Below are 115,343 nucleotides of genomic sequence, written 5' to 3' on the forward strand. Positions count from 1 at the left end.
TAGCGGTACTTCTCTCCCTGAGGTAATAAATATAAGTCTTGCATCTGATGCTCGAAGCCGTACTGAATCAATTCGTCTGAAAGCTGTTCGATCTCCATTCCTTTCACCTCAAAAATAATATACGTAAAAAAAATTGATGGCTTTAAAAAAAAGAAGATGAATCAAAAAAAGATTCATCTTCGTTAAATATCTATTTTTCAGTTTTAGTCTTATCTTGAAAGCGTGCTTCGACTCGGTAAATACGCTGACCTCTATTCGAAAATTTTTCTTCATACTCAGTCATGATATTTCCTTCATAGGAGCTCTCATGTAAATCCAGCCACACTTGCTCAAGAGTCATACCGTATTTTGAAAAGCTGCTCAAGGAGTATTCAAATAGACCTTGATTATCTGTTTTAAAATGGATTTCTCCCATTGGACGCAAGATTTCTTCATCTACTTTTAAAAAACTCGGCGATGTTAGGCGACGTTTCTCGTGTTTTTTCTTTGGCCAGGGATCTGAGAAGTTCAAGTAAATTTGATCAACTTCACTATCAGCAAAATAATTGGTCAATTCTGATCCATCAACGTGCAATAGCTGTAAATTAGGCAATTCTGCTTCAACCAGCTTGTCCAATGCCATTGAAACCACACTGACCTGCATCTCTACACCAATGTAATTGATTTCTGGATGCGCTGCAGCCATCCCAGTGATAAATTGTCCTTTCCCCATTCCGATTTCAATATGGATCGGGTGATTATTTCCGAAGCGTTCAGACCAGCGCCCTTTCCATGCTTCAGGGTCTTGCACTACATATTCAGGGCGAGCTGCCAGCATTTCGGCTGCGCCCGGACGATTTCTTACTCGCATTGTCTTCCTCCAAAAATTCTATCTTAAATGTATTCTTTTCGTACCGCATACGCTCCAGCTAATTCTTCTCTTTCTACTAGAAAAGCTCATTAAAAACCTCAATTCCTGCGGCTCGCAAAAAAGAAAACTGAACGAAACGTTCAGCTTCCAGCAAAAATTCGTTTTAATTGTAAAATCGATTGATTCATATGATGGTACTCTTCACGCTTGTATTGTCGTGCAATTTCAAGAAGCAGACTCATCAAGCCATACCAATAAACGCGCTCCATGTTTTCATCCGTTGGTCGAATACCATACCGCACAAGCCATTTACTCCAGCTGGAGAGCGGTACGTAATTACCTAAAATCGTTCCAATATCCAGTGCTGGATCAGCAAACATGACCGAGTCCCAATCAACTAGATATAAATAATTAGAACAGACCAGCCAGTTTCGATGATTCACATCACCATGGACAACAGTATAATTTTTCTTCGCATACGTTGGAATATTTTTTTTCAAATAATCATAAACCAGTTCAATGAATCCATTTTGCTCGATCATCGTTGGCAGATTCGCTTCGTAATCTCCCAATAATTGTTGCGGTGACACTTGACGTCCACCCATTTTCTTCAGCATCACTTTCAATGAAGGCGAGTGATGAAGATGATACAATACATCCACTACATCATTCCGACGAGGGATTTCTTCTGGTTCAAGGATTCGCCCATCCAACCATTCCTGTGCAGTTAACGTGTCACCATTCCCTGTCCGCTTGATCCAGACAAGCTTCGGCGCGATTCCTTCACGGGATAAGGCTGCCAACATTGGAGTGGTATTTCGTTTAATGAAGACGCGATCTTCGTCTCGATAGCCGATATACGTTTTCCCCGTATCGCCTTTGATCGGCTGCACACGCCAGTCACTATCCAACTGAAACTCCATTCCCAAGGCCCTCCCCTAGCATTTTAAACGTATTTACTATTTTAGTCGGGGAAAGGCACTTCGTCAAGGGCATGTATGTTCTTCTTTGATTATTTTTCATCGCGATGTGCTTGAACAGCTAAATTCACTGCTTCAATATAAGCATTGAGAATTTTTTTGGTAACTTTTCCTGGCATGCCGCTACCGATTTTTTGATCATCGATTTCAATGATCGGCATGATTTCCGCAACAGAGCTAGTCTTGAAACACTCATCAGCCATTAATAGTTCCTTCTCAGTAAAGGTCTCTTCCCGCAACTCGATACCTAAAGCCTTCGTCAGCTCACGAATTTTTATCTTTGCAATACCTGGCAAAACTAAATTGCCATCAGGATGTGTGTAAACTACACCCTCTTTTACCATCCATAAATTTGACGCTGATGCCTCCGTCACATTACCATTACGAACCAAAACAGCTTCATCATAGCCTTTTTGCTGCGCTTCGTCTAAAGCTAGGATATTACCTAATAAACTGATTGATTTGATATCACAGTGCAACCAACGTCTATCTTCAACGAACCCAGCCCGAATTCCGATGTTTTGTTTTGCACTTGGACGTGCTGCAGGTTGAATATCAGCCATTAACACAGGCTGAACTTCTTTTGGATCGGGAAAATTATGCAGCCGCGGTTTAGCTGTACCGCGGGTTACTTGGAAATAGACGCGCGCATTTTCTAATCCAACTTCATCAGCTAATCGATGCAGTCGCCGACTCAATTCTTCTCTTGTAAAAGGAAGAGACATCCGAATTTTTTCTGCACTGAACCATAAACGATCCAGATGCTCTTTTTCCATATACATGTACCCATCATATATGCGGATCACTTCATAAATACCGTCACCAAATTGATACCCGCGGTCTTCAAGATCAATCTTAACTTCTGATTCATCTACAATTTTTTCATTCCATAATACTTTCATTCACTAGACCTCCATTTTCTTTATTCTTGCTGGAAGATAAAACCAAGCAAACAAGCCGATTTCAATCAAAAGCAGTACTAATAGGAGCATACTTTCAACAATTGACAAATGGACCAAACTGCATAAGGTAAAAATTATGGCCGCAGCAAACAAAAGAATGACCATCAATCTTTGTAAAGCTGCCCTTTTATATTTCGTTGGTACCGGATAAAGCTGGGTCGAACTAATATAATCAAACTGATTGTATAAAGGAATCATTTGAAATCCGATTAAGTAAACAAACAGCAGACTAACTCCCGTTACAAAGCGGAAATCATTCAAGGAGAACAACAACACTCCGCCAACAATCAGCAAACGGAAAAACAGACCGCCAAATTCCGCACCTCGCAAGGCCCCTCGAGCAAATAAATAGAGATACGTATTCTCTTGTTTGAATGAGATTTTAGCCAATAGCCCATCCAAATATTTTCGCCGACGAACCTTCGCCTCCACTTCAGGTACATCCGTAAATAGATTAATGAATTGATAAATTCGATGCAATCGTGCATTTTCACGATCAATCATTTTGCTCCAATCCAATAATCGTTTTCTTTCTTGCGTCAACGAAATAAAGGCAAAAGTGGCAACTAAAGACAATACTGTACCGATCCAAGCAGTACTGTACAGACTGACAAATAGGATTGCTCCACTAACGATAAACCATAATACCAGCAGCCGCTGCGTCTGCTCCTGTGTTTTCTGATAGCAAGCCAATCGCTGCAGCCGCAGATGAGAAAACTTCAATCCCCACAACATTATTAAATAGAAGAAAAAGTTGGTAAAACTGATTTGTTTAGCTAAAACTACCAATGGCAGCAACGCTCCGCATATAAGCAGCTCAACAACAAACGGAAAGGCGAGTGAGTGCCGTAATCCACGAGATAAATAATCTCCCATTTCTTTCTCTTTTGGTAATAGAAAAGCCATGTCGGCAGGCTCGACTAAAGTCGCTAGTTTGCCAAACGGCAAGGCAAACCACCATATAACACCCACAATCGGCAAACTCCATGGAAAATCTGGCGGCAATTGCTTTAATAAATTCGAATAGTAAAAGGCTAGGCCGCCGACTAAGAACAAGCACACCAAGACAAAATGATCATTCAACACGTAACGCATATACTTCATCATTTTTTTCTGATGGCGTTGTCGCCTTAATAGAAAAAAATCATGCATGTTCCTTCTCCTTTGTCAGTGCGATATAGATTTCGTCTAAAGAAGAATCAGGCAAATTAAATTCAGCTTGTAATTCCTGTAAAGTGCCTTGCGCTCTTACTTCTCCTTCATGTAAAACAATGAATCGATCACAATATTTTTCTGCAGTTGCCAAAATATGCGTAGACATCAAGATTGCTGCCCCCTGCTCTTTCATGGTCACCATCAATTCCAATAGGGCATTGATTGCTAATGGGTCCAATCCGAGAAACGGCTCATCAATGATGTACAAACTTGGCTGTATCAAAAACGCGCACAGCACCATCACTTTTTGCTTCATTCCTTTAGAAAAATTCACAGGAAACCAATCCAAACGATTTTCTAAACGGAAGGTTTTTAACAGTGACTCCGCCCGCTGCATTGCCTCCTCCTTTGGAATATCATAAGCCATGGCTGTTACTTCAATATGTTCTCGCAACGTCAGCTCCTCATACAACGATGGTGTTTCAGGAATATAGCCGATCTTTTTCCGATAATTCTCTGGCTCCTGCTGTAAGGTTAAATCGTCAACTGTGATTGTTCCTTTTTGCGGTGTCAATAAACCGATAATATTTTTGATGGTGGTGGATTTCCCAGCCCCATTCAATCCGATCAGCCCGATCATCTCTCCATTTTTAACTTCAAAATTAATATCTTTTAAAACAGGCAAGTGTCCATAACCGCCTGTAACATGCTGAATTGCTAAGCTCATCTTTTCCCCTCCATTTTCTTAGTTAGTATTATAGCAGAATCCCGCAAATATTTAATCTTCTCCTGACCTTTTCCAGCACAAGTATAACAAGTTATGGTAAAGTAAAAGAAGATTTTGCAACGGCTTCTGTTTTTTTCTTAGCAGCCGTCGACTCAGAAATAAATAATCTTGAGCTATCAGAAAGGATGTTTGCAATGGAAAATTGTATTTTTTGTAAAATTATCGATCAAGAAATCCCTAGCTACAAAATTTATGAGGATGAAAAAGTCTATGCGTTTTTAGACATCTCACAGGCAACAAAAGGGCATACACTCGTTGTTCCAAAACAGCATGTGACTGATATTTTTGAATATGATGATACTTTGGCAGCAGATGTGTTTGCGCGTATCCCTAAAATTGCCCGTGCAATCGAGGAAGCTTTTCCTGAAATGGAAGGATTAAATATTTTAAATAATAATAAAGAATTAGCTTATCAGTCTGTCTTCCATTCTCATATACATTTAGTTCCCCGTTACAGCAAAAAGGATGATTTCTCGATTCATTTTGGCAACCATACTGATCAGCAGACGCCCGAAGAAATGCAGGCAATCGCTGATAAGATCAAAGAGCAGGTGAAGTAAATGAGCTTTTTTAAGGGAATTCTTTTTGGCGCCGGACTGGGAACACTTGGCGGGCTTCTATTCGCACCTCGTAAGGGCGAAGAAACACGTGAAAAACTAATTACGAACACGCGAGACCTTGTCGAATTAACGGACGAATTGAATGATAACTTAACAGCATTCCAAGAATCACTGGTTACTTTAAAAGGTACCTTTGATACATTAGTTCCTGCCTTCAAGTCTGGCGTCGAAAAGGATATTGAAGAATTTCGTTTTCAAGCCGATCCTCGTATCCAACAGATCGAAGCACAGTTGAAGAAAATCGATCAATCATTGCCTCAAACAGAAGAAAAAACAACTATCAAAAAGGGCCGCTTCTCCTTAGAACGACCTGTTGAAGAAAAATAATAATTAACTTGTTTCACTTATATAATTGTGCCTTTATTGTGAATTTTCTCGGAAACTATTTTTACCCCCTTTCCTTTGCATTTTTAGGTGTGTTATAGTTGAAAAGGAATAACAAACGTATGTAAATATAATTTTAGGAGTTGTAGCAAAGAAATGAAGAAAAAGATTCTTTTAGCCACTGCTGGCTTACTTAGCGTAATTGTACTGGGGGCTTGTTCAGGAAGTTCTAATCAAGACATCGCGACAATGAAGGGCGGAAAAATCACCGTCGAAGATTTTTATAATGAAGCGAAAAAAGAACAAACGAACCAAAGTTTAGTTCGTAATATGATTATCTACAAAGTTTTCGAAAATGCTTATGGGGATAAAGTTACGGATAAACAAATCGATAAAGAATACAACAAACAAGCAAAACAATTAGGCGATAGCTTCGAAAGCCAATTGAAATCTGCTGGTTATACGAAAAAATCTTATAAAGAATATTTGAAACAATCCTTGGCTTTCCAAGAAGGCTTAAAATCGCATGTGAAAATCACCGATAAAGATTTAAAATCTGCTTGGGATTCATTCCATCCAGAAGTAACAGCCCGCATCATTCTAGCAAGCAGCGAAGATGAAGCCAAAGAAATAAAGAAACAATTAGATGACAAAGGTGATTTTGCTAAAATTGCAAAAGAAAAATCACAAGATGCAACAACGAAAAAAGATGGCGGAGAAATCAAATTTGATTCTCAATCATCAACAGTTCCAACTGAAGTAAAAGAAGCAGCCTTTAAGTTGAAAGATGGAGAAGTTTCTGATGTAGTTACTGCAATGGATTCATCTACTTACCAATCAAGCTACTACATTGTTAAAATGGAGAAAAATTCTTCTAAAGGCAATGACATGGATAAATACAAGAAAGAATTGAAACAAATCGCAGAAGATACAAAAATGGCTGACCAAACGTTCTCTTCTGAAGTTATCGCTAAAGAACTGAAGAAAGCGAACGTGAAGATCAAAGATGATTCATTCGAAAATATCTTATCTGACTTCTTGACTACAAATAGTTCAAACAAAAAAGCAACCACTGAATCCACAAAATAAGTTGAATGAATCAAAAGGGGAATTCCAAGCGGAGTTCCCCTTTTTTAGATATTCATGCTACAATAAAGTAGCGATTACTTATAATAAGAAGATGGGTGAACAAAGCATGAAAAAATTTGCCTCTAAAGAAGCAGAAAAAGATTATTATGAACACGAAGCTGACGAAGCCGAATTCGTCGCTTGGTATAAAGAACAGGATCATCCTGAATATGACAAACCTTCTGTCACCGTTGATATTGTCATTATGGGCTATAACAAAGAAGAAGATCAGCTGAAAATTTTATTAATCCAGCGTCGCGGAAATCCCTACCGTAATTCTTGGGCGTTGCCTGGCGGCTTTGTCGAGCGGAATGAATCCACGAATGATAGCGTTCGCCGCGAAACTGCGGAGGAAACTGGCTTGGTTATCGGCAGAAAAAATGTTGAACAACTACATACCTTCAGTTCACCAAATCGTGATCCTCGCGGTTGGGTGATTACTGTCAGCTATTTAGCCTTTATCGGACAAGTGCCGCCGACTGCTGGCGATGACACTCAAGATGCTCGCTGGTTTAATATGGAGCGTCATGGTGAAACGATTTATCTGACCAGCGATGACGACATCTCCATCGAGATCGACTTAGAAACGGGAAAATCAATTGGCAAAGATACTTTAGCTTTTGACCACAATGAGATCATTCGTAAAGCTTTCAATCGGGTCGTTAATAAAATGGATCATGAGCCATTGATCCTGCAAGTTTTAGGTGAAGAGTTTACAATCACAGAAGCGCGCAAAGTTTTTGCTAAATTTTTAGGGGTCGATTTCAAAACAGTCGATCACTCCAATTTCAAAAAAGCAATGTTGCAATATTTTGATGAAATCGGCGAGCGTCCAGTCGGAATTGGACGTCCTTCAAAGATTTATCGCTTAAAAGATGAGATTGGTGAAAAAAAATAAAAGTTTTACTTACATGAAAGAGGAAAATCTGTATATAATGGAAAAAGCAAAAAATGTCTTTCCATAACGCAGTGAAGATCCCAAGTGGCAATCGTAGCGAGTTATACGATTGCCACTTTTTTGTCAGTTCTGCTTTTAGCAGTTTAATAAATTATAAGATGGATACGAGGTTACTATCTTCAATGAAGGTCGGAATGTTTCGCTTTAACGAAATGCCCAACGACATTCCTAGTCATTTTTTTTGAAAAATGATTTCCTTAGTAGAAATGAACTGTATTCAAAAAATTAGGAGGATTTTTATGCCAAGAAATAAAAGAGAAAGTTTTGTTTATACGTTAATTATGTGTTTTGTGATGGTTTTCTGGATGAGTTTATACAATATTTATCTGCATTCAGGAGCTTTCACCATGGAGGTTCTTAAATCTGCTTGGCTTGGTCTGCCGTTAGGCTACTTCTGTGCTTTGATTTTAGATTGGTTCGTCGTTTCGAATCCAGCTAAAAAAGTGGCATTCAAGCTACTGCCGACTTTTGCCAGTCCCTTACGCAAAGTCCTAACGATATCCAGCTGTATGGTCTTGCCGATGGTCTTTTTCATGTCCCTTTACGGTACAATCGAAGTGTTGAGCAAAACTCAAGAGTGGAACCTGATTTTCGTTGTCTGGGGAAGCAATATTTTAAAAAATCTTATCATGGCTCTACCCTTTCAACTACTCATTGCCGGACCTCTTGTTCGAAAAATTTTCAGAAGAATTTTTCCTGTTGGAACAATTATAGCGTAATGCAAACTGCCCCAAGAAAGGCTTCACGAACTCGCTCAGCTTATTGCCGATAAAGCTAGTTCGTGAAACCAGACATGGATATACCTGCTGCAAAGCGATTTATTCATGTGAGAATTTTTTGCTTTCTTTATGGTTAAATTAAAAAGCTTCTTTTTCCAAGTCGGGAAAAAGAAGCTCTTTTTTTTGCGCGTATTATCAAACTAAGCTTTATGTTCGCGGCTATTCTGTTTCAAAAATAGCGTTAGCTGCTCTGTTAAAATGTATACCTGTTTTTCAAGAATATCTACTCTTTTTTCTAATCCACTGATAGAACTTGCTGCTGAATCATTTTTCTGCTTTTGATGAGAATATAATCTTGGCAGACCGGATGCTTCATATTGCTCCAGTAGTTGAGGGATTTTTTGATTATCCACAATCACTTGAGTGGTGATCAATACCTCTCCATCTTCATTAACCCGCTTGCTGGTACTTGTTTCCATTCCTTCAAGAGCACTGGGACCGACAACATAACCCGTCATTTCTTTTACGATCATCTGATTTTCTTTTAACCAACCATAAAACGTATTTTGATTGAGTCCGTATTCTCTTTTTATTTCGATTAACTTCATTGCTGCCTACCTCCTTATTTATTAAAAGATACGCATTAAACGGAGATAGATTCTATTTGGCTAAATTAGCAACGATCTCCTGATAGCGTTTAGTCGCTAGAACACTCACCTGATCCTTTTTGCAAAAGTTTAATTTGCGTAATTTCGGGACTACGCGCTCCACAACTATCTGATCCTCTATCGTTTTCTCTCTCAATGATTCAAATGCTTCGTTAAAACGCGGATCTTTCCGAGCTTTCTTATAAAAAGACAAAACATAAAGGTAGTAAAATAGATTATATCCGCGAAATGGGTACTCCACCTGCATAAACAATGTTCCGATTCCATAATGACATGGTCCAATGGGTAATTTCGTTTCCCAATGGTTCAACAAAAATTCCACAGCGGCATCTAACTCAGCTTCTTCAACAAAGCTTGTCCGTCGAAATAATTCTAGCGCATTTAATGTCGGTAGTGGGTTTGAAAATTCCGTTTCTGGTCCACGTCCATAATAGAATTTTTTGCACCACCAACCACCGTCATCGTAACGTGTTGCTAATAGGTGATCCATTGTCTGCTTCATTCGAGGATCCTCTCCATGACCTAAACGAACTAAAAGAATAGCTGCTGGAATTGTTTGACAAGGAAATACAGCACCTTTAGGGTATAGTTTAAACTCTCCAGGTTCGCGCCAGCATTCCCATAAAAGTTCCGCAACTTTTTGTAAGATCTCCTCTTGCGGGTCCATTCCCAATTCCAACAAATACTCTGCTGATTCTAAACAAGAAAAAGGAGCGCCCTTCCCCAATCGCTTATCCTCTGTCGTCCAATAATCCCAACCTTGATCATACCGATGAGCTAAAATTGTTTGAATATCTGCTTTATTCATCTTTTACTCCTTCAATGCATTTTCTTTTAAGTTTATCATAGCCAGCTTAGAGAAGGGAACATACTTTCACCTCTGTTTGTGTTTACTCTTTCCTAACAGCTCATCTATTTCAGGATTAGTTGTTTTCTTCCCCTTAAGTATTTGTTCTATTTTTTTGTAAAAAAACTCCCTCAATAAATGAGGGAGTGAACGGTTTATTTTGCTGCGACCTTCTTCATTTGCTTACTGCGCAATTGTCCGCAGGCAGCATCGATATCTGTTCCATGTTCTTTTCGAATGACGCAATTGATGCCATTTTTTTTCAGTACATCGTAGAAGCGCAACACATCTGCTTTACTGCTACGAGAATATTGATCATGTTCACTGACTGGATTATAAGGAATCAGGTTCACATAAACCAATTTTTTCTTGTTCTTCATCAGATCCGCTAATTCCTGTGCATGATCTGGACGATCATTCACACCTGAAAGCATGATATATTCAAACGTTACTCGACGATTGGTTTCTTCTATATAATAATCAACGGCTTCCATCAGTTTCTCGATCGGGAAGCTGCGATTGATTCGCATGATTGAAGAGCGAACCTCATTATTGGGCGCATGCAATGAAATCGCCAAATTAACCTGTAGGCCATTTTCTGCAAATTTTTTAATTTTCGGAACTAAACCACTTGTTGAGACAGTGATGTGACGAGCACCGATGGCCATCCCCTTGTCATCATTAATAACGTTTAGGAAGTTCATCACATTATTATAATTATCAAATGGTTCTCCGATTCCCATCACAACGGCATGAGAAACGCGTTCCTCTTCGCCACGTTCATCAAAATAATGCTGAACCAGCATAATCTGGGCCACAATTTCACCAGCAGTCAAATCACGTTGTTTTTTCAACAGGCCGGACGCACAAAAGGTGCAGCCGATATTACAGCCGACCTGGGTCGTCACACAGACAGACAGCCCGTATTCTTGGCGCATCAACACAGTCTCAATCATTAAATGATCCGGCAGTTCAAATAAATACTTAACTGTCCCATCATTGGCTTCTTGCACAACCAATTGTTTTAACGGATTGATAACAAAATTTTCTTCTAACAAAGCAATCGTTTTTTTCGAAAGGTTGCTCATTTCTGCAAACTCAGTCACACGACTGCGATAGAGCCATTCCCAAACTTGTGTTGCCCGGAATTTCTTCTCGCCGTGTTCTAGAAACCATTCGACTAATTCTTCTCTTCTTAAACCATAAATTGAGGGTTTTTCCAAGGTGTTACCTCCTACTATATTGTACCGAAGCGCTAGCCCATTATCTCAGCGTGCTAACTCAATAATAAGGTTGGAAATTCTATAAATTTCTCTTCTCTTCGTAAGTATTCCATTTTTCTCGCTTTAAATAGTGAAAAAATCTGGAAACATTCGCTTCATACTATAACCGATTCACAAAGAGAAAACAATCAACTTTGGAAAAAAGAAATGATTTCACAAGTTACTATAAAAAAGAGAGACACAAGGTCTCTCATTCTAATCCATCGATATTAGCTAAAATTCCAGCTCGTTCAAATAACTCTTTGATCTCATCAATTTCTGCTTGTTTTAAGGTTTGAACCTTTTTCATAGGGTATTCCCAGCCTAAATAGTCATATTTACTACTGCCATATTGATGGAACGGTAATAAATGAACTTCCTCCAATCGTCGTACAGTTAAAAAGTGAATAAGCCGTTGAATGTTTGTTTCATTTGTCGTGTACTCAGGTATCAACGGGATGCGGGGAACTACTTGGATTTGCTTTTGAGTTAGAAGATAATCAAAGTTTTTAGTAACCATTTCCGGATCAACGCCAATAACTCTTTTTGCCTCAGAATGCCCCATGATTTTTAAATCAAACAACACCTGATCAACATAAGGAGCAAGCTTTTCAATTCTTTCCACTGGAAAACATCCTGTCGTTTCAATTGCCGTATGGATTCCAAGACCCTTTAACTCTTTTAAAAATTCACTGGCAAATTCTGTTTGCATCAAAACCTCACCGCCAGATAAAGTTACTCCACCACCGGATGTCCGATAAAAAATTTCATCCTTTAATACCTCATCCAGCAATTCATTTGATGAACACCATTCTCCAATTTGTTCAGTTTTACCATTCTTTTTCCAAGTGGTTGGTTCAACCTTTTTACGTGATTCCGGATTGGAGCACCACGGACAACGCAAAGGACAGCCCTTCAAAAAAATCAGTGTACGAATACCGCCACCGTCATGAACAGAATAGCGTTGAATATTAAAAACAAGTCCTCGATCCATTTCTATCCCTCATTCTACAATTGATGTTCAACACGAGCGATGATATCGTCTTGAATTTGCTTGTTCAAATCAACAAAGAAGGCACTGTAGCCGGCCACTCGTACCAATAACCCGGAATATTTTTCTGGATGCTTTTGCGCTTCCAGCAATGTTGCCTTCGATTGCACATTGAATTGGACATGTTGAATCTTTAGTTTAGTAAAAGCCAATAAAAAATCAGCAAATTTATTCAATCCTTGTTGACCTTTCAACGTATTCGGCTGAAACTTCAAATTCAACAGGCTGCCGTTGACAGTCAAATAGTTATCCAGCTTGCTGACAGATTTTAATACAGCTGTTGGCCCTAAGTGATCGCGCCCCACCATCGGAGACAATCCTCCATCGGCCAGTTGCTCTTGAGCTTTTCGACCATCTGGAGTAGCTCCAACTGCTTCACCTAATGGAATATGGGCAGATACCGTGTAAGCCCCTGGAATAAATTGGCCTCCACGAACATTTTCGTATTTTGCTAATTCATTGGCATAGTGTCGGAATAATGTTGCCGCAATCCTATCTAATTCATCATTATCATTACCAAATTTCTCAAAATCTTGAATCACGTGCTGCTGGAGTTCAACATATTCACCAGTAAAGTTTGATTCCAAAGCATCCACTAATTGGCTAAAACTCATTTCTTCATTTTCAAAGATCATTTTTTTAATGACATACATTGAATCGCTCAAGTTTGCCTCGCCTATCCCCTGTACCCCAGAAAAGTTATACCGTGCACCACCTTCAGTCACATCCTTACCATTTTCTAAACAATCCTCAATCAAGACGGACAAAAATGGCGTCGGAGCGTAATGGCGGTGACCTAAATCTACGATATTCGATCCCTTGACTACCAACTCTACATAATAATCAATCTTTTTCTCGATCGTCTCGACTAATTGATTATACGTTAAATCAACATCTTCTCTTAACTCATACATACTTAGTTCCATAATTTTCAGTAAGTTAAAGAGGGCAATGTCGTGCAAGCCATACGTTTTTCCAGGAATCGATGTTTCTACACAACCGACTGTCGCGTAATCACGTGCGTCATCAAGCGATACGCCTTTGCTTAAAAAGGCGGGTACACAAACTTCATCATTGAACAATTGAGGAATTCCCGTTCCTAAACGAATCGTTTCGACTGTTTTCAGTAAAAAGCGACGGGGGATCAATTCATTCATCCGTACAGACAAGTTCGGTTGCGGCAATAGGATTTCATGGTAAATATCTAGCATGACAAATGACAATGGATTTACTGAAGTATGCCCCAGTTCATTTAATCCACCTAAAACGACGGTGTATCCTGTCGGAAATCCTGCAAAACACTTTGCGCTGCTCTCAGAACGTAAGAGCACTACATCATTTGTTTTGATATAAAAGTCTCCTAAAACTTCATATAAAAATTCTTGATCGACTCCTGCCTGCAATGACGATTCGTAAAATGGATATAAATATTGATCCATCCGCCCTAAAGAAAGCGAAGAGGCATTTGATTCGTATTGACCAACGATGCTAGTCATCCATAACAGCTGCAATGCCTCGTAAAATGAGTCGGGCTTTTCTGTGCTCAGCTTGCGGCACATTTTTGTGATTATTTTCAATTCTTGATAACGCTGCGGCTCTTTTTCATTTCTGCTCATGCACTCCGCTAATTCAGCGTAACGTATAAAATGATCGCACATCGCCTTAAAAACAATTTTTCCCGCTTGATAGAAATGATTATTAGGGGTTTCCTTGATTTTCTTGTCTAACATTTCAATATAACTATCGATCCCTCGTGATAAAATCCCAGGAAAATCCATAATGATATGACCTTGCCCCTTATCCGTCTGATTCAATTTGAAGACTTCATCTTTTAGAGCTGTTTTTACCTCGTCAGTCAGCTCGCCATTGATAAAATCCTTCATCGAATGCTTTTCCCAATACGGGTACAACTCCTCACGATAGATTTTTTTATCTGCTTCTGTGAATTCAAACTGATCTTGTGGTCGTGTGCCGATCGTATCAATCTCCTTCATGATCCAATACGGATCCATCTCTGGCGAAAGTATCCCTGATCGCGGACGAACCGTTCGATTGCCGACCAATAATTCTCCATCGCGAATACTGATTTCAACATTTGCTAAAATATTTGCCACCGCTTTTGCTCGTCGAATGATCGTAGGTTCCCCTTCAGTCTGACGATAACTCTCTGTGTAGAGCAAGGCGCGCTCCAATGAAATCTGACGCTTTTCTTTAAATAAATGGTCCTTCATCATTTGAATTCGGAGATTGCCTTTGACGACAACATTCGCGATATTTTTTTTCTGATTAATAACTCCCGTTCCCATTTCGTTCACTCCTTTTTCATTTTTAAGAATTAATTTTTCCTTCAAGAAAAATTGGTTTGATGCTCAAGCCGTATACCATCCATTTACAGTTCTATTGACTATTATTTGGTGTCTATCTTACTCTTTCTTTGCTTCTGTTCATCCTTAGTATAGGATTTTTTTCAATTGAAACTATAAACTTCTTTGAATTACAAGAAAAAAATTGGAATTGTGCAATTTTTCCCAAGTTTTTGATTGTTTTTATTGGAATCTCATGCTACCGTTGAAGAAAAAACAGGAGGGGTTGTATGAAGGCTGCCGAAATTGCCCAACGGCGCAAGGAAATCACTGAACTGTTATATCAGACAAATGAGATTAAGGTCCAAACACTAGTGAAAAAGTTTCATGTATCCGATGAAACGATCCGCAAAGATTTAGCCTATTTAGCCGAAGAAGGCATTTTGGAGAAACATCATGGCAAAGCAAGATTAATACGGGAAAAAGAATTAGCTCCGGTTCTCCAAAGAACCTCACAATTTTCAGAGAAGGACAAAATTACTCAAGCCGCCTTGAATCTTATCACTGCCGAAGATTATACGATTGGCTTAGATCAAGGAAGCACTTTGGCTCTTCTTGCAAAAAAGATAGTCCCTTTGGAAAAGAAACAGCTCTTTACTAGTTCATTGGCAGCCATTTCTCAACTAGCAATCGGTCAGCACAAGCTTTTTTGTTTTGGCGGTGAATATTCTCCTGCTGATATGGCTTTTCGTAACAGCGGAAGTGAAATGTTTCCTGATATTCAATTTGATCTCTGCTTTTTCGGCTCCAGCGGTGTTAAAAATCGCAAAGGCTTCTGTACCTCTTCTTTGATCGATGCCGAAGCAAAACGACGAATGCTTAAAAAATCTACAAAAAATATCGTACTGCTGGATTACACGAAATTTGAAAAAACGTCACTTGTTCAAGTTGCTCCATGGTCGGAGATCGACATCGTTATTACCAGCAAAGGGCTGCCTTTAGATTATGAACGCATGATCAGTGCTTACGCAAAATTGATTTTAGTTTAAAAAGATGCACCGAATAATTTTTCGGCACATCTTTTTTATTACATAATTTCGATATCCAAATCAAAGTCATCATCAATGCCAATTACTTGAGAAGCTTCTTCAACGATCGGCTTTTTCAAAGCGATAACGATTCCTGCTGTAATCACCGATCCAATCACTGTTCCAAGAATGTAAACAAGCGGATTCTGAGCTACCGGTGCAACAATCCATCCGCCCCAAGGTGCTGGATTCCCAGCGCCTAACACCATTGCGATCGCTGCTCCAATCGCACTTCCGATCATATTTGCCGGAATACAACGCAATGGATCAGCTGCAGCAAACGGAATCGCGCCTTCTGAGATACCTACCATTCCCATCACAATCGCAGCTTTTCCGGAATTTCTTTCTTCAACAGTAAATTTCTTAGGAGCAACAATCGTCGCCAATCCCATCGCAAGCGGCGGGATACAGATCGCTGCTCCGATTCCTGCCATGATCGTCAACGCTGTATCGCTTGGTAAACCTGTCGCAGGATTGATCGTTCCCACCATGGCAGAACCAAAACTAAAAGCAACCTTATTGATTGGTCCCCCCATATCAGAGGCAATCATCGCGCCTAGAATCAGTCCAAGAACTACTAAGTTGCCTGTTCCCATTGATTCCAGCCATTTTGTTAAAGCTGTCATCAATGCTGCAATCGGTTGACCAATGACCCCGTACATCAGCGCACCAACAACCAGTGTTCCAAATAATGGAATAATAAAGATTGGTCCTAATGAACGCAAGCTTGATGGTAATTTGATTTTCTTTAAATAAAAAACGACTATTCCGGCTAAAATCCCTGATAGAATTCCACCTAAGAAACCAGCACCAATATTACTGGCGATCAATCCACCGATAATTCCCGGTGCTAACCCTGGGCGATCCACCATGGAAAAGGCAATGTAGCCAGACAAAATTGGAACCATCATCCCAAGCCCGGTAATCCCGATATTCGCAATATCAGCCAACCAGCCTTTATCGGGCACAGAAGCATTTCCTGAAAGCAACACACTCAATGCTAATAAAATTCCGCCTGCAACTACAAAAGGAATCATGTACGAAACGCCGGTCATCAAGTTTTTTCTTGTATCTTTTAGTAATTCAATCATTGCGGTTCCTCCTATTTTGTTAATTTCTGCTGAAGCTTTTTAACGATTACTTCTCCCTTATTGATGCAATCACCGGCACTTACACGGACAACTGGTTTGCCTTTAAAACGATCCTCATTTTTGATTCCAATATTATTGGTTAAGATTACCGCATCTGCGCTTTGTATCTGTTCTAATGACAATTCGTTTTCTATTCCAATTGATCCTTGCGTCTCTACATGAATTTCCACGCTGTTCTTTTTCGCTGCTACCTCTAAACTTTCGGCAGCCAGATAAGTGTGGGCAACTCCTGATGGGCATGCTGTTACTGCGACTAATTTCATAATTTTTCTCTCCTTTTTCCTCGTTTCAAAATATTTGTAAAATGAGAAATGAGCTTTCTTGGCACATTCCATTTAATCATTTCTTTTTAAGCGACGACGCCAGCTAGGCTGTCATTTAGTAAATCGACAATTTCTTGATCACTTGATGCTTGTTCTAAGATGGATCGAAATTCTTGATGAATCAACTTTCTTGATAATCCAGCAATTATTTTTAAATGCTGATCTCCTTGACACTCTTCAGGAACAGCTAATAAAAAGACTAATCCAACCTTTTCACCATCAAGGCTCTGCCAATCTATTTTATTATTCAAACGTCCAAAAGCTACAGTAGTCTCTTTCACATACGGGCTTTTGCCGTGTGGAATAGCTATCCCAAATCCAATCCCTGTTGTTGTTAAGTCCTCTCGCTCGATTACACTCTCCACATAACCTGCATGATCATGTAATCGACCTGCTTGATTAATTCGATCCGCCAAGAGAGTGATGGCATTCATTTTTGAATCCGCATCAATTGATAAATCAACTAATTCTTCGTTAATCACTTGCATGTAACTTACCTCCTGATAATGTCGTTATAAATGTCAATTGCCGTTTTATCTGCGAAAAAGCATGTCAATTGCTTTTCCGATTGAACAATTTTATGAATATCAGTAATCACACCTCTGACCAGTTTACGATCTGCTTTTGTAATGCACATCAACAGAACATAGTGCACTCTTCGCTGATCCCAAATGATTGGCTGAGCCAAGGTAACGATCGCAATCTTAGTCCGCAGAACATTCTGCGGAGACGCATGAGGGATAGCAACTCCTGTTGCTAACGCCGTTTCTCCAATGGCTTCCCGGTCAAAAACCTCTTTACGAAATGCACTAGTAACGATCCGCTTTTTTTCTAATTGTTTGATCATCCAGTTCAAGCAAATCCGCTTATCCGAAAAGGTTTTTTGTGTGTAAATAAAATCTAGATCGATTACTTGTTTCAAAAAAGGAAAATCTAAAATCTCCGTTTCATCTGTTTCCTCTGAATAAAATAAGTTTGAGTAGAGGGCGGTGATGTTCTTAATATCTTCCTGTGTAACCAAAGTAGAAACTTTGATGAGCGGTTTATTCACATCTTCCAACTTAATAGAAGAAATGATCAAATCCACATTATCCAGATTTTTCTTGTAAAGCTTATCGACTGTTGTAATCTCAGCAATATCTTGTGCTGGTAAAATACGTTTAATTTTATTGAAAATTAACTCTGATGTTCCCACACCGTTAGGACAGACAATCAAAATCTTTTTACCGTTTTGACTTTTTTCTAGTGATACTTGGAAATACATTGCTACCAATGCCACTTCTTCGTCATTGAAATGAACCTCCAATTTCTTTTCGACATTTGCTAATGCGTACCAAGTTGCATTAAACGTAATCCCATACTGACTTTTGATTTCCTCAACTAATGGATTTGTGAGGGCTATTCCCATTTTCAATCGATAGATCATCGGAATAAAATGGCTTGTTAATCGTTCTGCTAATTGGGTATCCGCTAAGAAATCAACTTGCATGATTTCTCCCATATTCACTAATATTTTTTGGATTGTTCTTCCATACTTTTCGTAGTTCTTTTGCTCTTTAATGTTAGGTGTTACTCCATAGCCTACTAATTGACGATTCACATAAGAAATATCTTCTTCGTTATAAACAAGAGCCGTTTCTTCTGCTACCTTCTCCAATAATTCATTAGCGAGCAGATATGTGTCGATCAGCTTGATTTGATCAAACAGAAATTCTTTTTCTTCAATATGCCGGCTGTTACTCAAACGAAAACAGAAAACTAACAAGCGAATGAACAGAGATTTTATATAATGCTCGGGAAAACAGAAATCTGTTTGGTGCTGCCATTCTTCTATCTGCTGTAGAATCGCTTTAATTATTGAGCTTGGAAACAGTTTGAGCAATAACTCCTGTGTTGATTTCTGAAATAACTGCTCCGCATCGATTTCGTGATTATCTAAGTAATCCTCACAAAAGCGAAAAAGACTATTTTGAATTTCTTCTTCACTTCCAATAACTTTCGTTCCGCGTTTTGAAGGTACCAATGTCAAACGATACCTTTCAACAATTTTATCCAAATCGTTGACGATCGAGCTTGCACTCACATGAAACTGTTGTGCCAGCATTTGTTGCGTCACGGTCTTTTCATCAATCAACAGCTGCTTTGCAATTTGCCATTGACGTTCTTGCGACATGTTAACAGTTTCACATTTAGTTGCAGTAACTTGTTCTAAAAACTGCATCTTTGTTTCAACTGTTCCTCTTAATTGAATTCCGATTCTTGGTTTCTTTTCTAAAAACAGTTGACCAGCTGGTAAGACAGTCTGGATTTTATCTAAATCAGAATAAATGGTTCGACGCGATTTTTCTAACTTCTCGGAATAGTAGGATACCGGCAAGTAATTCTCATTCTGAACTAGCAAATGAATCAATTTTTTCTGTCGTAGATTCAACCCTTTCATTTTTATTCCTCCCATTGTAGGCGCTTATCAATGTAACAAAAAGATAGCACAGGCTTTTCCTATTGTATAACACATAAAAGTTACACATTAATGTTGAAATTTTCGCCATTTAACGATTATTTAGCAAATGAGGCTTTGGTATTTCTGAATGAAACCCTAAAGTAACAGTATTTCTGTGTACAAGTAGAAAATTAGTTCACTAACGTAAAAGAGTTTTCCTAACTTCAAATGAGTTTGATTCTGCACATATGTGCAATAAATATAGCATCATAATTTCACTTAACTTTTAGCACCTGTTTCACATCAGGTCTGCCAACTAATCTTGTTGCTGATGAGCTCGCTCTATTTAATGTAATCTTGCAATAACTGTGGAAAACAAAAAAAGCTTTGCCAAAAAATTTCTGGCAAAGCTTTTTCTACTCATCTAATGGATTTTCGAGTTCTTCCTCTGCTTTTTGCAGAAGAACTTCCCTCGGTTTACTTCCTGTCGATGGTCCAATCACACCGTGTTCTTCCAACTCATCCACGATCCGAGCCGCACGGTTATATCCAATACGGAAACGCCGCTGCAGCAGTGAGATGCTCGCGGTCTGCATATCCACTACTAACGCTTTGGCTTCCTCATACAATTCATCCTGTGGTGTTTCAGATGGCGAAGAAGATGTTTCTTCGGTCGGCATCATTTTTTCTTCATAATGCGCCTCTTGCTGATCTGAAACAAATTCCACCACTCGTTCTACCTCATGATCTGAGATGAATGCTCCCTGTACACGGATTGGTTTATTTTCACCCATCGGCAAGAACAGCATATCCCCGCGACCTAGAAGTTTTTCGGCACCATTGCTGTCAATAATCGTCCGCGAGTCAGTACCGCTCGAAACCGCAAATGCAATTCGTGAGGGTACATTGGCCTTGATGATCCCAGTAATAACATCAACACTTGGTCGTTGCGTTGCTAAGATCATATGGATTCCGGCCGCACGAGCCATCTGTGCCAGCCGTGTAATTGCATCTTCGACTTCGTTACTGGCAACCATCATTAAGTCGGCTAACTCATCTACAATTACTACAATAAATGGCAAGATTGGACGATTTTGTCCGTCTTCCAGATTCTTCTGGATCACTAATTCGTTAAATCCTGAAATATTCCGTACTCCTGTAGCCGCAAATTTTTCGTAACGCTCTTCCATCTCCTGTACGACCTTTTGTAAGGCCTGCGCCGCTTTACGCGGATTGGTAACAACTGGTGTTAACAAATGAGGAATGCCATTATAGACGTTCAATTCAACCATTTTCGGGTCGATCATCATTAATTTTACTTCGTTCGGTTTTGCCCGCATCAAAATACTGGTGATGATCCCATTGATCGACACGGACTTCCCGCTACCAGTTGAGCCTGCAACCAGCAAGTGAGGCATTTTCGATAAGTCCGCAGTTTGAACCATTCCTGAAATATCTCGACCTAGTGGCACTTCCAACAACTTATCTGGATGATTAGGCTGTGCTTCAATGATATCTCTAAATGAGACCATACTGATGGTGCTGTTAGGCACCTCGATCCCAATCAAAGATTTTCCGGGAATCGGAGCTTCCATCCGCACATCTTTTGCTGCCAGGGCCAAGGCGATGTCATCAGTCAGATTTACAATTTTGCTGACCTTCACACCAACCGCCGGCTGCACTTCAAATTTAGTAACAGATGGGCCTAAGCTGGCTTTCACAACTTTTGCATCTACACCAAAACTATTGAAGGTTTTTTCCAGCACTTTAATGTTCTGTTCGATTTTCTTGTACTCATCGCTCTGATCTGCTGCTGGAATCGAATCCAGCAAAGTCGAAGGCGGTAGTTGATAATCATGATCCTCAGGTTCGGCATTGATCTCAAATTCCAAATCACCTGGATCATCGATTTCCTCTTCATCAAGTTCCATTTTTTTCGCGGGAGCTGCTGGGGCCGTTGCCGGCTCCAAGTTTTCTTGGAAGCCTTCGATCGGTACTAAAGTCATTTGTTCCGGCTCTTTGACCAGATGTTCTTGGCTTTCCTTCGCCAGCTGCTCGCCTGGAGTCATTGAGCGAACCTTATTTTTTTCACGTTCTGCCAACTCAGCTTCCTTTTTAGCCTTTTCGGCGGCTTGTTTTTCAGCTTTGGCTTGTGCTTTTTGAGCTTGCCGTTCTTCCTTCTTCGCAGTCCGCAATGCTTTTTTCTCGTCTGACTCAGAGAATTTTTCTTGCATTGTCTCAACAAGCTTCGCTAAATAATCAGTCACTTGATTGAACTCTAGGAGACTAAACAAGAACACTCCAAGAATCAATAGGAGGCCGGCGATCAAATAGCTACCTACCTGCGACACTAAAAAGTGGGTCAAACTGTAAAGCGTCCCGCCCAGCATTCCGCCGCCAACATTTTGAGTAATCCTATTTCCTAAGAAATCAGTCATTAATAAATCCCAAGTCGTTTTTAAAATATTCGGATCCTGACTTGCCACGTTCGCAAATAAACGAGCATGAAGAATCAGCAGAATTCCTAAATAGAAAACGCCAATCCCAATCCAGCGCCGAGGTTTGGTTAATCGCAGCTTTGTATTCTTGGCAACTAGTAATCCGCCATATAGACCTAAAAGTACAGCAAGAAATTGATAGGTGTTCCCACCAACCAATCGCAGCACATTAGCAATTAAATTTCCTAAAAAGCCCAACTTAAATAAAGCAAAGACTGCGAATAAAATAAATAAAAGCCCAATCCCGATAATCAGGCGCTGTTCTTGTAGTTGTTTTTGTTTTTTTGTTTTTCTTTTTTTCTTTGTACGCTTCTTTTGCGCCATGCTATCCCTCTTTCCATTCTGTACCATTATACAAAAAAAAGAAGGCGAACAAAAGTTTTGCTCGCCTTTTCTTTTTGGTTAACTAAAGTTTAAATTTTTTAGGGATAAAAATGACTGACTATTTTTTCGGTAATGACAATTCTTCGCCAAACCATTTTTTCGAGATCTCAGCGTATTTTCCATTATCCTGCAGTTCTTTAAATGCGCTGTTGATTTTGCTGACTAATTCTTTATCGCCTTTACGAGCACCAACAGCAAAATCTTCATTTTTGAAGCCTACGCTGAAAATATTAAAATTGTCTAATTTTCCAGCTTGCTTTAAGTAGTAATCCGCATAAACTTTGTCAATCAACAAACCATCGATACGTCCGTTCTCTAAATCGATCATTGCTTCATTGAAACTAGCATACAAGGTCGCATCATTCTCTTTTACAATATCCTTTAACGTTTCTGCTTGGTTATTAAAGGCTTCGTATCCAGATGATCCCTCTTGAGCACCCAAGATTTTCCCCTTCATTCCCTCAGCCTTCGTGATCCCACTGTCCTTTTTAGTTACTAAAACCTGTTCATTTTGTGCGTAAGCATCAGAGAACAACACTTTCTTTTCCCGTGATTTTGTTACTGTGTAGCCATTCCAAATCAAATCAATCGTGCCATTTTCCAGTTCATTTTCCTTCATTGACCAATCGATTGGCTGAAAATCAGCCTTGATATCATATTCTTTAAAAACTGCTTTCGCTAAATCTACGTCAAATCCAACGATTTTCCCGTCTTCGTCTTTGAAGCCCATCGGAACAAATGTATCGTCTAAGCCAATCGTTACCTTTTTCTCCTTTTCGATAGTCTTCCAACTGTCGTCACCGCTGCTTTCTTTCTTCCCACAGGCAGTCAACGTCACCAAAGTCAAAACAGCTGCCATTCCCAAAATCATTTTTTTCAATTTCATATTTACTCCTCCTGCATCTTTTTTTATTTGATAGGTTCAACCTTCAATAACTGATCACCAATTTCTTCCGCAAAAACTAAATCATGGGTAACAACAATCTGAGTGACACCGTCTGCCTTTAATTCTAAAATCAAGCTGGCTACTTGCTGACGTAAAGCAGGGTCCAAAGCACTTGTCGGCTCATCATAAGCTAATACCTTTGGATTCATCGCCATCGCCCGAGCAATCGCTAAACGCTGCTTTTGCCCCCCAGATAATTGATAGGGGTAATTATCCAGCAATTCTTCGATGCCTAACAGACTGGCTAAATGCTTCGCCTTATTCGTATAAGTTTCCTTGTCTTGCTTCAAAACTAAACGCGGACCGATCGTAATATTGTCCAGCACACTCAAATGTGGAAATAATTGAAAATCTTGGAAAACCACACCGACGACTTGTTCCTGTTCTTTCGAAGACGTCGGATCAAAAGGTTTTCCATCTAATAAAAACGTCCCGCTATCTGACGTCTCTAAGCCCGCTAATGTTCTTAATAAGGTCGTTTTCCCACCGCCTGAGGGTCCGACAATAGCTAAAATTTGTCCATCGGGAATTACCAAGTCTAAATTATCAATCACCTTTTTATTGCCAAAAGATTTGTTTACATTTTTTAATTCGATCATTTTTTCCACCTGCCTAACGATAATAATTTAATCGATTCTCTAGTTGCTTCAAGACAACTGACGTCACTCCTGTCAATGCCAAATAAATAATTGCTACTCCGAATAGCGGAAGTAATGTCGTGTCTCGTTCCATCGCGATTTTACCAGCGCGCATCACATCAGACAATCCAAGAATATAAACAAGGGATGTATCCTTCACTAGATTGATGACTTCATTCCCAACGGATGGTAATACGATTTTAACAACCTGAGGAATAATGATTCGTGTAATCGTTTGAATGGGGGTTAAGCCAATAACTTTTGACGCTTCGTATTGTCCTAATGGAATCGATTGAATCCCGCCGCGGAAAATCTCAGCATAATACGCCGCATAGTTCAACACAAACGCAAAAAGTGCAGCTTCAAATCGATCAAAGATAATGCCAACTAGCGGCAATCCATAAAAGACAAAAATCAATTGTAATAATAATGGAGTCCCTCGCATGATCCAAACGTAAAAACGCAAGATCCATTGTAATGGTCTAAAACGACTAGCTAAGCCAAATGATAATAAAATTCCTAACGGCAGCGAGCCTAATATTGTATAAGCAAATAATTTCAGTGTTGTTGTCGCCCCTTGTAATAATTGAGGCATGACTTCGATCAAATAATTCATTCCAATATCCCTCCATGTTATCGAAAGTTGTACGGCCTTTCGATGCTTCTTAATCGTGACTTTGCTGTTTTATTAAGGTGGAAATTGCTAGTGGCAGATAGCTCGTTCATTAATCACTTAAAATTCCACTCTCCGTTCTCCCATCAGAACGAACTCACAAAAAAACGCCCTCTGGTATCTCTACCAGAGGACGTTAACTACGCGGTTCCACCTCATCTTTGTCCCTTCCTCGCGAAAAGAACCTCTATGGGTCAGTTGCCTCATCAGTGAAATAAAAAAGTCCTTTAGCCGCTAGGGCTAAAGGACGTAATTACGTGGTTCCACCTTTTTTTCACCGTCGTCTCGCAACGAACGGTCTCAACTGGTCAATCTGACCTCTGCGCTAACGGGCTCTCCCGGACCAGCCTACTGATTTCAGCTGATCGACTCAAAGATGTGGTTCACAAATCATTGCTGTCTCTTTTCACCGGCCAGAGACTCTCTGAGAACAAATAAAATGCTACTCTTCTTTTCATTGTCGTTTGATTAAGTTGAGTCATACTTTACACGCCTTTAAAGCATTTGTCAATAACGAACCTTCATCTTTTTATCATTTTTCTCAAATTTAGTTTTTAGAAACAAACTGAAATTTTGTCCAAGGCTTCAAGAAATCCAGCATAATCAATTCTTCCTGCGGAATTTTGCCGACTAAATTTTTCCGTGGATCACTATGAGGTTCTAAAACAATCTGTAATTCATTTTTATACTTCCCAAAATCATCGTTGCCTACAACAACATCACCGACTTGAAACTCTTGCGTATTATCATGTACAGGATTAGGAACATCCGCATACTTTACTCGCACCATCGTTGATCGAACCGTTGCGGCAGTGATATCCCCCCGACGGAAATGCTTTGGATCAGCAACGATTTTACGTTCAATCTCTGTTGCTTCCGGGACAAATTCGATTCCTAAACTTACTTTATAGCGATCAACAGCGGCTACTTTTTCTAATTCTTCATCCGAGGCATAGGCATTTCCGATAATCACTGTATCAATCAATCCGGTCGCAAACATGTGACGTGCCTGCAAATCAATCGGTAAATGACGGTGCATCTCTAAAGTTGGCAATCCGTCATTGACATCCCATGGACCATATTCCGCATCATGGCTTGTGACAAAGGCCGCGGTCTTGATGCCATGACCTTTGAAGCGTTCGCTGCAGCTGATGAAGAAGTCATAAGGCAAAGCAGAGCCTTCCTGCGGATAAAAATTATGACAGCCATAAATGAATGGCTCATTCGCTTCATAGGACAAAATATTATCGAGATAGGCAACATTGTTACTCATATTCAGCTCAATCGCTAAGCCTTCTGGATTATAGCTCAACATCGCTTCCTTATTTCCATCGAAGCCTTCATCTAAACGAATCCCCTCAGCGCCAAGTTCTGCAAAGAAGCTTAAGTCGTCATAAGAAATCCCTAAATCATCAAAAATTGATGGTGCAATATCTAAGACTGTCTCAAAACCTAACTCCTTCGCATAGCGGATAATGCTGCCAAATTTTTCACTGACCTTTTCTTTGCCTTCAGTTACTTCCAGCATGCTCATAAAAATTCTAGTATAGCCGAGCTCTGCTGCCTTCTTGATATAATCACGATCCGCCTGCGGATCACTATGATCGGGATATACTGAAATACCTAATTCACGTTTCACTTATTTTCCTCCTCTATCGATTAGTCTTCTAAGCCGTTTCTTTCGGCTACCGCTTTGAACCAGTGTCCAGATTTTTTAACTGTTTTGATTTGAGTATGGATATTGTTTGAAATAAATCCGTAACGGTTTTTGTATGAGTTTAACCAAGACCAGCAATCAATCGGGGTCCACATATGGTAGCCGAAGCAATTCGAGCCTTCTTCGATTCCCTTATGAAGCCATTCCAAATGTTCCTGTACAAAATCAATCCGATAATCATCTTCAATCATCCCATCAGAATTTTTAAAGCGTTCTTCATTGGAGACACCCATACCATTTTCCGATACATACCATGGAATATTCTTGTAGTTTTCTTTGATGTTCACAGCAATATCATACAAGGCTTTTGGATAGATTTCCCAGCCGCGATCCAAGTTCACACGACGACCTGGCATGTCATAAGCGTCATAGTAGCGATCCGGCATCCATGCACCTACTGAGTTCGGTGCCACATCAGGTGCCTTCACTCGATTTGGATGATAGAAGTTCACACCCAAGAAATCAACCGTATTATTTTTCAAAATTTCTTTTTCTTCATCGTTCGTTTCCCATAAAACTTTATCTTTCGTTAACAACTCTTCCAATTCCGCAGGAAAATGTCCATAGATCGCCGGTTCCAAGAACATTTTATTGTTCCAAAGTTCAGCGATCCGTGCTGCTTCTTGATCCTCTGGCGCATCTGAGGCAGCGTAAGTCGGTGTAAGATTTAAAATCGTACCAATTTGCGCATCATCGATTGCCATTTTTCGGAATGCTTGTATAGCTTTCGCAGAAGCCAAATTTAAGTTATAGGCGACCTGTACCGCTTTTTTTCCATCAACAATATTAGGATAGTGGAATTGGAATAAGTATTCTCCTTCTACCACAACCATCGGTTCATTGTGAGTCGTCCAAAATTTAACGCGATCACCAAACAATTCAAAGCATTTCTCAGCAAAACCAACATATAGCTCCACTACTTTTTTCGATTCCCAGCCACCATATTTGTCATACAATTCTACTGGCAAATCAAAATGGTGCAGATTCATTGTTGGTGTCATACCTTCAGCTAGCATCGTATCGATCACATTGTTATAAAAGTCTACTGCATCTTGATTGACTGTGTTTGTTTCTAAATCATCAATCAATCGGCTCCACTGAATGCTTGTCCGCAAGCTGTTCATACCAATCGAACGCATCATTTGAATATCTTCTTTGTAGTTGTTGTAAAAATTTGATGCTACATCGGGACCAACTTGATTATGGAATTTCTCTGGTTCGATTTCAAAATGATAGTCGAAGACATTCGCATGTTTTTTGTTAAAGCGTCCTTCACTTTGCGGGCCAGATGTTGCGGCACCCCACCAGAAATTCTTTGGAAAAGTTTTCATTGTAAATCTCCTTCTTCATACTAAGGTATTCGTTTTTATCTATGGAAAAATTAGTTTGATTTTCGTCACATCTACCATTCCACTGATGAATAGAAAGCTCACAGTGTAACTGGCAGTCTAACTTAATTTTAAAACTATTATTTTTGTACTCTGCTAAAATTAGGAAGAAAAGCTGGCAAAACAGGGGCTAGGGATCAAATGTTCGATCCATAACCCCTCTTTTGTTATCAATTATGCTTCAACTACTTTTTTTAACTCTTGTCTTGTTGCCAATGATACAAATGGAACGTAAATTACGATAGAGATTAATACGTTAACTGCTGCCAAGATTGCACCTGAGAAGCTTTGAGTTGCCAAGAATCCTCCGATGATTGGTGGTGTTACCCATGGTGGCATAACTGTCGCTGCAGGCACCCAGCCAAAGCTTGTTGCAAAGTACGCTGTTGATACACAAATCATTGGTGTTATGATGAATGGAATAAACATAATTGGGTTCAGTACTAATGGTAAACCAAACATCAATGGTTCATTGATATTGAAGATACCAGGAGCTGCTGCCAAGTTGTTTACAACCATAAACGGTTTGTTTTTACGTCCAACTAAATAGATAGCGATGATTAAACCAATCGTTACACCCGTACCACCCATGTTTACAAATGAATCGATGAATGGTTTGTTAACGATATAAGGAGCTGCTTTTCCAGCTGCAAGAGCAGCATTGTTTGCTTCAATAGCAGGAGCATTGATTGCTTGCATGAATGGATCGATCATGTTAGCACCGTGTAAACCAAAGAACCATAAGAATGGTGTAATGAATGCGATCAATAATGCTGAACCGTAAGAATTTGCCAAGCCCATGAATGGTTCTTGAACCAATGCATAGAATTCAGCGAACATATCTTCAACACCAAATCCGGCAATAATTGCTGCAATTAAACCAAAGATTGAGATAGTAATCATAGCTGGGAATAAAGATGCGAATGAACGTGCAACTGCTGGCGGCACGCCGTCTGGCATTTTAACGATTAATTTTTCATTTCCAACTAAACGAGTGAAGATTTCTGCAACAATGATACCAACGATCAATGCTACGAACAAACCAGAAGAGTTCATCCCACTAGTAGCTGCACCTAAAGTGAAGAAAGAAGCTACTGATACAATACCTGTACCTACTGGGTCTTTACCATAATGATGTGCTAAGTTATACGCCACAAGGAAAGCGATGAAAACTGACAGAACACCAAATGTTCCGTTCCAAACTGCTCCACCGAAGCCTTTCCACGCTTCACCGCCGAAAATGCCGTTCATAAAGTTTTGGAAGGCCGGAATTGGCAGGTTGTTAAGCATTACCGCTAACGCACCTAAGATCATCAGCGGCATAGTTACTGTAAAGGCATCCCGAATTGCAATCAAATGACGTTGGTTACCGATTTTTGATGCGTGCGGGATAAAGTGTTTCTCCATAAAATTAATAAATCCATCCATTTTTGTGTTCCCCCTATTTTAAAAATAATCGTAAAAACTTTGTCGACCTTTTGGAAAAATTTCAGTCGGACACTCTTTCGCGGCTATGAATTTGCCAAGAAAGATTCCTTCAGCTAGCGTTAATTCTCCCAATAATAATTCACTCCACCCATGAATCGAAGCTTTAATATCGCCTGCTTGCTGTACTTTTTGACAATTCCCCTGACTGATTAGCCAGCTACCAACATTCCAAGGACATTCCTTATCTTCAGTTACTTCTATAATAATTTCTTTTTGGTAAATCGGAATTTTCGGTAATAATTGCTCAATGTCAATAATTCGACTCATCATGTAAGGCTCTAAAGTAATCGTCAAATGTTCTTGCTCACGAAAACATTTCTCAATAATTTCATGAACAGGAGCGTGATAAAGAAATTCTTCAAATGATGAGACATGGGATTTCAAATACGTTAGCAATTTTCGCAGTGCAAGTTCGTTTTCATAAGCAAGCTCGTCTACTACCAGCGTGTTGCCTTGCATTCGATAAATAATGTAGCCTTTTGCTTCACCAGCATCATCAAATGCCGTAGCGTAAAAGCGGTGTGGGTAGTACTCATTTAGACGTTCCCACCACCAATCTTCGCGAACGACTGTTCCGACTTGCTGCTGTTTTAATAAGCGTTGATAAATTGATTGGATCATCGGCTTCATCTGCTGCCAGGTTCCACGTTTGACATTCCCCCTTTTTTCACTTGTCAAATAGTTAAAGGCTAGCGCTGGAATGCGATAGGTCTTCCTGCGGCTCGTAGGCTCGTAGCCAAATTGACGATAAAAATCTTCAGCGAAAGGGGCTAGCTGTGAGACCGCTACTCCTTGTTGATAAAGATCTGTCAAAAGATCAGCCATAATACTGCTGATACCACCTTTGCCTCGATATTCTGGATAGCTAGCCACATAGCCAACACCAGCCATTTTGACTCTTTGTTGAAAAAGTTGAATCTCAAAATGATTCGCCATTACTAAATTAGTCAATTCATCGTCTTGATAAACACCATAAGCATCAGCGTGTTCATACCGAGATAAAAAAAGCGGATCATTGATGATTGGTTGCTGCTTTCTAAAAGCGTATTCAATTAAACCTGTGATCGCTTTCAACGATTCTTGATCACGAGCTAATTTCACGGGATCACTTCCTATTCGTTCCCCAAACGTTTATAAAGATCTACTACTTCTTTAGCCATGTCATTAAAGGTAATACTGGTCATTAAGTGGTCTTGACTGTGAACAGCTAAAAGTGTCACTGTCATTGGATTTCCACTTGCTTCTTCAGTCAGCAGCCCTGTTTGAGAATGATGTGCTTCGACTAAAGCTTGATCTGCCGCAGCAAGTTTTTCTTGAGCTAGTGTGAAGTTGCCCTCTTTAGCTGCTTGAATCGCTTCCATAGCATCGCTCTTAGCATTGCCGGCATTGATAATCAATCCCATCACTGCTTCCAATTGTTCCTGACTCATTGTTTCGCTCATTTGCTTAGCTCCCCTTCTTCTAATTCTTTATTTCATAAGATTAAGTGCAGTACCTAGAACAGCTTCACCATTCATCATGCCGTAATCTTTCATATCGATAACATCAACTGGAATCCCTTTATCAGCTAGTTTTGTTTCAAATTGACCCTTCATAAAACGAACTTGAGGTCCTAATAATAATACGTCAACTGGCTTGCTTGCATCTTCTAATTTTGCGTCTGCTTCTGAAGCGGATACTGCGAAGATATCTGACTCTAATCCTTGGTCAGCCGCTGCTTTTTCCATCTTTGTTACTAATAAACTAGTGCTCATTCCTGCTGCACAAACTAACATAATTCTTTTCATAATTGCCACTCCTCAAATTTTTTATTGTACACTTTATATAAAGCAAGTCCCGTGCCAACTTTTCCGTCGCACAGAAGCTGCCGTGATAAGGTTTTCATATTACACACAAAAAAACTAGGATTACACACTGTGCAATCCTAGTTCAATTCGATTATCTTGAAGCGTCTTAACAATGTAAGCGATATCGTCTTCAATAAAACGAACATCAAATTGTTTCTCAATCAACGATAGGTTGGCGGCGGTTTGATTAAAACGCAGTCGATGCTGCTGGTGGAAATATTTCACGTTCTCAAAGGTTGGCCGATCCTCACCCTTCTTTATTTTATCTACTAAGAAAGCAATGTGCACACTCAATGCCTGCATCGCCGTATTCTCAATAATCAGCTCCTGGTCTTTGCGGATCAATTGTAAAACATCATCAATCAGCAAAAAGAGCGTTTTAACATCCAATTCGGGTGAGAAGTTTTTTGTCAAAGAGTCGACCATCTCAGGAAGTGTAATCGTACTGCCAAGCAAATCCTGAAACTCTAAAATCTTATCTCGCTTGAATAAATTCATAGCTGGAATAAACGGAATCTTTTGGTAATGGATCTCCATCGTTCCTACAATTGCCACGATATCCTTGTGTGTGATCAGCTGATCGATGCGATGCTTGAAGCTTTCACGTTCTAATGACTGCATCTGAATGACCTCGAACTCATCCAAATTGACGATTTGAGAAACGACTTCATTCAAGCGCTTAGAGACACCTTCTCCAGTAAAGCACGCTACAATGATGACTTTCTTCTCATCCTTTTGTGTCGGCTCTTCTAGACGGACCATCGTTTGGAACATTGAAATGACACTCGTATAGATTTCTTCTAATGAACGTCCCAAGGTTGCCAAACGAATACTTTCTAATACTAGCATCGTGCTCGTCATAGAAATCACCCGCGTACGGATGCCCATTTCATGGAAGATTAGGTTACCGAAATTATTGGGCGAGCCCATATCCGTCAAGAGAATGATTCCTTCTGAGAACTCATCCCTTTTTCCTTGAATATAATTTTTAATCTGACCATACATTTTTTCGGTATTCAACGTTAAAGGCATGTTAAAAGCAATACCATGTGTAGTCCCTAAAAGCTCCTGAACAGTTTCTAACATACTTGAAGCCGTCGATTTCCCATGCATGACGACTAGTACAGCGACTTGCCGCTCATCTACTTTTTGCTGCTCTTGATTATCCATGGTTAGAAACATTGTGATAAAGCCAATTTCATCTAACGGTATCATAATATTGTAGGCTTCCTCGATGCGATTGGACAATTCGATCGCTAACTGGAACTCCTTTGAATAATTACGGCGGATGTCATTCAGATTAGGATGAGAAATAAACTGATTGCCGCGAATCCGCTCAATCGTCGAATTGATATGGAGTGCAAAAGCAAAACGGACCTTCTCGTCATATTCCCGATTCATTTGAACAGAAGCAAAATCATAAAGTTCATTTACCAGCTTCCATAGATCGTCAGAGATGATTTCTCGATAGGCATTGCTGTGAGAAAGCTCTTCAACATAAGTCTCAAAATATTGATCCACATCATCAGAAATCAATTCCTCTAAATCGATCTCTGATAAGTTTTCACGACCAAGCTTTTCCAATTTGTAGGTAATTGAATGATAGACTTCCATATCTTTATTCGGGTCTTGGCCCCAAACAACTTCTTCTGTGCCCGGTTTCAAGGTCAAATAAAGGTTTCTCTTATCCATAAAAGGCGTCAACTTGTCTTGGACTTCATTCATTCTTAATAGACCCTTTTGTACTACTAGCGGCAAATCTTCTTCTACGATCATCAACTTTTCTGAGTCACTATTGGTTTGATGATGAAGAAATGCTTTCGCACAAACTAATTTCAAGTCCCGTTTTAATTGACCGATATTTCCTTCTGCATTATATAGAAGAAACGCTAGTAAGCTTCGCTTGTCAATCGCGATCTCCTGCATCAGCCGATTAGCCTCTTGTTGAAGAAATTCTTTGATGATAGCAAGTCGCTCATCCAAAGATCGTTCCGCTAAAGAAGGCAGCTCGATCTGCATAGGTATCCGCCGATTGAAAGTCGATAAAAACATTGAACTAGTTTCTGTCGTTGCGCCAATGATCTGTACGGATGCTTGTTTCTCCTGACCATCTCCCAAAGAACGAAACGTCCCTTTATCGATAAAGGTAAAGAGCATCTCTTGCCCTTCTGGCGGTAATCGATGAATTTCATCTAAGAACAAAATTCCACCATCGGCTTGCTCCATCAACCCCACTCGTGTTTCTTCCGCACCAGTAAAGGCTCCTCGCTTCACGCCAAAAATGTGGCCATAAAGAAGTTGAGGATTTTGCGCATAATCCGCACAGTTGAATGTGACAAACGGCGCGTTTTCATCTAAAACTTTAGCCGAAACGGCAAAGCGATACATACACTCCGCAAACATTGTTTTACCGGTGCCCGTTTCGCCAAAAATAATCGTATGTAATCCGCGGGGCGGATATAAAATAGCCGCTTTTGATTTTTGTATCTGACTCTTCAAAGAATCCTCGCGACCAATCAAATTATCAAAGTTAATATGTCCCTCTGTTGACACTGCAGCGATTTTAAATTTTACTGGGCGTCCATCAATTTTCTTGACTGTTCCATCCTTTGTCAGCTCATTCAAATAGCGGCTAACATTTGTACGGTCAACTCCCATTTGATCTGCCAGCTCTTGGGCAGTCTGTTCGTTAGGATTTGCTCTCAAAGCTTCCAACACTTCATCTTTTCTTGATTTCAAAAAAATCCCTCCCGAAAGTGGTATAAACCATTTACATTGTAACCCTTTTCTTTTTGAATTTCTACTAAATGTCATTCAAAATAATCAAATCATTTTAACGATCCGAATAACCTCTCTGGGTAGAATCGCTCCCCACTGTATATTTTAAATCATTTCCTATTGTAGATAGTAAAAATAAAACAATTCTAAAAAATAATCTGATTTATTTAAAAAAAACACCTAAAACTAAAAATGTTTTAGATGTTTTCCTTCTAATTTTTATTTTCCATGGCAGCCTTCAATGCTGCTGCAAGAGGACTTTCTTGTGGTTCTTCTTGATCATTGATTTTTTTCAATAACCGCCGTTCTTCGTGCTTCGTCATTTTCTTCGAGCGTTCTTTCTTATCTAACATCTTTTCTGTCGTACCGTCATACTTACAACGGAAGTAAGAACCATTTTTTCCATCAATGATCTCCATCTTGCGATGACATTGCGGACAACGATGATTCGATACTTTAGGATCTTTCCGGCGACGATAGCTACATTCTGGATTCGTACAATTGTAGATTTTACCATCGCGCGTATTTTTCTCTCGTAATGGTGAGCCGCACTCTGGACACTTCTTCGCAGTGATCGAGAAGTCTTGGTATTTCTTATCGCTATGCTTCACTTCACTGACTAATTTCTTCGTATCAGCTTCGATTTCCTGCAAGAACTGTTTGCTGCTGTACTTGCCGTTGGCGATCGCTTCTAATTGTTTTTCCCATTTTTCTGTTAACTCTGGAGTTACCAGTGAAGGATTAACAAGCTCTAGTAATTGCTTGCCTTTTGGCGAAACCAATAATCCTGTATTTGTTCGCTCCATCAATTCAGATTTAATCAGTTTTTCGATGATTTCGGCACGAGTCGCAGGTGTTCCTAGACTGTGCTTTTCCATCTGAGCCAATAACGTGCCTTCATTCAAAGGTTTTGGCGGTGTCGTCAGTGCTTTTTCAATCGAAAAGTTAGGAACGATTTTCATGCCTTCCGACCACTGAATTGCTTTTTTAGCTTCTTCAGTCGGCTTCCAGCCCGCCACTAATACTTTATTTTGACGGAAGGTAAAGGTTTCTTTTTGGAAAGTCACTGTTACCTTCTGTTGACTTTCTTTATGGGCATCCGCAAATAAGCCTAAGAAACGAGTGACGATCATATTATAGATTCGTTGTTCGTCTGTCGATAATTTTTCAAAGCGCGGCCGTTGCTCTGTCGGCAATAACGCGTGATGGTCTGAAACTTTACTATCATTGAAAACTCGTTGCTGTTTGACCTGTGCGCCATTTTTGATATATGTCTTTACTTCCGGCGCAAAATCAACCACTGCCTGCAGACGTTCCTTCATTGTTGCCTTCATGTCATTAGTCAGATATTTACTGTCCGTTCGTGGATAGGTCACAATTTTGTGTGTTTCATATAAGCTTTGAACCAGCGACAATGTTTTCTTTGCAGAAAACTGATAGCGAGCATTCGCTTCTCGTTGTATTTCTGTTAGATCATATGGAAGCGGTGCAGGTTCAGTTTTTTCTTTTTCAGTGATGTCCGTTACGGTCCCTTTTTGCTGCGACAGCTCTTTGACTAATTTTTCAGCAGTCTCGCGTTCTGTGATCCCGTAAGGATTTTTTTGATTTAATTTAGCTTTTTGTCCATCGACTTCTAAAGAAACCACAAAATAATTCTGCGGACGAAATTTCTCAATTTTCTTTTCTTGCTGGCGTACCATCGCAAGCGTCGGTGTCTGCACTCGTCCTGCTGATAAGCTGTCTTCATACTTAACCGTTAACGCTCGAGTAACATTTAATCCAACAAGCCAGTCCGCTTTTGCCCGCGCTAAAGCGGAGTAGTATAAATTATCATACTCCTTGGCAGACTTCAATTTTTTGAAGCCATCTTTGATTGCCTTATCGGTTTGCGAAGAGATCCATAGACGTTTGACCGGCTTTTCAAATCTCACATACTCTAAAATCCAGCGTGCGACTAATTCTCCTTCACGCCCAGCATCCGTGGCGATCACGGCTTCGGAGATATCCTTCCGTTTTGCTAGTTGTTGAATTGATTTTAATTGTCCTCGGGTTTTCGGTAATGGCTTAATCCCAATGTTTTTTGGGATCATTGGCAATGTCTCCATCTGCCAGCTTTGCCATTCCTTATTTAGATCCTCTGGCATTTTTAGGCCTAATAAATGACCAAGGGCCCAAGTCACAACAACATTGGGTCCTTCAAAGTAATTTTTATTCTTTTGATTGGCGTTAAGCACCTTGCTCAAGTCTCTTGCAACGCTTGGCTTTTCCGCTATAATTAGCTGTTTCATAAAATTCCTTTCTGCTGTCAACCGTCAACGGCTGCTCATCCTTTAATAGCGCAAGACCCCAATACTGCTGTAAATAGTCATCACACTCTTCACACCAGCGTTCATCTTGATCTTTCCAAAATGCGCTTAAATAATTATGTTTTGCATTACTATATGTATTGGTCTTTTGGAGCTCACTCCAACGATGTTCATAATATGCTACAGCCGCGTCAAATTCATCAAAAGCTGCGGTCTCTTGAATATCTTCCTGCCACTCTTCAAAGAACCACCAAGGTTCATTGTCACCATACATTGTTATTACTTGATACATCCCGCTACCCTTCTTTCCATCTCAATCATAAGTATCATGAAATAAAAATTCAAGAAAAATGTTTCCGGCTGGCACAAGTTAAAAGAAAAAATCCAATCTACAAAGAAATTTGCAGAAGAATATTGCCTTTTTCTTAATTATATCCTAACACAAAGCGGCATAATTTTACATGTCCCTTAAGAGAGTTATAATGAAAAAAGTTTTTGATAATTTCATGAATTTTGAAAGAAGGCCTTTTTATTTGAGTAAAATCAAAACTAAATTATTTCAGCCTCGTCCAACTTGGCAAAAAAATTTGATCGTTTTGTGGTTCGGTACTTTTATGGCTGGTATCGGCTTCAGTCTTGTAATGCCATTTATGTCCTTATACATAGATAGCTTGGGCAGCTACAGCAACCAGCAATTAAACTTTTGGAGCGGGATTACTTTTTCCTCCACCTTCTTAATCACAGCAATCGTTTCACCCTTATGGGGACGGCTAGCCGATCAAAAAGGAAGAAAACTAATGCTGTTACGTGCTTCTTTAGGTATGGCGATCGTTATCAGCTTGATGGGAACTGTTGGAAATGTCTATCAACTGATTGGACTGCGTCTACTTCAAGGTGTCTTCTCAGGTTATATCAGTAATGCGACTGCTCTGGTTGCGACAGGGACGCCTCGTGAAAAGAGTGGACAAGTCCTCGGTACTTTAGCAACTGGTGCTGTGACCGGGAACTTGCTGGGTCCTTTAGTTGGTGGTGTAACTGCCTCGGTTTTCGGCTACCGTCCAACCTTTTTTATTACAGGCAGTATTCTATTTTTAGTCTTTCTGCTTAGTCTGATATTCGTTCATGAAGAATTTACTCCTGTTGAGAAAAAGGATATGCTTCCCGCAAAAGAAATTTTTCACACTTTAAAGTATCCGCATGTCATCATCGGCATGTTCGTGACAACGCTGATTATTCAAGCGTCGAATAATTCGATCAGCCCAATCATCAGCTTATACATACGGCAGCTGATGCATAACCACGGCAACATTACCTTGATCAGCGGTGTAATCGCATCGATTCCAGGTATTGCGACCTTGATCGCAGCTCCGCGGTTTGGACGTCTCGGTGATCGAATCGGCAGTGAAAAAGTATTAGGCATCGGTTTGATTTTTGCCATGCTTGTCTTCTTGCCCATGTCGATCGTTACAAATGTTTGGCAGCTCGCTTTTCTGCGTTTTCTAGTCGGCATTTCCGATGCCTGTCTATTACCGGCTGTTCAAGCATTGATCACAAAATATTCCCCACAAGAAGCTGCTGGGAGAATTTTCAGCTACAATCAATCTTTCCAAGCGGCCGGAAATGTTGTTGGGCCGATGATTGGTTCAAGCGTTTCTTCTCTCTTTGGTTATCGCGGTGTCTTTGTTTCAACTTCAGCATTAGTTTTGACCAACTATCTATTGGTTCACCACAATACCAAAGAAATCGCTCGAAACTACCATCCTACGCAAGAAACACATTAATATCCAAGACATATTAATGGCAACTTTTTCGTTAGTTTCTTATACTAATAGATGATTCTAATGAAAGAAGTGAACAATATGCTTGATGGACAATTAAAGTTTTTAGACTTTTTCCTAAACAACACGATTGAGGGAAAAGAAGCTGAGGCAAAGGAAATTCTGATTAAAAGTTTCGCAGATCAAGAAACCGAGGCTCTGAGCTTGCAAGATTTCAAAAAACTACAAGAAAAACTCTTTCCTTTGATTAAACCTGAAAAACTGAATGAAGTAAAAGTTGCAATGGCGCATTTCGCCCAAAGCCTCGCCTAAAAAAATAGTCATCGTCCTGTATCGACGATGACTATTTCTATTTATTAAATCCTGTTCTACTCCACCATTGCTTCTTCCGAGCTTTTCGCTTCTACGTTAAATAAAGACCGCAAGCATTTCGTTGCCACCATCACACCTAAGCCTAGTAATAAGAAGGCAAAGACTAGCTGCAAGCCATCTGATAGGAACACAAATTGTCCAGCGGCAGGAGCTGCCGGGATCGTTACAAGATAATGCGTCGCATTGAGTAACTTTGTAATCAATCCATAAATTGACATTCCTAATGCCGTAAAGGTTACTGCTAACATGATTCCCATTGGAATATAGAACATAACACCTGATTTTTTTGATGTCTTCATGTAAACCGCTACAGCGATCATAACCATCGCAGCCAATAATTGATTGGCAGAACCGAATAAAGGCCAAACGCTGTTATAGCCGCCCAGCGCTAAAACGAATCCAACGCCTAAGGTAACTACAGTCGCTATATATTTATTCGTCAGCATTTTGGCTAAGCCTTTTTGTTCTACACCCTCTTCATAAAAGAATTCTTGCAGCGACATTCGGCCGATACGAGCAACTGAATCCAGCGAAGTTAAAGCCAACGCTGAAACACACATCGTCATGAAAGCTTGTGCAATATTCAATGGCAAACCAAATTTTGTCAAAAAGCCGGCAACTGAACCAGAAAAAATTTGAAAAGGTGTTCCCGCAGGTAATTGTCCATTTTGAGCGACCGCTCCTGCAACTACTAAAGCGACTACAGCCAATACACATTCACACATCATTGCGCCGTAGCTGATTGGACGCATATGCTTTTCATTCGAGACCTGTTTAGATGAAGTTCCTGAAGAAACCAAGCTGTGGAATCCAGAAACAGCCCCACAGGCAACCGTAATAAACAAAATCGGGAATAAGTATTTCACATTTCCTGTTGCATCTTGTACAGCGAAGCCATTGAAGGCATTCAATTCTACCATCGGTGCTTCCACTAAAAGGCCTAAAACAGCGGCGATGATCATTCCCAACAGCATATAGGTGCTGAGAAAATCACGCGGTGCCATCAATAACCAAATCGGCATAACTGAAGCCAAGAATAAATAAGCAAAGACAATCAACAGCCAAGTCTGTTTATCAGCAAAGATCGGGAACATAATACCAACAGCAAGTGTCGCCAATAAGACTGCGATTCCAAAAGCATGCATGGCAATTCCTTTTAAATGAACCTTTTTCATAAAAAAGCCGACTAATACTGCAGAAACGATGAACAGCATTGAAATCGAAGCTGCCGAAGCATTTGCTGTATTCACTGCTGCCGGGACATCTGGCGTCATTCCATTAAAGGTTGTCGCAACAATATCACCAAAAGCCGCGATAACCAAAAGAGCAAACAGCCAGCAGAATAATAGAAACAGCTTTTTACCAACTTTTCCAATATATTTTTCAATGATCAGACCAATCGATTTTCCTTCATTTTTTACCGAAGCATACAACGCGCCAAAATCATGGACGGCTCCGAAAAATATCCCGCCAAATAGAATCCATAAAAATGCCGGCAGCCAGCCAAACATTGCTGCGATGATTGGACCTGTGACTGGTCCAGCACCAGTAATTGATGAAAACTGATGACTAAATACCACAAACGCCGGTTCAGGAACATAATCATCTCCATCTTCCAGCGCTACCGCAGGGGTCACTGCCTTGGGATTGATCCCCCACTTCTTCTCCAACCAACGGGAATAGATAAAATAGGCAGCAACAAAACAAATAATAGCAAATACTAATAGAACAACACCGTTCATAAACTCACCCAACTCTCTTCATTTTATAATAAATATTTAATTAGTATATTCCCACAATTACATGAGGATGTAAAGAGAATCATTCTAATTTTCAAGAATTTTCTGTAAATATAGCTGAAACAAAAAAATAGGACCACCCATGACAGAGTAGTCCCAGTTTCCTATCGATAATTAAACATATTGTAATTCCTTAGTTTCTTGATAAGCATGGTCGATCAATCCACCGCCTAAGCATTCCATACCGTCGTAGAAAACAACAGCTTGTCCTGGTGTAATTGCTCGAACTGGATCATCAAAAATCACTTCCGCACGCTCGTTTTCTAGTAGGCGAACCGTTACTGGAACATCCTGCTGACGATAGCGGAATTTCGCTGTACATTTGAATTCTGTCGGGTATTTCTCATTCGTTGTGAAATGAATTTCACTGGCATCCAAACTAGTCGCATACAATGCTTCATGATGAAAGCCTTGACCAACATACAAGGTATTGGTAGATAAGTCTTTACCAACAACAAACCATGGATCGTTGGTTTTTCCGCCGCCGCCGATTCCTAGGCCTTGGCGTTGACCGATGGTGTAATACATCAAACCATCATGTGTTCCTTTTTCTTCCCCATCTAAGGTCATCATCTTCCCCTTTTTAGCAGGCAGATAGTTGCTTAAAAATTGTTTGAAATTCTTTTCACCGATGAAGCAGACACCGGTTGAATCTTTTTTCTTCGCAGTAGCCAGCCCAGCTCGTTCAGCGATTGCTCGAACTTCTGGTTTTTGCATGCCGCCTAGTGGGAACATCGTTTTCGCTAATTGTTCTTGCGATAACTGACTCAAGAAATAGGTTTGATCCTTGTTGTTATCCACTCCCCGAAGCATGTGCACGACACCATTTTCGTCCTTTTCAACTTGGGCATAATGACCCGTTGCCACATAGTCCGCACCTAGCTCCAGCGCATAATCCAAGAAAGCTTTGAATTTGATTTCCTTGTTACACATGACATCTGGATTCGGCGTGCGGCCTGCACGGTATTCTGCTAAGAAATATTCAAAGACACGGTCCCAATATTCCTTCTCAAAATTGACAGAATAATAAGGAATGCCGATTTGGGCAGCGACTTTCGCTACATCCTTATAATCTTCTGTTGCGGTACAAACACCATTTTCATCAGTGTCGTCCCAATTTTTCATAAAAATGCCGACTACATCATAACCTTGTTCCTTTAACAACAAAGCTGTTACTGATGAATCGACGCCGCCGCTCATTCCTACGACGACTCGTGTGTTGCTGTTAGACACAGTATCACCATCATTTCAATATAGATTCCGAAAACTCTACGATTTGAAGGTCGCAACTTTTCAGTAATACGCATTATACAACATAAATCCTAATTTTTCGATAAATAATTTTCGAGCAAAAATTTCTCTTGTTCTTTTGTATTGTTTGTATTAATATAAATAATACAAAGGAGGTTAATTAAATGATTCTAGAAATTGATCCTCATTCAGACGAACCGATCTATCTACAGTTGCGAAAACAGATTATCATCGGAATCGCAAAAGGAGAATTAAATCCCAATGAGCAATTGCCTACAGTGCGACAGATTGCGGATGAAATTGGGGTAAATACGATGACCGTGTCGAAAGGCTATCAGCAATTACGTGAAGAGGGCTATTTGTTGACGGATCGGCGCAAAGGAACGATCGTCGCTCCCTTACCTGTCGACTCAAGAGAGACTAACGATAAGAATTTGACGCTCCTATTAGCAGAGCTTTACTTGGCTGAACCAGATGAAACGAAACTCCAAGAAAAAATTCAAGCAATTTTATCTTCCTTTAGAAAGGACAAACTATAATGATGTCATTAATGATTCTAATTATCTTGATAGCATGTAACTTTATTATGGCTTTTGTCAGCAGTCTTGCTGCCAAACCGCACAATTACGTGATTATCGAAAATACGTTTCCTGCGGATAAAATCGATGACCCTAAAGTTATTCATTTTGCAAAAAAATATCGTAAGCGTCAATTTCAATTGGCCTTTATTTTGTCGTTTCTTGACTTAGGCTTATTGATCCCTATGAAGGACTCTAGCTTTATGCTGCTTTTCTTCCTTCTTATGTATGCAACGATCGGCGCAAATTATTTGACCACGATTCGTTACATCCGCAAAGGACATCAATTGATCATTGATAATGATTGGCAGCTGACGACCCAACCAATCCAGATTGATACGAAGCTGGTGCTTGAAAAAAATCGCAAGCTGGTTTCACCATGGTGGTTCTCGGTATCGTTGGTTCTGATTCTTTTATTGAGTGCACTAGTTTATCAGCAAGGTATGCGCGATATGGGGCTGATGCTTCTGGGGATCAATGTGCTAGTTTGGGGGTCATTATTTTTCACTTGGCGAGCTATCGGTCGTCTACCTGTTCGCGCCTTAACCAATGATCAACAGATCAACCAGCAATACAATGATTTGACTAAGTTCTATTGGTCCAGTCTCTCTGTTTTTATGAGCGGCCTGATCAGCTTGATCGTCTACATTCCATTATTGACCATGACTATGAACGCCAAGTTCTTTAACTTCATGATGATCCTAGAATTGATAATGATTCTTCTTTTGTGTGGTGCATCGCTTTGGTGGCTGATCAGCCTTCGACAAAAACAGGATCGATTATTGACGAGCACCACTACTTTTCGTTATTCCGGCGATGATTATTATTGGCGATACGGCTTGTACTACAATCCTGACGATAGACGTTTGATGGTTCCTGACCGGATCGGCATGAATCTTTCAGTCAACTTGGGGAAAATAGGCGGAAAAATCCTTGTCGCTCTTGTCGCTGTGATTCTCGTCGTTGCGATGGTCATTGCGGTTGTTCCATTATATATTCTGGATTACCATCCAGATCCGCTTAGCTATGAAGTAAAAGATGAAGCAGTCGTACTCGACGGTCCTTTTATCAAAGAACAAAAAATTCCATTTGCTCAAATCGAAGAAGTGGAATTGGTTAATCATCTGCCATTTCGTGGTATTCGCACAAACGGCTTTGCAACAGAAAACTACGCAACCGGCCACTACCGATTAGATGGGAAACCTGCTATTTTATTTGTGGATCACGATTCTAAACCCATTTTAAAAATCGTTACAAAGAATCGCAATTACTTTTATACAAATAAAAAGCCGGTAAAGACAAAGACGCTTTATCAAAAAATCCACCAATCTGGAAATTAAAAAACAGCAAGACCTTTTCCCTGACTGTAGGAAAAGTCTTGCTGTTCTTATTAATGACTTCAGTCAGTTTCGCTCGTGTTAGCGAGTGAAACAAAAAAACCGCGCGTTTCTACGCGTGGACGAAAGAGCTTTAGCGTTAAAAACTCCTTTCGATATACTACTAAGTGGCTACCAACCACTCATTTTATCGAAAGGAGTTTTTCTATGCCATCAAATGACGACAAAAGTTTATCACATACACGTTGGAATTGTAAGTACCACATCGTGTTCACACCAAAATACAGAAGGAAAGTAATTTATGGTGAGTTAAGAAAAGATATCGGAAGAATTTTGCGTAAACTTTGTGAGATGAAAGAAGTAGAAATCATCGAAGCTCATGCAATGCCAGATCATATCCACATGTTAGTAAGAGTTCCACCGAAAATAAGCATTTCTCAGTTCATGGGATTTTTAAAAGGCAGAAGTGCGACTCTGATCCATGAGCAGCATGGAAACTTAGTCTATAAATATGGGAATAAAAGTTTCTGGTCCAAAGGATATTACGTAAGTACAGTGGGGTTGAATCAAAAGACAATCGCAAAATATATAAGAGAGCAGGAATCAGATGATCGTATTCGAGATAGTATAAGTAAACGAGAATACGTCGATCCATTCAAGAGTAAGAAAAAGAAATAAAGTAGCGAGCGCCGAGCGGTTGGCGGTCTTTTAGAAAGCTCCATTTATGGAGTATGTGAGTGGGGACCTCTTCTAGAGGTGTTAAAAAGCCACCCGTTTTCACGGGTGGATGGGTTACTTTGTTAGTCCACTGTCCCAATACGATTTGGCGGCCAAAAAACAAATTTTACATTAGTCAAAATGGCTTCTTCATCAATCATGCCAATGATGCGGCCATCCTTTGAAATGCGGCGATTATCCCCCAAGACAAACAGCTGTCCGGCAGGAACCTTTTCGTAACCAAACAAGCTTTGCAAATCAAAATCATTCGTTAATGGTTGACCATCGGTTAATTTGCCTTTGAACTCATCCAGATAAGACTCCTCATACTTCTTTCCATTAATATACAGCTGATCATTCTTATATGCCACTGTATCTCCCGGTAAACCAATCACACGTTTGACATAATCCCTTCCTGGGTCATCTGGCGCTGGAAAAGTGACGATGTCAAAGCGTTCAATCTCAGCAAGCTTCAATCCAAACATCCGCTCTCCATCATTGATCGTCGGCTTCATCGAATCCCCAATCGCCTCAACCGGTGAAAAAACATAATGCCGTAACGCGATAACCGCACCAACCATGACCACATAAAAAAGAATCGATTTCGCAATTTCTTTTGCTTTCATTATTTACCCCCTTAAAAATATCTTCGTTAGTCGTTACTTTCAATTTACCATAGAGCTTCTGTTGCGGATAGTTTAACTGGTAATTCTTATTAAAACAAAAAAATAGAAAAAGACAGTCCTGCCTCCTTCTACTTTAATTTCTTTATCTCCGCTTCTTTATAATTGGCGATTTCATCGATTAAGTTCTCAGAAATCGGTGTGCCGAATGGGAGCGGTGTTTTAAGAAAACCACGTTCCGGAGCATCCACACCAACATTGATGTCTTCTGCGATCGGCATACTATAATTATGGATATGTCCATGCAGGTTGCGGATATTCAATGTTTTTCCTAAGAGCATTGGATAGTGAGTCAGATAATATTGATGATGATTGAACTTGACGATTGCACCCACATCATGGAATTCGAACTTATCCTCACCATTGGCAAGCTTTGGGTCATGAGTCTCTAAATACCTGAAAAATGTTCGAGAATCATGATTGCCTTTGATAAAAACGATCTTCCCTTTTAATTGCACTAGTTGCTCCAAAATATCGGGAAAGCCTTTTTCGTATTGCGGATGCATTGCCACATCGCCTAAATGATAGACAGTATCCTTTTCATTCACGACTGCATTCCACGCGTGGATCATTTGTTGATTCATCTTTTCGACAGAATCAAACAAGCGCGGCGCAAAATCATTGTCGCCTAAAAGATTTTCGTGAAAATAATGTGTGTCTGATATAAAATATTTCATTCTGTTCACCTACAAACGAATTCTGATTCTTTCTTTTATTTTACCATCTCTGCCAAAAAAATGCGCTTGAACCGCCGTCAATCAGAAAAAGAAGACCACCAACTCATACTTGGTAGCCTTGCTTTTGTAAAAGTGCTTGATATTTTAATTTGATAATCGTAATAACTGCTTCTAATTGAGTCAGGTCTTCAACCTTTGTCGCATCGAATTCTTTTGTCCGTTTAAAAGATTTCCCCGTATCAATCAAATGGAAGATTTGGTTCCATTTTTCAAATTCAGAAAGGTTGTTGAGATTCGCGATCGGAAAAGCGGCACCATCACAAATTTCCCATAGACGGAAGACCAAAAAGGCTGTATCGATCACTTCCATCTTTCCTTTTTTCTTCCTACATGCAACAATCACTTTTTCAGGATTATACTCCAGATACCAATCTAGGAGAATAAAAAAAGCCTCCCAACGATAGCTGTCGCGGAACATTTTTTGCGTGTCGGGCATATCACGAAAAATCAGCGGAACTAAGTATTTCTTTTTATACTTCCAACAAGGAATCCCGTCAATGAAGTAATCAACATAACGAGTCAAGTAGCTGTTTCCTTCATAGTCGCTGATATAATAATCCTCTACACCATATTTTTGGAACTCTTTCGTCAGATTGGCACAGTCTTCAATTGAGACGGTCAGCCCTGACAAGAGACGGAAATCAGAAATAATTTTGTGATGCTCGATTGTATGTACCTTGTGAACCAACTTCTCACCTTCGTTTCCAACAAATTTCTTAGTATTAGTGTACCATAATCTTTCCAAAATTAAGCTTTTAAGCGTTAAAAAGATTTAGAAAAAAAGGTGAATATAGAAAAAAGAAAGCGGATTATAATTGTATCGCCTGCTAATGAGCCGCCAACTAAAAAAATAGTCATTATATCTAATGATTAAATAACCATCGTTTTAATTTCTGCGCAAAAAAAAAACGGATCTTATCTGTATAGATAAAATCCGTCTTAAACTTAAACTTCTTTTTTTACAAACAATCCACGGTCAATCATTCCATCCAGCAGGAAGTAGAATTTTTCCTGAACCATTTCTTGTTTCGAATCTTTAAAGATATCAACAGCTTTTAATCCGTTAGCAGTCGTTACCGACATTTTCAACGTACTGAGATCTTTTGATACCGTGATTTTTAACTTGAAGCCTTCTTTACTTTGGGGTGTTGCTTGTAGTGGACGGATCAATTGAAAATTACCCGAACTAGTCTCAGTAAAACCATTATCTCGCAATGTATACTTTTTAGCAGTCGGTGCTAATTCATATTGGTATTTTGACCCTTTGATCGTCGCTGTTTTTGCAAATGCCATTTACTCACCTCATCATTTTTTCTTTCATTCTTAATTATAAAGATAAGTAACTGTCATTTCAATCTACTTTGCTAGTTCTTGCAAACTAGCCACTAGCTGATTCGCAAAGTATTCTATCTGTTCCATGGTATTTCCATAACCAAAGCTTACACGCAACGATTCTTTTACTTCCTGCGCATTCTTTCCATACATCGCTTCTAACACATGGGATGGATCAACCGTACCGGCCGTACAAGCCGAACCTGTAGAAACTGCGATCCCTCGTAAATCCAGCTTCATCAATAATAAATCATTGATAATTCCAGCAAAACGAAGATTCAACACATGAGGCAGCTTGTTACTCAAATCGCCATTCACCTGATAATCAATGCCCGCTTGATCTAATGTCGTTAAAATCGTCTGAGTAAACTGATCGTAGAGTGCACGACGTTTTTCTCGTTCCTCTTCAGTCAATAGTTCAACGGCCTTCGCTAGTCCGCAAATACCGGCTAAGTTCTCAGTCCCTGCACGACGCTTTTCTTCCTGCTCACCGCCGCGAAGTAACGGTGCCAGCTTTGCTGCGTCACTTTTATATAGAAAACCAACACCCTTTGGTCCATTGATTTTATGGGCTGAGATACTTAAAAAATCAATCCCCAATTCATGAGGACGAATCCATTGATTTCCATAAGCCTGAACCGCATCCGTATGGAAATAAGCAGGGTGATCTTTTAATCGCTCGCCGATTTCCCTGATCGGCATCAAATTACCGATCTCATTGTTCCCATACATAATCGAAACTAAGGTCGTATCTGGTCGCAGACTAGCTTCAAAATCATCTAATGAAATAGCTCCTTTGCGATCCACCGGCAAATAAGTCACTTCAAAACCCTGTGTTTCTAAATACTTCATCGTATTGATTACCGCTGGATGTTCAATCTGGGTCGTGATCAAATGCCGGCCTTCTTTTTGGCGTCCAAAGGCAGTCTCTAAAATCGCTGTGTTATCGCCTTCGGTCCCGCCACTATTGAAGATGATCTCGTGATTTTTTACACCAAGACTCTTCCCAATAACTTCTCGTGCCTCTTCCAATTTGCTGGCAGCCTGTCGACCAAAAGAATGGACACTTGATGGATTACCAAACGTTTCCGCCATGACTTCTGTCATCGCCGCGATCACCTCTGGATGCATGGGACTCGTTGCTGCATGATCTAAATAAATAGTTTCCACAAACCTTCGAACCTTTCTTTATATGAAGTATTTCTACAAAAAAAGGACATAGGACAATCATTTGTCTTAGCCCTCAAATATAGATAAACGTCAGAACAGGAAGCAGCTTCTTCAATGTTCCATTGAAAATTTTGAAGCTGCTATCCATTCTCCTGAGCTCTTTTATTCGTAATCCTTTGGTTCCATCGTAAATAATGGACTAACCGATTCATTTTCATGAATCCGTTTGACTCCTTCACCCATCAATTCTGCACAACTGATAATCGATAGTTTTTCAGGGTGACGCTCTGGACCGGTCAAGACAGAATCAGTAATACAAATATCCTTGATATCGGCAGCGTCTAAGTTTTCTTTCGCTGGAGGTGATAGCAAGCCATGAGAAGCACAAGCAACGACTTCCTTCGCGCCAGCTTTCTTCAATGTTTTTGAGGCATTGGAGAAAACCTCTCCGGTGTTTAAAATGTCGTCTACCATGATACAGCAGCGGCCTTCTACATCACCAATGACATAGCCAGATTCCGGATTGCCTTCTTCTGCGACATCAACGATTGCGATCGCTGTATCTAAATATTCCGCTAAGCTGCGAGCACGCTGAACCCCGCTATTTTTCGGAGAAACAACTACATAATCATCCCCTACCATTCCACGGCGGCGATAATAATGGGCAAACAGCGGCATCGTAAACAAATTGTCAACAGGAATATCAAAGAAGCCTTGGACCTGCACAGTGTGTAAATCGAGTGTCAGAACTCTTGTTGCACCTGCATCTGAAAGTAAATTCGCAATCAATTTTGCTGTGATCGGCTCATGCGGTTTAGCTGTTCGATCTTGTCGTGCATAACCATAATAAGGCAATACAACATTGATTGTTTTCGCACTTGCTCGTTTCAATGCATCGATCATGATCAACAATTCCAAATAATAATCATTCACGGGTTCATTAGTCGATTGGATCAGATAAACATCAAACCCTCGGACCGTCTCTTCCAGATTGATAGAGATTTCTCCATCACTGAACTGTTTGACAGTGCTTTTCCCTAATGGCACGCCACAGACATCGGCGATTTTTTCAGCCAATGGTCTGTTCCCATTTAGGCTAAAAATTTTAAATTTTTCGTTACTTTCTTCTGACATGGTGTCCCTCCAAGTATTTTTGTACCATCAGTTTAACATATTTTTAGTTATTTGATGCAGATTTTACTTTTCATTTTGAAAGTCAGAACAAACTCCTTCAGCTTTTTAGGAAATAGATTATTTTCTTTGGGAAACCAATGAAATCGTTCCATTTCCCCACGTTGCAGGAATTACTGCGGCACTCTTTCCCCAATTATCATGAATTTTATAAAATTTTTGCCCATCTGAGGTCTCCATAAACCCATGTACAACGACCCAATGATTTTTGTAGCTGCTGCCAAGTAACTGCAAAAGCCCAATCATGACAGGCTCACCGGCCATGATACGCTTCGTTACTCGCTGCCACGAGCCTGCTGCCGTCCCTCTTGCTCGATAAGGAATCCGATAGCGTCTAAAAAAATGATTCAAGCCCAAAGAAATTTGCAATGGAACGGTTGGAAAATCGATCGGCTGTAACAAGGGCTGCAGTGCATGAATCAATTCTTCGTTTTGGTCGCTGCCCTTTTCTCTCAACCCCTTTGGAATACATCCTTCGTCCAACTGGTCTTGCCAATATGCCAACAGCACACTGCTGGCATAAGTCCCGCATAAGAATCCGCGCGGCGTCTTCCACTCGCGATATGTTTCAAAGCTTTTTAGTTCGATCCATTGATCAATCGGATAGTTCATTTTCTCACCACCTATCATTTACTTTTAAGTTATATCCTAGCTGTATATCCAGCTTCAGTAAGATTTACAGAACGTTATGTACACGAAGCAGCAAAAAGAAAAAAGTAGCCTTTCCTAGGAGTAGCGCCTCAATTGTTTTATTATAGTATAGATGGAACAATAAATACAAAGGAGCGTAAGTTTTATGGACAAAACAAAAATCAAAGAAGATTTATATGAAGCAGTCAATGGCGAATGGATCAAAGAAGCAGTGATCTCAGCAGATAAACCAGCGACAGGCGGCTTTCAAGACTTGGTTGATGACATCGATGACCTCTTGATGGCTGATACGAAAAAAATGAGCGACGATTCTTCACTTATTCCGAACCACTTGATGAAGGAATATATCGCCTACTTCCAATTAGCCAATGATTATCAAAAACGGGACCAAGATGGCGCGAAACCAATGCTTCCTTTATTGAAGCAAGTGGAAAAACTCAGCTCTCTCGAAGAACTTAGCCAGCAACTAACTAGCTGGGTACTGGATGGTCTGCCTCTCCCCTTCGGTGTTGATGTCGATGCGGACATGAAGAATACTAAAATCAACGCCTTATTTGCTGGTGCACCTAGTTTGATTTTGCCGGACAAAACCTATTATGAAGCAGAGCATCCACAAGCACCACAGCTTTTAGCGATATTCAAAGAAATGACGATGAAGCTTTTCGCACTTGCAGGCTATGATGCAGATACAGCAGAAAAAATGACAGATGAAGCCCTTCAATATGATAAGTTATTGGCCCCTCATGTAAAAAGCGCGGAAGAAAATGCGGATTATAGTAAAATGTACAATCCTGAAAGCGGCGAAGAATTTATCGCTCATAGTCAACACCTAGATCTGAAAACACTGTTGATCGGTTTAGTCGGTGAGGTTCCTGAAAAAATCATCGTGACCGAACCAGTCTTCTTCAATAAGCTGGATGACTTGGTAAATCCTGGTACCTTCCAGCAAATGAAGAGCTGGATGCTGGTGATGACAATCAACGCGTTGACTGCCTATTTAAGTGAAGAATTTCGTCAAGTCGGCGGCACATACAGCCGTGCGCTTTCCGGTGCGCCGGAATCACGTCCGCAAGAAAAAGCGGCCTTTTATTTAGCTTCAGGCCGCTTTGACCAAATCGTGGGCGACTATTACGGAAAAAAATATTTTGGCGAACAGGCAAAGAAAGATGTCGAACAAATGGTAAAACGGATGATCGGTATCTATCAAGATCGCCTAAGCAGCAACACATGGCTTAGTGAAGCTACTCGAGAAAAAGCCATCATCAAACTAAATACATTAGGCATCCATGTCGGCTACCCTGAAAAAATTCCGCCAATCTACACACAGTTCAAGGTAACACCAGCAGAAAAAGGCGGCACACTATTAGGCAATGCCCTGCATTTCAGCAAATTAAAACGGAAAGACGATTACGCAAAATGGAACCAGCCTGTTGAACGTGACGAGTGGGAAATGAGCGCAGATACTGTAAACGCGTATTACCATCCGTTCCGTAATATCATTGTTTTCCCCGCAGCAATTCTGCAGGCACCATTTTATAGCTTGGAGCAATCCAGCAGCGAAAACTTTGGCGGGATTGGTGCTGTGATCGCACATGAAATTTCTCACGCCTTTGACAACAATGGATCGCTTTTTGATGAATATGGGAACCTAAACAATTGGTGGACAGAGGACGATCAGAAGCATTTCCAAGAATTAGCGGATCAAATGATTGCTGAATTCGATGGGTTAGAAATCGCCGGCGGAAGAGTAAACGGTAAATTAACCGTCTCAGAAAATATCGCCGATGCTGGCGGCCTGAGCTGTGCTTTAGAAGCGGCGAAGAAAGATAAGGATGTTGATCTTGAAGGCTTCTTTATCAACTGGGCAACGATTTGGCGGATGAAAGCGCGACAAGAATACACTCAATTACTCTTATCGATTGATGTGCACGCACCCAACAAGTTGCGCGCAAATGTCCAGGTTCAAAACCTAACGGAGTTCTACCAAACCTTTGACATCCAATCAACGGACCCAATGTACCTAACACCAGAAAAACGGGTAAGTATTTGGTAGAACTAGCTTAAAAAATCAGAGCCAAGCCAAGGATAGTTAATAAAAAAACGGATAAATTCTGTTGCTTCCCTTCTATCTATGATTTGTTCATAGGAGAAGTGTCGCCACGGAATAAACCCGCACTCTTGTTTTGAGTGCGGGTTCTTGTCGTCCAAAATGAGCATGCATATCTTTTCTAGTGATGATGGAAACTTAGAAGAATTGATAGTCCCAAAAGACGATATAAGTAACTGATTTTGCAAAATGATATAAAGCTATGTAGCATGATGCTCACACGAAACGCCCTGACTGTGCGAAAGTCAGGGCTCTGTTTATAGACTTCTCTATTATGCTTTTGGTTTCTTTGAGTCGATCGCGTATTGACGTCGTCCGCCTGGTTTTGGCACAAGGTCGCCGATCATATTTCCAAAGCCGCCTTCTACACGTAATTCGTGGCCGTTCGTGTAATCTGAACGTTTGCTGGCTAAATACAATACTGCATTAGCAATATCCTGAACTTCTCCGATGCGGCGGTTCGCAGTCATTCTTCTTCTGCCTTCCTCAACTTCCGCGTCCTCATAGAATTTTGTTGATAATGGGGTTTTAACAAAGCATGGCAATACACAGTTACTGCGTACACCATATTGTCCCCACTCGCCGGCAATCATCTTAGATAGCATATTCACGCCAGCTTTACTTGGACTATATGCACCAGAATACGTTTCTGGAGCGATCGAAGCGATGGTGGAAATATGAACCATGCGTCCTGATTGCTGCTCGATCATTACTCGACCAATCCGTTGTGAGACTAGGAAATAGCCATTCAAGTTCACATCGATCGTTCTCTTCCATTCGTCTAAAGCTAAATCTTCCAATGGGCTGAATGTTAGAATCGCTGCTGTTTGAACCAATACATCGATTCTGTCAAAGTCAGCCTTCACTGTCTTCACCAAAGTATCTACTTGTTCTTCAACAGTAGAATTGCAGGCATAGCCTTTCGCTTTGACGCCATATTTATTCGCTAATTCTTTCGCATAGCTTTCAGCCGCTTCTTCATTTAAATCGACCAAAGCCAAATTTGCTTTTTGTTCAGCAAAATCATTCGCGATCTTACGTCCCATTCCACCTAATGCTCCCGTGATTACAACCACGTCATCTGCTAAATCTAACCATGAATTTTCCATTATTTCGCTCCTTAAAGGTTTTCTTTCTTTAAATATACTGAATCCCAACAGTGGATACTAATTCTTTTTTTCAATCAATCTATAGTCCTGTTCAATCAATCAGCAATAATCGTTTTGCCAGCTCTTGGCTATAGTCAGGTGCGACGGGGAAAAGCAGAACGATATTCAAAAGAATTGGTGAAAAGTTCAATCCCAGCAGCTCTTTTGCAAAGCTCATCGCCGCGATTTCACTGAGAGAATGCACACGTGCAGATTTCTTAAAGGGTCCTGCCCGATAGCTCAACTGCTTTTGAGTCGTAAACAATTGCTGCTGATTTTCTATATAATGATACAACTCGTGGGCTAGTAAAATTTCATCCACTCGTTGATCTTTAAGAAAATCCAGCTCAGCTAAAAAAGGTTCCGCCGCTTCCAGCAGGCTTTGATTGATTCGAATACGATTCGGCAATTGAAACTCCGCCAAAACAAAACGAAAATTTTCTGCTTTTAAATTCTCAGAAAAATAATCGATCTCAATCGCTTGCTGCTGACAATACTCCCGCAAATCTGCCACTGTTAAGTCCCTTGCAGCAGCTTTTCCGCATGCAATCGACTGATTCAGCAATTTTGAGTGCTGGTTCTCAGGTATTTTCTTATATAAAAGATCCTGCGATAATAAATACGCTGCATATTTTTCTTCGCTCAGCTTTAATAATTCACTGAAATCCATCGCCAGCACTCCCTTTCATTCGAATATTTTTTCTTAGTTTCCTCAGTCAAACATTTCTAATTGCTATCTAGCTTTCAATCATTAAATATAGCGATTTGCCGCTATAATGATGATTTCATCCGTACCGATGATCTCACTCATCTCAATCTCCATCAGCATCGTCAATTGAGAGAAGTCCGTACTGGAAAAGTCCAGCAGTCGCGGACCGACACAGAAATAATAGTCTGGGCGAATAATCAAATCACTTTGATAATTTGCCATACTTTCCCACAACTGATTGACTACTTCAAAATAACTTTGGATCGTCGTCTTAACTACCTGAGCATGCTCACGCTGGACACGAATAAAGCCTTTTTTATCGACGACTCGGATCGCATTGCCTTTTTTCGTACTTGCTCCATAAATATAAAAATGCTCTGTTGAATCTAACAGATCGATTTGCTCCGCAGGTAAACGAAGATCTTGGATCGCTATCTCTCGAGCTTCTGTCTCACTTGCGGCCGTTTGAAGCTCTGTTGCCTGAGCAGCCGTTGAGCCGGAAGCCCGTGCTGTGATTTTTTGTGTCTGAGGATCGATCTCGATATGGACCTCGACACTGTCTTCTGTTGCACCACTTTCGATCGCCATATCAGTAACTTCCTGTTTAATCGACTGTATATCCTGCTTCGTCGGATTCGGTACGATTCGTTCCACTACATCTTGAACCGCGGCTAAGGCGACACCAATAGAAGAAATAACTTCCGCGTTGTCTGGAATCTTATAATTCAGCTCCATCTGCTCCGCCGCAAATTTGATCAGTGAAGCAACTCCTCCACCAACACCAACCAAAGTCATTTGATTTTTTTCCAGCTGATATTTTTTCGCTAGTGACCGAATCACCGGGATGATTTTCTCAACTGCCTTGGCTAAAATCTGTTGGGCTACTTCTTCAACCGTCATATTCAAATATTCCGCCAAGGGTGCCATCGCTTTTTTCGCAGAAGCTACTCTACCACAGGAGAAATCCTCCTTTTTTACATACCCTAAAACATTGGCTGCACAAGAATTAGTGATCGTAACCCGCTTACCGCTGGCTAGCTTGATCGCTACATAATCTGCAGGATCGCCCTCTTTCGGTGAAAACAGCTCCAATTGCGGATCAACGATTTCCTCTTCAGGGGTATAAACCGCATATTCAAGTCCAGCAATGTGAGCACTACGAGGTCCAACATCCTTCACACCGCTTTTATTTACACGAATCATGCTACCGCCGGCCACACCGAGAACTCGGACATCCAGCGAACTAACATACGTTTTATGTCCAGAGATTTCTGAATAGTCGATCACGGGACGACCATTCTTGATGACACCTAGATTCGTCGAGGTTCCGCCAACTTCAAAATAGATCCCATTAGACGTTCGTAAATACATCAAAGCACCCATAACACTAGCAGCAGGTCCTGACAGCATCGTTAATACAGGCCGTTTCTTCATTTCTACGACATCCATCAGACCGCCGTCGCCCCGCATGATCATCAATGGAACATCTACTCCAGAAGAGCGGACACTTTCCTCTGTAGAATTAGCCGTCTCTAACATTTTAGGCAGGATCGACGCATTGATCGTGGCTGTGCGGGTCCGCCGGGACAAGCCATAAAGTTTGGTCATCTCAGAGGCTAGCGTTACTGGCACATTCTTTTGCCGAGCAACCTCTGCAATTTTTTCTTCCAAACCTAAATCATCAACCCCAAATGCGGCTGAAGCAACCAGCACTTCCATCTTTTCTGCTAAGAGCTCATCGATAGTTTTGGAAATCGCTTCTTCCGTTAACTCTTTTTCTGAAATAAAACGAGAAATGATATGAATACTTCGTCCCGTTCCCAAATCGATATCTTTTAAATTTGATTGAATCCGTGCCAACCAGCCTTCAATGCCCGATTTAGCCGTACTAATAATGCCGATTTTAGCGACATCGCCTTCCAATAGCGCATTGGTTGCCTGCGTTGTACTATGAGCAACAAAAACAACTTCATCGGATTCTATGTGATAATCGTGTAAACATTTTAAAAAGGAATTGACGACGCCTTCTGCTACTCCCTTTTCACTGTCGTGGGTGGTTTTTACAGAAGATTTTCCAATAATCTCTTGTGTATCATTGTCAATGGCTACAGCTTTTGTATGGGTACCGCCAACGTCAATCCCTATTCGAACTCTTCGTTTCATTAAGAGATTCCCCTTCTTTCCTTCATTTATACTGGGTTATTAAGTAAAAAGTTCGCAATTTCTAAAATCAAAGCTACTACTATCCCTGGTATAAACGTAACTTTCATATAGTCAATTGCATTAATCCGGTTAAAGCTCAATCCCCATGCATTCCAAGATATCGTAATATCAAAATGAGCCATGCCAATCAATACAGAAGCAAATAATGGGTATAAAAATGTCGTCGGATAATTCGTTGTTTGGCTGACTACTGCTAACAGTGCAGCCCCCGATCCAATCAGTGAGAGCGGTCCTTTGAACCAAGTCAGTGGAGCCAAGATCCCAAATAGAATACACAAGGCTAATGGCGCTGTTGGAATGATTCCGCCAATGATCTCTTCAAAATAAGGAGCAGCAAAAAATGCAGCATCATTGAACATTGCCAAGGTGATCCAGAAAGCTACCAAAGAAGAGGTGTCTTTGACTCCCTCTGTAAAAATGCGAGAGATTGTTCGACAGACTTCTCTAAAGCTGCCCTTCAGCTCCCCGCAAACCGCTAACGCATACATGCTTGACAAAATGAAGCATAGAATTACTGGTAAATCCAAAACAATCACACCTACTACCGGCAAAAATGGTGTAATTAATGATATCCCTGGTGCCTCTACGATTCTATTATCCTTTGTCGCAGCCCAAGCATAGGTCAGACTCTCAACACGTAAATAAATCATCGCTGCAATAGATACCACAATGATCATTACTAGAAACGCCAAGATCCCAAATGGAAAATAATCACTATACGAATATTCTGCTCCTCCATTCGAATTTAAAAAGAAGGCAGAATACTGTGCAAAATTGATGGGATTCAAAAACAATCCAGCTGCTACCGATCCAGTAAAGGAGAAGAAAGCAATCACTTTCGGAATACCAATAGAAAATAGAATCGGCAGAATGATTACCGCAATCGCGATAACAGAACCTGCACCCGTCATAGAAGTGAAAATGAATCCTGTAATCAAGTTCACAATTGCTAAAATAACCGCGGGATTATCGCCGCCTAATTCCACACTCTTGCGAATAATCGTCGAAGCGATTCCAGTATCTAATAATATACGGCCAAAAAAGGCTCCTAAGAAAATATTCATCAATGAAGCCCCATATTTTTCAGGCGCCGTTTGATAAACCGTTTTCAGCATATCATTGATCGTCATCCCGACAAATGCATCGTTCGGTGAAATCAGATGACCAATAATCGGTAAAACTGTCCAAATGGTAGCCATAATGAAAAAGCCCACCATTAGATTGTGTCCCTTGATACAAAATACGACCATTCCTATGAAGGAACAGATTAACAATAGCCCAATTATAATATCCATGGGTACCCCCTTTAATTCCTTCGCATCCAGTGTCAGATACAAAATTCAAAAAAATTTTAACCCTACAAATCCAAGATATGAAAACAAGGAGGAGACTGTTTCTTCCGAATACAGTTCTACCTCCACAAAAGTTATTTAGTTCTGTTTAGTCCTGTAATTTAGCAAAAGCACTGTAGCCAAAGATTTTCTTATGTTGGATAACTAAGTAAGTCATCATGACAATCGAGATTGCTCCAAACATTAGCAGTAAGCCCATCATAATATATACTGCTTGACCTTCACCAACAGATTTTGTCATATAAGCAACAAAGTAAGGCAAAGCAACACTAGCAACACTCATCCAAGTATAATAAATCCCGGTGTTTCTGCCTTTTCTTCCAGGTGAAAACATTTGGCGGACACTCAAGCCAGCCTGCAACGCACCACCCGCTGCGAAAAAGCCCAAACAAGCGATACTGATGTAGATCACTGTGACATCCTTGATTAATAGAACAGCTACCAGAGGAATGGTTGTGAAGATAGCATCAATAAACAACACCTTCACTGGATTCCATCTTAGCTTACCCATCATAAATGCCCAGAAAAGAACAGCTAAAATTGAACCGATGGTATAAACAGATGTTAGACTCGCTGCCTGCAACTCAGTCATCCCAACATTACTAAGACCGTAAGCCTTCGTATATTGTTGGCCGCCATACATAATGAACATGCAGACGAAGCCGTAGAACATAGTCGTGAAGTTTACTAATTTGTTAGGCTGAACCAGCATTTTCGCTTTCGCCTCATCAATTTCCTTCTGAACTAAATCTTCACTTGATTCAAGTGCTCCTTCTGCACCAGAACCATTTTTAGCTTTTTTACTAGCCTTCATATCATCATCATAAGCAAATGGACAAAGTAGTGACATGATCACACAGACTAGAGCTAACACCCCTGGAAGGATGATACTCATAGTATTTTGACCTGCTTCAGCAAAATTAACGACCATGATAGGGAAAATCACGCCAGCAATCGAAACAAACAGCTTGATCCCTAAAAGAGAGGACGCCGCATATTTAGGTGCAGCCTCTTGCGCTGCTGGATACAGTGCTGCATCCCACATTCCTGAATTAGCGATCCCTACTATGAATGCTGCTACATAAGCAATGTAGACATTCGTTGATAATAGCAGAACAACAAAGAATAAAAAGTAGATAATGGAGCCGCCGACTGCTAAAACTTTTCGTCCAACCTTATCGGAAATCTCCCCGCCGATCCATACAGAGATCAATTTCCCGAAACCGGTAAAAGTGATCGCCATTGAAACAGCGGCTGCTCCTGCAGTAGCATCAGTAAAGCCCCATTTTTCAAAAAAGTACGTAGCATTTTGACTCAAGCTAAGCGTTTGCATGCCATGAGTGAAATACGCTAAATACACAAAAATCAGAGACGGTAAATATTTTTTTCTCATACGATGATTACTCCTAATCGATTATTTAAAATGCCGTTTTATTTTTCCTTTGTCGGAAGAGGCTGCCCTGTAAAAATTTCAAAGGCTGCTTTCCCTTGTCCAAGCAACATACCTTCACCAGTAACTGTTTCACAACCTTGCTCTCTAGCATCCTTGATCAACTGAGTAACTGGAGGATTGTAAACCGCATCTGCCACAACTAAATCTTTATGGAAAATAGTCGGATCGCTGATCGGTGTTCTGGTAGAGCCTTCACCCATTCCAAGCGTTGTTCCATTGACTAAAACATCCGCCTCAGAAACTTTTTGTTTCAATAAGTCAGCATCCGTTAAATCGTGGATCGCCACGGCTAAATCAGGATAGAATTTTTTAATTCGTGCAACGGTCTCTTCACCTTTAACAAAGAAATCGTCTTTGATATTAAAAATATCGATAGCTGCTGCTTCTTCGATCGCTAACTGTACTTGGATCGCTGTTGCCGCACCGCCTGTTCCTAAAACGATAAATTTCTTCCCTTTAGGATCGACTCCATGCGCCTTCAGATTATCAATAAAGCCGATACCATCTGTGATATGCCCAGTTAATTTTCCATCCTTATTCTGGAAAGTATTGATCGCGCCAACCATTTGAGCTGCCGGTGATAATTCATCCATGTATTTCGCTGCCTCACCCTTACAAGGCATCGTTACATTGCCTCCAGGCATATTGAATGTTCGAACAGATTGGATCGCTTTTTCCACTTCATCGATCTGAACATCGAACGCTAGATAAACGGCATCGATTCCTAATTGTTCAAACCCATAATTGTACATCGCAGGAGACCCTGAATGCCCCACAGGACTTCCGATCAATCCATATAATTGTGTTTTACCTGATACGCCTTCTAACATAATTTCATCCACCCTTTTTTTAGTCTTCTAATAATTCTGGCCAAGCTTGCTTAATTACATCGATACTTGTGTCATAGTTCATTTGTGCTGCCTTTTCGTAGCCCAAACTTAAAATTGGATCAGAGATAACTTCGGTTCCAATCACGCGCGGTTTGATTCCGTGTTCTTTGATGGCTTTCAAGAAGCCGACTGTATCTCCCCAGCCAGTTCCCGGGCAAAGACGATCATGCATGGATTCATCACGTAAAATCGTATCTGGATAACGACGCTCTAATACGTCACAGATTTGAACTGAAACAATCTTTTCTGCCGGTACATCCTTCAAATCTTCTGCTAACGTTTCTGCACGTGCCCAATGCCACGTATCTAAAATCAACATACCATTTTCACAGTCAGCTCCTTTTACGATATTCCACGCACTCGCTAAATCTGGAACGCCGCTGTAAGGCATAAATTCTAAACCGATCACTAATTCTTTTGCTCGTGCACATAATTCTTTGAAGGCCTGAATATGAACTTCTGCCGGATATTTTTCCATCAATCCGCAGTTAATATGTCCTACTCCGAATAAACGTGCCATATGGTAAACCGTTTGTTCTTTGAATTGCTGTAACAAGGTTTCTGGTGTTTCCTGCGTTTTATTTGGATCTGCCCATAAGGTAATATATTCAACTTCTGTTACCTTCATGTCGTTTTCTGCTAAAATTTCCAACATCCGTTCATCTGAGTAACCTTGCTTGATTGCTAGCATATATGTTTCAGCACGTAAGCCGATGCCATCAAATCCTGCTGCCTTAGCAATTTTCACACGTTCTTCAAAATCAATTTCCATTCCTAATGTATAAGAGCTGATTGTTAATGGTACTTGTCTCATTCTTTCTCCTCCTAAAGTTTATGGCTAAAATCCTTAAAGTTATTTTTTTCACATGCTGGGCTGCAGTCCCTTAATGTACAAAAGCTTTTTTAATTGCGAAAACCGCGGCTTTCATAATGTATCGGCTTTCACAATCAAATCCTGCATTCATTTTAACGTGAGGCTTTTCAAAATTCTAATTGGTTTTTCTCGAATAATCTATAGGTAAAACATATAGGTTTTGCTATAATTATTTAAAAGGCCATATAAATAGGAGCGTGCGCATGAATTTACAACATTTGAAATATTTTGATGTCTTAGCCAAAGAACAACATTACACCCGATCTAGTAAAATTCTAAACGTTACGCAGCCCAGTTTGAGCAATGCTATCGCCTCGCTTGAAGATGAGCTGGGCATCACCTTGTTCGAAAAAAAAGGCCGAAATGTCGTATTGACTAAACCCGGTATAATTTTTCAAGATTACGTTTCCCGGACTTTAGGAACATTAGATGACGGGATTGAAACTGTGACCAAGATCAGCAAAGGCAGCGGGTTTATCAGCTTTGCCTTTTTACCTGTATTAGGAACGACCTTTGTACCAAAATTAGTCCGAGGATTTCGTGATGCTAACCCAGAGAAAGAAATTATTTTTGATTTCCATACCTCTTCTGGAGTAACCAAAGAAATAGTCGATGGGATCAAATCTATGCACTACGATATTGGTATCGCTTCCTATCTGCCGGATGAACCTAGTGTGGAATTTCTGCCGATTGCCAGCCAAGAGCTAGTCGTGATTGCGCCCTTGGATCATCCGCTAGCCCAGTTTGATCATATTTATTTAGAACAGACTCAGCCATACGAACAAATCGGCTTTAGTAAAAGCAGCGGTCTGCGCAATGTGATCGATGAAGCATTCCAGAACAACAATTGCAGTTACAATATTGTTTATGAAGTCACGGTGGATCAAGTCATCGCTGGACTTGTTAGCCAGGGCTTCGGTATCGCCGTAGTACCTAATATGTATATCTTGAAGCACCTGCCGCTAAAAACGATTCACTTGAAAAATGTGATGCGGGACCGTTCTTTCTATCTAGTTACTAACAAAGAAGCGTATCTTACACCAGCAGTGATCAATTTTAAGGAATTTGTCCTTGCTCATTCCGATCCAAAAGAAATCGTTTATTAAAAACCGCAAGAGCTTTGCTCCTGCGGTTTTCATTGCTTTATGGATTGATTTATTTTGCCGACTGATTTTTTTCTTTTTTACGCTTTGAACTGACAAGTGTGCGAGCCATCTCCTCGTGACAGTCATCTTCCAGAATTTTCACGAAACGGCGAACACCATTTTTCTCAAAGATCGTCAGCTTCGTCAAAATTTCTAATACTATATACAGCTCCTCTCCTGACTTGCTGAGATCAGCATTCTTAAAGGTAACCATGTGCTTCTTGCCTTGGACATCAGCGAAAAATGCTTTATAAGAAAAGCGAACATTCTCCTTATCAGCAAAGGCCGCTGCTCGATACTCTTCCGGATCTCGACTCGTTGCACAGAGCAGTATTTCATCAAATTTATCGTAGGTCGGTGCCGATGCTGCTCGGAAATACTTTGTTTCTGGTCGAATTTTCCGCGTCCATTCAGCGAACTCTGAGCGCGTTTTGAACAAGCGCCCTCGTACGACTTCCCATTCCTCGTAATCAAAATAATCGTAAAAATATAAGCAAAAATCACGCTTAGTATCGTTTGGTTCCCCTTTTAAAAACAGTTCACGAATAAGGCCCTTACACATGAAGGAGTAATCATCCATCACCATCGCATTCCTCATCAAAAGAGCCATGCCATATTCGATCACAACATCTTCCTTCTGGGTCTCATGATAATATTGAAGAATTTTCTTTTCTAAAGAATCTCGATTCATTTGAAGCAATTGTCTTTCTTGTAATGGTTGCACGTTCATTGTCCCCTCTTCTTATAAACTATCCCTTTGTGCGGCTTCTTCTTCGCGCCTACGTTGAAGAAATGCAGCATCTTCGTCTTTATCCCCGTAAAAAGTATGGCTTATTACTGTTTGACATTCAGAATGGACTACTTCATAAAATCTCCGAATACCATTTTTTTCGAAAATTGTCAGCCTTGTCAAAATCGTCAATAATGTAGATAGTCTATTACTCGGCATACTTATATCTGCATTTTGAAATTTTTGCTTGTGTTTCTTTCCCTGCTCATCTTTGAAAATTGCTTCATAATAATAATCGTAACGATCCTTCTCGACCTTATCATCCAAATAGTGTTCGTGAAGCCATTCTTTCTTCATAATCGTAGGAGCAGACTCCGCTCGTACAAATTTTGTTTCTGGTCGAATCCCGCGAGTATGCTCAGAAAATGCAGCTCGACTTTTGAACAATCGCTTTCTTACCGTTTCCCATTCCTCATATTCAAAGAAATCGTAGAAATACAAACAATAATCCCGTAATTTATCACTAGGCTCACTAGTCAGAAAAATTTCCTTGATCAACTCCTTACAGACAAATGAATAATTGTCCATCGTAATCCCATTGAACACTAGAACTGCCAGACTATAGTCTAATACTGTCTCTATATCCTGCGTTTCTAGATAGTATTGATTAATCCTTTTCTCCAGGTTTTTTCGTTTCATTCGAAACAACTGTCTTTCATTTAACGGTTTTACAGTCATATTCGGACCTCTCTTCTTTATAATCTCTCTCGTTCTATAGTACCTCTAAAATACGCAGAAAATTACCCAATTTTTTCGAATATAAAAAAGTTTCTCAATACTTGCAGGAATGAAAATGAAAAGATTGTTTCCTATTTCATTCTGTGCTAGTATTTCTTCGGGGACTCCCCAAAAAAATAAATCAGAGTAGGAAATAAAGCGTCAAGTGCTGGAGGGATGGGATGTTGTCCTCTGGACGAAAGACTTAGTCTGCGGTTTTATTTTCGCATTCGCTGCATGAAGATGTAGCAGCTCTATAAGGAGATGCTAGAAATGAAGAAACACCTCGATGCTAGAAGCATCACAACGATGGCGCTATTGATCGCCATGATGGTCACTCTGTCTCGGATTTTAGGAATCGAGACACAATTTCTCAAAGTCAGCTTTACCTTTATCCCAGAAATCATTATGGGCATGCTGTTTGGTCCTTTCTGGACGGGAATAGGCTCGGTCATCGCTGATTTTATTGGTATGTCACTTTTTGCGAAAGCGCCGTTTTTCATTGGTTTTACCATTAACGCCTTTCTTGAAGGAGCGATTTACGGCTACTTCTTTTATAAGAAAGAAATCACTTGGAAAAACTCGATCCAATCGGTGCTGGTAACGACGATCCTGATCAACTTAATTCTGACCCCGCTATGGCTGGCAATGATGTATCATGTGCCATTAAACAGCTGGGTAATCTGGGCACCACGTTTGATCAAAACTGTGATTTGGATCCCGATCCAAGCGTTCATTACCTATTTCTTAGGGGGCGTATTACCCTATAAGCAATGGATCGCTCGCTTCAATCGCGCACATTAATTTTTGAGATTTTATTATATTTCTTTGAAAGTAGTTATTTCTTTCACAGTATATATCCCTTTAGAGGCTGTCTTATCCCATAGACAGTCTCTATTTTTGTCGGTTCCGCATTCCCCAGTTAATGGCTTTCTCCATAGATAAAGCATTCGCGTTTAATCAGTATAGCGCGATGATATGCGCACAAGAATTAAAAAATTTTCCTTTTTTTATGTGTCAGCTGTGTTATTTTTCTCAAGCATAATGATGGCTATTCATTTTGGAACGCGCTATGCTATGAAAAATTTAAAATGAAAGCTGGGAGAAAAATGAAAACTTCTGATGTCTTGATTGTCCCTAAGGACCGTTCACTTTACTTTTTCCCTGCCATCTCAGATTTGAGTGTTTGTTCAGGGAAAGAATTACTTGCAGCAAGCAACGATTATTTACGTCACTATTTGAAAAATTTTCAATTAATCATATTTTTAGATTTTGGCTTCGAACCAGAAATGGCGGCAAGAATTCGCCCATTCACAAAAGCGAAGATCGTCTTATTTTTCTGGAACCATTTTAAGTTGGAGCATTATCGCAAGCTGAATGCCGCCCAAAAAGAAGCGGCCATCGATGAAATCTATCACTTTGATCCATTAGAAGCTCGCGATTTAGGCCTAAAGCACAACAGCTCATTTTACACGCAATCCGTTGGTGAAGCATTACATGATACAGACTATGATATCTTCTTTGGCGCCAATGACAATGGTCGTAAACAGCAGGCTATGGAGCTTAAACAGCGCTTTGAGTCGCTTGGCTTATCGACGTTTTATCACATCCTGCCCAAACGAGGGAACGAACAAGACGGCTATTTGCCCTATGAGGATTATTTGAAATTGGTCAAGCGCAGCAAAGGAATCCTAGAAATTTTACGTGCTGGTCAATACGGTGTGACGCTGCGCACCTTTGAGTCGCTCTTCTTACAGAAGAAATTGGTTACAGCCAATGAGATGCTGCCATTTTATCGCCTCTATGACCCAAGGAACGTCTTCATGATCGGACCAAATTTGAGCCAACTAACTGCCTTCTTGAATATTCCGTACCAGCCTGCCGATCAAGAAATGCTGGATTTCTTCGAAGCGAAGAATTGGGTCAAACGCTTCATCGATTACGATCCAAAACTTTTTGAAGAATACGAGTACTATCCTGAATTAATGAAGCATGAAAGTGCACTCTAAAAAACAGCCTCATCAGTAAGCTTACTGACGAGGCTGCTTTAACATACTACTATTTCTTGTCTATAACGTTTCCAGAACTGTGCGCAGCTCAGCAACCGAGACTTGTCCAGGGGCTGATGCTTTTTTCGCTGCCCCAAAGGTAGCTGACGAACCAAATGTCTTCCCAGAGACGCGGCTCACTACACCGAGCTCACCCATTGACATTGTGATCAATGGCCGATCAGCGTGTTGATGATACATCTCTTGCGTCGCATCCAGTAAGACAATAACATCATGGGCATTTTGCGGCATAACAGCGATTTTGCAAATATCCGCACCCTTTTTCTGCATCAGCTGCAGCCGTCGGATGATTTCTTCTTTGCTTGGTGTTTTATCAAAGTCGTGATTGCACATGATGATTTTCTTGCCTGCTTCATGTGCCTTTGCAACAAGCTCACTCACTTCATTTTCTGGCATGAACAGTTCAACATCCAGCAAATCCGGTGCACCATTCTCCAATAGTGTATGATACATCTCAAAATATTTTTGATCCTCTAGTGGACAAACGCCGCCTTCTTTGGCCGTCCGAAAAGTCATCAGCAGAGGTCTGCCCACAGCTGCTTTGACTTCTTTGGAGAATTCAGCTGTTTTGTTAAAATCCAAAATTTCTTCGAAGTGATCGATTCGCCATTCAACGATATCGCAATTGCTTTGAACGGCGATCTCTGCTTCCTGCAAAACATCTGCTCTCGTTTTGCCGACCAATGGTACGATGATCTTTGGCTGTCCTTCTCCAAGTGTTACGTTTTCGATTGTTACAGTCTTCATAGTTTGTCCCCGCGCTTTCTTAAAAATCTACTCTGCGGCCTTCTTCAGCTGATAAATATGCCGCGTAAATAATCTTGATTGTATCATAAGCCAAGTCTAAGTCAGATAGCGGTTGACGATTTTCTGCCACACATTCCGCAAAATCTTGGAATTGCGCTAAATAACCACGCAGGGTTTCTTCAGCGACGAATACTTTATTCCATCCTGTTTTATCTTGCAGCTGTTCCGAAATGTAGACATCCTCTAAATCATCCTGATCTAAGAAGTAAGTAGAAAGATTGTCTGCTGGAGTAATGTTATTCACTAACGCACTATCATTGGTATACACTTCTACATAGTTTTTCACTCCGCCTAAAGTATTGTCATTAGAAATTGAGATTGCTTTCGTTCCATCTGTAAAGGTGATGACCACTGTCGCAAAATCTTCTGTATCAATTGATTTAGCTGGGAAATAGCGCTTGTCATGCTCATTCAAACTTGGCGCAAGACGTCCTGTTTCAGCAACAACACTTTGAACCTCAATCTTTTCTCCGCGTGCCTTTGCTTCCGCCTGCTTCAAGAACAGCATGCCGCCGATTGGATGACTGCCTAAACGAATCAATGAACCGCCACCTGCTAGCGACCAATGAGCAGATGCTGGTGAAGTAGAAGAACGAATACTTTCCTCACCCTTCATGTACATGATTTTACTCTTCTTCGCTTCGATCATTTCTGCTGAACGCAGGATGTTTGGTGAATAAACATAGTTTTCCGCATACATGAATAAACGATCCGATGCTTCAAATTTTTGACGACATTCATCGATATCTGCTAATAATTTTTTATACATTTTCGCTTTTGGTACATTCAAACCGATTGGCTCTTCATCGCCTTCTTCTCCAAAGTAGCCAGTCAATGGCTTCTCGCAGATAACATGCTTGTTCGCATCCAATGCTTGGTAACACAAATCTAAGTGCGTCACTGGCGGTGTAATAATATCCACAACATCTACTTCTGGGTCTTCCAAGACTTCTTGATAGCTCGCCGCTACCTGTTCAATGATGTCCCATTTGTCGCATAATTGTTTTGCCCGCTCTTGATCATTGTCGAATACATATTTGATTCGCAAATTCACTCCGCTGACCTTGTTGTACGCGTTCGTATGGAAATTACCGGCAAAGCCTGCCCCAACCAATGCAATCGTTACTGTTTTCATTAATATTATTCCTCCATTTCAAGTTATAAAACGTTTTCTTTCTACACTACCAACTATAGAAACTTTCGATTGTGAAAACAATCTCATTTGTAGTTGATATTCATAACAAAAATGTTATACTTCTCTAAAAACGAGGAAAATCTCTATGAATATTCAAAATATTGAGGCCTTTTGCCGATTAGCTGAAGTAGAGCATTACGGAAAAGTAGCCGATGAATTAGGTATCGCTCAGCCATCCTTGAGCCGGATGATTCGCCGGATCGAAGACGAAGTAGGAGTGAATCTATTCAAGCCCAGCGGAAGAAATATCAAGCTGACTAAAATGGGCAGACTCTACTACCAGAAGGTGCGCAAAGGATTGGACGAGATCCAATCAGGAGCCGACACGATCAAAAATATCGTAGATCCATATTTTGGTTCCATCGATCTTGGTTTTATCTTCACCTTAGGGCCGGAGATCATTCCACAGCTGCTGAAGCAATTTCGCAGCGATCCAGAACGCTCCAACTACAAATTCAAATTTTGGCAGGGCAATACTCCCCGTCTGCTTGAACATGTAAAACACGAAACCTGCGATTACTCTATTTGTTCATATCTGAACAATGAGCCCGAAATTGAGTTCACCCATTTAATGGATCAGCCCTTAGTAGCGATCGTAGCAAAATCACATCCGTATGCAAAAAAAGAACAGGTCTCTCTGGCTGACCTTTCTAAGATACCGATGATTTTATGCCAAGACAAAACCTATTTTATAGAAAATCTTTTCAAAAAAGCCGATCTGCCGTTGAACATCGCCTGCCGCGTAGAGGAGGATCAGGCATTGGCTGGTTTGGTTTCGATTGATTTTGGCGGCGCGATCCTTCCTTACAATAACCTGATGTCCTTTCACGATATCGCCGTACTCACGTTTAAAGAGCCGCTATACCGCCCCGTTTATTTGGCAAAAAGAAAAGACGCGCAGCTGCCACCGGGAGCGCAAGTTTTCGAGAAATTTTTGAAGGAAAAGGATTTTACACTGACGATTTAAAAAGAGCTTATGATCGTTTTCATGGACTAACAGAACCTATAAAAAGCATAGAAGTTATCTGTTTACTCGCAGATAACCTCTATGCTTTTCTTCATTATTGATTTCAATAACGCTATTGTTCGTTTAAAACCGTCCAGCTGCCCGCTTTACTTTGGCCTGCCTTTTTCTCCGCTTCTACTGCTCGTGCGTAGACAACGGACATTTCTTCTGCAGAGTCGCAAGCAACCAGCTTTTCTACCCACTGCGCTTTCTCAGACATCGGCAGGTATCTGAGCTCATTGATTTTCCAGATAGAAGTCTCTAGGGTTTGAAAAAGTGATTTCTGTTTAGCATAGAGCTGCTGTTCACCCAATTCGATGACTTTTAGCAGCTTTCGAAGCTCTGCCTTATTCTTGCATTGAGCTGCTTGCTTTTGATAAACGGACTTGGTTTCGTCTGTTGTAAACGTTAATGATTTTATTTTTGCTTGAATCTCTTTTCGAAATGAAGACCCGCCCTTTTTCATTTTTCTCGCCACATTTCTTTTTAAAATAAACACTGAGACAAGGTCTCAGTGTTCAACTACTAAACAGCATATTTTTTCTTTAATAGAGCTGCTCCGGAAATGGTGATTAAGCCCAAGCCCATCAATACGGCAGCTAAGTTCTCAGCATCGCCTGTTTGTGGCAATTGTCCGCTAGTCGCAGGGACAGCCTTCTTGTATTCTTTGATGTAGATATTTTTTTGCTGCGAAATGAAAACATTGCTGCCAGTCACAGATAGAAGCGCATAGGCATCTTCATAGCCTTGCTGATAGCTGATGCTCATTCCAGCATTGTTGGCTTTCAGCTTGCCTGTTCTAGCATCGTTCGCTCCTGCTCGTAATCCAGCCAAACGATCCTCTGCCATTTTCAATGCGGCTTCATTCTTAGCTACTTCTGCTTTTGCGGCATCAACTTTTGCTTTCGCATCCGCCTTGACCGCTTCAAGATTTTTCTTAGCAGAAGCAACTGCTGCTTCGAGTTCTTCTGCCGCTTTTTCCGCGTCAGTCAATGCTTTTTGTGCTTCAGCAACTGCTTCTTGCTGTGTCTTCAATTTTGCTTCAGATTCTCGAATCGTCTCATTCGAAAAATCAATAACCAGCTGCTGTTCTTGCCGCACTGCATGATATTCCTTCTCTTTTTCTTCAAGCAGCAAGTTGGCTGTTTGGAATACTGATTCCGCTTTTTCAACAGCTTCTAAGCTTTTTGCAATAGCCGCTTCAGCCTTTTCGATAACTTCCTGCTGTTCGGCAGCGACAGTCGCCTTATTCACTTCCGCCTTGTTCATCTCAGCCAGCTTTTGTTCTTGATCGAGGTTTGCCGACTGAACCTTGTTTTCTGCTTCGGTAATCAATGCCTCTTTATTTGCCATCATTTCCTCCGCCGCAGCGATTTTTTCATTAGCTGCTTTGTTTGTTGCCTCTTGTTGAGTCACGCTCGCTTGATAAGCTGTTTCAGCTGCTGCGATTTCAGCAAGGGCTGCCTCTGCTTGAGCTTTAGCCGTAGAATAATTGGTTAATGCTTGTGCTGTTTCAGCCGCCAGTGTATTCTTCTCATCCTGTGAGTACTGCAGCATCGCCTGATATCCCGCTAATTTCGACTGTTCAGCAGCATAGCCAGCATCACCTGAATTCATACTTGCCAATAAAGCCTCTTGAACAGCGATCAAAGCCTCCGCATTGGAAATCTCTTGATTTAGCATTGGAAGCTTGCTTGCCTCTGCTGCTTCAGCCGTTTCATAAGCCGTTTTAGCTTGACTAGCTGCCGCTTCTAAAACAGGGTGATTTGCTTGTGCTTCGCCAGAACGAATCAATGCATCCTCTACCGCATGCTGCGCTGCTGCTTTTTCGTTATTCGCCTGATTGATCACATTTGGTTGATCATTGATTTCATTAATCCGCTCCGCTAGAGTATTTTCAGCAGCTTGTACCGCCGCTTCTGATTGCTCGAAGGCCGTTTTGCTTTGCTGATAATCTGCCTCCGCTTGATCGATTTTCGCTTGAGCCTGATCAATGATCGCTTGCTGCTTCGTTTGTTCTTCCTGATGAGCAGCAACCGTGTCGTTAACCTCCGCTTCCGCTTTTGCAGCCGCCTCTTTTGCAGCCAGGTAAGGCTCCTCTTTTTCTTTGATGCGTTTTTCAGCAGTTGCGATTTCAGCCTCAGCCATTGCCACGGTGTCATCGTGTCGAGCCTGAACCTCGGCTAATTTCTCCTGTTCCTTCTTCAACGTTTCTTTTGCAGTTACAGCTGTTGCTTCAGCCGCCTTTAAAGCTGCCTGCTGCGCAGCAACTTCTTTTTCAGCCCCAGCAATTTCCAGCTTAGCAGCAGCTTCCAATTTAGCCAGTGTATCATTCGCCGCCTGTAAATCCTGCTTCGCCTTTTCAACGGCTGAAATTGCCGCCTGTTCCAGCGCTTGATATTTGACCTCATCGAAGCTTCTTTGAACCTTCTGCTGTGTCGTTGCCGTCTGCTCTACTTGCTCCCCATGCGCTTGTAACGGGGCTGCCGCAACAGAACCCATTGTTGCTGAAACGACCAACGATTGAACCAAAACTTTCTTCTTCAAAATCACACTCTCCTTTAAATGTAAGTCTGGTTGTCTCATTCTCCGAATTCGAAAAGCATTAAGATACATATACCGATCAAAAACTCTTCATTTTCTTTCTTTTTTCATACAATCACTTACTGTCCATTGATTAATATAAGTAAAACTCAGAGAATTAACGATCGTTATTATATCCACCTTATTAATTCCATTATTTCTTTATAACAAAATGTTTTTTTAGCAACAAAAGGAATAAACAAAACGGATTCAATAACAACTATTATTATATCACCGTTCAATAAAATATAAAACCTTACTCGGTACTTTATTTGACATATTCTATAAAATTTCTTTTAAATAAATATTCAATAACTAAAAAAACAGTGATAGTTATTTATTTTAACATCCATTTAAAATATAGAATGTAACCAACATTTGTTTGTTATTACAAAAAATAACGCATTTTCCAGAAACGTTTCCAACATTTTTTCATTGAACTATTCCTACATTTTTACCAACTATATTCTAACCAGAATAAATAAACGTTATTTAAAATCTCTTATCAAAAAGAAATGAACGCCAGAATCAAATCTGACGTTCATTTCTTTTCACTTTTATGCAGCAATACCAATCATAATCCTCTATAAAGTAAATTTGATACATTCTTGATAATTATTTGATAGCAAATTGATTCTTTGATTTTAAAGTATCAGTGATGATTCAACCAGGTAATAGGTTGATGAATAGTAAACTGATCGGAGAAGCAAATGAAAATACAAAATTATCGGCAAATGGACTGCCTGAAATTTGCCGCAGCACTTATGGTTATATGTGTCCACACTCGCCACAATGCTAGTGAAGTTTGGTTTGACTTTTTTATTCAGAACATTCTTTGTCGAGTGGCTGTCCCCTTCTTCTTTATTAGCTCAGCATTTTTCATAAGAAAAAAATCATTGGAGGACGCTACTTATTTAAGAATGAAGCTAAACTCTCTCTTTAAGAATTATCTTTTTTGGAGCGTAGTATACATTCCGATTGGTCTTTTTTGGATCAATCAGAATATGGATTTAGATAAAATTCTCTATCCCTTCGTTCTGCTTTTCGGGATTTTTTATTGTGGTACCTACTATCATCTTTGGTACATACCAGCATTGCTGTTTTCACTGCTCGTTGTTACCAAACTTTTGTATCGCTTTTCCTATAAGATCGTCTTTGCTTTCTTAGGCTTTTTCTACCTTCTAGGAAGTCTAGAAACGTACTACAGTCTTATCCCTAACTCTGTAATGAAACATTTTTTTGATACATACATCAGTGTTCTTTTCACGACTAGAAATGGGTTCTTTTATGCACCAATCTTCATCGCCTGCGGCTTCTATATTTACGATAGCAAAGAAAAGCTGATTAAGTTAGGGCATTCGATTCGTTACTTATTACTACTGATGGTTCTTTTACTCATTGCTGAAGGATATTTTATCTTCAGATACTCCGATTATTTAGACTGTAATTTCTTATTGATGCTCGTCCCAGTCAGCTTTTTGTTATTCACATTAGGAATCCAAAGCACCATTCCCATCTCCTTTAAAACAAATAGAATCAGATTGCTGACACAATATTACTATTTCATTCATATTATAAGTATCGTTCTAATCGCTGAAATTGGTCATTATATGAATTGGAGATTTCTAGAAGAAGGGCTCTCAAGTTTTGCTTTCGCTGCTTTATTAACCCATTACTTGAGCCTACAGATCATAAGAATCAAAGAAAGTCCTTTATCCAAGACGGTGTGGAGCTTCTCCTTATTCGTATCCTTTTTTCTAACAGGCATACTCACAGCACTTCTCCTTCATTCAAAAGACTCGTATTCTCCTGTGCACTTAGAAGTGTACCCTTGCATGTTCATCTGTATTTTGATTTTTATATCACCAATAGTTGGTTCTATGAAGACTAGCACTTCTTTGAAGAAGACAATTTCTGGATAAGTGCTTGTATATTTTTTTCAATCACAGTGACTGTTAAAGCATAATCACTGTGATTGAAAACTTAGCCTTATAGCTAAATTAATGTCATGGAATCGCATTCTCTACCCTTTTTATCAGAATATCTAACATGGGCTTATTTTCAATTTAAGGTATAGTCACCGTTCGTATCTAATCCATTCAGTTTCAGCATAGCATCGAACTTTTCAATATCTTTAATCATTCCACTCGTTTTCAAATATTGAAAGAGATATGTGGCGCTTTCTTCGACGTGATTATTTTAATTTTATACTGACGGGAGAACGACCGCTAGACTATCTAATGCTTCCTAATACACCGTTTTCTCACTCGTTAAGCAAAAGAGTTCGCCTAACAAAGTTTTCGATTCCCTTTGGTCACTTGATTCGTCGATATCGAAAAACTTATTGGCTACATGTCTATAAAAAGCTTGATGCGAACGATTTTACGCTACTCGACTAGCTTTACAAAGACCGGATGAACCTTCATCTGGTCTTTTTTTGTTGTCTACTCATTAGTTAAGAAGTCAAAACTTTACATTATAACAAATAGCCGGATTCCTTTTCAAGTCACAAAATTGCACGTGACCCCTCAAATTTACCTGTTGACAGGCTATAAAGCCTATTCTTTCGTTTTAAACCTGCAAAATTGAGGGGTTGAGTGCAATTTTGCGGTTCGCATTCTTTTTCAAAATCGATTATCTTGTAGTCACCGGCCGGTACAAAAAATTTAAACACGGAGGAAATAAGAAATGATGCAAAAGTTAATTACAAAATTACAAGTGCAGCTCGCTGTACCTGGTGTAGAAAAATTAAAGAAAGTGACATTCCCAAATGTCGTAGACGAACCAAAGGAAGCAGAAATCATCGAACTAGGTGAGATCATGCGAGCGCTTGACCACGAAGATTCATTATTGGATGGCGTGATCATTACCAGCCAATCACGAGTAACGAAGAATTAGGAAACGGAGGAAAATAAGTTTGAAAATAAAAACACGCAATGATTCCTAAACAAAGGCACACCAAATAAGACTACCGTTTTTCGATTTTATTTAACGGAAGCTGCTGATTCATTCAAGAAGAATCAAATCAACTCGAGTTTGGAAGACTATCTATAATCGTATAGCCACGTTTCCTTAGGAGAGTCAAGGCTTGGGATTGTGTAAGAACTTTTTCTTCTTTCAAAGGTTTATCCTCCAGATAACCTTCGGCAGAATAAGGTTCCACTTTTGATAAGACGTTCCAGATAGCGGTCAGGAGCATCTTACAAAGTGCGATTATAGCCTTTTTATGTCCACGACTGGTTTTGATTCGGTGATAACGTTGTTTAAATTCAGGGTGTTCCTTTGATCTTAAAAGTGCATTCACTATTTGTACAAGGAGTGGTTTTAGGCATTGCCCCGCACGAGAAATCCGGGTCGATTTTACACGCTTATCACTTCGATCGTTTCTTGGACAGCAACCAGCCCAAGACACGAGGTGCTTTGATGTTGGAAACACCGACATATCTGGTCCAATCTCAGAAAGAATCGCAATGGCCGTCATAGGGTTCGCGTTAAGACCGGGTATGGTGCGAAGTAAGGTTAAAACGGGTGAGAAGGGGTCTGTAAGAACTTGAATTTCTTGATCAAGCTCTTTTATGTGTGTTTCGATTTCGTCAATGTGTTGGAGGCATTGGCGAAGCTTGATGGCTTGAGAAGCTGAGACAGCACCATCTACCGCTGCTTGGATTTCTTCAATGGGCGTTTTACACCGACCATGTATAAACGGTTGAACATCGAATGTTTCACCTGGATGATCCAACAGGTAGTAAATGATGGAGCTAGAGGACTTTCCAAAGACATCACTAAACACATCATCTAATTTAAGATTGGAAACGGTCAAACAGTTCAATGCACGATTTTTCTCACCTGTTTTCATATTGGTCAACTTCGAACGATAGCGAATGAGATCCCGAAGGTGGCGAATCTCAGGACTAGGAATAAAACTCGGCTTGATCATGTCGCACATAAATAGATCACAAATCCATTTGGCATCTTTGCGATCCGTTTTATTCCCTTTCTGAGGCTTCGTGTATTTCGGGTGAGCCAAAGTAACAAAACAAGTTTTCTCAAGAATATTAAACACAGGAATCCAATACTTGCCGGAAGATTCCATACAAACGTCTCTACATTCATATTTGGCAAGCCATTCAGCTAAGTCCTTTAACCCTTTGGTAAAAGAAGAGAAGCGAGCTTGCTTATATTCTGTACGACTATTTGCATCAGTAATTCCGATACAAGCATAGATCCAAGTTTTGTGGACATCGAGGCCACAACAATTTTTACGAAAGATTTTGAACATAGAGTACCTCCCTAAAAACCAATTACAGGTTTGGCAGGGACTGGTCATCCGGCGAAATCGAGTCAACTTCGGAAGAGATAAGTTTACGGGCTACGGGTTTGCGCCATTCATTGATGCCTTAACGGATGACCGACACCATATAGAAATGCGGGGTCACCGCTATACAGCCCCGCCACTCACCTCCTCGGGTTCTGTAGTATACCAGGGACCTGTAAGGAAAGCGTATCACGAAAATAAAACAAAGAAAGGTGCTTTGAGGTTTTTCATAACCCCATTGGTGCCTTTCGTAGGAAGGCAGGATTATAGAAATGAAAAAATTAGTAGCAATCTTTAAAACCAGCACAGGACGTTCGCAAACGTGGAGTTATCCAACTCCCGGCGAAGGAAAAGCGCCTGAGGAAATTAGAGGATTCTTGGAACGGCTGACGATGTTAAGCCTATTCAAAAAGGACGACGAAAAACTTTTCAACCAAGTCGTCAGCGCAAAGTACGTCGAAACTGTTGAAACGATTATCTTTTAAGCATAGAAAATTGAGGAGCCGCGGCATTGATGCCGCTCTCCTCTAATCATAAAAGGAGGACATGATCCATGAATGAACAAACACTAACTTGCCGACAATTGTTTAATTTAACACCAAAAACACTAGAAAAACGAATTACTGAATACTATTACCAAACTCAAAATAGCAGCCTAACGATCAAATACATCTTAACGTTACGTGTAAGACACCAGCTCGGTGCGGAGGAGTTTGCCTTCATTCTGAAGGATCTTGTCCGTGAGATTTTTATGAATACCAAAGCTACTCGCACCATGAAGCGCTTCTTTTATTACTTTCAAGATTACTTTATGGCACCTGAATGGCGCTCATTAGCTGCAAGAGTATTTCCTGTCCGTAACTTTGGCGAAAAGGCCATCTCACTTGTCCGTTCTCTTATTGCAAAAGTCCGTCCTACAGAAACAAACGAACCTTGATAAGTTTTTACCTACGCAGAAAACTAATTTAGAAAGGAAAGCAGAACAATGACCCATGATTTAGTCACGACCTTTACCAACGGTCTAGGCAAAGAACACGACTGGACCTATAAAAATGTGAATGCCGATTTGCCTGTTGAACAGATCAAAGAAGCTTGCGAACTACTGACTCAATTGGATATTTTTGAAAAAAATGGCGTAAAACTATTTGATACTGTTGTCACGGCAAAGTTCGTCACCACGTACGAAACCGATATTTTTGATGTGGAGAATGATCCAGCAGCTCCTTCTGAACAACTTTGTAAAGAAGCTGCACCAAAAAATGATGTAGAGGATTCATCTAAAGAATCGAGTAAAGAAGAAAAAACAACTGAACCGTCTTTTAAAGAGGAAAAAATGTCTACCTCTTCAATTAAGCTGGATGATTCTTCATTCACTCCTGTCAAAGCAGGAAGAAGCTACGACTATTTGTACAATTCCTCAAGAATGGCGCTTGAACAGGCATTGGAAGGACCCGCAGAAGCAAAAAGTAATCACCTTTCATTAATACTAAAAAATCAAACAAGTGGATTAAAGCACACAATCGATGATAATGATTCTTCTGCCAGCGTCCCTACACCTTCTGCAACAGCGCAAACTGAGGAAAAGGAACAACTCAGCACACGAAAAAGGTTTCTTTCCTGGCTTCGGCGAAAGAAAAATCGAAACAAGGATGACCCGGATAGCCATTCACACGATCCAGATGTGTTCCGCTAAATTCTGCCTTTCTCTAACTAAATACGCGTAGGTATTACCCGCTCATGTCTGTCGCCAGCCTCCACTTTTGAGAGGAGGTGATGCACCTTGAGCGAGCTGATTCGATATGTCCTCGCTCCGCTCTTTGTGGGGCTGATTATCGCCCTCGTCAACCATTGGTTGAGTGGGCGTGATCCATGACGACTGAACACAAATACACCTGCGATTTTTGATCGCAGGTGTTGAGTTGATAGGTTTATTTGTCATGTCTATTGTCGATGGGCTCGTTCATCCTTGTTAACCATATCAGTAATCTCGAGAGCAATGCTGCTATATATTTAGAGGTTTCAATAATCTGTTATCTTAGACTACTAAGTAAGATTACTAATAGTTCATTTCAATTGAAAATTTGATTAGCCTTCTTTTCTATAATTCGAATTAAGACAGGCTACCTTTACTATGGAATAATGGGACTTGTTTGCGATCTAATTTGATTCTAACGAGCATGGCCCGATACAAACAAAAGAGCCAGCAACGGTTGATGTTAACACCAAAAGCTGCTGACTAATCAATTCTAACAATAAACTTATCTGTAAGTATTACTGTTTCTTGCTTCTATTGAAACAACTGAGAGATTACTATTAAAGCTATATTTTATTCCAACTAAAGAATGTTCTGCCTCTCTATCTTTGAGCGTTCAACTCCCAAATAATCCCAAACTTATCTTCAATTTTGGTGTATAAAGAATCCCAAAAAGTCTCCTCAAGTCTTGTAATACTCTTGGAACCAGTTGCTAACATTTTTTCTTCAAGAAGCTTTATGTCAGTATCCTTTTCGATCTCAAGCCATATGCTAATTAGAGAGCTTTCAGAGTGCTTATCTTTACTTTTCTTTTCAAGAAAATCATTTGCAAGAAAAACACTTTCCCCAAGTTTAAAACTAGCATGAGCAATACAATCTTTCCGATTTTCATCCTCCATATACTCCACATCTTCAAATGTAGATTTTTCTAGAATTTCAGCTCCGAAAATATCGACATAATAATTTAATGCATCATTGCACTCGTCATAAAAGTATAAGTAAGGAGTTCCTGTTTTAATCATTTATCCACCTCCATTCAATAATTACTTTATCACCCCACAGACAAATAATATTATTCTAGATTGTGTTCTTTAAACAGGAGATTAAAAGTTTTCCCACATTAACTAATATTGGTGGGTCTTCTGGTATTGGTTTTCTCAGCGTAATAGTATAACTATTGCCAGAGCATTTTGGGAAAAATAATCTTCCATCTTCTTTCCCTCTTAGACTGCTGTCTAAATTAAAGTAAGATAGAATATTATTAGAGCGGTTTATAGCACAAGATAATAAATAATATTCTCCACTTGGAATATTTTTCAATCTGTTTCCCATTAAATTTTTAGTAGCTAATCCAGAAATAGGCATATGATTCGGTATGAGTGTACGGAAAAGTCCAATAAATATTATCCCCTTCTCGAAATCATCAGGTACTTCAATATTTACTGTACAAAAGGAATTGTCCTCTTCTTGGAACCATTCTATCGACTTAACCTTATCATTATTCTCAAAATCTTTAATATCATAAAAAAGTTCATTCATTTCAGTTTTGTACTCTCTAGGAGAACTACCTGTATATTTTTTAAACGTATTCGTAAAACTCCCACTGCTTTCAAAACCTGAATGTTCTTGTAGGTCTATTACTCTTTTACCTTCATCGAATTCAATAATCGCCTTTTCAACTTTTAAACTAGAGAGGAATTCAACAACACTGAATCCATTTATTTCCTTAAATTTCCTACTAAAATGATGCTTATCATAACCAAAATGAGCTGCAATTTCTTCACTTGTCATTTTTCTGCTAACAGCTTCTTCTGAAATGAAAGAAAGTATTTCAGGCATCTTACTTTTCATTTTTCTCCCCCCCCCTCAAAACACTTCTTTCTAAATCATATCAATAAACTACTTATTCTTAAAGAGAACGAGGTTTTCAATAGCATTACAACAGTTTAATAGGCAAGGAAATTCTTGAAATCCCCATACACTTGTATGATAGATGCCTGATAAAATCAGATTTTAGAATAGTAGAAAACGATTGAAACGCCCATCAAAAATAGATTGATTATCATTTTAAAAAAAAGTAGTCACTAACCAATAAAGACACACACCAAAAATTGGAGTGTGCCTGGTAATCTTTGATATAAAACGGCTCAATGCTTTATGAATCATGAAGCTTCACAAGCTTCTTTAAATACTAATACTTAATTTAAGAAAAAAGCAGCCATTTCACTCCAAAAATAGTTACTGGTTCGACTATAGTTGCTATCGGATTGTTCATCTTTACTAAAATTCATGAAAGCTTTTCGCCTGAACTTTCTCATTCAAAACCTTCTTGTTGACCATATCAGTAATCTCAAGAGCACTGATGATCACTTCACCATTGTAACTCTGATCCCGATCATAAATCATGCCGGGAATCACCTGACAAAGCAAATCGCGATTGCAATGATAGTGAAGCGTATTTTTTGGAGACCAATATGGGATGTCTACGTGAAAATCAAAGGAACCTAATGATCTTTGGTTATCCTTCGCTTGTGCAACTAAGCTGATTTTGAATTCGGGACCCGAGGCTTCTCCATATGGAGTAATTACTTCAAAAACAGCTTTACTTTTAGCCGGAATACTTGTAGGAAATGAAACAATAGAGTTTCGCGCACAAACATACTTACTTACTAACTTTAAATCCTGATTCGTTGTATTCATGACAGTTAATTTAGCAGTCCATGGTGCCATAGTATACTCCTCCTCCCTTTTACTAGCCTTAGAAATAAGCCAATTCTTTATTACATACTAAGCATACCATGATAATTACTGATAAAAGAACAAAAATAAGATGCCATTATTTTATATTTTATAAAAAAAAAGAATATTCAGCGTTCAACAACAGCAGATATCCATTAAATTCATCAATATTAAGAATATATGCCTCGTAATTTCCTTAAAACTAGGAATATGAACGCTTCTCTGTTTGATCATTCCTATTACTTCCATATTTAAATAACATGAATCCTACGCATTAATGTCTAGTATTACACTGCTTCTGAAACATCTATGGATATTGTAATCGGACTGATATTGATACGTTCTGATTTTTATCCTTTATTTTTTTCTTTATGAGTGCTGTCCTGTGGTTCCACAGCAGTTCTAAAGCAGTTGGTGCGTCTCAATATTGACGATTGCAGTAACTGCATGAGTAGTTGCTATCTTACCCTTAATCATGTAAAAGTACTTTTCCGTAATAAGTTAGAAGATACCCATAGGCACCACCTCCTAGTAGCCTCCGCCATAAACTTATTACTTCGCCAGCATATCATAAACACATTCTTCACTCTCAAACAAAATTATCAGTTTGGATTTAAATGGCGTTTTCCTTCTATAAATAAATGCAACATAAATACCTTGTTGCAAGCATTATGTTGCGTTCATAAAGCACGAAACAAAAAGCGGCCAAAGGAAAAACACGCTTTCCTTAGAGCCGCAAGAGATAGAGCTGTTTTAGCGAATGTAACACAATCCGTTTCCTACGATTAGTCAAGAATTAAATTATTAAAACCATAAGTTTTTTTCTTTGGTAAAATTTAGGCATACTAAATGAACCTCTGGTTTTTTCTTTTTTCCGGAGGAAGAAGTTATAATTGTTTAACTTACTGAATCATAGAACTCGCATACGAATAATCGTATAATACTCCATTGGAAATCATGGAGTGAAGACATTTTAGTAGTTTATTCATGCAAGCTACCACAGCAACTTTATCTTTTTTAGGAACAGGTTGTCTCCTTAGCTTATAGTAATAATCAACAATATGATTCGGAACAGAATGCTGGGTTTTAATCCTATTTCTAACAATAATAAATAGGATTTTTCTCCCTTTGGGATTTCCCCTTTTGTTTGTGTTACATTCGTGAATTTCAAAATCTACTATTATAAGAAAGAACCTTATTTAATCAAATGCCTGACTATTTACAATATACTCTTCTCCATCCACTTCAAAAAGATAATAGGAGTGCCCATAAATAGAAACAACTTTTTCGGTAACTGGAACGGTCTTATTTATAAATTTATTGCTAGATGTTGTACCAACATATGGATCTCTTGGAGCTAAAGATAGTTTATACAAATTATAATTTCCAGTTATTTCAACAGTCTGATCAACAAAAGTAACGCCTGAAATCTTTCCAGCAGGTGAATCTAGGAAGATTGATGCAATTTGATTAGATCGATGATTATTCAGGTAATAGATTTTCTCCCTATTATTAAGGACATTTAGTACCGCATATTTGTTAAATAAAGGAACACTAGGAAGTATTCCCTTAGAAATGGAATCTGCTGCTTTTTGTGCTGCAATTAGCATCTCTTGATTGTTGGTAGTTAGAGCATCGTATAAATCAGCCATTACGCCTCCATTATCATGTTTAAGACCTAAAATGTGTCCCATTTCATGTCGAATAGTTGAAACAAGCTGTACATACCCTGGCGTTCCTTTTCCAGATAGTGAATCACTCAAAGCAACATTGTTCAAAAAAATTCTGTTTGTACTATTCCCCCAACCATATCCAGAATAGCCCATATCTGCATACGAATCACCATCCGTGGGCTGTAGAACTAAGTCAACTTTGTCATCTGTTGCGTTTATACTAGACTTTTCAACAATTACTGATCTTCCTATCGCTTTATTCCACGACTGTGCTGCTTCATTTACTGCTTCCTGATAATTTTCTCCCAGTAGGAATGAGTCATAAATGATTGTGCCATATTCATTAATACAAGTGGTTGTGCCGTATGCTAAACCAGGATAGTAATAATCAACAATAGGTGTCTTTGATATATTAACTGATTTCGCCTCGACACTTACATTTTCAATAAAACAGAAAGAACTAAACAAGAGAATGAAACCAATTTTACAGATTTTTTTCATTTTTTTCTTCCTCCTTTAAACCCAGCAATTTGATCGTATTCAAATAACTCCAAAAGTCTTTCTCCCAGCAATCTCTTATTGAAAGATGCTCCCAAGGCATCGAATTTTTATCAAATTCAACAAAGTGTCGAACCTTTACATTCTCTCTAGCTCTTTCAATTTCTAAAAACTTAAGAGGGTTAACATTTTTTGCCCAATCAAATAACCAATGATCATCCTTCTGATAATTGTATTCATAAGGTAACAACTCAACACTTTTCTCACAAAAAATATTTAGAATAGTTTGATCTAAATACAAGTATTCATTCGTATTTATCATACTCACTATGTCTTCTGGGCGTATCAGGTCATTGAATATAGCCACATTAAATAAAATAACTCCGGAATTAAAGTAATTCTTCATGGTTCTTACTCCAAAGTATTTAAAACTATCCTCTGTGGCGCTTACAACCGAGAAGTAGAAGTCTCTAACTGCAGCAATTGCTTTTTCATCCGGTATCAAATCAAAAAAATTCGAAACATCATCATACACAATAGTATCATTATCCAAATATAGAATATGTTCATAATTACTAAAATATGAAGGAAGAAATAATCGCCACAATGTGACTTCAGGAAAACGTGTATTACTATAATTTTTTATTTGTTTAGTTATTTCGGGTGGATACCAAATATTAATAGACACATTCATTTTTCCATAAAGCTTAGAAATATTTTTCAGTTTCAATATTTCTTCATTTCTTAATTCATTTACAACTACTAATATGTCAAGATGCATAACATCTTGATAATGTTCTATAATCGATGCAATAGATACGGCTGCTAGTTGAATATGTGGTCCTGTAACGCAATAAGCGACTGCTCTTTTCCTCATAACTCACACCCAAATCTTTTTTAGTATTTACTATTACTTCTGAGCAAAGATAGCTTAATCAAGTGAGATCAAGCTGAAATCCCTTTCAGAACATATTTTACCGTAAATCATTTGAATTTTGGATTTTAATCCCAATATTGGGATTAAACGAATTAATAAGTATTAATAATTTATAACGGTACTTTACTAGTAATTTTAATATTTGAAAACGCAAAAAAAGAATGTAACTAAATCTGTTTGTGTGACATTCAGATTTCCAAGATTTTCGATTTATTCACCACTTTTTTTATGCTGCCAGGAACTCAAAAATATCAGACTTTCCATTTTTGAACAACTCTATTGTTGCTGGTTCGATCCAATGATTACTCCCAAATAATTAAAACAGGATAGGGCATTAGACAGGCCTCTTAGCCACCCTGGAGCTTATCATTTCTGCGATCTCATCGAGTTACTAGAAATGTACTGGGCCAGTACAATAATCGGAACTGGGCAAAAAAGGCACAAAAAAAGGGGCACACCGAAGTGGCTCCTCTTCCCGAAAGTATCCCATTTCTATTTGTTTTTTTTGGTTCAAAGTCGACGCTCAAAAAGCAAGAAAATGCGGTAGACGAGCACGTACAAATAACGCCAAATTTAAAAAAATATTTACCTTTTCCCATTTTTCCCATCAAACTTCAGTCGAATTAAGGAAGGAAATACTGGAATTATTTCTCATAAAGTCTTCAAGCTTGCCTTATTTTTATCAACACCTCACTGATTTACCTTTGGTCCATATATTTTTTATTTCCACTCCACATGGTACCACCCAACTTTAATATCAGAATAATTATCAGTTTAGTCACTTGTGATACGGTTCTTCTAACTTAATTCTGAATAAATCAAAAATATTATCGAAACTATATTGATAAGCGGAAGAATGAAGTCATTTAGAATAAATTTTATTATCGTGATAATGAATGATACCCATTTATTATTCTGAGGCTGTCTCTTGCTTTAAACGTACTTTATTCTATAGAATAATAAGGTTCGAATTCGAAATAAAGTCCCTTTCGAAATTAGTGTACTTTATCTAATAAAACCTGTTAAATCAGTGGTTATGGTTACTTCAGCGGCATCAGCATGATTTGTCAAACTAGCAACAGACAAAGTACAAGTACCAATAACGGTCGCCAATTAACATACATATACATGGAAATCTTTTTGACATTTTTATATCCTTCTTAAGCTAGTCACATTTTGGGAGGGTAACTATAACTCTTACGAGATGAATAGCTATAGCTATAAAAATAGACAGCACGCTGAGAATCCGCTCACTGGATCTACATATTCTTCGTAACAAAAAAGAAATAGTTTTTTATAGCATTTACCTCTTCTATTTTTTGATAAAATAGGAATAGACGGTTTACACTAAAGAACCAATAGGAGAGATACTAATAATTATGAAAACACTTTATTTAATGAGACACGGACAAACACTCTTCAATCTAAGAGGTAAAATTCAAGGAGCTTGCGATTCCCCCCTCACCGAAAAAGGAATAGAGCAAGCGAAAATTGCCAGAGATTATTTCAGCAATCATGGGATAACCTTTGATTCTGTCTATTCATCAACACAAGAGAGAGCGGTCGATACCGCAGAAATAGTTTGTGACTATAAAAATGTCACACGATTAAAAGGTGTGAAAGAATGGAATTTTGGTATTTTTGAAAGTGAAAGTGAGCAATTGAATCCCAAGGTTAAAGCAGGCGAAACTTCCTACGGTGATTTTTTTGTGGATTATGGTGGAGAGTCTGGTGATCAAGTACAAAATAGGATGAATACAACGTTACTTGAAGTGATGGAGCAGGAAGAGCATCAAAATATTTTATGTGTGAGTCACGGCGGCTCCATGTACCGATTCATTCAGAAATGGCTATCGCAAGAACAAATTGAAACGATCAAATTTACAAACTGCTGCATCTTAAAATTTGAGTATTCAAATGGGCAGTTCCTATTTCAAGAATCGATCAGTCAAGAGGATTAATCGATCAAAAAAAAAGCGGACAGAAAGGGGGAGTTTCTGTCCGCTATTTTCGTGTATTGAAGCACTGTTGCCTCATGGATTTCACTACTTTTGTTTATTTTTTCCTCTTCCATCCTACAATTGCCGCGACGATTATCACTAATCCTGCAATAACCATTCCTGTTCCTTGCAGCATGCCGGTTGGCGGATACTTCTTGGCACTCGTGGTTGAGGAGCGGACTATTGGTTTGCTTAATGTTGATAATGGAATGGCTTTGCTTGTAGTCACTGGCTGCAAGCCAGCGATGTCCTGTTCCAAATTCTTCAAAACCTCTTGCGCCTTCGTCTCATCCATCTCCGCTTTTGGCAATAATAACACCGTTTCTTTAGTTTGTTGTGGAGTGTCTTCTGAAAATTCTATGAATGTACTGGACTCAGGTATTTTTGTCGATGGTTCGAAGTTCTCTTCTGCTTGACTGCTGGATTCTTGCGCTGTGACGGTGTCTTCTATCGCCATTGCTTGGATCGCTGGCAAGAGATAGCCCGAACACAAGAAAAAGCAACTTGTCGCTACACGGATCAGTTGCCTTTGCAGGTTCTTCTTCGAAAGTTGACGGTGCCTGTTATCATTGGATACTGATGGATTCACCTTCTCTTTTTTCATCACGTTCACTCCTTCTATAGTTTCATTATAAAAGATTATCTGAGGAATAATTTTTTTTGCAGGAAGTTCCTTTCCCATAAATTGACGATTCGATAAATTAATTGGGCAAAGAATCGTGTATAAAAACTTCATCAGCTAAGACACGCCAAAAAGCGCAGCAAAAGCTAACTTATCGTTTCGCCTTGCTGCGTTTACTTATGTTGTATCTGACTCTTTTTTTCACCCAAATTGCTGACCATTTCTTGAATCCAGCGTCTGCTTTGAGACGTTAAAAAGGGATCGATGACGACTACTGGATAGTCCTTTGGCAATCCTCGTGAGGAACCAGTCGTGATCAAGCAATCATATTTCTTCAATTCGCTGTACAATGCAGGAGTCCCGCCAGATAGCTTTTCAAAATGAACAATTCGAAAATTTCCATAGATGTTATCAGAAATTTGCTTTGCTAAGAAGGTTTCCTCTGTTGGCGCTAGGTCTGAAAGCAGCAGGATATTTAACAGCGGCTCTTGATTTGCCAGCAACTCCAGACTGTCCACTTCGGTCGTGATCAGTAGGTACATATAGCTCAGTATAAAATCTTCTTCCTGGTACATATGATAGTTGTGTACAAATCGTTTGACCAGTTGTCTGATTTTTTCTACCCCGCGCGGATAGACTTCCGAGACTTCCTTCAAAAATGCTTCCCTGTTTCTTCTTAAAATACAGATATATCTTCCTTGCGGATCATGCATATAGAAATCGTTCGACAGGACGATTGTCAGACCAAATTTACTATTCCTGCTTAAATGATAGCCTAGCATTTTGTTATACTCTTCAACCAACTCATAATGCTGGGCAAATAGCTGCTGGTATCGCAAATTATCCGTCAACGCCAGCTTTAGATGCGGGACACTGAACACAATAGAATCTGAAAAAGTTAACCAAAGCGTATCACGAAGCATATTCGGTGTTAACTCCATGTCCAGTTTTTCTCTGACCGCTTGCTTTAGTGCTTGATATGACGCTCCTTGCGGCAGCTTGAGTCCTTCGGTCCGCAATGCTTCTTTAGGAAAAGGATGCCCTCTTTTTATTCGCCAAAAGCTGACGTACATAGTATAAAGCATGCGTTTTTGGAAAATGTATTTCTCATGGATTTGATTTTCCTCAACGAAATCGCTAACATATTGTTCCATAATATGGTAATGATCAGGCGGTAATTGAGGCAGCGTACTCTCGAAGGCGCTCTGTCGTTCACTATAGAAACGATAGTAGAAATTACGAATCTCTCCTTCGTTTCCTTCGATGCGCAACGGTCGGTAACAGAGCTCCATTCCAGCCTCTATTAGGTCCTTCTCGATCTTTTTTAAATAGCGCTGTGTATTTGAGGAGCTTAGATACAATTTTTTTGCCAATCCAATGATACTTTCACATTCTTCATACAAAAGCTCTTCGATAATTTGAAATTCTGGACAGGTATTCAAGAAGTTGGCATATAAATTTCCCATGCTAACTTTTTTATCTACAACTATGTGATAAAGGCCTTTGGTTTTTAGGATTTGAAAGCTTGGATGCTCTGCATTGATTAAATCAATATCATTCAGTAGGATCGGCAGCGAACAGTTCAGCTCACTCATGAGTTGATCGCTCGACCAGCCTTCGCGACGATAGTACAATTTTTCCAGCAACGCCAAACGACGTTTATTTGTAATTCCCAAAACTGATCGAAAGTCCATAGTCTCTCTCCTCCTAGGGATGTGCCGCATCCAACCGCAGGTGCCTATTGTTTGCCATTTTCAAATCGTTTATCTAAAGAAATAGTACCACTATTTGGTAGCAAATATAAGGAATTTTATTCATTTTTCTTCATTAATTTGCCCGTATTTAGGTATCAGTTCCGAAAAGAACAATTTCGATCACTTCCGATTCAAAATCACTCGTCTAAAGGTTTCAAGCTCTTCCCGACTAATCGATCAGACAGTAAATGAAGGAACCAGAAAAGAAAAGTTTTATTATATCCCAGCAGAAATTACTATAGAAAATAAGGTGAAAAAAAGTGATTCGACAAGCATATAAGGTTCTTAACACCCTGCCCTTCGATTCGTTGTTTAATTCGTATGTAATCCATTGATTTTATTGCATTTACAAATCAAAAATGATGGAATCACCGTTATTTATTTTTCTATTTTCTGGTTGCAGACTGCTTGGTATTTCGGTATACTATTTCTTGTGCTAATAAGGTTCCGTGGTGTAGGGGTTAACATGCCTGCCTGTCACGCAGGAGATCGCGGGTTCAAATCCCGTCGGAACCGTTATCGCAAGTGGAGGATTACCCAAGTCCGGCTGAAGGGAACGGTCTTGAAAACCGTCAGGCGGGTAATACCGTGCAAGGGTTCGAATCCCTTATCCTCCTTTTGGGGAAGTACTCAAGTGGCTGAAGAGGCGCCCCTGCTAAGGGTGTAGGTCGGGAAACCGGCGCGAGGGTTCAAATCCCTCCTTCTCCGTAAGTAGCGTACCCGTTGTTTCACCAATATCTAACCTATCACATAAGTAAAAATAAGAAACAGAGACGGTTGAAGAGTTGTTCTTCAACCGTCTCTGTTTCTTATAATTGTCAGGTAAAGAAATTCTGAAACACAACAAGAACTGATTAGTTCTTTATTCAATATCAATTTTCAATAGAAGTACTGTGATCACTATTCCCAAATACTTTGATTTTCTTAATAAACAGTTAAAGATTTGCATTGATCAAACTTTTATTTCCATATGAAGTACTTTTGAGATCGTTCACTAATACTCTTAACAGCTATTTGTAGTAAGTTACAATAACTTTATCGCCCTCAGAAAGGACTCTTAATGCTGATCCAATGTACTTTGATCCTAATTTAATTGCGCTAGGATAGTTAGTTTCATAAATATTCCCAGCCGTTTTATCGCCTTCAGCACTTTTGCCCTCATTACCTGTAACTTTCAATCCTAATTCTTCCAAATTTTCTTTGACACTGTTATAGTTCGAATCGAAAACGTCATTATTGCTGATGACAAGATAGCCGGCATTTTCCAGCTTTTCTCTATTTTTAACATAAACCGCAGAATCATAATCATCAGTTTTCTCTAAGCCTAATTTACTTATTATATCGTCATTTTTAGTCTGTTTTGTGGAAGTTTTTTCAGTCTTTTCTGAACTACTTGTTGTAGTTCCTTCATAGTAGTTTAGTATGACCCGATCGCCTTCTCTCATTACTTTGATTGCTGAACCAATATATCCCGAAGTAAATTTTATTTCATCAGGATAATCAGAAGAGATAATTTTCCCAGCATCAGCAGAATCAGCGGATGGTTTACTTTTAACGCCTTTTACTTTCAGATTTCTCGCTTCTAAGCTCGCTTTTGCGCTCTCATATTTTTGTACATAGAATGTATTTGCATTAATAACTAGATAGCCAGCGGCCTCGATTTTTTCTCTATTTTCAACTAAAAGCTCATTTTTAGCCTTAGAATCAGCATTCTCATCTACTTTTTTTAGATCTAACTCATCAATTATCTCTTGACTCGTTACTTTCTTAATCGATGACTCGGTCGATTCTTTGACCTTACTTGAACTATTAGTTGAAGTACTAGTTTCATCATTTGTTGAACAACCCGATACCCCTGCAATTAAAAGAATAGCAACCCCTGCTAATAAACTTCTTTTAAATAGAACGTTTTTCATCTAAATCCTCCTGTTATTTGAAAATGTTTTTAATTACTGTTCTATAATACAATAATACGATATACACTACAATAAAATCTGAAAAAATATAATTTCAAACTAAATATTCTGAAAATATTGAAGAATAAAGAAAAAGTAGTTATAACTAATCCGCCCATTTCTTATCACGAGTGTTTTTTTTACATCTCTAGACGAGGGCGCCACCTGCGTACTTTTTAGATGATGTACTTTCTAATTTCGTCATCACACATGTTCCTGCAATCAAATCGTGTAACGCGCGTCGATCTTTTCGGTAAATCATGCACCCGATAGACACTATTGGAAAAATATAGACAAAGAATAGGCAAGTGTAGAAAAGAGTGGTTGGTTTGGAATTATTTCCTATCACATGAAACATTGCCATATGTGCAACTTGCCAAGGAAAAAGTTTCATTATATTTCTTAATACGATCTGCTTCAGAGTCAATGCACCTTTTATAGACCCTACAAACCCTGCTTTTCTTTTCCCAATGATCGAATGTTTTTTTCCATTTTCTGAAATGGAGAAATAAAGAAACACCGGGAATAATAAAGTCAAAAATGAGACCAGATTCCCTTGTAATTCATTTAGCTCAGGAATTTTTCCGTTAAAGAACAAAAAATAAATGATTAACGAAACGAACAACAGAAACAAACTATAGCCAACGATTACTAGATAATCAACCATCATAGAGTAAAATCGTGCTTTTCTATTTGCGATCACAATACCCTCCTACCCGTCTGTTGCTTCAAAAAAAGAATCGGCAATAAGATGCTGATTCTTTTCGTTCACCTATATCATTCTTTTTTATCCGTTCGAAACCAAGGAATGGAGGGTCTCGTTTTTCTTGATCCGATCCAGCAGCTCTGGATTGATTCGATAGCCTTTTCCCCATAAGGTTTGAATGGCTTTATTGGGTAAACTCGTCGTTTCAAACTTGGTCTTTATCCGAGTTACCGTGCTGGACAATGAGGCCAAATGAGATTTATTCACGTCTTCATTCCAGATTTTATGACAAATTGTTTCTCTAGTGACGATCTTATTGCCTGCTTGGATCAATATATATAAAATCTTCGTTTCAGTCTGTGACAAATGATGCAGAACCTCTAGGAATTGATAGTTTTCCTCTGGCGATAGGACCGATTTCTGTAGTGCATTGGGGCGAATCAATGAGACCTTATCGGATAATTGTACGTATCTTTTTGTTTCCTGATCATTTGGCTGAAGCTTCAATGCATATAGACATTCTCGAAGCTCATCAACGGAATCTTCATTTGAAATAATCGCATTCAACAGTTCTTCTTCTAAATATTTATGATCCATTTCCGTTACTTTTGCCTCCACCTTACGGATCACTCGGAGCGAATAATTTCTTAAAAGCGGTACAAGCTCCATTACTTCTGATTCGCAGATGGTTTCACTTAAGATGACGTATTGAAAGAAGCTGAAAAAATCAAGCGTTTCACGTTGCTGACTAAATGTTTCCAAGGCATGTGAGGAACAATACACTTCATAGTTTAGTGCTTGGAGTTTCTGTTGGATTTCTTGCTCGGCTAAAATATTCTTCGTCAGAATCAAGACTTGATTCATGTTAATCTCTCCTTTTTCATTTAAACCCTAATGGTATAATGATTCATTCGAATTCCTGAAGCATTATGTACAAAGAACAAAGAAGGCCAGCAGATGACGATGCCTCACATTCTATGTTCTCTCTTATTTCTATGAATGATCTTTTCGTGAGATTACAGAGACTTTCGGATACTCGTACCGCCCTTTGATTTCCTCTAGATCCGGTACGTTGCTTTGAGCTAGTTGATCCACTCGGCTTTTCAGTTCTTCATAGATACTCATGATCGTTTGTCGAGATTCATCGACTTCACAAGAAATCTCTTTTGCTCGGTCATGAATCGTCTGTAATTCTGCCTCTGAATCTTTTACGATTCGTTGTGCATCCATTTTGGCTTTTTCCACCATCCGATTGGCTTGTCTGCGGGCAGAAATCAGCACTTCACCGATCTCATGCTGCGAATGAATGGCTTCCTGTTTTAACTGCTCGTTCTCATTTTGCAATCCTGTGATCTGATGTTGCAGATTCGTGATATATTCGCTTTCTACTACAGAAGCCTGATTTTTTTGCTCTTCAAGTACTTGCTGCACGAGCTCTTCTTTTTCCAGAATCAGTTGATCTTTTTCAATGATTAATTGATCTAGCTGTCTGACGAGTTCTTCTTTTTCATTCAACTCAGAGGTCACCTGATGCACTTGCTGCTCGAATTGCTGCAGTGCTTCCTGGTGTTCCAGTTCTTCCTCTTTTTGATTCATCATAAACTCGCGAAGCTGTTGTTTGGCTTCATGCAGGTCCTTTTCTATTTCTTGGTAGTTTTCTATGGATTCTTTCAGGGTATTTACTTCTTCGACCGCTTTATCCAACTGCTCCTGCAAGTAGCCGGTCTCTTTATTGTCCTGCAGACGTTGGATTTCTTGACGACTACGACGGACTTCTGCTTCTAAGTTTTGGATCTGCCGACGATTTTCGGCTTTCTCTTCTCCAGTCCGTAGAAGAGCTTGCTTGTATTTCTCATTCTCTTTTGTTAACCGTTGTTTTTCTATCACGTTGTCCTTTTGAATTTGTTCCAGCTGCTCGTCTTTTTCAGCGAGCGCTTGCTTTAATTCATCCAGTTCGTCCCTTTGTTTTTTGACAGGTTGTTCAGTTGGACTGCTTGGTCGCTCTTCGATCATGATCTCTTCTTCTGGGACAGAGTTGATCTCGTCGATAATATTCTTGTTAAAAAACCAACCATTTTTCTTTTGCTGTGCGTTCATAGTAACTCCCTCTCCTCTTTCTTTACTCGTCTTCTTGGATCAATGAAAATTCTTCGTCTGCCTTTTCGCGAGAAAATGTACAGCTATAGGTCTTTTTCTTGTTCTTATCGTTCATCAGATTCATTTGGAAAGTGATCTGAGTCAGCTTCGAAACATCTTTGGCTTCTTTGGCAAACGCCTTAATATTATCCTTGATTTGCTGACGGTTTTCTTCACTGCCAGAGTCGCCGGCCAAAGCAATATTCAGCGTCTGCGTTGGAATGTCTAATACGATCAATGTGGTTGACAAGCCAAAGTATGGACTAACCTTCGTTGAAAGATCACTCTCAATCTCGTATTGCTTCTCACGATTTTCGTCAGAAAACAATTCCTCCCATGGATAGTCATTCAAACCAATTCCTTTTTGAGGATAGGCTTTGATAGGTAATTTATTGATGATTTGCTTTTGTTCTTTTTTCAGTGTGTATAGCTCGTCTTTTAACTGGTTGGTTCGTTCGGTGACGACATGCAGCTGATCCTCCATCTGAAATAATCCATAAGTAGTTAAAAGCAAGCCCAATGCTAAGAGGATCGTTAAATATAGTAAGGCAGAAACATGCTTTCTCTGCTCTGACTGCTTGACAACCTCCAGCTTCCGTTGAAATGACAGTGGTGTATTCGGTGGTACCTGAAGTCGCTGAAGTTGCACCTTGATGATCATCCGCCGAAACCAAACAATGAGTATCAAAATGACCAGCGCGACGCTAATCCAATTTATGATCAAAATGTGTGTAGCCCCTTTTCTTTGTTAGGTTTAGTTAGATTTTGTTTCCTTATTAATCAAAATACTCGGATAATTTCTGATCCTGCTTATTTTTCTTTATCTCTTTTAATAGTTTCCCGTTCGATAGGGCCTCCACTTTGAACTCTAGGTCATCATAGATAGAGAGCACATTCTTTCGTGATTCTGAAACTTCAATCAAAATCTTTTTCGCCCGGTTACTGATATTTTCTAATTCTAATTCGGCAGAGCTGATCATGTGCTTTGCTTCAACTTGGGCTTCTTCAACCGTTCGATTCGCCTGTTTCTTAGCTGAGATCAGTACTTCTCCGATTTCCTGTTGAGATTGAACCACTTCTTTTTTCAATCGTTCATTTTTCTCAATCAACTCATCAACTTGCTTCTTGGCCTGAATCAATTCCAGACTTTCTTCCGCGTCTTTTTGTTCCTTCAATTTACTCAATTCGATTTGCGCATCAGCTAATCGGCTGGCTAGTCGTTCCTTTTCTGCCTCTAGCTGTTCTAGTGCACTTGTTTTTTCTTCCAGCTTTGCGATTTCTTCATGAGCATCAAACAAGGCGCTGTTGAGAGCTTCTTTCTCCGCCGCTAATTGTTCCAAATCTTCGAATGCTTCTTCTTGTGTGTGTTCTTCCGGCATATGCCCTTGTTCATCGATCGCCATTTGTGATTCCTCCAATGCGGTTTTAAGCTTTTGAGCGACTTGCTCGTTTAATTGTTGAATCGTCTTTCTGTACTTTGTATTCTCTTCTTTCAGACGTTTCAATTCAGCGTCCATTTCTTGATTCTTTTCTTCAAGCAGTTCATCAAGTACATCGTTTTCGGCTTGAAGTTCAATCATTTTTGCTTCGTTTTTTTGATTGATCGTATGTAACTGTTGGTAATCCTGTTCCAATTCACGGTATTGTTTTTTTGACTGAGTAATCACTGCCTGATACTCTATGACTTCCGTCTCAACCTGAGTCAGCTTTTTTTCAGCTTCACTTGTTGCTTCCTGCGACTTCTTATACTTTGTTTGGTACTCCTTAAGCTGTCGCGTGAGTTCTTTCAAATCGACTGTTGCAGCTGCTTTTTCCGATTCTTCCTGCTTGATTCGATCAAGGGTTTCAGCTAGTTCTTGTTGTTTCTTTTCTAGTCGCTGCTGAAGTTCCTCGATGGTCGATTCCGTTTCTTTCTTTTCTTCATCTATTTCAGTAAGTTTCGTCTGCCACTCTTCTGCTCGGTCGCTCAGCTCCTCTTCCAATCTGGTGCGCTCAAAAGAAAGCTTCTCTTTCAGTTCGTCATTTTCTACTTCTAACTCCTGAACCCGAGCTTCCGCTTCGCTTTTTAACGCCTCTAACTCTGCTTGAAGCTGTTTGATTTTCGATTGAGTGACAACATCATCCTTTTCGAGCTGCTCTTCAACATCTGGTTCATTTTTACTGTACGCAACAGTCTGTTCCTGTTCTTGGATAAATTCTTCTATTTCAATCTGGTCATCAGACTCCGCTTCATTGTTCAAGAATGATTCTGGCACACCTCTTGCTTCGTTATAACGTTCTTCCGCATTCAGTTCTTCTTCAGTAATATCATTGATAAACTCTTTCAATGCCTGCGTTGACAGCCATTTTCTTTTTTTCTTGTTCTCTGCCATTAGCCTTTCCCACCATCATTCTTTAGATTCTGCTCGGAAACATTCTTCTTAGTAAAACGCTCTTCGTTGTTGTCACGAGAATAATTCACGCTATAGATAATTTTTTTGTCCTTCCCCATAGACGAGATCATTCGTACATGGATATCCGTCAATTCGGCAATCACTTCGGCTTCTTTTGCGAAGTCATCAATATTCTTTTTGATTGTCTCTTTACTTGCGGTATCATCCATTCGTCCCTTGAGTTCAAGGGAGATGGTTTTCGGAACTGCTAATGAAACTGTTGGTGCGGTTGAACCAAAGTAAGGCACCGTCATATCAGAAATAGCTGCTTCCATTTTTTTCTGCAGCTTTGAATCCTTATTTTCTGCAGTTAATTTCTCCCAAGAATAATCTTTGAGACCAATGCCTTCTTTCGGATAATTTTTAAGAGGAATGCTGGCGACTAGACGCTTTTGCTGCTGGTCCATGCGTTCCATTCGATCCTCTAAATGGGTGCTTTGGGTTTTCATTTTCTGGTAATCCTCCGCTAGAAATACAAAAGAACCGATGAAGATCATCAACGCGATTCCGATCGTTAAACAAGTAACTAACAAATAGCGAATATCTTTAGCTTGTTCGATCTTCCTAAGATAGTGGACTTTTCTTCGAAACAAAGGCGATTGATCCGGTTCTTTTTGAATGGCTGAAAACCGCAGATCCAAAATCAGTCTCACTAGTATCAGGATAATTGCTAATACGATAAAACCAGCACTGATTATTCCTAGTAGGATCATCTTGATTTCACCTCTGGCCAGGCGGACAACAGGAGTTTCTTCTTCATTCGCTTTCCTCCTGCTTTCTAATCAAAGAGGGGAGATGGAACTGGACCCTTCCCTCGATTTCCTTTTTATAGACAAAGCCAAACGTACGACTATCCTTCGACACATCGATATGATCACCAGTCGTAAAGTACAATCCTTTCGGAATTTTGGTTAAGTCTTGAAATTCTTCGGCAACAGCGGGAGACAGCTGAAACGTGTAGGTCGTCTCAAAATCTCCCTGCTCACCAATGTTCAGGACCATCCGATCATTACGGATGAACATCGTATCTCCCGGCATGCCGATCACTCGTTTGACGAACTTTCCTTCTTCTCCTTTGACAGAAAAAGCGATCACGTCATAGCGGTGAATCGGATCACTTCTTTTGACTAAAACCATGTCTTTTTCTGTCAACGTCGGCTTCATAGATGTTCCTGAGATGGGATGAAAGCTGTATTCTCTGCGAACTAGCTGCCCCGAGATGAACAACACAACCAATACCAGTAAGGTTAGAATGGTCAATATAAGACTTTTGGCAATCGAGCGCTGTGGCGGGGTTTCTTCTTTTTTTGTTTGACGTGAACGAACAGTTGCCATAAGTTACAGTGCTCCTTTTTTCTTTATCGCTTTGCTTTAATATAGGAAACTTGATCAGAAGTAGCCAATGCTGTGTCAATCACTCGATACGAAATCACTGTACCGCCGTAAACATTGCCCTCAGAAATCAAAATACCCTCTGGTCGAACGACTTCCACAAAGGCCACATGCCCATAACGTGTATCTGATCCAGCGACGCCTGGCTTGAAGGAGATCAACCAACCAGCCTTTGGTTTCTGGCTAACTTCGTACCCTAAAGCTTTGCCTTTGGTTGCCCATTCGCCACCATTTCCCATATAATCATCAACGGTTTTTCCTAATTGCTTCACCCGATTGAAGGCGTACCACGTACATTGCCCAACCGGATAAGACCCTGAACTGTTGTAATCCACACCGTTGTAATCCGGGTATTTCATGCGGCTGCGGTACTCTTCTGGAATTTCTTCTTTGCCCTTGATAAAGACACCAGAACCAGCACCGTCCGTTTTCACCTGATCGTATTCAGTCAAATGATACAACGCGATAATCGAGTTCAATTTTTGCCCATAGGTCGTGTCCGTCGCGTAAGTCCCGGTTAATGCGTTCGTTGTGCGCAGGTAATTCTTCGCCGTTGAGCGCCAAGTTTGTTTATAGTAGCTGTCATTTCCTGAGATTCCGCCCCGCAATAGCTCCACATAATCACCTAGTGACGCTGCGTAATTCGGATATTTACGAAACGCTGAGTTGATGGAATACAGATCACCATTTCCTCGATCCTCTTGGGTCGCCATTGAAACGGATTGTCCTTGATAGGTTCCTTTGATGCCAAATAAATTATGGTTTGGAGATAAAGACAACGTGCTAGTCCCTGATCCACTTTCTATTAAAGCCTGTGCGATCATGACAGAGGCAAAAACATCGTAGTCTTGTCCCAGTTTACGAGCATCCTCGCCAACCGTTTCAATGAAGTTTTTCGCACTATCGTTTTCAGTGAAGTTCATAGAAGCTGGATATTCTGTTAGGACTTGTTGACCATAATCGTTCAACGCTGCTTCTGGTAGTTCTTGAACCAACAGGTCTTCCTCTAAATCGATCGTCTCCACAATCACTTGACGTTGAGTCTTTTTCTCTTCAGGTTCAGTATCAGAAGTTTCCTTCGCCTCTTCCTCAGTGGTCTCTTTTTCAATTTCTACATCATCGACGGTTAAGTAATAATCCTCACCGATAGAGATACCTAATAAAATGTGATTGTCTTTTTCTTTTTGATAAACGAGACTGCCAACAATGATTTCTTCTGGCATTTTTTCTGGTTTATCAGTAATTTCTATAGAGAATAATTGCTGGTACAAATCGGTCGCTAATTGTTTTGCATCATAGGTTTCTTCTTGTTCGATCCCAAGCTTCTTGATCCCTTCATAAATCAATGCCGCGTGGGCTTCATTTTCAAAACTGCTTAACAACGGCAGTTCAAAGCCTTTCAAATCTGATTGAGCGACTTCCGTTGTCTTTAATTCACTTGGCAGCTTTAGATTACTTGTTTCTGAAAAAGCCTCAGGTACAGTCGGTGCGACAAACGGATATGGCTGAACACTCATCGTTGGTGGTGTTGCTGGAGTCACCGCTGCGGGTGTACTCGGTATCACTGGCGTTGGCGCAGGAGTCACTGACTGTTTCGGTTCTTCTTGTGTCTGACTAGTCGACGGCTGGGTGGGCAGAGAACTGCTCGGGGTCGTCGAACTTGGTTTGGTGTTACTTGGCTTTGTACCGCTTGGTTTCGTCGAGCTATTACTCGATGAATGACTTGGTTTTGTCGTACTTGAAGCAGACGAACTGCTTGATGGCTTGGTCGAACTGGATGTACTCGAACTGGATGTACTCGAACTGGACGACGAAGCAGGCGTGCTCGTACTGGTTGACGAATCTATGGTGCTGCTTTGCTCAGACGTTGTTGAACCCTCTGTTTCCGAACTTGCTGCTGATCCTTGTTCAGAAGACTGAATTTCCGGTGTTACTACGGGTTCCTTCGTGTTTGCTTCTGGTATGACGGCTTCATTTGCAGGTGCTTCATTACTTTCCGGCACAGACATCTGACTTTCTGCTGTTCCTGTTTCTACTATTAAAGAAGAACTTTCTGTTAGTTCACCTGCTTTTAATACTCCGCTACGTAAACCGGCGAGTCCTCCGACAAAAACCAGCATCCCGCAGACACCCACAACTATTTTTTTCATGAATTTGTTCCTTTCTAGATCAAACTAAAAAATAAAATCGGTAAGAGAAACAACAAAAATAAGGGTACGACCGTCTGCATCGGATCAGAAATGATCTTCGCAGCCAACGTCATGCTTACTCGCTCAGGTTCAGATACCGGGTCCTTTTTTATTAGAGTACCGTCGATTTTCTGATCCTCGCGCTTCAATTTCATTTGCTTGAAGAGATTCTCCTCGGCATCATGTAGCGAATGGACGCTCTTGAGATTTCCTTGAACAAGACGCCGATAGATCGTTCCGATATCTCCTTCACATCGTAAGAGGGTCAGCTTCGCGATCCCATTCTTCGGCTCCTTTTCTACGTAGGACACCTCGGTCTCTTCGATGATCTTGTTCAAAGACACCTCGTAGACATACACTTGTTTAAAGTCCGTCGCATAAATCAGCTGTCCCTTTTTCAAATCTTGGATCCGGTGCAACAGGACATCCTTATCAAAGATATTGTGTGCTAAGACAACATAGTTTCCGCGACCTAACTGTTGGTCGGAGCGGTAGGTCGCCGCTCCGGTTAACAGATTTTCATTCGCCATCCCTGCCAGAATCGGCAGGTCGATCGACACATCGGGAATGACAATTTTTCCAATCCCCCAATTGTTGGTCGTTGTTTGTACCACAGACTTTGCCTTGGCATAATCTGAAATTTTCACACTGGCGATCTGTTTCTCGCCATAGTTCGCTTCGTTGATCTTATCGATATTGTAAGCACTCAGTTCTTCCCGAGGCCCGATATTGACTGCGGCAGACGCGGGTTCTTCCTCCATGTGGAGATACCCGTAGATGGCGGTGACGAGTACCGCCGTCATCGTCACAAACAAAAGGATGAAGAGCGTTTTCGTGACTAGGAATAGCCGTTTCAGATTTTTCCGCGCTTTGGCAGAGACAAGCGGATCCTCCGATCGGAAGCGTTTGATGAAGCGACGATACAAGCCCATGAGTAAGGCAAAGATCGCGACATTCAGCCCCAAGGTGGCCAAGACGATATTTTGATAACTCCATGTATTCCGTTTCTTGACTTTCCGTTGGACAGCCGTTTTATAATCGACCCGATGCCCAGTGACTAAGAGTCGGAAGGTGTTGATTCCGGGGGGTGTACAGGTCAAAAGTGTCGCCTTATCTTTTTCTTTATGAATCTTGACCTTATCAACATCACTTGGCAAAATCTCTTCAAAGGAATCGATCTCATACGCCAAGCGTTTGCCCAAAATATTGATAAAAAACAAATCGCCTTCTTTTAAATTTCGAATATCGGTAAAGAGCACCTGGTTCTTGACCCCACTGTGTCCCGTAATAACTGAGTGAGTATTTTTCCCACCGATTGGGATCGAGGTGGGCTCAAAATGCCCCAATCCCTTCTCCAATGTTTTGAATGACGTGCCGTGAAAAAAAGGCATTTGTTTGATATCAATCGCGGGAATATCGACGGTTCCCATGACATCCCCTTGTTTCATGATTTTGTTGTAAACAACAGGATCTCCTTTGGGCAATCCTTCTTGCTTATTATAGATGTACTTGTTATAGGCTTTAGCTAAGGCCCATTGTTCATCCTTTTCCTTTTGCGACATTTTTTTCATCGTGTCGTCGTATTCAGAAACAGCTTGGCTACGTTCACGATTGGCCAAGTAATTCCCTACGATGGGATAAAGAAGGGTCAACACGCCACCTACGATCATGATGATCGCAAAGATTTTCAAAAAAGAATGCTTTCTCTGCTTTCTTTTCGATTGTTTTTTCTTCTTCATGACGGGTCCTTCTTTCCAATAGGGTTTGACAATTTGAAAGAAAGAATCAAAGATACGAAAAACAGGCGCATCCCAGATTCTTTCTTCAGTAATGATGCTTGAGCGATCGTCTTAAAAAACGTCCTTCTTCCGATGAATACTGAACATCCCGACACCGCCCATGGCGAAAATCATCGCGAGTATCCACATCAACACTTGCGCCGTGCCAATGTTTCCACTGGTTTGCGGCAGCTTCTTGATTTCCCCTTTTTCATCGACTTCAATCGGGGTCCCATCCGGTCCTTTGGTCACAGGCAATTTAGGGGTCTTACCTAAGACACTGGATTTCGGATAGATGTAGACTTCATTCAAGGGTTCGCCTGTCTGTTGAGGAAACGGCAGCTCGACAATGACGGGTTCCATCACGTCTTTTAACTGTGCGTGTTCCTTTTCAACAATCTGGTACATCCCTTGTGCCAAATTTCCCGCGTGGGCAAGCCCTTTTTCATCGGTGGTGATGGTCGTAGTAAAAGCACCATCCCCTTGAACGGGTTCGAAACCAGAGGCGCCTTGAATCGGTGTCACACGAGTGATTTCATAGGTCATCCCAGGTAATGGGTCCAGATTCTTTCCATCCGCATCTTTGACCTGATCGACTTTCGTTCCATCTAAGGGCATCGTATCGGCAATCTTGGCAAAATCGACAATCTTATACTTTTGTACGTAGATACTGTATCCAGAGTTCCCCGTACCTTCTGTGATCGCTGCTTCGGCATGAGCCGCGACCACCCCACCAACACTCAGGAAGAAAACAAACAAACAGAACAACAAACGACGTAGTTTTTTCATTTTAGTTTCCTCCCCTTCCTTTGATTGGTCGAAAATGCAGGAAGACACCTGTCATACCAATCACCAATAGACACGCAGAAGCGATCAAGATGATCCGCATCGCTTTGGTTCCACCCGTAAACGGCAGCTTGGTTTGACCTTTATCAGGAACATGAACGATGGCAATATAGTTATAGGTTGGGACTTCTACTTCAATCGGATTTTTCAGTAATTCAAATCCAGCGGGTGCCTTGGTTTCAACGATTGTGTAAAATCCTGGTGGTAGGCTGCCGTATTCCAGCCAGCCGTCGCTTCCAGTTTTTACTGGATTCCCGATTTTGTTTTCATCCTTAATAGTATCTGGATCGTCTTTCTTTCCTTTGTATAACTGGAACTCCGCACCTTCTAAGGCATTGGTGGTGCTTGCTTCAATCTCTTCAGGTTCTAGTGTGCCATTACCATCCACATCTATAACTGTTCCTTCTTCGTACTTGAAAAGTCGAATCTTTGATAGACGAGTTAAGCCGGCGTTGACATCGGTAATGTGATGGACCTTGTCAGTGCCTGTTAAAAGTACTGGCAAATCAGCCAATTCAGGATGACTAAAGTAAAGTGATCCAGTATTCGGATTCTTAAAATCAGATGGTGTCTTAAAAGCTGTAGTAGATGTTGGGTCTGGATCAGCTTTGGAGTTCAACGAATCATTCGTTCCTTGCCAATCCTTAGTAACAATCGCAATCTTTTGTGTCACGACGATATCACCAACCATGAATTCCGCAATATAATTACCTTCTGGAAGGTTTTCGAATTTGTATTTTCCTTTTTCTGATCCAGTAGCTATAGTCTTAATTAATGAATCTCCAACTCCATCAACGAATGCCTGACCAGTCAAACTTTCTTCGACCAGTTCTTTGACATAGGTTCCATTCACTAAACTCGTTCGATAAAGTTTCACAGGGATATCACCAACAGGGTCTTCACCCGGATCAATCAGACCATCATAATCATCGTCATACCAGACATAACCCGTCAAATCACGACCTAACACTTGCGTTTGAACAATATTACTTTTCACTGGAAGGTTGAGATGACTGTTAAAGGCAGCTCGATTTCGCAAAATGTTTCCTGCCTTCTGTCCGTTCGGTGAAATAGTTACCTCAAATACCAATGAATCTCCAACTGCTAATTCTTTAGCGGTAACAACGAAGCCTTTTGCATTTTTTATTAATGCTGAATTCGACGTACCAGGAACATAGGAAGACCATGTTCCCAGATTCTCATTCGGATCATCCCTTTTGTCTGGATGAACTGGATCATTGGTATAGGTGATATCTCCGTGCCCTTCTGTAATTTTGATGTTTTTAACAGTGTAAGACCCATCGAAATCTGTTCCCAGACCATCCGTATCAAACGGTAACTCATCCAGCACCTTCACATTTAATAATTTGTCAGAACTGAAGTTTTCCAATGTCACTTTGTAGGTAATATCGGTCAAGGCATCTTGTTCTGCACTTGAAAGAGCATCATCTTTATTGCCAACTTCAATTAAGCTTTTATCCACTTCTTTTGTTAATGTAATTTGTTGGACTTGATAAAGATTAACAGTTCCTGCTGAGCTTCTCGATGAAGAGTGTGATGTATCCGAAATACTCGGAGTATTTTGCAACCACATCTCTCCAACTGTCAAAATTCTTGCATTAGCTAGTGAAACGCTATTAAAAGACAAATTTTTTAAGTTTGGTGTAGTAGAAAAATTAATTTCTGCCAGATCTCCTTTAAATGGATTCAAACCTTCTAATGTCCAAACAAGTGTTATTAATCCTGTGTCAGGATCTGTAATAGAAATTGGGTCTGGCAGAGCAGCTCCGCTACTGTTAGTAGAAGAACCATAATCGTAATTTAATCCCTTTGGTAAAGTTGAACTAAGACGAACAACGTAATTCTCATCGGCTTCAGTCAACATATTCCCTACCACTTTCCATCTAACTTTTTCATTTGTTTTGTACACTGGTTTCTCAGGTGTGGTTGTTGTTGTTATTCCAAAGGGTTTGATATACACAGTATCACCAAAAAGTTGGCTATGTCCTCCTGTTTTAACTCCTTGAGAATTAAAAGTTGATGCCTCATATTCACCACCAACACCAGGATATTGACCTTCTAATGCACCAGATGGTTTATACCAATGTGAACTAGCCATACAAACATTTGGTTTGTTAAATTGATCAACTCCACCAACGGGGCCAACAACGTTTACCGGCACTGCTGACCATGTACCAAAAGAACTATCCTGTTTGTTGTAATTAAATACAACTGCTGAAATTTTTCCACTTCCATGGAGAATTGCGTCCTCAGGATTGTCAAACCAGTCATACTCATTTTCCATACTAGTTTGAGTTCCTACTGTCAGAGTAGGATGATTTTTTGTTTTACCGACCCCATATTTGCTTTTTGCTGGTTGAAACATCGCGCTATCTTGGGCCCAAAGCTCTCTAGTTAGATCATATTCAAATGAATTCGCATTCCACCGTATGAGTACTTCGACTGTACTGCTTGAAGTTCCGTTTATAATAGTACCTCCACCTACGTAGACATTCGATGTTCCCCTAGCTACTTTTCCATCACCGGTCGATCCCCAGCGACTTCCCGTGCTGCTTATTCCATCAAAACCATTTCCTACGAATGCCGCCTGAGTAGTTATGTCACCCTTCGGTACCATTACATCTGAAAAGGTAATTCGCTGAGTTGTTCCTCCATGAGACTCTCCCTCGTACCTAATGTTGGTTACTTTAAGATCTGTTGAATATGATCCAACCCCCTTATTAATTCCATAATCTCTGCACCACTCCACAATCATCATTGAGCTAGAAAAAAGTTTTTCATTGTTACTTGTTTTTGTTCCTGTAAAATTATAGGTATATGGATTATAAATTGGGGTGTAATCCGAATTCTTAAGTGTCATATTCAGATTAGTATTAGAATTAGTCACGTTTATATTTCCAGTATCATATACTCCAATTTTTTTCTTATCTGCTAAACTTCCGGCAGGCTCTACTACATGAACTTGCTGTGATTTACCATTGGGAATAGGCATTGAAATCAACCCTTGGTTCATATTCATTGTTTTACTTGTATAGAGAATTTGATCCCAACCTGTTAGATCAGTTTTTGCAATAGAAGAGGCTATCGCAAAGACTGGTCTCGTCGTCGTTGATGTACTTCCATTCAAAACAGTTGGTACTGGTGTTTTTGAACCACCTAGAACAGCTTGATAGTATGACTCCGAACCAATTTCTATTTCAATTTCTCCATTTGGGAAAGTAGAGCCTCGAAAATCGGCAGCAGTTCTGCCTTCAATAGGTTTTAACCCCAAGGTTACTCCTACACCTGCAGCATCCCAACTGCTATAACCTCCTGGAATGAAATTAGAGAGCGGCTCTTTATTTCCTTTGATCAAATTTGCTGTAACTGATGGTTTTGCTGAAACTTTTGTCTCTCTTAATTCCAATGCATCAGCCATTTCGCTATCTTGATCGTAAATTTTGTTAATCTCTTCAGTTTCACCAGTTTTATCATTTTTAGCACTGATAATCGTTACTTTCATCGTTGGTTTAATCAAAGTCCCGTTTTGTGCTCCATAAACATTTACAATCATCGGTAGTAGAATTTGTCCATTCCCATTAATTGTTGACTCCATAAACCCTTTAGATGTTTTGGTGGTAGAATCTCCTTCTAATCTGCTGTCATCACTGACAACCTCTGCATTAAAACGTTGCTTTCCAGAAGAGTCCAAAGCGTACGCATCCGGCAGTTCCATGTCCACACTGTATTTGATGTCCGAATAGGTCGTATTAGGATCACTTGCTTCTAAAGAGAAAGTCAATAGATAGATGATCGAATCGAAAGAACGAACAAGTCGATTGTTGTCCCCAGAGTCATACCCAGGATTGTCATTATCTGCATCAAAACGTTCGGTACCATCTTTAATAGTCATCTTCGCACCAGTGACTGAGATCGGTGTTGATCCAGACTTAGACTCCCGCTTGCTTACTTCTTCAGCAGGCAGTTCAATAGGTTTGAAGGAATCTTTCTCTTCGTATTTCTCATCTAAAAGTTGTTCAATCGCTAAATTGCGTTTCTTTTCTTCTTTGGTTAGTTTTGTTACTTTGTTTTTTGATTTCTTAGTTGTTGCTTGTTCTTTACTACTAGAAGTCGTCTCTTTTTCTTTATTTGCAGAGGACGATACTTTTTCCTTACTGCTGTCGGTATTTTTCTTTTCTTCTTGAATGGCAGAGCTGCTCTTGGTTGCAGACTGTTCCTGTTTTTTACTACCCTCAGTCTTTTCTTTACTTTCGGAGGAAGCTGGTGCTTTTTCCTCTTTTTTGGAATTTTCAGTAGTTCCAGTTTTCTTTGGCTTAAAATTGATCAATGATTGTTTCTTATTTGTATTTGGTTTCTCAAGGACAACATTTGTGGCCTCTTCTGGTTTCTTGTTTGAAACGCTCAACCAGATAGAATCTTCCTTATCCAGCAAAAGGTAAGGAACTTTCTTTCCATCTTCTACCACATAAAACAATTGACTGGCGATTTCTTCTATTTCCTGTGGTGTACTTGTTTCAGTGGATGAACTGCTGCTTGAAGTCGTTGTTTGTTTTGTCTTCTCAGCGGTCTCTTCACTTTTTTGAGTAACTTCCACTAAATGCTTAAAGTGTGTCAGTTTCTCATTTGATATTTCCTCAAAAGGGAGTGGCTCCCCTTTTTCATTTAAAAGCTCAAGTTTGTATTTTTCCGATTCCAAAAATTTCAGTATTTGCGGTTCTTTGACGCTCATTTCTAAAAGCGTGCTCTGCTCCGTTACTGAATAATTCTTGTCGATTTCTTTCCCATTGACCTTCACATCAACCAAATGAGCATTCTGGTCATCCGCCTTCAATGGATTCCACTGGTAGACCGAGATAAGGCCTACCAGTAGAAATAAGATTGGAAGAAGAACTGCGACTATTGGCTTATGTTTTATCTTTTCGCGCATGGTCTGTCCTTCCTTTCTGTCCCATTTTTAAGCGTGACGACGTTTTTTATCAATTGCGATTGCTGCGGTACCGATGGTAATTGCTCCGATTGCGATGATGATTAGTAATGTTGTACCAGTGCCACCAGTGAATGGTAAGTCTGTTTTAGATTTATTTTCTACGGTAAGTTCTGGAACAACAACTCCTGCTACATCTTTATGAGTATCCGTAGTAACAATCACTTTTTGCGGTGTCTTCAATAATTCATACCCTGCTGGAGCTTTTGTTTCCACTACCCAGTATTCTTTATGAATATAATCTCCTCCACCTGCTGGTTCTGTCTTAGGCCACGTTGCTTCTGCTGAGTTGGTAGGGTCTTGTTTTCCATCCCCATCATCATCTGTAAACCAATCTAATTTCAATCCATCGAATTTTGCTAGTCCTGAAGCATCTGAGGTAGATGTTAAGAATGTTACTCCTGCTGTTCCTTTTGGATAAGCTTTGCCATCATCCGCTAAGAAGATTTCATTCTCTGCATCACTTTCAGTTAATGCGATATGGAATTCTGCACCTGCTAAATCTGCACCTGCTTCTGTTTCCTTCTTGATATTGAACCCGCCATCATAGTATTCTGGATTGTTTTCACTTGTATCTGTTTTAGGTTTTTGCCCTGGGATCAAGTATCCAGTATCATACTCATTCTCAATGATTCCGTTAAAATCAACTTCTGTATGTGTCTTGTAAATTACTCGGATCTCAGAATAACGTTTTGTCGTAAGCTCTTCAATTTTCTTCATACCAGCTTGTGTCAATTCAACACGAATATCTGTTTTACCAGTAATGCCATCAGTAATTGGATTCGCTGTTTCTTTTGTCGCACTGCCGTTTTTATATACTTCATATTCAGTATTGAGTGTCATCGTGTCCCAAGCACTAGTATTAGGATTGTAAAATTGCACTTCTACACCATCTAAATGTAATTCTTGCGCAAGTTCATCATGTACAAAGAAGTAATCAGCATATAATTCGGTTCCAGCAGGAACATCTAAATCCGGTAATGGATTCCCATCTTTATCATGCCTATTAATGAGTGTCATATCTTCCTTGACTTTGCTGTATAACCCATCAGGAAGCTTCGTTGTTGCTTCCCATTGGAAAGGTTGCCCAGCTTTGATCGAATAGCCTTTACCACCCATAACTGTCTTGTCCAACTCGCTATCCGTTACAATGTTCTTTGGATGAACGTGTACATCATAGATTAATTCACCACTTGAAATGTACTGACCAGGATTAGAAGGGTCTTTTTCACGTTTTGTTTGAGGTAAATACGCAAAGAATGGACTCATTGGTGTGGAAATTTCCTTCTTGTGTTTCCCTGTTGAATCAAGGTATGTTCCTGGTCCTGCCGCTGCTACCGTATAGTCATATTTTCCAGTATCAGGATTTGGTATTTCTTTAATCATGTAGATACCATCTGCTAATTTATGTTCTTTACCTGCAGTACCATCGAGACCAAGAATCGTACTAGCATCAAAGGTCAATTTCCCATTTGAATCTGTGTAACCAGTTGTCCTTGGGAAAGAGGTGTCAATCGTATAATCTTCACTTGCCCCTTCTTTTTGTTTTAAAGGGTCTGTTAATTTCTTCCCATCATTGGCTTTCACTCGAACAATTTCAAAATAAACATCCTGCATCACTGTTTTTCCATCTAATTCAGGCGCAGTACCCGATAGTTCAAGACCATCTCCGCGTTCACCTAATTCAGCTGCACTTTTGATTTCATATTTCCATAAAGTGATCGTTCGAGGTGTTTTATTATCGGATGTTGGATTATCACTAATCGTTTGCGCTGCATAAACCGCAGCACCTCCAGCACTTATCGCTGCCCCTCCAAACATTGTCAGTACACCCAAAGTCATCGCTGCCTTACTTATCCATTTTCTTTTCGTTTTCATAATAAGCTCCTTTTCATTTTGTCTTTTACGCCCAAATTAGCTAAAATAAATAAGTGAAAAGAGGTTGCCGCCATTTTTCAATTATTTATTTTTCCAATACTCGATGAAGAGCTTCTTCTTTCGTATTGGATACTAGTAAATATTTAGTATGTTTGTCCTTCGATAAACATACCTCCTTTCAAAAGCTGTTATAATTTCATCATTTTCGTAAAAATCTCTAGTTTTCAATAAATTTTTAACCTATTTTATTCTTAGTCTTATAAAAAACTAGAAAAGAGCTATCTCCCTTGGTACATAAGAGGATATAGCTCTTTTTGACGATGATTGACGGCTTATATTGAAATGCACAATCATCAGATAATTATTCTTTTAAAATAACGGTTATTTCTAAATAGAGCACTATTCAATTAAGAAGTAACAGCTTTAGGTAAGCGCTTTCTTATTTTTTAAAAAAAGAATACACCAAAAAAAATACGCAATTTTTTTGAAAATGATTTCAATTATAGTTAGCTGATTAAACGGTCCAATTTCTTGATTACCTGAAAACGTTGTTCCAGCATCGCGTCTACATACGTATCTAGCGTCATTTGTGTCGAGGCGTGACCTAATAATGCACTAACAGATGGAATGTCTTTGTTTGCTTCTAAGCAGCGTGTCGCAAAGGTATGTCGCAGCTGATGAAAATGGATCTGTGGAAGCTTTGCCTTTTTTCGGATTTGATGGAAATGATAGGTAAGCAGGCGTGGTTCGCAAGGTTGACCATTCGTTGAAAAAACAAAATTCCCTGTTGATTGCTTCCGATGATTCACTAGTAGTTTTTTTAGTGTTCGACTGATCGGGATCATACGAACAGACGCCTCCGTCTTTGAATCTGCCAAAATTAGCTGTGTTTTATTTCGTGCTTCGACAGTTGAAATCCGTTGGTACGTATGGTTGACATAGATCAAATTTGAATCGAAATCGATATCCGACCATTTTAATGCAGCAATTTCTCCCACACGCATACCAGAATGTAGGGCCAGCAGCGTTGGAAGGCCATATCCTTTTTTCTTTTTTGAAGCAACATCCATTAATGTTTTTTGTTCTGTCATGGTCATTGCCCGTACCTTTGTTGCTTTAGCTTTTGGTATTTTGAGTTCAGAAAAGGGATTGGCATGGATTTTCCCGACTTTCTTCGCATAATTCAGACATTTATTCACAATCCGAAAAATTACTTGGATGGTGGAGTTTGCAAGTTTATTTTGTAGGTTTTTCATTAATATTTTTCCCGTTTCCAACGAAAGCTCATTTAAAGAGAGCTCTTTGATCGTTGGTAAAATGTACTTCGTTAATTTGTAGTAATAACTTGATAAGGTAGCCGGTTTGACGTCATTCTGTACTTCATTCAACCATTCCATCGACCATTCTTCAAAGGTTTCTGCCGATACACCTTGGATTTGTACCAACGATTGATAATAGATTCGAAGAGGGTAAAGCTTTTGCCGAACTTCGGTATAGCTCTTGCCATATACATAGCCATATTTGATTTGTCCATTGTTTTTTCTGCCTTTAGGATATCGGCCTTCCCAACGACCATCTTTTCGCAGATAGATATTTTCGCCTTTACGCATCTAAAAATTCCTCCAATTTTGACGGCTTAACCGACGGTGCATTTTTTGTGATTTTCTTTACTTTCCTTAATAAAAAGAGCTTGTATACTAACTTATTATCATGTTTTTCTTGAAAATAATTATTTTTATGATTCATATTGCCTAATAATAATTAATAATATATAATTGATTTACGAATTGATTTTGATGTATCAAAAAAATAAGTTATTTTATTTTGTTACGTCACGTGTGTTTCTAGTTTTTTATAAGACTAAGTAACTTTTTCAAACAAAAAAAAAGAATGAAATAGATAAAGGTATCTTTTCTACAAAGGAAAAATACCTTTATCTATTTCATTTTATAATATACATCTATAATAAATACAACAGAATAAAGAAAATAACGTTATTTATTTTCTGTGTATATAAGAATTTCCGCATTTTTTATTTATTTTCATTTTAATTACGACCATCCATGTACTTTCAGGCAATTACAACATATGACAATAAGTTAGAGGACTATCATTTTTTTTCTAGCAAAATGGAAAGTTTTTCACCACAAAAAGCCCTCAAGAGAAGGTTCCATCCACTCTTGAAGGCTGCTCAAATCATTTAATTAATTCACATAGCTGCTTAGACGCAACACTTCAGGAAACTCTTGAGTATTGTCGATCTGACAATCGCCAAAAAAATCAGGACCGTATGCCCCATGAAAGTCGGAACCTCCAAAGCATTTCAACTGATATTTATCCAGCAGCTGCTGGACTCTTCGCTGATCCTTCAAGTTATGATCCGGATGATATTTCTCGATCCCATCCAAACCGAAGGAGACCAGCTCCTCAATCAGATCGTAGCTGTCTAGTTGACCTGGATGAGCGACCACTGCTAATCCGCCACCTAATTTGACTGCTTCGATTGCTTTAAAAACATCGATGTACTCGATATCCATTTCCGCTACACCATTATTTTTAAACAAGGCTTGATACAACGGCCCATAGATAGTGGTTTCATACCCCTTATCTATCAGTACATCCATCACATGCTGCTTATAAACGGCCGTTGCGTTCTGCGCTTTTTTAATGACTTCCTCCAATTCGATTTCATAGCCGACTGATTGGATTTTTTTTACCTGCTTAAGCGTATTAGCTGTTCGCCGTTCCAGTAAAGGTGTACAGAGTTCTTCAATATACACGGGATCTTGAACGGCATAGCCTAAAATGTGGACTTTCCGATTTCTTTTGAAGTCAAAGGCACTGATTTCTATTCCCTCAATGTAATTGACAGGGGCTTGAGAAAAAACTTCCTTCAGCTCGGATATGCCTGCAAACGTATCATGATCCACCACAGCGATATCAGAGATTTTATTTTTAACAGCCAATGAGACAAGCTCTCCAGGTGTCAAGGTGCCGTCTGAATAGCAGCTATGTACATGAAGATCAGCTTTCATACTTCCTCCTTCTTACTCCTAAAATTATTGTAGGCTAAATAAATGAGCCTTCTTGTATATTGAACTCCTGATCGCATAAGCCTTCCATAAATTCTAAATCATGGAAAATGCCGATCATCGTCGTTCCCGAGCACTTCAGCTGCTCAATCAGCTCACGAACCTTTTCTTTCGAATGCTGGTCCAGAGAAGCTGTTGGTTCATCAAGCAAAAGCAGGTTAGGACGCTTGACCATCGCCTTAGCAATATTCAGGCGCAGCTTTTCTCCGCCAGAAAACGTATTGGGAAAAAGCGGCCACAGTTCTTCCTTGATTTCAAAATGAGTCAGAATTTTCTTTGTTTCCATATGGGCTTCGGCTTCCGTATCAGTTGCTTCTAGAGCGGCACGGTAGACGATATCGTATGCGGTGATCCTCGGTAAGGTCTGGAGAAATTGGGAAACATAACCGATCTCATATTGCCGGATCTGACAGATTTTTCGTTCATCTAATTGAGCCAGATCAACTGTCCCAAAAAGAGCAGATTGATAAAGAATCTGGCCTTCTTGAGGCAGATTCGTGCGGTAGATACAGCGTAAGATTGTGGATTTTCCGCTCCCGCTTTTTCCGGTTATTCCGACAAAATGTCCTTTTTCCACCGCAAAGCTGATATCCTGACAGCCGGAGACTCGCTTGCCTACGCTGTGTAAAACAAAGCCCTTTGAAACACCCTTCAATTGAATAAGCGGGACTGGTACGGTTGTTGTTCCAGCTAAACGATCCTCTTTTCTAGATTCTGTAAGTTGTTTCATTCACTAAAACTCCCTTTACAAAAGTATGCGTGACAACAGGCACTTGATTTCCAGCATAATCAACGATCAGCAGGTCGGCCATTTTTCCCACGGCGATGCTGCCTACTTCATGATCAATCCCGACCGCCTTTGCAGGATTTTGAGTGACCAGCTTCACTGCTTCGGACAGCTCCAGAATCCCTTCTCTCCACAAAGTAAAGACTGCATGAAGCATTGCTGCTGGATAATAATCGCTGCATAGGATATCAATGAGATTTTTCTGTACCGCTTCCTTCACTGAAAGGTTTCCGGCATGTGATTTTCCTAGAAGAACATTTGGCGCGCCTCCCACAGTTGCCAGCCCTCTCGCCTTCGCTTCGGCAGCAATCTCCAAGGTGATAGGAAATTCAGAAATCGAGCTGTGTAATTGCTCAACGATATCCAGCTTTTCTACTGTATCATCATCGTGTGAGGCAACAGGGATATCGTTTTTACTTGCCAGCTCGGCCAGCTCAGTCAAATCCTCTAAGGTCAGTTTTTCCGCGGTCATCGCATTGGCTAAGATGCGATTAGTCTTCTGAGTATCTCCCCCATGGTATCCTGCAAGGATCAGGCGGTAGGTTTCCAAATCGCGGTATTGCCCTTGCCCAGGCGTATGATCCATGAGCGAGAAGAGTTGAATCTTCCCTGTACGCAGCAGTGATTTAACCAGCTCCAGCTGTGAAAAGTTATCGATCTCATAGCGCAGATGCATGCGATGATGAATCAAATGGGCCTTATAATTGCTTTCATTGATTAAATCCAGCAGCTTGACCACGTTTTCGCTATTGCGGATCGGATTTTCCTTAAAGACAGTTTTTCCGCTTAAGCTTAATGAATGGAACATCGTCGTGATCCCATGAGTCAATAGCTCTCTTTCCGCTTCATACAGAGCCAGTTCAAAATCAATCAGTGACGTTGGTCTTGGCGCTGCAATTTTTTCGATATAGTCAGAATGAAGATCGATGAAGCCTGGCATGATCCAGCCGCCTTTGGCATCGATGACGATCAGGTTGCAGTCCTTTTGGGGTAATGCGGTGTTTTTTCTGATGTCGACGATCCGTTCATTTTCGATTAGGATCGAGTGCTGCTCGACTACTCCCGCCTGGGTGACGATTTTGCCGTTTGTAATTACATACATCGCGATGCTCCTTTTTTAAAGTAATGAATAAACAAGTTGCTGTGTGTAGGGATGCTGCGGATCTTCAAGAATCTGATCCGTTATCCCGCCTTCTATCACTTCGCCGCCGAGCAGCACGTAGGTTCGTTGAGCAAGCATTCGGATCACCCCTAGGTCATGAGAGACAACCAGCATACTCACCTGGTATTCCTGTTGGATTTTTTTGATGATATCCAATACCACGGCTTGTACTGATAGATCCAATCCGGTCGTCACTTCATCGAGAAAGAGGATCGGCGGGTTGGTCGAGAGGGCCTTCGCAATCTGGACTCGCTGCTGCATCCCGCCAGAAAAGGCTTTTGGCGGCTCCTTCATTCGAAATTGGGGAATATTGACTTCTTCTAATAAATTACCGCCGATCGTCTGCATATCCGATACATTCCGATTTCCGCTTGCGATCATTTTTTCCGCCACATTGGCGATGGCGGAGAAATCCATTTTTAAGCCTAGATAGGGATTCTGATAGACCATCCCGAAGAGCTCGTTTCTTAATTGCCGCTGCGCCTGCGAAGAGAGTGCGTAAATATTATCGATCGGCGGTTCGTTGATGGAGACCGTCCCTGAAGTCGGCTCCTCGTCAAAATATAGACACCTCATCAGAGTTGATTTTCCAGATCCAGACTCTCCGACAATCCCGACGATCTCTCCCTTGTATAAATCAATGGAGATATCTTGGCAGGCATAGACCGTTCCACAGGCAGGACAATAGTTTTTTTCCAGCTTTCTGGTCGAGGCATCCTGACATTTCGAACAGCCTTCTCCGTATTGCTTATTCAGGTGTTCAATTGATAAAATCGGCTGTTCTTGCTCAAATTCGGCACTCATCATCGTAGTTGGTTTCTCCTCTCAGTACACAGGCTGGTATCGTTACATTGATGAACGACCTGATGATTTTCGTCAAATAATTCATCCATAAAGACGCCTTTTGCTCCACACAAATGGCAGCTGACTTCAGAAAAATCTTCGATCGCAAAGGGGCGATCCTCAAAATCAATCGATTTTACTTTTGTATAGGGCGGCACCGCGAAGATTTTCTTTTCCCGTCCGGCTCCTAATAGAATCAGTCCGTCATTTTCCAGCATTTTGGGATTATCAAAGCGTGGAATCGGCGACGGTGTCATCAAATAGCGATCATTTACAATCACTGGATGCTCTGCTCCTGTTGTCGTGACACCATAGCGCATGATCTGATCAAACAGCATCAGCCAGGCTCCCGTGTATTCTTTATCCGCATGTAATCGCTTCGTGATATACTCGCTGGGCTCATAGGATCGCAACGGTTCACAAACTGGAACCTGAAGAACGAGAATCTGTCCTTTTTTTAATTTCTTCTCAGGTATTCGATGGCGTGACTGAATGAGAGAGGCCGCTTCTGTATCTGAAGTTAATCCGATTCCTGTTGTTTTTTGGATCAGCTTTTTGATATTGACGGCATTGACACTTTCATCACTGCCTTGGTCGATCACCTTTAAAACATCCGATTTTCCTACTAATGACAGCGTTACCTGTAGGCCGCCGGTTCCCCAGCCGCGTCCGATCGGCATTTCCCTTGAACCAAAGGGCACCTGATACCCTGGAATCGCAATCCCTTTTAAGATCGCTCGGCGAATTTCACGCTTTGAGCCCTCATCAAAGAAAGCAAAATTATACGTTTGTTCCATTACTCTTCACCTCGCTCTTGCGTCTTGCGGATACTGTCCAATTTGGATTGGAAGGTGACGTAATGAGGAAGCTTCAAATGGGACAAGAAGCCGGTTGATTCAATGCTGTCGATATGATATAGAACGAATTCTTCATCTCCGGTCGGCAGTTCCTTATTTCCTTCTTCTAAGCTATAGTCCAAGATTCCCATCGAGATGGCCTTCGTTTCATTTCGTCCATAGACAAAGCCGTAGCCGATCTCGATCTCCATTTCCTCTTTGCCATTTTTTTTGATGGTTTTAGGAATGTACATTTCTGCTTCTGTCATTTCAATCTTTCCTAGATAATAGGCAGCTTCTGATTGCTGTTCCTCTGCATAATAAACTGGGACAGTCCCGACACGTAGCTCGCCAACTGTTGGATGCGCATCGCCGTAGCCGCGAATGATCGAATAGGCGAAGGCCATTAATGATTGCGCCATTCCTCGACTGAGAATCTGCAGCCGTTCGCTGCGTTTGGTAGGAAATTCCAATACTTTTTTTGTCATATCCTCTGGTTCGGTGTTATTTTCGGGCAGCCGATTCAGTATTCCTTGATCCTGCAAATAGGCAGAGACCTTTTCATACTTGCCGATTTCCGCATTCTTCATTTCCGTTTCCTGTGGACGAAACTCAGCAAGCAGCTGTTTTACCTGCTCTCTATGTTCGTTTTCATCGGAAAAATCAATCAAGCGATGCATGTAATCATAGGTGGCCCCTAGCATTTGCCCCCCTGGGATATCCTTAAAGGCTGCTGAAATTCTTCTTTGGACCTGCATTTCATTGGAGGTATCGATGATCTCCGAATACCCCATACGTTCTAAGGTAGAACGATAGGCACGAAGCAGAAAGACTGCCTCTTCGACGGAGCCCTCCGCTTGCCAAAGCGCTCGTGCCGCCAAATTCGGTGCATAAAGGGAAGCTTCACTCATGACCTGATCCACTAGCAGCTTCATATTTGCTTCAATAGCGGAAATCTTCAGCTGATCGCCCTGCTCGATTTTTCGGTATTCAAGAAGCTTGAGACTGGCTTCAATAGCCTCTTGTCCTCCCTTGACTGCGACATAGGCCATTATGCCACCTCCTTGATCAA

General features: G+C 40.1%; 102 protein-coding genes, 3 tRNA genes, 1 pseudogene, 1 riboswitch and 1 other annotated feature (2 of these 108 cut by a window edge). Of the genes and pseudogenes, 26 read left to right on the top strand and 80 right to left on the bottom strand.

The features are described 5' to 3' along the window. The 6 genes from comGA to IGI67_RS07180 all read right to left on the bottom strand — a co-directional run. A protein-coding gene (gene comGA, locus IGI67_RS07155) for a competence type IV pilus ATPase ComGA (protein WP_429957245.1) crosses the window boundary here: on the bottom strand, positions 1–98 show its 5' end (the start). 835 nt of this gene lie to the left of the window's left edge; 98 of the gene's 933 nt are visible here — the first part of the coding sequence; the start codon lies at positions 96–98; its stop codon lies off the left edge, out of view. Positions 99–190: 92 nt separating this feature from the next. Continuing rightward, positions 191–850 carry a tRNA (guanosine(46)-N7)-methyltransferase TrmB gene (gene trmB, locus IGI67_RS07160; protein WP_429957246.1) on the bottom strand — a complete coding sequence of 220 codons (660 nt, stop codon included), beginning with the start codon at positions 848–850 and terminating at the stop codon, positions 191–193. A 140-nt stretch (positions 851–990) separates the two neighbouring features. Beyond that, positions 991–1,773 (bottom strand): phosphotransferase family protein, encoded by a 783-nt coding sequence (locus IGI67_RS07165; RefSeq protein ID WP_207110522.1) that lies wholly within the window; start codon positions 1,771–1,773, stop codon positions 991–993. 89 nt (positions 1,774–1,862) lie between these two features. Then, a complete protein-coding gene (gene dat / locus IGI67_RS07170) occupies positions 1,863–2,732 on the bottom strand; it encodes a D-amino-acid transaminase (protein WP_429957247.1) in 870 nt (289 codons plus the stop codon). 3 nt (positions 2,733–2,735) lie between these two features. Further along, positions 2,736–3,944, bottom strand: a complete 1,209-nt coding sequence (locus IGI67_RS07175; RefSeq protein ID WP_429957248.1) for an ABC transporter permease — start codon at positions 3,942–3,944, stop codon at positions 2,736–2,738. Further along, complete coding sequence (locus IGI67_RS07180) at positions 3,937–4,674, bottom strand: ABC transporter ATP-binding protein (protein WP_429957249.1); 738 nt, start codon at positions 4,672–4,674, stop codon at positions 3,937–3,939. The genes IGI67_RS07175 and IGI67_RS07180 overlap by 8 nt, the downstream gene beginning before the upstream one ends. 194 nt (positions 4,675–4,868) lie before the next feature. On the opposite strand from IGI67_RS07180, the gene IGI67_RS07185 reads away from it, so the two are divergent. The 5 genes from IGI67_RS07185 (at position 4,869) to IGI67_RS07205 (ending at position 8,483) form a co-directional block, all read left to right on the top strand. Then, on the top strand, positions 4,869–5,294 hold the full coding sequence (locus IGI67_RS07185) for an HIT family protein (RefSeq protein WP_429957250.1): 426 nt from the start codon (positions 4,869–4,871) through the stop codon (positions 5,292–5,294). Beyond that, the gene (locus IGI67_RS07190; RefSeq protein WP_207110527.1) at positions 5,295–5,681 is read left to right on the top strand and encodes a YtxH domain-containing protein; all 387 of its coding nucleotides are present in this window, start codon (positions 5,295–5,297) and stop codon (positions 5,679–5,681) included. A 153-nt stretch (positions 5,682–5,834) separates the two neighbouring features. Then, positions 5,835–6,767 (top strand): peptidylprolyl isomerase, encoded by a 933-nt coding sequence (locus tag IGI67_RS07195; RefSeq protein WP_207110528.1) that lies wholly within the window; start codon positions 5,835–5,837, stop codon positions 6,765–6,767. A gap of 106 nt (positions 6,768–6,873) precedes the next feature. Continuing rightward, a complete protein-coding gene (locus IGI67_RS07200; protein ID WP_207110529.1) occupies positions 6,874–7,704 on the top strand; it encodes an NUDIX hydrolase in 831 nt (276 codons plus the stop codon). Positions 7,705–8,003: 299 nt separating this feature from the next. Continuing rightward, on the top strand, positions 8,004–8,483 hold the full coding sequence (locus IGI67_RS07205; protein WP_429957251.1) for a DUF2798 domain-containing protein: 480 nt from the start codon (positions 8,004–8,006) through the stop codon (positions 8,481–8,483). A 200-nt stretch (positions 8,484–8,683) separates the two neighbouring features. On the opposite strand, the gene IGI67_RS07210 is transcribed toward IGI67_RS07205, so the two are convergent. The 5 genes from IGI67_RS07210 to IGI67_RS07230 all read right to left on the bottom strand — a co-directional run bounded on the left by IGI67_RS07210 (position 8,684) and on the right by IGI67_RS07230 (position 14,617). Beyond that, entirely contained in the window at positions 8,684–9,091 is a 408-nt protein-coding gene (locus IGI67_RS07210) for a hypothetical protein (RefSeq protein WP_429957252.1), read from the bottom strand. A 52-nt stretch (positions 9,092–9,143) separates the two neighbouring features. Then, positions 9,144–9,959, bottom strand: a complete 816-nt coding sequence (locus IGI67_RS07215; RefSeq protein WP_429957253.1) for a prenyltransferase — start codon at positions 9,957–9,959, stop codon at positions 9,144–9,146. A 194-nt stretch (positions 9,960–10,153) separates the two neighbouring features. Continuing rightward, positions 10,154–11,221: a 23S rRNA (adenine(2503)-C(2))-methyltransferase RlmN gene (gene rlmN / locus IGI67_RS07220; RefSeq protein ID WP_207110313.1), complete on the bottom strand. Its 1,068-nt coding sequence runs from the start codon at positions 11,219–11,221 to the stop codon at positions 10,154–10,156. A 250-nt stretch (positions 11,222–11,471) separates the two neighbouring features. Then, positions 11,472–12,254 carry a glycyl-radical enzyme activating protein gene (locus IGI67_RS07225; RefSeq protein ID WP_429957254.1) on the bottom strand — a complete coding sequence of 261 codons (783 nt, stop codon included), beginning with the start codon at positions 12,252–12,254 and terminating at the stop codon, positions 11,472–11,474. Positions 12,255–12,268: 14 nt separating this feature from the next. Continuing rightward, positions 12,269–14,617 carry a formate C-acetyltransferase gene (locus IGI67_RS07230; RefSeq protein WP_429957255.1) on the bottom strand — a complete coding sequence of 783 codons (2,349 nt, stop codon included), beginning with the start codon at positions 14,615–14,617 and terminating at the stop codon, positions 12,269–12,271. Between the two features lie 287 nt (positions 14,618–14,904). Here IGI67_RS07230 and IGI67_RS07235 point away from each other — a divergent pair, with 287 nt between their 5' ends. Then, the gene (locus IGI67_RS07235) at positions 14,905–15,663 is read left to right on the top strand and encodes a DeoR/GlpR family DNA-binding transcription regulator (protein ID WP_429957256.1); all 759 of its coding nucleotides are present in this window, start codon (positions 14,905–14,907) and stop codon (positions 15,661–15,663) included. 38 nt (positions 15,664–15,701) lie between these two features. On the opposite strand, the gene IGI67_RS07240 is transcribed toward IGI67_RS07235, so the two are convergent. From IGI67_RS07240 to IGI67_RS07320, 17 genes are all read right to left on the bottom strand, one after another. After that, the gene (locus IGI67_RS07240; protein WP_207110309.1) at positions 15,702–16,793 is read right to left on the bottom strand and encodes a PTS fructose transporter subunit EIIC; all 1,092 of its coding nucleotides are present in this window, start codon (positions 16,791–16,793) and stop codon (positions 15,702–15,704) included. A gap of 11 nt (positions 16,794–16,804) precedes the next feature. Further along, positions 16,805–17,116, bottom strand: coding sequence for a PTS fructose-like transporter subunit IIB (locus tag IGI67_RS07245; protein ID WP_207110308.1), 312 nt, complete (start codon positions 17,114–17,116; stop codon positions 16,805–16,807). Positions 17,117–17,202: 86 nt separating this feature from the next. Next, positions 17,203–17,664, bottom strand: coding sequence for a PTS sugar transporter subunit IIA (locus tag IGI67_RS07250; protein ID WP_207110307.1), 462 nt, complete (start codon positions 17,662–17,664; stop codon positions 17,203–17,205). Between the two features lie 5 nt (positions 17,665–17,669). Next, a complete protein-coding gene (locus tag IGI67_RS07255) occupies positions 17,670–19,616 on the bottom strand; it encodes a BglG family transcription antiterminator (RefSeq protein ID WP_429957257.1) in 1,947 nt (648 codons plus the stop codon). A 416-nt stretch (positions 19,617–20,032) separates the two neighbouring features. Next, positions 20,033–22,438: a DNA translocase FtsK gene (locus tag IGI67_RS07260; RefSeq protein ID WP_207110305.1), complete on the bottom strand. Its 2,406-nt coding sequence runs from the start codon at positions 22,436–22,438 to the stop codon at positions 20,033–20,035. Positions 22,439–22,556: 118 nt separating this feature from the next. Beyond that, positions 22,557–23,384 carry a transporter substrate-binding domain-containing protein gene (locus tag IGI67_RS07265; protein WP_429957258.1) on the bottom strand — a complete coding sequence of 276 codons (828 nt, stop codon included), beginning with the start codon at positions 23,382–23,384 and terminating at the stop codon, positions 22,557–22,559. Positions 23,385–23,407: 23 nt separating this feature from the next. Next, positions 23,408–24,043, bottom strand: coding sequence for an amino acid ABC transporter ATP-binding protein (locus IGI67_RS07270; RefSeq protein ID WP_207110303.1), 636 nt, complete (start codon positions 24,041–24,043; stop codon positions 23,408–23,410). 13 nt (positions 24,044–24,056) lie between these two features. Beyond that, positions 24,057–24,698: an amino acid ABC transporter permease gene (locus tag IGI67_RS07275; protein ID WP_207110302.1), complete on the bottom strand. Its 642-nt coding sequence runs from the start codon at positions 24,696–24,698 to the stop codon at positions 24,057–24,059. Positions 24,699–24,995: 297 nt separating this feature from the next. Beyond that, positions 24,996–25,222 (bottom strand) — a binding site (T-box leader). Between the two features lie 80 nt (positions 25,223–25,302). Further along, complete coding sequence (locus tag IGI67_RS07280; protein ID WP_207110301.1) at positions 25,303–26,394, bottom strand: MupG family TIM beta-alpha barrel fold protein; 1,092 nt, start codon at positions 26,392–26,394, stop codon at positions 25,303–25,305. Positions 26,395–26,414: 20 nt separating this feature from the next. Further along, positions 26,415–27,803, bottom strand: a complete 1,389-nt coding sequence (locus IGI67_RS07285; RefSeq protein ID WP_429957259.1) for a glycoside hydrolase family 1 protein — start codon at positions 27,801–27,803, stop codon at positions 26,415–26,417. Positions 27,804–28,034: 231 nt separating this feature from the next. Then, the gene (locus IGI67_RS07290; protein ID WP_429957260.1) at positions 28,035–29,288 is read right to left on the bottom strand and encodes a PTS sugar transporter subunit IIC; all 1,254 of its coding nucleotides are present in this window, start codon (positions 29,286–29,288) and stop codon (positions 28,035–28,037) included. Between the two features lie 18 nt (positions 29,289–29,306). After that, positions 29,307–30,449, bottom strand: a complete 1,143-nt coding sequence (locus IGI67_RS07295; protein WP_429957261.1) for a GNAT family N-acetyltransferase — start codon at positions 30,447–30,449, stop codon at positions 29,307–29,309. A gap of 11 nt (positions 30,450–30,460) precedes the next feature. Then, complete coding sequence (locus tag IGI67_RS07300) at positions 30,461–30,790, bottom strand: PTS lactose/cellobiose transporter subunit IIA (RefSeq protein WP_207110297.1); 330 nt, start codon at positions 30,788–30,790, stop codon at positions 30,461–30,463. A gap of 27 nt (positions 30,791–30,817) precedes the next feature. Next, positions 30,818–31,135 carry a PTS sugar transporter subunit IIB gene (locus IGI67_RS07305; RefSeq protein ID WP_207110296.1) on the bottom strand — a complete coding sequence of 106 codons (318 nt, stop codon included), beginning with the start codon at positions 31,133–31,135 and terminating at the stop codon, positions 30,818–30,820. A gap of 120 nt (positions 31,136–31,255) precedes the next feature. Then, positions 31,256–33,934 carry a sigma 54-interacting transcriptional regulator gene (locus tag IGI67_RS07310; RefSeq protein WP_429957262.1) on the bottom strand — a complete coding sequence of 893 codons (2,679 nt, stop codon included), beginning with the start codon at positions 33,932–33,934 and terminating at the stop codon, positions 31,256–31,258. Between the two features lie 251 nt (positions 33,935–34,185). Continuing rightward, the gene (locus IGI67_RS07315) at positions 34,186–36,261 is read right to left on the bottom strand and encodes a DNA topoisomerase III (RefSeq protein WP_429957263.1); all 2,076 of its coding nucleotides are present in this window, start codon (positions 36,259–36,261) and stop codon (positions 34,186–34,188) included. Then, positions 36,200–36,571 carry a DUF1033 family protein gene (locus tag IGI67_RS07320; RefSeq protein WP_207110293.1) on the bottom strand — a complete coding sequence of 124 codons (372 nt, stop codon included), beginning with the start codon at positions 36,569–36,571 and terminating at the stop codon, positions 36,200–36,202. The genes IGI67_RS07315 and IGI67_RS07320 overlap by 62 nt, the downstream gene beginning before the upstream one ends. A 214-nt stretch (positions 36,572–36,785) precedes the next feature. Between IGI67_RS07320 and IGI67_RS07325 the strand changes: the two genes are divergently transcribed. Together IGI67_RS07325 and IGI67_RS07330 are read left to right on the top strand one after the other, a co-directional pair. Further along, positions 36,786–38,060, top strand: coding sequence for a multidrug efflux MFS transporter (locus IGI67_RS07325; protein WP_429958620.1), 1,275 nt, complete (start codon positions 36,786–36,788; stop codon positions 38,058–38,060). A gap of 60 nt (positions 38,061–38,120) precedes the next feature. After that, entirely contained in the window at positions 38,121–38,369 is a 249-nt protein-coding gene (locus IGI67_RS07330; protein ID WP_429957264.1) for a hypothetical protein, read from the top strand. Positions 38,370–38,425: 56 nt separating this feature from the next. Here the strand turns inward: IGI67_RS07330 and IGI67_RS07335 are convergent, their stop codons facing one another. Both IGI67_RS07335 and mnmA read right to left on the bottom strand, forming a co-directional pair. Next, positions 38,426–40,171 carry a carbon starvation CstA family protein gene (locus IGI67_RS07335; protein WP_429957265.1) on the bottom strand — a complete coding sequence of 582 codons (1,746 nt, stop codon included), beginning with the start codon at positions 40,169–40,171 and terminating at the stop codon, positions 38,426–38,428. Positions 40,172–40,342: 171 nt separating this feature from the next. Then, complete coding sequence (mnmA, locus tag IGI67_RS07340) at positions 40,343–41,461, bottom strand: tRNA 2-thiouridine(34) synthase MnmA (RefSeq protein WP_207110288.1); 1,119 nt, start codon at positions 41,459–41,461, stop codon at positions 40,343–40,345. 182 nt (positions 41,462–41,643) lie between these two features. Here mnmA and IGI67_RS07345 point away from each other — a divergent pair, with 182 nt between their 5' ends. From IGI67_RS07345 to tnpA, 3 genes are all read left to right on the top strand, one after another. After that, positions 41,644–42,018 (top strand): GntR family transcriptional regulator, encoded by a 375-nt coding sequence (locus IGI67_RS07345; protein WP_429957266.1) that lies wholly within the window; start codon positions 41,644–41,646, stop codon positions 42,016–42,018. Continuing rightward, positions 42,018–43,397 carry a PH domain-containing protein gene (locus IGI67_RS07350; RefSeq protein ID WP_429957267.1) on the top strand — a complete coding sequence of 460 codons (1,380 nt, stop codon included), beginning with the start codon at positions 42,018–42,020 and terminating at the stop codon, positions 43,395–43,397. Before IGI67_RS07345 ends, IGI67_RS07350 begins: the two co-directional genes overlap by 1 nt. A gap of 204 nt (positions 43,398–43,601) precedes the next feature. Beyond that, positions 43,602–44,072: an IS200/IS605 family transposase gene (gene tnpA, locus IGI67_RS07355; RefSeq protein WP_429956540.1), complete on the top strand. Its 471-nt coding sequence runs from the start codon at positions 43,602–43,604 to the stop codon at positions 44,070–44,072. Between the two features lie 122 nt (positions 44,073–44,194). On the opposite strand, the gene lepB (IGI67_RS07360) is transcribed toward tnpA, so the two are convergent. From lepB (IGI67_RS07360) to IGI67_RS07390, 7 genes are all read right to left on the bottom strand, one after another. Beyond that, a complete protein-coding gene (gene lepB, locus IGI67_RS07360) occupies positions 44,195–44,737 on the bottom strand; it encodes a signal peptidase I (RefSeq protein ID WP_429957268.1) in 543 nt (180 codons plus the stop codon). A 128-nt stretch (positions 44,738–44,865) separates the two neighbouring features. After that, a complete protein-coding gene (locus IGI67_RS07365; protein WP_429957269.1) occupies positions 44,866–45,471 on the bottom strand; it encodes a metallophosphoesterase family protein in 606 nt (201 codons plus the stop codon). Between the two features lie 103 nt (positions 45,472–45,574). Further along, the gene (locus IGI67_RS07370) at positions 45,575–46,219 is read right to left on the bottom strand and encodes a hypothetical protein (RefSeq protein WP_207110314.1); all 645 of its coding nucleotides are present in this window, start codon (positions 46,217–46,219) and stop codon (positions 45,575–45,577) included. Between the two features lie 257 nt (positions 46,220–46,476). Next, on the bottom strand, positions 46,477–46,824 hold the full coding sequence (locus IGI67_RS07375; protein ID WP_207110283.1) for a DUF1831 domain-containing protein: 348 nt from the start codon (positions 46,822–46,824) through the stop codon (positions 46,477–46,479). A 63-nt stretch (positions 46,825–46,887) separates the two neighbouring features. Further along, positions 46,888–48,033 carry a cysteine desulfurase family protein gene (locus tag IGI67_RS07380; RefSeq protein WP_429957270.1) on the bottom strand — a complete coding sequence of 382 codons (1,146 nt, stop codon included), beginning with the start codon at positions 48,031–48,033 and terminating at the stop codon, positions 46,888–46,890. A gap of 162 nt (positions 48,034–48,195) precedes the next feature. Next, the gene (locus IGI67_RS07385; RefSeq protein ID WP_429957271.1) at positions 48,196–49,167 is read right to left on the bottom strand and encodes a ribose-phosphate diphosphokinase; all 972 of its coding nucleotides are present in this window, start codon (positions 49,165–49,167) and stop codon (positions 48,196–48,198) included. 117 nt (positions 49,168–49,284) lie between these two features. Further along, positions 49,285–49,836, bottom strand: a complete 552-nt coding sequence (locus IGI67_RS07390) for a hypothetical protein (RefSeq protein WP_429957272.1) — start codon at positions 49,834–49,836, stop codon at positions 49,285–49,287. A gap of 184 nt (positions 49,837–50,020) precedes the next feature. On the opposite strand from IGI67_RS07390, the gene IGI67_RS07395 reads away from it, so the two are divergent. After that, positions 50,021–51,928 (top strand): M13 family metallopeptidase, encoded by a 1,908-nt coding sequence (locus IGI67_RS07395; RefSeq protein ID WP_429957273.1) that lies wholly within the window; start codon positions 50,021–50,023, stop codon positions 51,926–51,928. Between the two features lie 326 nt (positions 51,929–52,254). Here the strand turns inward: IGI67_RS07395 and IGI67_RS07400 are convergent, their stop codons facing one another. From IGI67_RS07400 to IGI67_RS07430, 7 genes are all read right to left on the bottom strand, one after another. Then, positions 52,255–53,091 carry an SDR family NAD(P)-dependent oxidoreductase gene (locus IGI67_RS07400; RefSeq protein ID WP_429957274.1) on the bottom strand — a complete coding sequence of 279 codons (837 nt, stop codon included), beginning with the start codon at positions 53,089–53,091 and terminating at the stop codon, positions 52,255–52,257. Positions 53,092–53,182: 91 nt separating this feature from the next. Beyond that, the gene (locus IGI67_RS07405; RefSeq protein WP_429957275.1) at positions 53,183–53,800 is read right to left on the bottom strand and encodes a hypothetical protein; all 618 of its coding nucleotides are present in this window, start codon (positions 53,798–53,800) and stop codon (positions 53,183–53,185) included. 81 nt (positions 53,801–53,881) lie between these two features. Then, positions 53,882–56,002, bottom strand: a complete 2,121-nt coding sequence (locus tag IGI67_RS07410; RefSeq protein WP_429957276.1) for a hydantoinase/oxoprolinase family protein — start codon at positions 56,000–56,002, stop codon at positions 53,882–53,884. Between the two features lie 26 nt (positions 56,003–56,028). Beyond that, a complete protein-coding gene (locus tag IGI67_RS07415; RefSeq protein ID WP_429957277.1) occupies positions 56,029–57,357 on the bottom strand; it encodes a citrate transporter in 1,329 nt (442 codons plus the stop codon). Positions 57,358–57,502: 145 nt separating this feature from the next. Next, positions 57,503–58,807 (bottom strand): MFS transporter, encoded by a 1,305-nt coding sequence (locus IGI67_RS07420; protein WP_207110273.1) that lies wholly within the window; start codon positions 58,805–58,807, stop codon positions 57,503–57,505. 38 nt (positions 58,808–58,845) lie between these two features. Continuing rightward, positions 58,846–59,697 (bottom strand): shikimate dehydrogenase, encoded by an 852-nt coding sequence (locus IGI67_RS07425; RefSeq protein WP_429957278.1) that lies wholly within the window; start codon positions 59,695–59,697, stop codon positions 58,846–58,848. 19 nt (positions 59,698–59,716) lie between these two features. Further along, entirely contained in the window at positions 59,717–60,571 is an 855-nt protein-coding gene (locus IGI67_RS07430) for a sugar phosphate isomerase/epimerase family protein (protein ID WP_429957279.1), read from the bottom strand. Between the two features lie 263 nt (positions 60,572–60,834). On the opposite strand from IGI67_RS07430, the gene IGI67_RS07435 reads away from it, so the two are divergent. Next, positions 60,835–61,737: a LysR family transcriptional regulator gene (locus IGI67_RS07435; RefSeq protein ID WP_429957280.1), complete on the top strand. Its 903-nt coding sequence runs from the start codon at positions 60,835–60,837 to the stop codon at positions 61,735–61,737. Positions 61,738–61,786: 49 nt separating this feature from the next. On the opposite strand, the gene IGI67_RS07440 is transcribed toward IGI67_RS07435, so the two are convergent. Both IGI67_RS07440 and IGI67_RS07445 read right to left on the bottom strand, forming a co-directional pair. Next, positions 61,787–62,506 (bottom strand): hypothetical protein, encoded by a 720-nt coding sequence (locus IGI67_RS07440; protein WP_429957281.1) that lies wholly within the window; start codon positions 62,504–62,506, stop codon positions 61,787–61,789. A gap of 12 nt (positions 62,507–62,518) precedes the next feature. Further along, positions 62,519–63,244 carry a hypothetical protein gene (locus IGI67_RS07445; protein WP_429957282.1) on the bottom strand — a complete coding sequence of 242 codons (726 nt, stop codon included), beginning with the start codon at positions 63,242–63,244 and terminating at the stop codon, positions 62,519–62,521. A 180-nt stretch (positions 63,245–63,424) separates the two neighbouring features. After that, positions 63,425–63,521, top strand: a riboswitch (THF riboswitch). A gap of 35 nt (positions 63,522–63,556) precedes the next feature. On the opposite strand from IGI67_RS07445, the gene IGI67_RS07450 reads away from it, so the two are divergent. Then, positions 63,557–64,087 (top strand): folate family ECF transporter S component, encoded by a 531-nt coding sequence (locus IGI67_RS07450; RefSeq protein WP_207110267.1) that lies wholly within the window; start codon positions 63,557–63,559, stop codon positions 64,085–64,087. 305 nt (positions 64,088–64,392) lie between these two features. Further along, positions 64,393–65,292, top strand: coding sequence for an oligosaccharide biosynthesis protein Alg14 (locus IGI67_RS07455; protein ID WP_207110266.1), 900 nt, complete (start codon positions 64,393–64,395; stop codon positions 65,290–65,292). 60 nt (positions 65,293–65,352) lie between these two features. Here IGI67_RS07455 and aroD read toward each other — a convergent pair whose 3' ends face one another. Both aroD and IGI67_RS07465 read right to left on the bottom strand, forming a co-directional pair. After that, positions 65,353–66,099, bottom strand: a complete 747-nt coding sequence (aroD, locus tag IGI67_RS07460) for a type I 3-dehydroquinate dehydratase (RefSeq protein ID WP_429957283.1) — start codon at positions 66,097–66,099, stop codon at positions 65,353–65,355. Positions 66,100–66,118: 19 nt separating this feature from the next. Beyond that, positions 66,119–67,294, bottom strand: coding sequence for a Gfo/Idh/MocA family protein (locus tag IGI67_RS07465; RefSeq protein ID WP_207110264.1), 1,176 nt, complete (start codon positions 67,292–67,294; stop codon positions 66,119–66,121). Positions 67,295–67,439: 145 nt separating this feature from the next. Between IGI67_RS07465 and IGI67_RS07470 the strand changes: the two genes are divergently transcribed. After that, a complete protein-coding gene (locus IGI67_RS07470; RefSeq protein ID WP_429957284.1) occupies positions 67,440–68,321 on the top strand; it encodes a LysR family transcriptional regulator in 882 nt (293 codons plus the stop codon). 112 nt (positions 68,322–68,433) lie between these two features. On the opposite strand, the gene IGI67_RS07475 is transcribed toward IGI67_RS07470, so the two are convergent. Continuing rightward, positions 68,434–68,826: a hypothetical protein gene (locus tag IGI67_RS07475; protein WP_429957285.1), complete on the bottom strand. Its 393-nt coding sequence runs from the start codon at positions 68,824–68,826 to the stop codon at positions 68,434–68,436. 59 nt (positions 68,827–68,885) lie between these two features. Further along, complete coding sequence (locus IGI67_RS07480) at positions 68,886–70,907, bottom strand: LPXTG cell wall anchor domain-containing protein (RefSeq protein WP_429957286.1); 2,022 nt, start codon at positions 70,905–70,907, stop codon at positions 68,886–68,888. A gap of 746 nt (positions 70,908–71,653) precedes the next feature. Between IGI67_RS07480 and IGI67_RS07485 the strand changes: the two genes are divergently transcribed. Next, positions 71,654–72,865: an acyltransferase family protein gene (locus IGI67_RS07485; RefSeq protein WP_429957287.1), complete on the top strand. Its 1,212-nt coding sequence runs from the start codon at positions 71,654–71,656 to the stop codon at positions 72,863–72,865. Between the two features lie 766 nt (positions 72,866–73,631). Further along, the gene (locus tag IGI67_RS07490) at positions 73,632–73,841 is read left to right on the top strand and encodes a hypothetical protein (RefSeq protein ID WP_429957288.1); all 210 of its coding nucleotides are present in this window, start codon (positions 73,632–73,634) and stop codon (positions 73,839–73,841) included. A gap of 127 nt (positions 73,842–73,968) precedes the next feature. On the opposite strand, the gene IGI67_RS07495 is transcribed toward IGI67_RS07490, so the two are convergent. Next, positions 73,969–75,222, bottom strand: coding sequence for an IS110 family transposase (locus IGI67_RS07495; RefSeq protein ID WP_429957289.1), 1,254 nt, complete (start codon positions 75,220–75,222; stop codon positions 73,969–73,971). 308 nt (positions 75,223–75,530) lie between these two features. Here IGI67_RS07495 and IGI67_RS07500 point away from each other — a divergent pair, with 308 nt between their 5' ends. The 4 genes from IGI67_RS07500 to IGI67_RS07515 all read left to right on the top strand — a co-directional run bounded on the left by IGI67_RS07500 (position 75,531) and on the right by IGI67_RS07515 (position 77,131). Continuing rightward, a complete protein-coding gene (locus tag IGI67_RS07500) occupies positions 75,531–75,743 on the top strand; it encodes a DUF2922 family protein (RefSeq protein WP_429957290.1) in 213 nt (70 codons plus the stop codon). Positions 75,744–75,811: 68 nt separating this feature from the next. After that, complete coding sequence (locus IGI67_RS07505; protein ID WP_429957291.1) at positions 75,812–76,195, top strand: hypothetical protein; 384 nt, start codon at positions 75,812–75,814, stop codon at positions 76,193–76,195. Between the two features lie 48 nt (positions 76,196–76,243). After that, on the top strand, positions 76,244–76,951 hold the full coding sequence (locus tag IGI67_RS07510; protein WP_429957292.1) for a DUF2922 domain-containing protein: 708 nt from the start codon (positions 76,244–76,246) through the stop codon (positions 76,949–76,951). A gap of 87 nt (positions 76,952–77,038) precedes the next feature. Further along, positions 77,039–77,131, top strand: a complete 93-nt coding sequence (locus tag IGI67_RS07515; protein WP_111945260.1) for a type I toxin-antitoxin system Fst family toxin — start codon at positions 77,039–77,041, stop codon at positions 77,129–77,131. A 482-nt stretch (positions 77,132–77,613) separates the two neighbouring features. Here the strand turns inward: IGI67_RS07515 and IGI67_RS07520 are convergent, their stop codons facing one another. From IGI67_RS07520 to IGI67_RS07545, 6 genes and pseudogenes are all read right to left on the bottom strand, one after another. Further along, positions 77,614–78,033 (bottom strand): VOC family protein, encoded by a 420-nt coding sequence (locus IGI67_RS07520; protein ID WP_429957293.1) that lies wholly within the window; start codon positions 78,031–78,033, stop codon positions 77,614–77,616. 55 nt (positions 78,034–78,088) lie between these two features. Further along, entirely contained in the window at positions 78,089–78,862 is a 774-nt protein-coding gene (locus IGI67_RS07525; RefSeq protein ID WP_429957294.1) for a helix-turn-helix domain-containing protein, read from the bottom strand. 429 nt (positions 78,863–79,291) lie between these two features. Next, a complete protein-coding gene (locus IGI67_RS07530) occupies positions 79,292–79,741 on the bottom strand; it encodes a hypothetical protein (protein WP_429957295.1) in 450 nt (149 codons plus the stop codon). Positions 79,742–80,652: 911 nt separating this feature from the next. Beyond that, positions 80,653–80,898, bottom strand: a pseudogene (locus IGI67_RS07535) (IS110 family transposase); the annotation flags it as partial. Positions 80,899–80,949: 51 nt separating this feature from the next. Beyond that, positions 80,950–81,924: a matrixin family metalloprotease gene (locus IGI67_RS07540; RefSeq protein ID WP_429957296.1), complete on the bottom strand. Its 975-nt coding sequence runs from the start codon at positions 81,922–81,924 to the stop codon at positions 80,950–80,952. Continuing rightward, on the bottom strand, positions 81,908–82,798 hold the full coding sequence (locus IGI67_RS07545) for a glycosyltransferase family 8 protein (RefSeq protein ID WP_429957297.1): 891 nt from the start codon (positions 82,796–82,798) through the stop codon (positions 81,908–81,910). The genes IGI67_RS07540 and IGI67_RS07545 overlap by 17 nt, the downstream gene beginning before the upstream one ends. Positions 82,799–84,231: 1,433 nt before the next feature. On the opposite strand from IGI67_RS07545, the gene IGI67_RS07550 reads away from it, so the two are divergent. Continuing rightward, positions 84,232–84,819 carry a histidine phosphatase family protein gene (locus tag IGI67_RS07550; RefSeq protein ID WP_429958621.1) on the top strand — a complete coding sequence of 196 codons (588 nt, stop codon included), beginning with the start codon at positions 84,232–84,234 and terminating at the stop codon, positions 84,817–84,819. Between the two features lie 94 nt (positions 84,820–84,913). Here IGI67_RS07550 and IGI67_RS07555 read toward each other — a convergent pair whose 3' ends face one another. Both IGI67_RS07555 and IGI67_RS07560 read right to left on the bottom strand, forming a co-directional pair. Next, the gene (locus IGI67_RS07555) at positions 84,914–85,462 is read right to left on the bottom strand and encodes a hypothetical protein (protein WP_429957298.1); all 549 of its coding nucleotides are present in this window, start codon (positions 85,460–85,462) and stop codon (positions 84,914–84,916) included. 191 nt (positions 85,463–85,653) lie between these two features. Further along, positions 85,654–87,174, bottom strand: a complete 1,521-nt coding sequence (locus tag IGI67_RS07560; RefSeq protein WP_429957299.1) for a helix-turn-helix domain-containing protein — start codon at positions 87,172–87,174, stop codon at positions 85,654–85,656. Between the two features lie 503 nt (positions 87,175–87,677). Between IGI67_RS07560 and IGI67_RS07565 the strand changes: the two genes are divergently transcribed. The 3 genes from IGI67_RS07565 to IGI67_RS07575 all read left to right on the top strand — a co-directional run bounded on the left by IGI67_RS07565 (position 87,678) and on the right by IGI67_RS07575 (position 87,942). Further along, positions 87,678–87,750: transfer RNA gene (locus tag IGI67_RS07565), tRNA-Asp, on the top strand. 11 nt (positions 87,751–87,761) lie between these two features. Then, positions 87,762–87,851, top strand: a tRNA-Ser gene (locus tag IGI67_RS07570). A 3-nt stretch (positions 87,852–87,854) separates the two neighbouring features. Further along, positions 87,855–87,942: transfer RNA gene (locus IGI67_RS07575), tRNA-Ser, on the top strand. Between the two features lie 302 nt (positions 87,943–88,244). On the opposite strand, the gene IGI67_RS07580 is transcribed toward IGI67_RS07575, so the two are convergent. From IGI67_RS07580 to phnH, 21 genes are all read right to left on the bottom strand, one after another. Continuing rightward, entirely contained in the window at positions 88,245–89,150 is a 906-nt protein-coding gene (locus IGI67_RS07580) for a hypothetical protein (protein WP_429957300.1), read from the bottom strand. 187 nt (positions 89,151–89,337) lie between these two features. Then, positions 89,338–89,892, bottom strand: coding sequence for an RDD family protein (locus IGI67_RS07585; protein WP_429957301.1), 555 nt, complete (start codon positions 89,890–89,892; stop codon positions 89,338–89,340). An 84-nt stretch (positions 89,893–89,976) separates the two neighbouring features. Then, on the bottom strand, positions 89,977–90,759 hold the full coding sequence (locus IGI67_RS07590) for a helix-turn-helix domain-containing protein (RefSeq protein ID WP_429957302.1): 783 nt from the start codon (positions 90,757–90,759) through the stop codon (positions 89,977–89,979). 129 nt (positions 90,760–90,888) lie between these two features. Next, positions 90,889–91,992 carry a hypothetical protein gene (locus IGI67_RS07595; RefSeq protein WP_429957303.1) on the bottom strand — a complete coding sequence of 368 codons (1,104 nt, stop codon included), beginning with the start codon at positions 91,990–91,992 and terminating at the stop codon, positions 90,889–90,891. Between the two features lie 22 nt (positions 91,993–92,014). Next, positions 92,015–92,755 (bottom strand): hypothetical protein, encoded by a 741-nt coding sequence (locus tag IGI67_RS07600; RefSeq protein ID WP_429957304.1) that lies wholly within the window; start codon positions 92,753–92,755, stop codon positions 92,015–92,017. Positions 92,756–92,807: 52 nt separating this feature from the next. After that, positions 92,808–94,403 carry a hypothetical protein gene (locus IGI67_RS07605; protein ID WP_429957305.1) on the bottom strand — a complete coding sequence of 532 codons (1,596 nt, stop codon included), beginning with the start codon at positions 94,401–94,403 and terminating at the stop codon, positions 92,808–92,810. Continuing rightward, positions 94,403–95,176, bottom strand: a complete 774-nt coding sequence (locus IGI67_RS07610) for a hypothetical protein (RefSeq protein ID WP_429957306.1) — start codon at positions 95,174–95,176, stop codon at positions 94,403–94,405. Before IGI67_RS07610 ends, IGI67_RS07605 begins: the two co-directional genes overlap by 1 nt. Positions 95,177–95,219: 43 nt before the next feature. Further along, positions 95,220–95,798, bottom strand: coding sequence for a signal peptidase I (lepB, locus tag IGI67_RS07615; RefSeq protein ID WP_429957307.1), 579 nt, complete (start codon positions 95,796–95,798; stop codon positions 95,220–95,222). A 23-nt stretch (positions 95,799–95,821) separates the two neighbouring features. Then, entirely contained in the window at positions 95,822–98,005 is a 2,184-nt protein-coding gene (locus IGI67_RS07620; RefSeq protein ID WP_429957308.1) for a glucosaminidase domain-containing protein, read from the bottom strand. A gap of 14 nt (positions 98,006–98,019) precedes the next feature. Continuing rightward, complete coding sequence (locus IGI67_RS07625) at positions 98,020–99,783, bottom strand: class C sortase (RefSeq protein WP_429957309.1); 1,764 nt, start codon at positions 99,781–99,783, stop codon at positions 98,020–98,022. Between the two features lie 111 nt (positions 99,784–99,894). Beyond that, a complete protein-coding gene (locus tag IGI67_RS07630; RefSeq protein WP_429957310.1) occupies positions 99,895–100,611 on the bottom strand; it encodes a pilin N-terminal domain-containing protein in 717 nt (238 codons plus the stop codon). A 1-nt stretch (position 100,612) separates the two neighbouring features. After that, positions 100,613–105,616 carry a SpaA isopeptide-forming pilin-related protein gene (locus tag IGI67_RS07635; RefSeq protein WP_429957311.1) on the bottom strand — a complete coding sequence of 1,668 codons (5,004 nt, stop codon included), beginning with the start codon at positions 105,614–105,616 and terminating at the stop codon, positions 100,613–100,615. A gap of 27 nt (positions 105,617–105,643) precedes the next feature. Beyond that, entirely contained in the window at positions 105,644–107,551 is a 1,908-nt protein-coding gene (locus tag IGI67_RS07640; protein ID WP_429957312.1) for a SpaH/EbpB family LPXTG-anchored major pilin, read from the bottom strand. Between the two features lie 506 nt (positions 107,552–108,057). After that, positions 108,058–109,161, bottom strand: a complete 1,104-nt coding sequence (locus IGI67_RS07645; protein ID WP_207109548.1) for a tyrosine-type recombinase/integrase — start codon at positions 109,159–109,161, stop codon at positions 108,058–108,060. 594 nt (positions 109,162–109,755) lie between these two features. After that, entirely contained in the window at positions 109,756–110,586 is an 831-nt protein-coding gene (locus tag IGI67_RS07650; protein WP_429957313.1) for a PHP domain-containing protein, read from the bottom strand. Between the two features lie 34 nt (positions 110,587–110,620). Then, on the bottom strand, positions 110,621–111,373 hold the full coding sequence (locus tag IGI67_RS07655; protein WP_429957314.1) for a phosphonate C-P lyase system protein PhnL: 753 nt from the start codon (positions 111,371–111,373) through the stop codon (positions 110,621–110,623). After that, complete coding sequence (gene phnM / locus IGI67_RS07660) at positions 111,351–112,532, bottom strand: phosphonate metabolism protein PhnM (protein WP_429957315.1); 1,182 nt, start codon at positions 112,530–112,532, stop codon at positions 111,351–111,353. Before phnM ends, IGI67_RS07655 begins: the two co-directional genes overlap by 23 nt. A 15-nt stretch (positions 112,533–112,547) precedes the next feature. Continuing rightward, on the bottom strand, positions 112,548–113,399 hold the full coding sequence (locus IGI67_RS07665) for an ATP-binding cassette domain-containing protein (protein WP_429957316.1): 852 nt from the start codon (positions 113,397–113,399) through the stop codon (positions 112,548–112,550). Continuing rightward, positions 113,396–114,232 carry an alpha-D-ribose 1-methylphosphonate 5-phosphate C-P-lyase PhnJ gene (locus IGI67_RS07670; RefSeq protein ID WP_207109269.1) on the bottom strand — a complete coding sequence of 279 codons (837 nt, stop codon included), beginning with the start codon at positions 114,230–114,232 and terminating at the stop codon, positions 113,396–113,398. The genes IGI67_RS07665 and IGI67_RS07670 overlap by 4 nt, the downstream gene beginning before the upstream one ends. Further along, positions 114,232–115,323, bottom strand: coding sequence for a carbon-phosphorus lyase complex subunit PhnI (locus IGI67_RS07675; protein WP_429957317.1), 1,092 nt, complete (start codon positions 115,321–115,323; stop codon positions 114,232–114,234). The genes IGI67_RS07670 and IGI67_RS07675 overlap by 1 nt, the downstream gene beginning before the upstream one ends. Further along, a protein-coding gene (gene phnH / locus IGI67_RS07680) for a phosphonate C-P lyase system protein PhnH (RefSeq protein WP_429957318.1) crosses the window boundary here: on the bottom strand, positions 115,323–115,343 show its end. 546 nt of this gene lie beyond the right edge of the window; 21 of the gene's 567 nt are visible here — the last part of the coding sequence; its start codon lies beyond the right edge, outside the window — the gene reads right to left on this strand; it ends in the stop codon at positions 115,323–115,325. The genes IGI67_RS07675 and phnH overlap by 1 nt, the downstream gene beginning before the upstream one ends.

The sequence above is a fragment of the Enterococcus sp. AZ196 genome, from assembly GCF_050498845.1.
Lineage (GTDB): Bacteria > Bacillota > Bacilli > Lactobacillales > Enterococcaceae > Enterococcus_A > Enterococcus_A murrayae.

Excerpts from the sequence above, each read along its gene's own strand:
- trmB (WP_429957246.1), bottom strand. The coding sequence starts at position 850 with ATGCGAGTAAGAAATCGTCCGGGCGCAGCCGAAATGCTGGCAGCTCGC.
- IGI67_RS07165 (WP_207110522.1), bottom strand. The coding sequence starts at position 1,773 with ATGGAGTTTCAGTTGGATAGTGACTGGCGTGTGCAGCCGATCAAAGGC.
- dat (WP_429957247.1), bottom strand. The coding sequence starts at position 2,732 with ATGAAAGTATTATGGAATGAAAAAATTGTAGATGAATCAGAAGTTAAG.
- IGI67_RS07175 (WP_429957248.1), bottom strand. The coding sequence starts at position 3,944 with ATGCATGATTTTTTTCTATTAAGGCGACAACGCCATCAGAAAAAAATG.
- IGI67_RS07180 (WP_429957249.1), bottom strand. The coding sequence starts at position 4,674 with ATGAGCTTAGCAATTCAGCATGTTACAGGCGGTTATGGACACTTGCCT.
- IGI67_RS07185 (WP_429957250.1), top strand. The coding sequence starts at position 4,869 with ATGGAAAATTGTATTTTTTGTAAAATTATCGATCAAGAAATCCCTAGC.
- IGI67_RS07190 (WP_207110527.1), top strand. The coding sequence starts at position 5,295 with ATGAGCTTTTTTAAGGGAATTCTTTTTGGCGCCGGACTGGGAACACTT.
- IGI67_RS07195 (WP_207110528.1), top strand. The coding sequence starts at position 5,835 with ATGAAGAAAAAGATTCTTTTAGCCACTGCTGGCTTACTTAGCGTAATT.
- IGI67_RS07200 (WP_207110529.1), top strand. The coding sequence starts at position 6,874 with ATGAAAAAATTTGCCTCTAAAGAAGCAGAAAAAGATTATTATGAACAC.
- IGI67_RS07205 (WP_429957251.1), top strand. The coding sequence starts at position 8,004 with ATGCCAAGAAATAAAAGAGAAAGTTTTGTTTATACGTTAATTATGTGT.
- IGI67_RS07210 (WP_429957252.1), bottom strand. The coding sequence starts at position 9,091 with ATGAAGTTAATCGAAATAAAAAGAGAATACGGACTCAATCAAAATACG.
- IGI67_RS07215 (WP_429957253.1), bottom strand. The coding sequence starts at position 9,959 with ATGAATAAAGCAGATATTCAAACAATTTTAGCTCATCGGTATGATCAA.
- IGI67_RS07225 (WP_429957254.1), bottom strand. The coding sequence starts at position 12,254 with ATGGATCGAGGACTTGTTTTTAATATTCAACGCTATTCTGTTCATGAC.
- IGI67_RS07230 (WP_429957255.1), bottom strand. The coding sequence starts at position 14,617 with ATGGGAACGGGAGTTATTAATCAGAAAAAAAATATCGCGAATGTTGTC.
- IGI67_RS07235 (WP_429957256.1), top strand. The coding sequence starts at position 14,905 with ATGAAGGCTGCCGAAATTGCCCAACGGCGCAAGGAAATCACTGAACTG.
- IGI67_RS07240 (WP_207110309.1), bottom strand. The coding sequence starts at position 16,793 with ATGATTGAATTACTAAAAGATACAAGAAAAAACTTGATGACCGGCGTT.
- IGI67_RS07245 (WP_207110308.1), bottom strand. The coding sequence starts at position 17,116 with ATGAAATTAGTCGCAGTAACAGCATGCCCATCAGGAGTTGCCCACACT.
- IGI67_RS07250 (WP_207110307.1), bottom strand. The coding sequence starts at position 17,664 with ATGCAAGTGATTAACGAAGAATTAGTTGATTTATCAATTGATGCGGAT.
- IGI67_RS07255 (WP_429957257.1), bottom strand. The coding sequence starts at position 19,616 with ATGAAAGGGTTGAATCTACGACAGAAAAAATTGATTCATTTGCTAGTT.
- IGI67_RS07260 (WP_207110305.1), bottom strand. The coding sequence starts at position 22,438 with ATGGCGCAAAAGAAGCGTACAAAGAAAAAAAGAAAAACAAAAAAACAA.
- IGI67_RS07265 (WP_429957258.1), bottom strand. The coding sequence starts at position 23,384 with ATGAAATTGAAAAAAATGATTTTGGGAATGGCAGCTGTTTTGACTTTG.
- IGI67_RS07270 (WP_207110303.1), bottom strand. The coding sequence starts at position 24,043 with ATGATCGAATTAAAAAATGTAAACAAATCTTTTGGCAATAAAAAGGTG.
- IGI67_RS07275 (WP_207110302.1), bottom strand. The coding sequence starts at position 24,698 with ATGAATTATTTGATCGAAGTCATGCCTCAATTATTACAAGGGGCGACA.
- IGI67_RS07285 (WP_429957259.1), bottom strand. The coding sequence starts at position 27,803 with ATGAAAACTTTTCCAAAGAATTTCTGGTGGGGTGCCGCAACATCTGGC.
- IGI67_RS07290 (WP_429957260.1), bottom strand. The coding sequence starts at position 29,288 with ATGGATGGATTTATTAATTTTATGGAGAAACACTTTATCCCGCACGCA.
- IGI67_RS07300 (WP_207110297.1), bottom strand. The coding sequence starts at position 30,790 with ATGAGCGAAACAATGAGTCAGGAACAATTGGAAGCAGTGATGGGATTG.
- IGI67_RS07305 (WP_207110296.1), bottom strand. The coding sequence starts at position 31,135 with ATGAAAAGAATTATGTTAGTTTGTGCAGCAGGAATGAGCACTAGTTTA.
- IGI67_RS07315 (WP_429957263.1), bottom strand. The coding sequence starts at position 36,261 with ATGAAACAGCTAATTATAGCGGAAAAGCCAAGCGTTGCAAGAGACTTG.
- IGI67_RS07320 (WP_207110293.1), bottom strand. The coding sequence starts at position 36,571 with ATGTATCAAGTAATAACAATGTATGGTGACAATGAACCTTGGTGGTTC.
- IGI67_RS07325 (WP_429958620.1), top strand. The coding sequence starts at position 36,786 with ATGAATTTTGAAAGAAGGCCTTTTTATTTGAGTAAAATCAAAACTAAA.
- IGI67_RS07330 (WP_429957264.1), top strand. The coding sequence starts at position 38,121 with ATGAAAGAAGTGAACAATATGCTTGATGGACAATTAAAGTTTTTAGAC.
- IGI67_RS07335 (WP_429957265.1), bottom strand. The coding sequence starts at position 40,171 with ATGAACGGTGTTGTTCTATTAGTATTTGCTATTATTTGTTTTGTTGCT.
- IGI67_RS07345 (WP_429957266.1), top strand. The coding sequence starts at position 41,644 with ATGATTCTAGAAATTGATCCTCATTCAGACGAACCGATCTATCTACAG.
- IGI67_RS07350 (WP_429957267.1), top strand. The coding sequence starts at position 42,018 with ATGATGTCATTAATGATTCTAATTATCTTGATAGCATGTAACTTTATT.
- tnpA (WP_429956540.1), top strand. The coding sequence starts at position 43,602 with ATGCCATCAAATGACGACAAAAGTTTATCACATACACGTTGGAATTGT.
- lepB (WP_429957268.1), bottom strand. The coding sequence starts at position 44,737 with ATGAAAGCAAAAGAAATTGCGAAATCGATTCTTTTTTATGTGGTCATG.
- IGI67_RS07365 (WP_429957269.1), bottom strand. The coding sequence starts at position 45,471 with ATGAAATATTTTATATCAGACACACATTATTTTCACGAAAATCTTTTA.
- IGI67_RS07375 (WP_207110283.1), bottom strand. The coding sequence starts at position 46,824 with ATGGCATTTGCAAAAACAGCGACGATCAAAGGGTCAAAATACCAATAT.
- IGI67_RS07385 (WP_429957271.1), bottom strand. The coding sequence starts at position 49,167 with ATGTCAGAAGAAAGTAACGAAAAATTTAAAATTTTTAGCCTAAATGGG.
- IGI67_RS07390 (WP_429957272.1), bottom strand. The coding sequence starts at position 49,836 with ATGAACTATCCGATTGATCAATGGATCGAACTAAAAAGCTTTGAAACA.
- IGI67_RS07395 (WP_429957273.1), top strand. The coding sequence starts at position 50,021 with ATGGACAAAACAAAAATCAAAGAAGATTTATATGAAGCAGTCAATGGC.
- IGI67_RS07400 (WP_429957274.1), bottom strand. The coding sequence starts at position 53,091 with ATGGAAAATTCATGGTTAGATTTAGCAGATGACGTGGTTGTAATCACG.
- IGI67_RS07405 (WP_429957275.1), bottom strand. The coding sequence starts at position 53,800 with ATGGATTTCAGTGAATTATTAAAGCTGAGCGAAGAAAAATATGCAGCG.
- IGI67_RS07410 (WP_429957276.1), bottom strand. The coding sequence starts at position 56,002 with ATGAAACGAAGAGTTCGAATAGGGATTGACGTTGGCGGTACCCATACA.
- IGI67_RS07415 (WP_429957277.1), bottom strand. The coding sequence starts at position 57,357 with ATGGATATTATAATTGGGCTATTGTTAATCTGTTCCTTCATAGGAATG.
- IGI67_RS07420 (WP_207110273.1), bottom strand. The coding sequence starts at position 58,807 with ATGAGAAAAAAATATTTACCGTCTCTGATTTTTGTGTATTTAGCGTAT.
- IGI67_RS07425 (WP_429957278.1), bottom strand. The coding sequence starts at position 59,697 with ATGTTAGAAGGCGTATCAGGTAAAACACAATTATATGGATTGATCGGA.
- IGI67_RS07430 (WP_429957279.1), bottom strand. The coding sequence starts at position 60,571 with ATGAGACAAGTACCATTAACAATCAGCTCTTATACATTAGGAATGGAA.
- IGI67_RS07435 (WP_429957280.1), top strand. The coding sequence starts at position 60,835 with ATGAATTTACAACATTTGAAATATTTTGATGTCTTAGCCAAAGAACAA.
- IGI67_RS07440 (WP_429957281.1), bottom strand. The coding sequence starts at position 62,506 with ATGAACGTGCAACCATTACAAGAAAGACAATTGCTTCAAATGAATCGA.
- IGI67_RS07445 (WP_429957282.1), bottom strand. The coding sequence starts at position 63,244 with ATGACTGTAAAACCGTTAAATGAAAGACAGTTGTTTCGAATGAAACGA.
- IGI67_RS07450 (WP_207110267.1), top strand. The coding sequence starts at position 63,557 with ATGAAGAAACACCTCGATGCTAGAAGCATCACAACGATGGCGCTATTG.
- IGI67_RS07455 (WP_207110266.1), top strand. The coding sequence starts at position 64,393 with ATGAAAACTTCTGATGTCTTGATTGTCCCTAAGGACCGTTCACTTTAC.
- aroD (WP_429957283.1), bottom strand. The coding sequence starts at position 66,099 with ATGAAGACTGTAACAATCGAAAACGTAACACTTGGAGAAGGACAGCCA.
- IGI67_RS07465 (WP_207110264.1), bottom strand. The coding sequence starts at position 67,294 with ATGAAAACAGTAACGATTGCATTGGTTGGGGCAGGCTTTGCCGGTAAT.
- IGI67_RS07470 (WP_429957284.1), top strand. The coding sequence starts at position 67,440 with ATGAATATTCAAAATATTGAGGCCTTTTGCCGATTAGCTGAAGTAGAG.
- IGI67_RS07475 (WP_429957285.1), bottom strand. The coding sequence starts at position 68,826 with ATGAAAAAGGGCGGGTCTTCATTTCGAAAAGAGATTCAAGCAAAAATA.
- IGI67_RS07485 (WP_429957287.1), top strand. The coding sequence starts at position 71,654 with ATGAAAATACAAAATTATCGGCAAATGGACTGCCTGAAATTTGCCGCA.
- IGI67_RS07490 (WP_429957288.1), top strand. The coding sequence starts at position 73,632 with ATGATGCAAAAGTTAATTACAAAATTACAAGTGCAGCTCGCTGTACCT.
- IGI67_RS07495 (WP_429957289.1), bottom strand. The coding sequence starts at position 75,222 with ATGTTCAAAATCTTTCGTAAAAATTGTTGTGGCCTCGATGTCCACAAA.
- IGI67_RS07500 (WP_429957290.1), top strand. The coding sequence starts at position 75,531 with ATGAAAAAATTAGTAGCAATCTTTAAAACCAGCACAGGACGTTCGCAA.
- IGI67_RS07505 (WP_429957291.1), top strand. The coding sequence starts at position 75,812 with ATGAATGAACAAACACTAACTTGCCGACAATTGTTTAATTTAACACCA.
- IGI67_RS07510 (WP_429957292.1), top strand. The coding sequence starts at position 76,244 with ATGACCCATGATTTAGTCACGACCTTTACCAACGGTCTAGGCAAAGAA.
- IGI67_RS07520 (WP_429957293.1), bottom strand. The coding sequence starts at position 78,033 with ATGATTAAAACAGGAACTCCTTACTTATACTTTTATGACGAGTGCAAT.
- IGI67_RS07525 (WP_429957294.1), bottom strand. The coding sequence starts at position 78,862 with ATGAAAAGTAAGATGCCTGAAATACTTTCTTTCATTTCAGAAGAAGCT.
- IGI67_RS07530 (WP_429957295.1), bottom strand. The coding sequence starts at position 79,741 with ATGGCACCATGGACTGCTAAATTAACTGTCATGAATACAACGAATCAG.
- IGI67_RS07540 (WP_429957296.1), bottom strand. The coding sequence starts at position 81,924 with ATGAAAAAAATCTGTAAAATTGGTTTCATTCTCTTGTTTAGTTCTTTC.
- IGI67_RS07545 (WP_429957297.1), bottom strand. The coding sequence starts at position 82,798 with ATGAGGAAAAGAGCAGTCGCTTATTGCGTTACAGGACCACATATTCAA.
- IGI67_RS07555 (WP_429957298.1), bottom strand. The coding sequence starts at position 85,462 with ATGAAAAAAGAGAAGGTGAATCCATCAGTATCCAATGATAACAGGCAC.
- IGI67_RS07560 (WP_429957299.1), bottom strand. The coding sequence starts at position 87,174 with ATGGACTTTCGATCAGTTTTGGGAATTACAAATAAACGTCGTTTGGCG.
- IGI67_RS07580 (WP_429957300.1), bottom strand. The coding sequence starts at position 89,150 with ATGAAAAACGTTCTATTTAAAAGAAGTTTATTAGCAGGGGTTGCTATT.
- IGI67_RS07590 (WP_429957302.1), bottom strand. The coding sequence starts at position 90,759 with ATGAATCAAGTCTTGATTCTGACGAAGAATATTTTAGCCGAGCAAGAA.
- IGI67_RS07595 (WP_429957303.1), bottom strand. The coding sequence starts at position 91,992 with ATGAACGCACAGCAAAAGAAAAATGGTTGGTTTTTTAACAAGAATATT.
- IGI67_RS07605 (WP_429957305.1), bottom strand. The coding sequence starts at position 94,403 with ATGGCAGAGAACAAGAAAAAAAGAAAATGGCTGTCAACGCAGGCATTG.
- IGI67_RS07610 (WP_429957306.1), bottom strand. The coding sequence starts at position 95,176 with ATGATCCTACTAGGAATAATCAGTGCTGGTTTTATCGTATTAGCAATT.
- lepB (WP_429957307.1), bottom strand. The coding sequence starts at position 95,798 with ATGGCAACTGTTCGTTCACGTCAAACAAAAAAAGAAGAAACCCCGCCA.
- IGI67_RS07620 (WP_429957308.1), bottom strand. The coding sequence starts at position 98,005 with ATGAAAAAAATAGTTGTGGGTGTCTGCGGGATGCTGGTTTTTGTCGGA.
- IGI67_RS07625 (WP_429957309.1), bottom strand. The coding sequence starts at position 99,783 with ATGAAGAAGAAAAAACAATCGAAAAGAAAGCAGAGAAAGCATTCTTTT.
- IGI67_RS07630 (WP_429957310.1), bottom strand. The coding sequence starts at position 100,611 with ATGAAAAAACTACGTCGTTTGTTGTTCTGTTTGTTTGTTTTCTTCCTG.
- IGI67_RS07635 (WP_429957311.1), bottom strand. The coding sequence starts at position 105,616 with ATGCGCGAAAAGATAAAACATAAGCCAATAGTCGCAGTTCTTCTTCCA.
- IGI67_RS07640 (WP_429957312.1), bottom strand. The coding sequence starts at position 107,551 with ATGAAAACGAAAAGAAAATGGATAAGTAAGGCAGCGATGACTTTGGGT.
- IGI67_RS07645 (WP_207109548.1), bottom strand. The coding sequence starts at position 109,161 with ATGCGTAAAGGCGAAAATATCTATCTGCGAAAAGATGGTCGTTGGGAA.
- IGI67_RS07650 (WP_429957313.1), bottom strand. The coding sequence starts at position 110,586 with ATGAAAGCTGATCTTCATGTACATAGCTGCTATTCAGACGGCACCTTG.
- IGI67_RS07655 (WP_429957314.1), bottom strand. The coding sequence starts at position 111,373 with ATGAAACAACTTACAGAATCTAGAAAAGAGGATCGTTTAGCTGGAACA.
- phnM (WP_429957315.1), bottom strand. The coding sequence starts at position 112,532 with ATGTATGTAATTACAAACGGCAAAATCGTCACCCAGGCGGGAGTAGTC.
- IGI67_RS07665 (WP_429957316.1), bottom strand. The coding sequence starts at position 113,399 with ATGATGAGTGCCGAATTTGAGCAAGAACAGCCGATTTTATCAATTGAA.
- IGI67_RS07670 (WP_207109269.1), bottom strand. The coding sequence starts at position 114,232 with ATGGAACAAACGTATAATTTTGCTTTCTTTGATGAGGGCTCAAAGCGT.
- IGI67_RS07675 (WP_429957317.1), bottom strand. The coding sequence starts at position 115,323 with ATGGCCTATGTCGCAGTCAAGGGAGGACAAGAGGCTATTGAAGCCAGT.